The 115,343-nt window shown below is 40.9% G+C and carries 112 protein-coding genes (1 of these 112 running past the window's edge); 67 read left to right on the forward strand and 45 right to left on the reverse strand.

The window, feature by feature from the left end:
* The first annotated feature begins 229 nt into the window (after positions 1-229).
* On the forward strand, positions 230-1,564 hold the full coding sequence (locus QWZ17_RS17610; protein WP_290306603.1) for a dihydroorotase: 1,335 nt from the start codon (positions 230-232) through the stop codon (positions 1,562-1,564).
* Positions 1,565-1,992: 428 nt separating this feature from the next.
* Here the strand turns inward: QWZ17_RS17610 and QWZ17_RS17615 are convergent, their stop codons facing one another.
* Positions 1,993-2,448 (reverse strand): GyrI-like domain-containing protein, encoded by a 456-nt coding sequence (locus QWZ17_RS17615; RefSeq protein WP_290306604.1) that lies wholly within the window; start codon positions 2,446-2,448, stop codon positions 1,993-1,995.
* 89 nt (positions 2,449-2,537) lie between these two features.
* Between QWZ17_RS17615 and QWZ17_RS17620 the strand changes: the two genes are divergently transcribed.
* Entirely contained in the window at positions 2,538-2,741 is a 204-nt protein-coding gene (locus QWZ17_RS17620) for a hypothetical protein (RefSeq protein WP_290306605.1), read from the forward strand.
* 211 nt (positions 2,742-2,952) lie between these two features.
* On the opposite strand, the gene QWZ17_RS17625 is transcribed toward QWZ17_RS17620, so the two are convergent.
* Positions 2,953-3,696, reverse strand: a complete 744-nt coding sequence (locus QWZ17_RS17625; protein WP_290306606.1) for a tetratricopeptide repeat protein — start codon at positions 3,694-3,696, stop codon at positions 2,953-2,955.
* A 235-nt stretch (positions 3,697-3,931) separates the two neighbouring features.
* Between QWZ17_RS17625 and QWZ17_RS17630 the strand changes: the two genes are divergently transcribed.
* From QWZ17_RS17630 to QWZ17_RS17640, 3 genes are all read left to right on the forward strand, one after another.
* A complete protein-coding gene (locus QWZ17_RS17630; protein WP_290306607.1) occupies positions 3,932-4,255 on the forward strand; it encodes a hypothetical protein in 324 nt (107 codons plus the stop codon).
* A 234-nt stretch (positions 4,256-4,489) separates the two neighbouring features.
* Complete coding sequence (locus QWZ17_RS17635; protein ID WP_290306608.1) at positions 4,490-5,362, forward strand: IS1 family transposase; 873 nt, start codon at positions 4,490-4,492, stop codon at positions 5,360-5,362.
* A 66-nt stretch (positions 5,363-5,428) separates the two neighbouring features.
* Positions 5,429-5,773 (forward strand): hypothetical protein, encoded by a 345-nt coding sequence (locus QWZ17_RS17640; RefSeq protein ID WP_290306609.1) that lies wholly within the window; start codon positions 5,429-5,431, stop codon positions 5,771-5,773.
* Positions 5,774-6,264: 491 nt separating this feature from the next.
* Here the strand turns inward: QWZ17_RS17640 and QWZ17_RS17645 are convergent, their stop codons facing one another.
* From QWZ17_RS17645 to QWZ17_RS17655, 3 genes are all read right to left on the reverse strand, one after another.
* Complete coding sequence (locus QWZ17_RS17645; RefSeq protein WP_290306610.1) at positions 6,265-6,687, reverse strand: SRPBCC family protein; 423 nt, start codon at positions 6,685-6,687, stop codon at positions 6,265-6,267.
* Between the two features lie 185 nt (positions 6,688-6,872).
* Positions 6,873-7,265 (reverse strand): EVE domain-containing protein, encoded by a 393-nt coding sequence (locus tag QWZ17_RS17650; RefSeq protein WP_290306611.1) that lies wholly within the window; start codon positions 7,263-7,265, stop codon positions 6,873-6,875.
* 101 nt (positions 7,266-7,366) lie between these two features.
* Positions 7,367-8,332: a helix-turn-helix transcriptional regulator gene (locus QWZ17_RS17655; RefSeq protein ID WP_290306612.1), complete on the reverse strand. Its 966-nt coding sequence runs from the start codon at positions 8,330-8,332 to the stop codon at positions 7,367-7,369.
* Between the two features lie 57 nt (positions 8,333-8,389).
* Here QWZ17_RS17655 and QWZ17_RS17660 point away from each other — a divergent pair, with 57 nt between their 5' ends.
* From QWZ17_RS17660 to QWZ17_RS17670, 3 genes are all read left to right on the forward strand, one after another.
* On the forward strand, positions 8,390-8,806 hold the full coding sequence (locus tag QWZ17_RS17660; RefSeq protein ID WP_290306613.1) for a putative signal transducing protein: 417 nt from the start codon (positions 8,390-8,392) through the stop codon (positions 8,804-8,806).
* A gap of 69 nt (positions 8,807-8,875) precedes the next feature.
* The gene (locus tag QWZ17_RS17665; RefSeq protein WP_290306614.1) at positions 8,876-9,895 is read left to right on the forward strand and encodes a glycosylasparaginase; all 1,020 of its coding nucleotides are present in this window, start codon (positions 8,876-8,878) and stop codon (positions 9,893-9,895) included.
* Between the two features lie 115 nt (positions 9,896-10,010).
* Positions 10,011-10,829 carry a copper homeostasis protein CutC gene (locus QWZ17_RS17670; RefSeq protein ID WP_290306615.1) on the forward strand — a complete coding sequence of 273 codons (819 nt, stop codon included), beginning with the start codon at positions 10,011-10,013 and terminating at the stop codon, positions 10,827-10,829.
* Between the two features lie 179 nt (positions 10,830-11,008).
* Here the strand turns inward: QWZ17_RS17670 and QWZ17_RS17675 are convergent, their stop codons facing one another.
* Complete coding sequence (locus tag QWZ17_RS17675) at positions 11,009-13,864, reverse strand: TolB family protein (protein WP_290306616.1); 2,856 nt, start codon at positions 13,862-13,864, stop codon at positions 11,009-11,011.
* 368 nt (positions 13,865-14,232) lie between these two features.
* Between QWZ17_RS17675 and QWZ17_RS17680 the strand changes: the two genes are divergently transcribed.
* From QWZ17_RS17680 to QWZ17_RS17690, 3 genes are all read left to right on the forward strand, one after another.
* Positions 14,233-14,805 (forward strand): RNA polymerase sigma factor, encoded by a 573-nt coding sequence (locus tag QWZ17_RS17680; RefSeq protein WP_290306617.1) that lies wholly within the window; start codon positions 14,233-14,235, stop codon positions 14,803-14,805.
* A gap of 25 nt (positions 14,806-14,830) precedes the next feature.
* Positions 14,831-15,241 carry a hypothetical protein gene (locus QWZ17_RS17685; RefSeq protein ID WP_290306618.1) on the forward strand — a complete coding sequence of 137 codons (411 nt, stop codon included), beginning with the start codon at positions 14,831-14,833 and terminating at the stop codon, positions 15,239-15,241.
* A gap of 135 nt (positions 15,242-15,376) precedes the next feature.
* The gene (locus tag QWZ17_RS17690; protein WP_290306619.1) at positions 15,377-15,592 is read left to right on the forward strand and encodes a hypothetical protein; all 216 of its coding nucleotides are present in this window, start codon (positions 15,377-15,379) and stop codon (positions 15,590-15,592) included.
* A gap of 138 nt (positions 15,593-15,730) precedes the next feature.
* Here the strand turns inward: QWZ17_RS17690 and QWZ17_RS17695 are convergent, their stop codons facing one another.
* Positions 15,731-16,228 carry a VOC family protein gene (locus QWZ17_RS17695; RefSeq protein WP_290306620.1) on the reverse strand — a complete coding sequence of 166 codons (498 nt, stop codon included), beginning with the start codon at positions 16,226-16,228 and terminating at the stop codon, positions 15,731-15,733.
* Between the two features lie 465 nt (positions 16,229-16,693).
* Between QWZ17_RS17695 and QWZ17_RS17700 the strand changes: the two genes are divergently transcribed.
* The 3 genes from QWZ17_RS17700 (at position 16,694) to QWZ17_RS17710 (ending at position 18,197) form a co-directional block, all read left to right on the forward strand.
* Complete coding sequence (locus tag QWZ17_RS17700) at positions 16,694-17,293, forward strand: hypothetical protein (RefSeq protein WP_290306621.1); 600 nt, start codon at positions 16,694-16,696, stop codon at positions 17,291-17,293.
* An 11-nt stretch (positions 17,294-17,304) separates the two neighbouring features.
* Positions 17,305-17,934, forward strand: a complete 630-nt coding sequence (locus QWZ17_RS17705; protein WP_290306622.1) for a Pr6Pr family membrane protein — start codon at positions 17,305-17,307, stop codon at positions 17,932-17,934.
* A gap of 113 nt (positions 17,935-18,047) precedes the next feature.
* A complete protein-coding gene (locus QWZ17_RS17710) occupies positions 18,048-18,197 on the forward strand; it encodes a hypothetical protein (RefSeq protein ID WP_290306623.1) in 150 nt (49 codons plus the stop codon).
* A gap of 55 nt (positions 18,198-18,252) precedes the next feature.
* Here QWZ17_RS17710 and QWZ17_RS17715 read toward each other — a convergent pair whose 3' ends face one another.
* Together QWZ17_RS17715 and QWZ17_RS17720 are read right to left on the reverse strand one after the other, a co-directional pair.
* Positions 18,253-18,432: a hypothetical protein gene (locus QWZ17_RS17715; protein WP_290306624.1), complete on the reverse strand. Its 180-nt coding sequence runs from the start codon at positions 18,430-18,432 to the stop codon at positions 18,253-18,255.
* A 232-nt stretch (positions 18,433-18,664) separates the two neighbouring features.
* Positions 18,665-18,865: a hypothetical protein gene (locus tag QWZ17_RS17720; protein ID WP_290306625.1), complete on the reverse strand. Its 201-nt coding sequence runs from the start codon at positions 18,863-18,865 to the stop codon at positions 18,665-18,667.
* Positions 18,866-19,370: 505 nt separating this feature from the next.
* Here QWZ17_RS17720 and QWZ17_RS17725 point away from each other — a divergent pair.
* The 5 genes from QWZ17_RS17725 to QWZ17_RS17745 all read left to right on the forward strand — a co-directional run bounded on the left by QWZ17_RS17725 (position 19,371) and on the right by QWZ17_RS17745 (position 23,801).
* Complete coding sequence (locus QWZ17_RS17725) at positions 19,371-20,630, forward strand: metallophosphoesterase (protein ID WP_290306626.1); 1,260 nt, start codon at positions 19,371-19,373, stop codon at positions 20,628-20,630.
* Positions 20,631-20,633: 3 nt separating this feature from the next.
* Entirely contained in the window at positions 20,634-21,290 is a 657-nt protein-coding gene (locus QWZ17_RS17730; RefSeq protein ID WP_290306627.1) for a hypothetical protein, read from the forward strand.
* Positions 21,291-21,360: 70 nt separating this feature from the next.
* A complete protein-coding gene (locus QWZ17_RS17735; protein WP_290306628.1) occupies positions 21,361-21,573 on the forward strand; it encodes a hypothetical protein in 213 nt (70 codons plus the stop codon).
* 784 nt (positions 21,574-22,357) lie between these two features.
* Positions 22,358-22,837, forward strand: coding sequence for an Lrp/AsnC family transcriptional regulator (locus tag QWZ17_RS17740; protein WP_290306629.1), 480 nt, complete (start codon positions 22,358-22,360; stop codon positions 22,835-22,837).
* Positions 22,838-22,844: 7 nt separating this feature from the next.
* Positions 22,845-23,801, forward strand: coding sequence for an EamA family transporter (locus QWZ17_RS17745; RefSeq protein WP_290306630.1), 957 nt, complete (start codon positions 22,845-22,847; stop codon positions 23,799-23,801).
* Between the two features lie 260 nt (positions 23,802-24,061).
* Here QWZ17_RS17745 and QWZ17_RS17750 read toward each other — a convergent pair whose 3' ends face one another.
* The gene (locus tag QWZ17_RS17750; RefSeq protein ID WP_290306631.1) at positions 24,062-25,069 is read right to left on the reverse strand and encodes an ABC transporter ATP-binding protein; all 1,008 of its coding nucleotides are present in this window, start codon (positions 25,067-25,069) and stop codon (positions 24,062-24,064) included.
* Between the two features lie 176 nt (positions 25,070-25,245).
* On the opposite strand from QWZ17_RS17750, the gene QWZ17_RS17755 reads away from it, so the two are divergent.
* Complete coding sequence (locus QWZ17_RS17755) at positions 25,246-25,458, forward strand: hypothetical protein (protein ID WP_290306632.1); 213 nt, start codon at positions 25,246-25,248, stop codon at positions 25,456-25,458.
* A gap of 272 nt (positions 25,459-25,730) precedes the next feature.
* Positions 25,731-27,344 (forward strand): PAS domain-containing protein, encoded by a 1,614-nt coding sequence (locus QWZ17_RS17760; RefSeq protein WP_290306633.1) that lies wholly within the window; start codon positions 25,731-25,733, stop codon positions 27,342-27,344.
* A gap of 89 nt (positions 27,345-27,433) precedes the next feature.
* Here the strand turns inward: QWZ17_RS17760 and QWZ17_RS17765 are convergent, their stop codons facing one another.
* Positions 27,434-28,684, reverse strand: coding sequence for a DUF2130 domain-containing protein (locus QWZ17_RS17765; RefSeq protein ID WP_290306634.1), 1,251 nt, complete (start codon positions 28,682-28,684; stop codon positions 27,434-27,436).
* Between the two features lie 112 nt (positions 28,685-28,796).
* Here QWZ17_RS17765 and QWZ17_RS17770 point away from each other — a divergent pair, with 112 nt between their 5' ends.
* Positions 28,797-29,189, forward strand: coding sequence for a hypothetical protein (locus QWZ17_RS17770; protein WP_290306635.1), 393 nt, complete (start codon positions 28,797-28,799; stop codon positions 29,187-29,189).
* Positions 29,190-29,384: 195 nt separating this feature from the next.
* Positions 29,385-29,606, forward strand: coding sequence for a hypothetical protein (locus QWZ17_RS17775; RefSeq protein ID WP_290306636.1), 222 nt, complete (start codon positions 29,385-29,387; stop codon positions 29,604-29,606).
* A 71-nt stretch (positions 29,607-29,677) separates the two neighbouring features.
* On the opposite strand, the gene QWZ17_RS17780 is transcribed toward QWZ17_RS17775, so the two are convergent.
* The 6 genes from QWZ17_RS17780 to QWZ17_RS17805 all read right to left on the reverse strand — a co-directional run bounded on the left by QWZ17_RS17780 (position 29,678) and on the right by QWZ17_RS17805 (position 34,148).
* Positions 29,678-30,253 (reverse strand): YceI family protein, encoded by a 576-nt coding sequence (locus tag QWZ17_RS17780; protein WP_290306637.1) that lies wholly within the window; start codon positions 30,251-30,253, stop codon positions 29,678-29,680.
* A gap of 149 nt (positions 30,254-30,402) precedes the next feature.
* Positions 30,403-31,026, reverse strand: coding sequence for a hypothetical protein (locus QWZ17_RS17785; RefSeq protein WP_290306638.1), 624 nt, complete (start codon positions 31,024-31,026; stop codon positions 30,403-30,405).
* 8 nt (positions 31,027-31,034) lie between these two features.
* Positions 31,035-31,208, reverse strand: a complete 174-nt coding sequence (locus QWZ17_RS17790; protein WP_290306639.1) for a hypothetical protein — start codon at positions 31,206-31,208, stop codon at positions 31,035-31,037.
* Between the two features lie 41 nt (positions 31,209-31,249).
* Positions 31,250-32,353, reverse strand: coding sequence for a Gfo/Idh/MocA family protein (locus tag QWZ17_RS17795; RefSeq protein ID WP_290306640.1), 1,104 nt, complete (start codon positions 32,351-32,353; stop codon positions 31,250-31,252).
* 133 nt (positions 32,354-32,486) lie between these two features.
* Positions 32,487-33,152: a hypothetical protein gene (locus QWZ17_RS17800; RefSeq protein ID WP_290306641.1), complete on the reverse strand. Its 666-nt coding sequence runs from the start codon at positions 33,150-33,152 to the stop codon at positions 32,487-32,489.
* A 168-nt stretch (positions 33,153-33,320) separates the two neighbouring features.
* Positions 33,321-34,148: an N-acetylmuramoyl-L-alanine amidase family protein gene (locus tag QWZ17_RS17805; protein ID WP_290306642.1), complete on the reverse strand. Its 828-nt coding sequence runs from the start codon at positions 34,146-34,148 to the stop codon at positions 33,321-33,323.
* Between the two features lie 233 nt (positions 34,149-34,381).
* Between QWZ17_RS17805 and QWZ17_RS17810 the strand changes: the two genes are divergently transcribed.
* From QWZ17_RS17810 to QWZ17_RS17850, 9 genes are all read left to right on the forward strand, one after another.
* Positions 34,382-35,212: an alpha/beta fold hydrolase gene (locus QWZ17_RS17810; RefSeq protein WP_290306643.1), complete on the forward strand. Its 831-nt coding sequence runs from the start codon at positions 34,382-34,384 to the stop codon at positions 35,210-35,212.
* Between the two features lie 126 nt (positions 35,213-35,338).
* A complete protein-coding gene (locus QWZ17_RS17815) occupies positions 35,339-35,803 on the forward strand; it encodes a mobile mystery protein A (RefSeq protein ID WP_290306644.1) in 465 nt (154 codons plus the stop codon).
* On the forward strand, positions 35,794-35,973 hold the full coding sequence (locus QWZ17_RS17820; RefSeq protein ID WP_290306645.1) for a hypothetical protein: 180 nt from the start codon (positions 35,794-35,796) through the stop codon (positions 35,971-35,973). Before QWZ17_RS17815 ends, QWZ17_RS17820 begins: the two co-directional genes overlap by 10 nt.
* A gap of 432 nt (positions 35,974-36,405) precedes the next feature.
* Complete coding sequence (locus QWZ17_RS17825; protein WP_290306646.1) at positions 36,406-36,882, forward strand: hypothetical protein; 477 nt, start codon at positions 36,406-36,408, stop codon at positions 36,880-36,882.
* 13 nt (positions 36,883-36,895) lie between these two features.
* Positions 36,896-37,297, forward strand: coding sequence for a hypothetical protein (locus QWZ17_RS17830; RefSeq protein ID WP_290306647.1), 402 nt, complete (start codon positions 36,896-36,898; stop codon positions 37,295-37,297).
* A 274-nt stretch (positions 37,298-37,571) separates the two neighbouring features.
* A complete protein-coding gene (gene rhaT, locus QWZ17_RS17835; RefSeq protein WP_290306648.1) occupies positions 37,572-38,651 on the forward strand; it encodes an L-rhamnose/proton symporter RhaT in 1,080 nt (359 codons plus the stop codon).
* A gap of 157 nt (positions 38,652-38,808) precedes the next feature.
* Positions 38,809-40,917 carry a bifunctional aldolase/short-chain dehydrogenase gene (locus QWZ17_RS17840; protein WP_290306649.1) on the forward strand — a complete coding sequence of 703 codons (2,109 nt, stop codon included), beginning with the start codon at positions 38,809-38,811 and terminating at the stop codon, positions 40,915-40,917.
* A 235-nt stretch (positions 40,918-41,152) separates the two neighbouring features.
* Positions 41,153-42,427, forward strand: coding sequence for a sugar isomerase (locus QWZ17_RS17845; protein WP_290306650.1), 1,275 nt, complete (start codon positions 41,153-41,155; stop codon positions 42,425-42,427).
* Between the two features lies 1 nt (position 42,428).
* Entirely contained in the window at positions 42,429-43,838 is a 1,410-nt protein-coding gene (locus tag QWZ17_RS17850) for an FGGY-family carbohydrate kinase (RefSeq protein WP_290306651.1), read from the forward strand.
* Positions 43,839-43,924: 86 nt separating this feature from the next.
* Here the strand turns inward: QWZ17_RS17850 and QWZ17_RS17855 are convergent, their stop codons facing one another.
* The 7 genes from QWZ17_RS17855 to QWZ17_RS17885 form a co-directional block, all read right to left on the reverse strand.
* A complete protein-coding gene (locus QWZ17_RS17855; protein WP_290306652.1) occupies positions 43,925-44,782 on the reverse strand; it encodes an alpha/beta fold hydrolase in 858 nt (285 codons plus the stop codon).
* Positions 44,783-44,897: 115 nt separating this feature from the next.
* On the reverse strand, positions 44,898-45,737 hold the full coding sequence (locus tag QWZ17_RS17860; RefSeq protein ID WP_290306653.1) for a ThuA domain-containing protein: 840 nt from the start codon (positions 45,735-45,737) through the stop codon (positions 44,898-44,900).
* Positions 45,738-46,220: 483 nt separating this feature from the next.
* Positions 46,221-46,448 carry a hypothetical protein gene (locus QWZ17_RS17865; protein WP_290306654.1) on the reverse strand — a complete coding sequence of 76 codons (228 nt, stop codon included), beginning with the start codon at positions 46,446-46,448 and terminating at the stop codon, positions 46,221-46,223.
* A 142-nt stretch (positions 46,449-46,590) separates the two neighbouring features.
* Positions 46,591-46,806, reverse strand: a complete 216-nt coding sequence (locus QWZ17_RS17870; protein ID WP_290306655.1) for a hypothetical protein — start codon at positions 46,804-46,806, stop codon at positions 46,591-46,593.
* Between the two features lie 102 nt (positions 46,807-46,908).
* On the reverse strand, positions 46,909-47,190 hold the full coding sequence (locus QWZ17_RS17875; protein ID WP_290306656.1) for a YciI family protein: 282 nt from the start codon (positions 47,188-47,190) through the stop codon (positions 46,909-46,911).
* 18 nt (positions 47,191-47,208) lie between these two features.
* Positions 47,209-47,574 carry a VOC family protein gene (locus QWZ17_RS17880; protein ID WP_290306657.1) on the reverse strand — a complete coding sequence of 122 codons (366 nt, stop codon included), beginning with the start codon at positions 47,572-47,574 and terminating at the stop codon, positions 47,209-47,211.
* Positions 47,575-47,622: 48 nt separating this feature from the next.
* Entirely contained in the window at positions 47,623-48,213 is a 591-nt protein-coding gene (locus QWZ17_RS17885; RefSeq protein WP_290306658.1) for a TetR/AcrR family transcriptional regulator, read from the reverse strand.
* Positions 48,214-48,308: 95 nt separating this feature from the next.
* On the opposite strand from QWZ17_RS17885, the gene QWZ17_RS17890 reads away from it, so the two are divergent.
* Positions 48,309-48,641 carry a YnfA family protein gene (locus QWZ17_RS17890; RefSeq protein WP_290306659.1) on the forward strand — a complete coding sequence of 111 codons (333 nt, stop codon included), beginning with the start codon at positions 48,309-48,311 and terminating at the stop codon, positions 48,639-48,641.
* Positions 48,642-49,313: 672 nt separating this feature from the next.
* Positions 49,314-51,548, forward strand: coding sequence for a tetratricopeptide repeat protein (locus QWZ17_RS17895; protein ID WP_290306660.1), 2,235 nt, complete (start codon positions 49,314-49,316; stop codon positions 51,546-51,548).
* Positions 51,549-51,829: 281 nt separating this feature from the next.
* Here the strand turns inward: QWZ17_RS17895 and QWZ17_RS17900 are convergent, their stop codons facing one another.
* Positions 51,830-52,195 (reverse strand): helix-turn-helix domain-containing protein, encoded by a 366-nt coding sequence (locus tag QWZ17_RS17900; protein ID WP_290306661.1) that lies wholly within the window; start codon positions 52,193-52,195, stop codon positions 51,830-51,832.
* Between the two features lie 190 nt (positions 52,196-52,385).
* Positions 52,386-52,718 carry a hypothetical protein gene (locus QWZ17_RS17905; protein ID WP_290306662.1) on the reverse strand — a complete coding sequence of 111 codons (333 nt, stop codon included), beginning with the start codon at positions 52,716-52,718 and terminating at the stop codon, positions 52,386-52,388.
* A 227-nt stretch (positions 52,719-52,945) separates the two neighbouring features.
* Between QWZ17_RS17905 and QWZ17_RS17910 the strand changes: the two genes are divergently transcribed.
* Positions 52,946-53,284, forward strand: a complete 339-nt coding sequence (locus tag QWZ17_RS17910) for a hypothetical protein (RefSeq protein ID WP_290306663.1) — start codon at positions 52,946-52,948, stop codon at positions 53,282-53,284.
* Positions 53,285-53,344: 60 nt separating this feature from the next.
* Positions 53,345-54,223 carry an alpha/beta fold hydrolase gene (locus tag QWZ17_RS17915; RefSeq protein ID WP_290306664.1) on the forward strand — a complete coding sequence of 293 codons (879 nt, stop codon included), beginning with the start codon at positions 53,345-53,347 and terminating at the stop codon, positions 54,221-54,223.
* A gap of 87 nt (positions 54,224-54,310) precedes the next feature.
* Here the strand turns inward: QWZ17_RS17915 and QWZ17_RS17920 are convergent, their stop codons facing one another.
* Positions 54,311-54,721, reverse strand: a complete 411-nt coding sequence (locus QWZ17_RS17920; protein ID WP_290306665.1) for a hypothetical protein — start codon at positions 54,719-54,721, stop codon at positions 54,311-54,313.
* A 92-nt stretch (positions 54,722-54,813) separates the two neighbouring features.
* On the reverse strand, positions 54,814-55,008 hold the full coding sequence (locus QWZ17_RS17925; RefSeq protein ID WP_290306666.1) for a hypothetical protein: 195 nt from the start codon (positions 55,006-55,008) through the stop codon (positions 54,814-54,816).
* Between the two features lie 170 nt (positions 55,009-55,178).
* Between QWZ17_RS17925 and QWZ17_RS17930 the strand changes: the two genes are divergently transcribed.
* Positions 55,179-55,880 carry a S24 family peptidase gene (locus QWZ17_RS17930; RefSeq protein WP_290306667.1) on the forward strand — a complete coding sequence of 234 codons (702 nt, stop codon included), beginning with the start codon at positions 55,179-55,181 and terminating at the stop codon, positions 55,878-55,880.
* A gap of 240 nt (positions 55,881-56,120) precedes the next feature.
* Here the strand turns inward: QWZ17_RS17930 and QWZ17_RS17935 are convergent, their stop codons facing one another.
* The gene (locus QWZ17_RS17935) at positions 56,121-56,417 is read right to left on the reverse strand and encodes a hypothetical protein (protein ID WP_290306668.1); all 297 of its coding nucleotides are present in this window, start codon (positions 56,415-56,417) and stop codon (positions 56,121-56,123) included.
* Between the two features lie 737 nt (positions 56,418-57,154).
* Between QWZ17_RS17935 and QWZ17_RS17940 the strand changes: the two genes are divergently transcribed.
* Entirely contained in the window at positions 57,155-57,472 is a 318-nt protein-coding gene (locus QWZ17_RS17940; RefSeq protein ID WP_290306669.1) for a hypothetical protein, read from the forward strand.
* Positions 57,473-57,632: 160 nt separating this feature from the next.
* Here QWZ17_RS17940 and QWZ17_RS17945 read toward each other — a convergent pair whose 3' ends face one another.
* The 5 genes from QWZ17_RS17945 to QWZ17_RS17965 form a co-directional block, all read right to left on the reverse strand.
* Positions 57,633-57,935 (reverse strand): RNA recognition motif domain-containing protein, encoded by a 303-nt coding sequence (locus tag QWZ17_RS17945; protein WP_259095585.1) that lies wholly within the window; start codon positions 57,933-57,935, stop codon positions 57,633-57,635.
* Between the two features lie 159 nt (positions 57,936-58,094).
* Positions 58,095-58,682, reverse strand: a complete 588-nt coding sequence (locus QWZ17_RS17950; RefSeq protein WP_290306670.1) for a hypothetical protein — start codon at positions 58,680-58,682, stop codon at positions 58,095-58,097.
* A 238-nt stretch (positions 58,683-58,920) separates the two neighbouring features.
* Positions 58,921-60,174, reverse strand: coding sequence for a BamA/TamA family outer membrane protein (locus tag QWZ17_RS17955; RefSeq protein WP_290306671.1), 1,254 nt, complete (start codon positions 60,172-60,174; stop codon positions 58,921-58,923).
* 96 nt (positions 60,175-60,270) lie between these two features.
* Entirely contained in the window at positions 60,271-60,732 is a 462-nt protein-coding gene (locus QWZ17_RS17960) for an RES family NAD+ phosphorylase (protein WP_290306672.1), read from the reverse strand.
* Between the two features lie 127 nt (positions 60,733-60,859).
* Complete coding sequence (locus QWZ17_RS17965; RefSeq protein ID WP_290306673.1) at positions 60,860-61,360, reverse strand: Xre family toxin-antitoxin system antitoxin; 501 nt, start codon at positions 61,358-61,360, stop codon at positions 60,860-60,862.
* Between the two features lie 336 nt (positions 61,361-61,696).
* On the opposite strand from QWZ17_RS17965, the gene QWZ17_RS17970 reads away from it, so the two are divergent.
* From QWZ17_RS17970 to QWZ17_RS18065, 21 genes are all read left to right on the forward strand, one after another.
* Positions 61,697-62,134 (forward strand): terminase small subunit, encoded by a 438-nt coding sequence (locus QWZ17_RS17970; RefSeq protein WP_290306674.1) that lies wholly within the window; start codon positions 61,697-61,699, stop codon positions 62,132-62,134.
* Positions 62,135-62,282: 148 nt separating this feature from the next.
* On the forward strand, positions 62,283-63,560 hold the full coding sequence (locus QWZ17_RS17975; RefSeq protein ID WP_290306675.1) for a PBSX family phage terminase large subunit: 1,278 nt from the start codon (positions 62,283-62,285) through the stop codon (positions 63,558-63,560).
* Between the two features lie 153 nt (positions 63,561-63,713).
* Positions 63,714-64,397, forward strand: coding sequence for a hypothetical protein (locus QWZ17_RS17980; protein ID WP_290306676.1), 684 nt, complete (start codon positions 63,714-63,716; stop codon positions 64,395-64,397).
* A complete protein-coding gene (locus QWZ17_RS17985) occupies positions 64,340-64,540 on the forward strand; it encodes a hypothetical protein (protein WP_290306677.1) in 201 nt (66 codons plus the stop codon). Before QWZ17_RS17980 ends, QWZ17_RS17985 begins: the two co-directional genes overlap by 58 nt.
* A gap of 206 nt (positions 64,541-64,746) precedes the next feature.
* Complete coding sequence (locus tag QWZ17_RS17990) at positions 64,747-65,190, forward strand: hypothetical protein (RefSeq protein ID WP_290306678.1); 444 nt, start codon at positions 64,747-64,749, stop codon at positions 65,188-65,190.
* Positions 65,191-65,230: 40 nt separating this feature from the next.
* Positions 65,231-67,339, forward strand: coding sequence for a hypothetical protein (locus tag QWZ17_RS17995; protein ID WP_290306679.1), 2,109 nt, complete (start codon positions 65,231-65,233; stop codon positions 67,337-67,339).
* Positions 67,340-67,526: 187 nt separating this feature from the next.
* Entirely contained in the window at positions 67,527-69,578 is a 2,052-nt protein-coding gene (locus QWZ17_RS18000; protein WP_290306680.1) for a hypothetical protein, read from the forward strand.
* 113 nt (positions 69,579-69,691) lie between these two features.
* Complete coding sequence (locus QWZ17_RS18005) at positions 69,692-70,264, forward strand: hypothetical protein (protein ID WP_290306681.1); 573 nt, start codon at positions 69,692-69,694, stop codon at positions 70,262-70,264.
* A 199-nt stretch (positions 70,265-70,463) separates the two neighbouring features.
* Positions 70,464-71,123, forward strand: coding sequence for a hypothetical protein (locus QWZ17_RS18010; protein ID WP_290306682.1), 660 nt, complete (start codon positions 70,464-70,466; stop codon positions 71,121-71,123).
* A 59-nt stretch (positions 71,124-71,182) separates the two neighbouring features.
* The gene (locus QWZ17_RS18015; protein WP_290306683.1) at positions 71,183-73,567 is read left to right on the forward strand and encodes a hypothetical protein; all 2,385 of its coding nucleotides are present in this window, start codon (positions 71,183-71,185) and stop codon (positions 73,565-73,567) included.
* 126 nt (positions 73,568-73,693) lie between these two features.
* A complete protein-coding gene (locus tag QWZ17_RS18020; protein WP_290306684.1) occupies positions 73,694-73,951 on the forward strand; it encodes a hypothetical protein in 258 nt (85 codons plus the stop codon).
* 433 nt (positions 73,952-74,384) lie between these two features.
* Positions 74,385-75,581 carry a head maturation protease, ClpP-related gene (locus QWZ17_RS18025; protein ID WP_290306685.1) on the forward strand — a complete coding sequence of 399 codons (1,197 nt, stop codon included), beginning with the start codon at positions 74,385-74,387 and terminating at the stop codon, positions 75,579-75,581.
* 150 nt (positions 75,582-75,731) lie between these two features.
* Complete coding sequence (locus QWZ17_RS18030; protein WP_290306686.1) at positions 75,732-76,940, forward strand: hypothetical protein; 1,209 nt, start codon at positions 75,732-75,734, stop codon at positions 76,938-76,940.
* A 119-nt stretch (positions 76,941-77,059) separates the two neighbouring features.
* Positions 77,060-77,653, forward strand: a complete 594-nt coding sequence (locus tag QWZ17_RS18035) for a hypothetical protein (protein WP_290306687.1) — start codon at positions 77,060-77,062, stop codon at positions 77,651-77,653.
* A 164-nt stretch (positions 77,654-77,817) separates the two neighbouring features.
* A complete protein-coding gene (locus QWZ17_RS18040; RefSeq protein ID WP_290306688.1) occupies positions 77,818-79,101 on the forward strand; it encodes a hypothetical protein in 1,284 nt (427 codons plus the stop codon).
* 155 nt (positions 79,102-79,256) lie between these two features.
* Positions 79,257-79,871: a DUF6712 family protein gene (locus QWZ17_RS18045; protein WP_290306689.1), complete on the forward strand. Its 615-nt coding sequence runs from the start codon at positions 79,257-79,259 to the stop codon at positions 79,869-79,871.
* Positions 79,871-80,800: a hypothetical protein gene (locus tag QWZ17_RS18050; protein ID WP_290306690.1), complete on the forward strand. Its 930-nt coding sequence runs from the start codon at positions 79,871-79,873 to the stop codon at positions 80,798-80,800. The genes QWZ17_RS18045 and QWZ17_RS18050 overlap by 1 nt, the downstream gene beginning before the upstream one ends.
* Positions 80,800-83,253, forward strand: coding sequence for a GDSL-type esterase/lipase family protein (locus tag QWZ17_RS18055; RefSeq protein WP_290306691.1), 2,454 nt, complete (start codon positions 80,800-80,802; stop codon positions 83,251-83,253). Before QWZ17_RS18050 ends, QWZ17_RS18055 begins: the two co-directional genes overlap by 1 nt.
* A 200-nt stretch (positions 83,254-83,453) precedes the next feature.
* The gene (locus QWZ17_RS29675; RefSeq protein WP_353959508.1) at positions 83,454-84,554 is read left to right on the forward strand and encodes an acyltransferase family protein; all 1,101 of its coding nucleotides are present in this window, start codon (positions 83,454-83,456) and stop codon (positions 84,552-84,554) included.
* Between the two features lie 132 nt (positions 84,555-84,686).
* Positions 84,687-84,953: a hypothetical protein gene (locus QWZ17_RS18060; RefSeq protein WP_290306692.1), complete on the forward strand. Its 267-nt coding sequence runs from the start codon at positions 84,687-84,689 to the stop codon at positions 84,951-84,953.
* Between the two features lie 2 nt (positions 84,954-84,955).
* On the forward strand, positions 84,956-85,207 hold the full coding sequence (locus QWZ17_RS18065) for a hypothetical protein (protein ID WP_290306693.1): 252 nt from the start codon (positions 84,956-84,958) through the stop codon (positions 85,205-85,207).
* Between the two features lie 64 nt (positions 85,208-85,271).
* On the opposite strand, the gene QWZ17_RS18070 is transcribed toward QWZ17_RS18065, so the two are convergent.
* The 6 genes from QWZ17_RS18070 to QWZ17_RS18095 all read right to left on the reverse strand — a co-directional run bounded on the left by QWZ17_RS18070 (position 85,272) and on the right by QWZ17_RS18095 (position 94,994).
* A complete protein-coding gene (locus QWZ17_RS18070; RefSeq protein ID WP_290306694.1) occupies positions 85,272-86,348 on the reverse strand; it encodes a glycoside hydrolase family 76 protein in 1,077 nt (358 codons plus the stop codon).
* Positions 86,349-86,403: 55 nt separating this feature from the next.
* Positions 86,404-87,564: a glycoside hydrolase family 76 protein gene (locus QWZ17_RS18075; RefSeq protein ID WP_290306695.1), complete on the reverse strand. Its 1,161-nt coding sequence runs from the start codon at positions 87,562-87,564 to the stop codon at positions 86,404-86,406.
* 57 nt (positions 87,565-87,621) lie between these two features.
* Positions 87,622-88,758: a SusE domain-containing protein gene (locus QWZ17_RS18080; RefSeq protein ID WP_290306696.1), complete on the reverse strand. Its 1,137-nt coding sequence runs from the start codon at positions 88,756-88,758 to the stop codon at positions 87,622-87,624.
* A gap of 40 nt (positions 88,759-88,798) precedes the next feature.
* Positions 88,799-90,430 (reverse strand): RagB/SusD family nutrient uptake outer membrane protein, encoded by a 1,632-nt coding sequence (locus QWZ17_RS18085; protein WP_290306697.1) that lies wholly within the window; start codon positions 90,428-90,430, stop codon positions 88,799-88,801.
* A 10-nt stretch (positions 90,431-90,440) separates the two neighbouring features.
* Complete coding sequence (locus tag QWZ17_RS18090; RefSeq protein ID WP_290306698.1) at positions 90,441-93,779, reverse strand: TonB-dependent receptor; 3,339 nt, start codon at positions 93,777-93,779, stop codon at positions 90,441-90,443.
* 252 nt (positions 93,780-94,031) lie between these two features.
* On the reverse strand, positions 94,032-94,994 hold the full coding sequence (locus QWZ17_RS18095; RefSeq protein ID WP_290306699.1) for a FecR family protein: 963 nt from the start codon (positions 94,992-94,994) through the stop codon (positions 94,032-94,034).
* 291 nt (positions 94,995-95,285) lie between these two features.
* Here QWZ17_RS18095 and QWZ17_RS18100 point away from each other — a divergent pair, with 291 nt between their 5' ends.
* On the forward strand, positions 95,286-97,145 hold the full coding sequence (locus QWZ17_RS18100) for a tetratricopeptide repeat-containing sensor histidine kinase (RefSeq protein WP_290306700.1): 1,860 nt from the start codon (positions 95,286-95,288) through the stop codon (positions 97,143-97,145).
* Positions 97,146-97,159: 14 nt separating this feature from the next.
* On the opposite strand, the gene QWZ17_RS18105 is transcribed toward QWZ17_RS18100, so the two are convergent.
* The 5 genes from QWZ17_RS18105 to QWZ17_RS18125 form a co-directional block, all read right to left on the reverse strand.
* Positions 97,160-97,750 carry an RNA polymerase sigma-70 factor gene (locus QWZ17_RS18105; protein WP_290306701.1) on the reverse strand — a complete coding sequence of 197 codons (591 nt, stop codon included), beginning with the start codon at positions 97,748-97,750 and terminating at the stop codon, positions 97,160-97,162.
* Between the two features lie 210 nt (positions 97,751-97,960).
* Positions 97,961-100,498: a phosphocholine-specific phospholipase C gene (locus tag QWZ17_RS18110; RefSeq protein WP_290306702.1), complete on the reverse strand. Its 2,538-nt coding sequence runs from the start codon at positions 100,496-100,498 to the stop codon at positions 97,961-97,963.
* 100 nt (positions 100,499-100,598) lie between these two features.
* Positions 100,599-101,723, reverse strand: coding sequence for a TIGR03364 family FAD-dependent oxidoreductase (locus tag QWZ17_RS18115; RefSeq protein WP_290306703.1), 1,125 nt, complete (start codon positions 101,721-101,723; stop codon positions 100,599-100,601).
* 15 nt (positions 101,724-101,738) lie between these two features.
* Positions 101,739-103,073, reverse strand: a complete 1,335-nt coding sequence (locus QWZ17_RS18120) for a DUF5690 family protein (RefSeq protein ID WP_290306704.1) — start codon at positions 103,071-103,073, stop codon at positions 101,739-101,741.
* Between the two features lie 315 nt (positions 103,074-103,388).
* On the reverse strand, positions 103,389-103,967 hold the full coding sequence (locus tag QWZ17_RS18125; protein ID WP_290306705.1) for a helix-turn-helix domain-containing protein: 579 nt from the start codon (positions 103,965-103,967) through the stop codon (positions 103,389-103,391).
* A 197-nt stretch (positions 103,968-104,164) separates the two neighbouring features.
* On the opposite strand from QWZ17_RS18125, the gene QWZ17_RS18130 reads away from it, so the two are divergent.
* The 7 genes from QWZ17_RS18130 to QWZ17_RS18160 all read left to right on the forward strand — a co-directional run.
* Positions 104,165-104,749: a phosphonate degradation HD-domain oxygenase gene (locus QWZ17_RS18130; RefSeq protein ID WP_290306706.1), complete on the forward strand. Its 585-nt coding sequence runs from the start codon at positions 104,165-104,167 to the stop codon at positions 104,747-104,749.
* 179 nt (positions 104,750-104,928) lie between these two features.
* The gene (locus QWZ17_RS18135) at positions 104,929-108,207 is read left to right on the forward strand and encodes a SusC/RagA family TonB-linked outer membrane protein (RefSeq protein WP_290306707.1); all 3,279 of its coding nucleotides are present in this window, start codon (positions 104,929-104,931) and stop codon (positions 108,205-108,207) included.
* A gap of 14 nt (positions 108,208-108,221) precedes the next feature.
* Complete coding sequence (locus QWZ17_RS18140) at positions 108,222-109,796, forward strand: SusD/RagB family nutrient-binding outer membrane lipoprotein (protein ID WP_290306708.1); 1,575 nt, start codon at positions 108,222-108,224, stop codon at positions 109,794-109,796.
* A 72-nt stretch (positions 109,797-109,868) separates the two neighbouring features.
* Complete coding sequence (locus tag QWZ17_RS18145) at positions 109,869-110,966, forward strand: alkaline phosphatase family protein (RefSeq protein WP_290306709.1); 1,098 nt, start codon at positions 109,869-109,871, stop codon at positions 110,964-110,966.
* Positions 110,967-110,993: 27 nt separating this feature from the next.
* Positions 110,994-113,738 carry a bifunctional YncE family protein/alkaline phosphatase family protein gene (locus tag QWZ17_RS18150; protein ID WP_290306710.1) on the forward strand — a complete coding sequence of 915 codons (2,745 nt, stop codon included), beginning with the start codon at positions 110,994-110,996 and terminating at the stop codon, positions 113,736-113,738.
* Positions 113,739-113,799: 61 nt separating this feature from the next.
* Positions 113,800-114,618 (forward strand): glycerophosphodiester phosphodiesterase family protein, encoded by an 819-nt coding sequence (locus QWZ17_RS18155; RefSeq protein WP_290306711.1) that lies wholly within the window; start codon positions 113,800-113,802, stop codon positions 114,616-114,618.
* A 304-nt stretch (positions 114,619-114,922) separates the two neighbouring features.
* Positions 114,923-115,343, forward strand: the 5' portion of a protein-coding gene (locus tag QWZ17_RS18160; protein ID WP_290306712.1) for a GNAT family N-acetyltransferase. It continues 131 nt past the right edge of the window; 421 of the gene's 552 nt are visible here — the first part of the coding sequence; the start codon lies at positions 114,923-114,925; its stop codon lies off the right edge, out of view.

Here is a 115,343-nt window from a genome sequence, read left to right on the forward strand (position 1 = left end):
ATAAAATGTGAACAAACACCGAAAATAAAAATAAAAATCCACTTATAAGGTTTCGAACACTCAAGGTTTTAAACCCATCGCTAACAGGAATGTTATAGACTCTGCAAACATCAGTACAAACGTTTAACTTTGCCCTCAATCGTTAAATCCCAAATCGAACATCCCAAACGGCGAAGCCCTCTTTAAGGCCGCTGAAAACTTATAACTCTTAAAAATCCGAAATCAAAATATGTCAACTATCCTCATTAAATCAGCAACTGTAGTAAACGAAAACAAGCAATTTATTGCCGATGTATTGATCAAAGATGGATTAATAGAACGCATTGATGCCAATATAGATGCCCACGCCGATGAAACCATCAATGCCGAAGGCCTGCACCTGCTGCCCGGTTTAATCGACGACCAGGTGCATTTTCGCGAGCCGGGTCTTACTTACAAAGCCGATATTCATTCAGAATCGCGCGCCGCGGTAGCCGGAGGTATCACCTCTTTTATGGAGATGCCCAACACCGTGCCCAATACCTTAACCCAGGAGTTGTTAGCGGATAAATATGCTATTGCATCCCGCAACTCGTTAGCCAACTATTCCTTTTTTATGGGGGCTTCAAATAATAACCTGGATGAGGTTTTACGTACCGATATAACCAACGTTTGCGGTGTTAAGGTTTTTATGGGTTCATCAACCGGTAATATGCTGGTAGATAATCCTACCACGCTGGATAATTTGTTTGCCAATTCGCCTATGTTGATCGCGGTGCATTGCGAGGATGAGGCTACCATTAAAAGCAACCTTAACCATTACAAACAACTCCTGGGCGAAAACATCCCGATACAGCTGCACCCAAAAATCAGGAGTGCCGAAGCTTGTTACCTGTCATCGTCATTAGCGGTTGAGCTGGCCAAAAAACACAATAGCCGTTTGCATATTTTACATATCTCTACCGCGCTTGAAACACACCTGTTTGATAATGTAACGCCGCTAAAAGATAAACGTATCACCGCCGAAGCCTGCGTGCACCACCTGTGGTTTACCGATGCTGATTACGACACCAAAGGCAACTTCATAAAATGGAACCCGGCCGTAAAAAAAGAGAGTGACCGCGACGCCGTTTTAGCCGCCGTTTTAGATGGCAAAATTGATGTGATCGCTACCGACCATGCGCCACATACTTTGGCCGAAAAAGAGCAACCCTACCTGCAGGCCCCATCTGGCGGACCATTGGTACAACACTCCCTGCCCGCCTTGTTAGAACTGCACCACCATGGCAAAATAAGCATTGAACAGATTGCCGAAAAAGCGGCCCATAACGTGGCCACCTGTTTCCAGATTGACAAGCGTGGCTTTATCCGCGAAGGCTATTGGGCCGACCTTGTTTTGGTTGATTTAAACCAGCCCTGGAATGTAAACCGCAGCAATATTTTATACAAATGCGGCTGGAGTCCGTTTGAAGGAACTACCTTCCGGTCTAAAGTGGTGTATACTATCGTATCGGGCAATGTGGCCTACGCCAATGGAAGTTTAATTGAAGGTAAAGCCGGCAAGCGATTGAATTTTAACCGGTAATGGATTTTTAATTTTACAAATACAGAAATTTCTGTAGGGAATTAAGAGTATAGAATTGCAACAAACATGGCGTAGATACCAGACTTACGAAGTTTTAAAAACTTCGTAAGTCTTTCGCCTGATGCCAAATTCCCTCGCTTATAAAAGCCCCTCCTCACCCCAAAATACCACCTTATTTACCCACCCATTGCAAATACTTCCACAACCGGGAACGGTACCGAAGCAAAAAAAAGGCCTTTTAGGCTAATTTAAGCGGTTTGGGCATTTGGCATTACAATTGAATATACCTTATTACCCTTCTCATAGGGTTGTTTTTCATAGGTAGATGTAGGGTCGAAATACTGCGAGAGTCTTTCGACCTTTTTTGTCTACACTTTTTTATACCAGGCGTTTAGAATACCCTGCGTCATCACATTTGCGAACTTTTTTTACATCACGCCAACATAAATATCCACTTCAGCATTTTCGGGGTTTTGTGCTTTTGGTCCCCATACGTCAAAGTCGGCTTTGTAAGTTCTGTTAAGCGGCGTATTCCAGATCTCTTGCCAGGCTTCGCCTACACAGTCAGGCAGGCGACCGCTGGCGATGTACCGTACGTATTCAGAAGCGGGCACAGCAACACCAATCAATCCGGCAGGCATGTTATCCATCGAACTCACTGGATGGCCTAAAACGGCTGTATATGGCCCTGTATGATCACTTTCATAATCGGTGTAGATACAGTAGACCGAATCGGTTATGCGGTCTTCAATTTTTTCCTGTACGTTATCGGCCATAAAGCGTCCCCAAAGCTCGCCAATATCTTTGGCCGCCTGTCCGTTTTCATTTGTCGTTCGTACCGATATGCCTTGTAAAAAAAAGCCTTTGCTATGTATATTTTCCATGTTGTTTATGTGTATTACTATTAGGGTAGTGTCTCAGTTTGAAAATGGTTATAAAACTATGCTTGAGCGGTTATGTTTACCTTTGAATTATGGCAAAGAAAGACATAAACGAAGTAGCCTACTTCATATTAGAGCAAATAACTAATGAAGATAGGCCAAAGAATGAAGCAGCGGTTACATTGGGCCGGGCCGGTGGTTTAAAAGGCGGTAAAGCCAGGGCAGCAAGTTTAAGCCCTGAAAGGCGTAAAGAGATTGCACAAAAGGCGGCAACTAAACGCTGGGGTAAAGAGTAAATAAAAATATTTATCTTTGTAGTGCGCAAAGGAAGTGAAAATAGCCGATCAACAATCCTCTGTTGACCGGCTGTCTACCCAACTGGATTTGGACTCCATCGGGTGGGGAGAAAGGTTGGAATTCTCTCCCATTTCAAATATAAAAAATCCCTGCTTTAAACAAGCGGGGATTTTCTTTTTTAAAGGTTGCTATTATTTAAAATTAAGATTTTCATTTGCAGTATTTCTCTATTGTTTCATCAAACTGTCTTGATTGAATTAATAACCTTGCTCGTTCAAAATCTTTGCATGCACTTTCTGTATTGTTCATATTAGCTTTTGCTATCCCCCTATATAGATAACAAAATGCATCATCGGGATAAATACTTATTGAGTTATCTAAATCACTTAACGCACTATAGTAATTTTTTAACTCAATATATATTTGTCCCCTGTTTCGATATCCTTCATAATTACTTTTATCTAATGTTAAACATTTATTAGCTGCATCTAAGGCACCATTTAAATCTAATGCTTCCATTTTTAAAGAGGCTAATTTTGCATAATCATCTGCTATTTCTTTTTTATCTGTTCCGTATTTGACGGCTAAGGTATAATCACTTATCTTTTGTGAAATGTTGTCGGGAGGTGATAAAATACCTCGTAGGCTATACGCCGGAGCATATTTAGGGTTTAATTCTAAACATTTATTAAGGTTGTCTATTAATCCGTCTTGCATTTTTCCCGGTATATGGAACATACCATAGGCTTTAACATAATATCCTATGTAATTATTGGGGTATTTCTTAATTATGTTATCTGCTATTGAAATTGAAATGTCAGTATTACCGTTATTGGCTTCTTTAATTACTTGTGAAGCCAATAAATAGATATCATTACTCCTTTTCTTTTGGGCGCTTAAAGCGTGGCTACTGATTGTTAGAACAACAATCATGATAATGGTAGTAAATTTCATTATGTGAGAATTTGGGTAAAAAATAAGCGTGACTGTTATTATCCTTAGCTACCCGGGCTTCTCACGGCCACACACGCATAAAGATACAGCCACGCCTTAACAGCGTACTTATACCTCGGATGCGTGCATGCTAATTGTGAGAATTTGGGTAGCACTCCGATTATTAGTACAATATTTTTAATACGTGCCTAATGTAGGATTTATTCCAGTAAATTGTAACCAAAAATCAAAATACATGACACTTATTGAGCTTAATTTAGATGAACCTAATACAGGATTTGTATTTACAGACATTACAAACAAAACTTATCGTTGGCAAAAGAGTTTAATATCCTTGCCTAAAATTGGAGTTGAAAACCAATTTTTAGCAACTCTCATAGAGTTAAATGCATATAAAGAATGTATTGGGAATGAGTTTTATGTGATATTTAAAGAAGAAAACAACGGTGTTACATTCCGGTTTAAAGAGGGGTTATATTATGTTACAGAAAGAAATAAAGACTCAATTGTACTTCTTAAAGATAGCAAGGAATATTTCATCAGCTTCGTTTGGGCTTGATTCCATATCGTTCAACATTTGTTTATGAACATCAATAGGTATATTTTCTATACCTGTACCAATTAATGCCGATACATCAAGTTCTAATTTTGTATGATCTATTTTTGTTAATATATCTATCATAACTAATTAATTTAATTAGTCAAATCTATTATATTTTGATTGCCAAATCAAATAATTTATTCAAAATGATTTTTATGCTTGACAATTAATATAAATCATTATATTTGAGGCATGAACAAATTACCTATCGCAAAGAAAGTACAGATAATTGGCTGTTTAGTTGAGGGCATGAGTTTACGTGCAACCTCTCGTTTAGTTGATTGCAGTATCAACACGGTTACTAAACTATTGGTTGATGTGGGTAAATCCTGTCAAGCATTCCACGACGAAACAGTACATAGCTTAAATTCTAAGCTTATTCAATGTGATGAAATTTGGTCGTTTGTTTACGCTAAACAGAGTAATGTTGATGACATTATGAATAGTGATATTGTTAAAGGGCAAGCGGGGGATATTTGGACGTGGACTGCATTAGATCCAGACTCTAAACTAATCGTATCATTCTATGTAGGCCCGAGGGATGCAACAAGCGCACACGACTTTATGAGGGATTTAAAGAGCAGGTTAAACAACAGGGTACAACTAAGTACAGACGGCCTTAAAACGTACAGGGATGCGGTTAAAAACAACTTTGGAGATAAGGTTGATTTTGCCCAGATTATAAAGAATTACGAGAGTGATAACCCTAAAGGCGCTAAGCGTTACCAACAAGCGTTTGAACGCACTACAGAGGCTAAATACAGCCCACCAACGGTAAAGAGTACAGAAAAGATATATGTTACTGGTGATCCTAAATCGGAACTTGTTAGCACATCAATGGTAGAGCGTCAAAACTTAACTATGCGTATGCACATGCGTAGATTTACAAGGCTAACAAATGCCTTTAGTAAGAAAATGGATAACCATTGCCACGCTATAGCTTTACATTTCGTTTATTACAACTTCGTTAAGATACACAAGACACTAAGGGTAACACCCGCTATGGAGGCTAAAATAGTAAAAGAGCCTATGAGTATTGAGGACATTGTTAGACTGGCTGGTTAATTTCAGCCTTTTTTGTTGGTATGGGTTTTAACGTTTAAATTGTAAACCTAAAAACATCACAAACTTATGTCACAATTAAATATTACACTTCAAGACGTTTTGGTATCTACACAGCCTGATGCATCCCATTTGCTAATTTTTGTTGTTCCCGAAGTATTTCAGGTTGATTTAATAAAAACACTTGGGGATACCATTACAATTACATTAATTGAAAATAAAGTATCCAAACTTATCACCCTTAACATTTTAACCGCTGATAATAACCGTATCAATTTTGAAACAAACAAAACCATTTTTGATTACGAGCCATTAGGATGGGTTAAATTAAAAGAAGTTAATTATTGGACTGTAGGGCATAATAAAGATGGCCGCGTTTTTCTGCACACTCCGCCAAGGAATTTAACCTATTAATCTTATCCGTATCCGTTACCAATTTAATATTTACAGAGTTTGGATTATAATCATTTGGCAGATCAATGTAATATTTCCCTGTTTCATTGTCTTTTTTAACCGTGTTGTTTCCCATTGCTCTGTACGGCTCTATTATGCCAATACAAAGCAACTAAACATTTCAACACACTTTTTACCAACACAGAAATTTCTTTACAACAAATTAATCCCCATTTATTTCAAACTGAGACACTACCACTATTAGTTATAACGACTGCTATCAAGATAAATATCAGCCTATTGGTAGAATTATTTAATGAGCAAATTGATGCGCAGTCCTTAGATGTGCAGATATGCAGATTTCAGATGTGCAGATGAAAGGGCGAATGTGCAGATATGTGGATTTCAGATGTGCAAATAAAATGCTACCTACCTCAAATCAAAAAATCATTTGCATATCTGCACATCTGGAATTTGCACATTTGAAATCTGCACATTTGAAATCTGCACATCTATTCTATCATCTTTCTCAATCCCTCAAACATTCCTTTCCAATTTTGTTCGGAGTGCTCTTTGGCGTCCTGGCTTTTTACGTTGTCCTGGGTAATGGTAAGGGTGGTTTCGTCGTCTCTTTCATCCAGGTCATAGCTGATGTTGGCGTAGTTTTCTGGCTTATCTTCGGTGCCGCTCATACTACTCCAATAACTGTAGGTTACAAACTTACCCGGATCGATTTCCAGAATAATACCCTTGTCTTCATACTTATGTCCATCCCATTCGCCGCTGAATTTAATGGGCTCCCCTACCCTCCAGGTCGATTCTAAATTGGTGCCAAAAAAGTAGGCTTTTACCATTTCCGGATCGGTAAGACCCTGCCAAACTTTTGCCGCCGGGGCTTTAAATTTAATTTGTACGTGTACTGTTAGCTTTTCCATAATGTAGTTAGTTGTTTTGATTTTTAATTGCCTCCCCACAGTGATGCAGAACTCGTTTCAGCACCCACTTACTATGTTTTCCAGCGCGCCGGCTACCTGTCCTGTGAGGTCCCGAAACAAGTTCGGAATGACGCGGGCTTTATATTTTTTTTATTAAACTGTCTCCCCTACCAGCATCCGCCCCTTTATCGCCTCAAAATCCGCCTCCGGTAATTCAAAAAAGCCGAACCGGAAAGGATACCCCATGATTTTTTGTTGACGATAAAGCTCAGTTCATCCACCAGTGGTATTATCGGTGTTTCGGTACAGGGGCAATAGTTTACTTTACGACGATAAGGCATAAAATCATCACTCATTTTATGCTGATAGATGCCATCATGAGCCACCTGTCCAATAGCGGTAAAAGCCTGCAATGGCTCGCTGCCATTCATACTTTGTTTAGGCGAATAGTTGATCACCCAGTCGCCGGGCTGCATGCGCTTGAGCGGACCAGGTTTGCCATGATTAGCTTGTATAAAGCTGCCTGCTATGCCGCGGGCTATATGATCTTTTGATACTACGGTTATCCAGTACTTCATAATTTCTTTGCTAATGATTAATTACAACAAAAACGTGACCAATACTGGTGGCTTGTTTTAATTGTATTGCAAAGAAATCACGGGCGAGTGACAGCAGTATGTCAGTAGGAATTGCTGAGTTGTAAATTTTTTTGCGCTATGGCTGCGGCAATTTCGCCTACCTTGTCTTTCAACATTTCGGGCTTTATAATCTCGGCTTTATCGCCAAACATCATATACCAACGGGCAAAGTGCTCAATGGATGAGGTTAAAAAGGTCATTTCAATTTTGCTGCCTACGTGTTTTTCTGATACAAAACCGCTATAGTATTTCTGATAATCCAGGTGGCAGTGAACCTCTTTTTCAACTTTAATTACCACCATTTCCAAAGGCTTTTCTTTGACAGTTTGGGCGATATAAGCCTTTAAGGTGGGGTGCTTGCTGTTGTTATAAGTTTTATCGGTTACCGTAAGTTTGCTGATCCGGTCTATCCGGAAATCGCGGTAGTCATTACGCAGGCGACAAAAAGCGATCAGGTGCCAAAAGGTATCTAAAAACACCACGCCTACCGGCTCTACATCGCGCCGCGTGTTTTCCTGGCTGTGGCCCGCAAAGTATTCAATGCAAACAACGTGTTTGTGAACAATACTATCCAAAATGGTTTGAATATGGTTTGCACCGCCGCCCTGTTTCATTTTGGCGCTTTTCATCACTTCGATGCTGCCATCCAGGTTTTCAAGCGCGTCTTTCTCCGTAGTTTTAAGTATCGCCCTCACCTTGTACATGGCCGATTGATATTGCTCCATGGTGGTGGAGTCTGTTAGTTTTTCAACAAACTTCTCGGCGGTTAAAAAGGCAGTAGCTTCCTCGCGGGTAAACATTACTGGCGGAAGGCGGTAGCCATCCATAATAGAGTAACCGACCCCGGCCTCGCCAATAAGGGGGATACCGGCTTCTTCCAGCGTTTTGATATCGCGGTAAACGGTACGCAGGCTGATGTTGAAACGCTCGGCGATATCACCGGCCTTTACCACCCTGCGCGATTGTAACTGGATTAAAATAGCCGAAATACGGTCGATGCGGTTCATGGTGTCAAATTAAACAAAAAACGGGCTACCTTTGTTAACATAATTACATTTACTACCATGGCAAACCAATCCGAAGAAAAGATCATCGTTTTTGAAAACTATTACGATGTAATGCTGGCACACATTGTACGCACCAAACTGGAAGACAATGGCATCCCCTGCTTTATCTCGGACGAGAACACCCTGGCCGCAAACCCCATTTATAACCAGGCGATTGGCGGCATTAAACTCATGATATTTGAACGCGACCTGGAACGCTGCCGCCAGATTATGGCCGAAGAAGGCGACATGCACAACCTGGACCATGTAGAAATAGATGAAGAAACCAATAACGCCGTAATCTGTCCGTTTTGCGCATCAACTAACGTAGGCAGTACCGATCCTGGTAAATTTGCAAGTATCCTATCGGCAGTATTTCCGTTTTATAATAACAAGGCCTGGCATTGCTTTAATTGTCAGCAGGATTTTGAGTAGTAATAACCATATTGTATCAAAAGGGCTACAAAATCCTATTGTTTTACCGATTTAGATTATATTAGCGGTATGTATAACCGCCGTAAGTTCATCAAAATTTCTGCCGCAGGTGCATCACTTGCAGCGCTCTCAAAATCAGCCATAGCCAAAACGGTTGAATTACAACCCGAGGCTAATTATCCAATAGTGATCTCCACCTGGGATTTTGGCATTTACGCCAACAAAGAAGCCTGGAAAACACTTTCAAAAGGTGGTCGCGCGCTGGATGCCATTGAAGCCGGCGCACGTGTACCCGAAGAATTGGACATTACCAATGGCACCGTTGGTCGTACAGGCACGCCCGACCGTGACGGTCACGTTACCCTCGACTCCTGCATTATGGATGAATTTGGTAACTGCGGATCGGTAGCTGCGATGGAAAACATAGCCCACCCTATTTCGGTAGCTCGCATGGTGATGGAAAGAACCCCTCACGTGATGCTGGTTGGCGAAGGCGCAACCCAGTTTGCTGTTGAACAGGGTATGAAAAAAGAAAAGCTGTTAACCCCTAAAGCAGAAAAGGCCTGGAAAGAATGGTTAAAAACAGCCAAGTACAGTCCTGTAATGAACGTTGAAAACGGCAGCAACCGCCCCGGAGGCAAATACAACCACGATACCATAGGCATGCTGGCCATTGATGCCAAAGGCAATATATCCGGCGGTTGTACCACCAGCGGCATGGCATTTAAAATGCACGGTCGTGTGGGCGATAGTCCGATTATTGGTGCGGGTTTGTATGTAGATAATGAAGTTGGTGGCGCTACTTCAACCGGTGTGGGCGAAGAAGTGATCCGTAACGTGGGTAGCTTTTTAGTGGTTGAACTGATGCGCCAGGGCCTATCGCCCGAGGATGCCTGTAAAGAAGCTGTAAACCGCATCATCAAAAAGAAACCCGAAACTGCCAAAAATATCCAGGTTGGCTTTTTAGCCATCAACAAAAAAGGCGAATACGGCGCTTATGCCATACAATCGGGCTTTAGCTTCGCGGTTGCCAACGCTCAAACGCAGGATTTATTAATTAAAGGAAAAAGCCATTACCCGGCGCAATAGCAGTTGGCAGTTATTAGTTTGCAGTTGGCATTCAACCCCAATGACTAATGACAGCGAAGCGGATGACCAATGACAGCGCAGCGAAATGACCAATGACAGCGAAGCGAAATGACCAATGACAGCGAAGCGAAATGACCTCGATGATACTATGACTCCAAAAGATACCATTAAAACAACCGGCCATCCTAAACAGGTTTCGCTTGAAGTTTGCGCTAACTCGGTTACATCCGCCGTGGCGGCGCAGGATGGCGGAGCGGTGAGGGTTGAGCTTTGCGAAAACCTGAAAGAAGGCGGCACCACTCCATCGCACGGACAAATCCTGTTGGCACGCAGCCTGCTACATATTCAACTTTTTGTACTCATCCGCTCCCGCGCGGGCGATTTTTTATACAGCGACCTGGAATACCAGGTTATGCTGGCCGATATCCGTTACTGCATTGAAGCCGGCTGCGATGGCGTAGTTATAGGCATCCTTAATGCCGATGGTACTATAGATAAACCCCGCTGCCTTGAAATGGTACGCCTTGCAAAACAATGGGGCCTTAAGGTAACCTTTCACCGCGCTTTTGATATGTGCGAAGATCTTTACCAGGCCCTGGAAGACATCATAGAAATAGGCTGCGACCGTATCCTTACTTCGGGTGGTAAAAGTACCGCTATGGAAGGTGCTACCGTTTTAAACCACCTGGTTGAAAAAGCTGCCGGTCGCATTAGCATAATGCCCGGCGCAGGTGTAAGCGAAGCCAACGTTGCCGACCTTGTACACTTTACCGGCGTAACCGAAGTGCACTCATCTGCCCGCGTTCCTGTACCAAGTAAAATGTTGTACAAAAACGACCATATATTAATGAGCGACGTTCCCGGCGATGAGTTTAGTACCGATTTAACAAGCGTCGATAGGGTGAAGAAGCTGATTGAATTGGCTAATAGTTGAAAAGAAGCAAGAATTAAGAGTCAAGAGTCAAGAATCAAGACCAAAAAGCACGCGTCATTGCGAGGCACGAAGCAATCCCCAATGAGGCAGGTCGGCTAAGCAAATCCACTCTGTACAATCGGGGATTGCTTCGTACCTCGCAATGACGATCTTTATAAATTAGTAGAATCCTCCCCCTCCTAAAAAAACGTAACCGGCAACACCAACTCTATTCTGTTCCTGCCTGTACCACCAAAAATATCTTCATCTAATAATCTGCTGTATCTTACGCCAAATGATACGCTGTTTTGATTGAAGAATTTAGTATCAAAATACAAAGTACCACCTGCTGAGCGGAAGTTTTGGTTGAAGTTTTTGCCGTTGATGAGCAGGTTATCTTCTTTAGCATGTGTATAATCAAAAAACACGGCCCCGCGCAGACGTAGCAGGTAAAACAGGTTGCCAAAGCCGCCATCGGGATAGGCTATCGGGAAGTGGTAGTTTACCCCTACCTTATTCATCACATCCAGGTTTTCGGCAGTGTATCCTTTGCTGAATGGGAAATCATTAGAGTAGCTGATTACGTTATCTTTACTTTTTTCCTGGTGCGCCAGGTTAATCACAAAACTGTGGTTGGTAACCAATCCCGGGAAGTAAAAATTGCCTGATGCTAAAAATTGGGTAGCATTGGTACCCGATACCGCGGTTTTATAATTGAAGCTAATGCTTTGCGCGAAGGGCGCGTAAATATTCTTTTTGGCCCTTTGGGTTTGATTACTGAACGAGATATAATTATTGAGATATGTATATCGCTTATCGGCAAATTGAGCGGCGTAAGCTTGCTGAAAATTGGTACTGTTAAAATAAAGATCGCTACCGAAAGTCAGACCGGTAAAGTTTTTCCCTTGCGATAGTACCAGCGGAACCTCCAACCCTGCATGCAACTGGGTTTCGTTCCAGTAAACAAAGTTGCCCTTGGTAAAACCGCGCCTGTCTAAAGTATAATCGGCACCGGCAGAGATATAGGGGAACAGCGCGCCGTAAACACCCTCAAAACCAAACTGTTTATACCCCTCGTTACTGTTGTAGTTAAAGGAGATTTCGGATTGGAAGGTATTCAGCACGTTTTCGCCGGTGATGGCAAATGAATAATTAGGATCGCTGATATTGGGGATAAGGCTGTGGAAGTTAAACAATCCATGCGCTTTTGAATAATTGGTAACAGCCAGCGGTTTATCAACTATAGCGCCCAATATATTGGCAGATGAATCTTTACCAATAGCGCTGATACCTAAAAGCGGCAGTTTGGTATTGGTATAAACATCAGTAGCATCAACCCATTTCAAATCTTTTTTATTAGCCTCGGTTATGCTGTAGCCGTTGGCAGTGAAGCCCACCCAGGCCATCTTATGATCGCTTAAAGCAGGTTGATAACTCCCTATGGTGGCATCGCCACTGGTTGGCAGCAATTCAAAGAAGCGCTTAGTGCTAATCATCAAAGCAAATAACCTATCCTGTTTTTCGGCTGTGGAGGTAAAGTAAACGGTATCGCCCTTTAAAGCCGTAAAGCCAATGGGTTTGTAGGTAAAGGGCAGTAAATATTGAGGTTCGCCGGTGGTGATATTAATGAGGACCAGCGTCATTTTACCTTCGGGATTACGCACCGCGGTGATCAACTCATTATCGCCGTAAAACTTAGGGTAGGTAAAAAATAATTTATGCTGATTAGGTACCGCTTTCAAAAGTTTGCCATCCAGATCAAGAATATGCAAATCACTCTTACCCGACGGACCAACCTGCACCGCCACGATACTTTTACCATCGGCCCTAAAAGCCGGCGAAAAGTATTTTGCTTTTCGTGTAATACGATGTTCCTGACCGGTTTTGACATCTAACAGCATCAATTCGCTGTAATCACGATAGCCCCAGCGCAAATCCGGGCGATAGCTGGCATAAACAATCATACCTTTGTGATAATCAAAATAATTATCTAACGAGTACGACCGGGTGCTAAGCTTGCGCTCTGTATTACCGGTTTTAACGGTGAATGCCGGTACATGATCGTAGCTACTTTTCATGTAGATAAGCGTACTATCATCCACAAAAGCGGGGTATTCCCTATCTGCATCAAAGTGTTTGCCCTGTTTTATATCTTTTGTGGTTGAGGCTTTAAGCAGATCATCTGCAAATTGATTTTTAAAATGATCAAAAGCCTGGTTGGTAAACGATTTAAAGCTGGTACCTGTATATTTTTTTACCGCGTTTTGAAAGGGGTAAAAACCGGTATAAAACCCTGCGGCATCATGGGTTATTTTCCGCCAAATATCATCGCCATATTTGTCCCTCCCGTAGGATACCAGCATGTAGCCCAGCGGATAATGATCTGGTACATAATCGCGGTATGATCCGTTGCGCAGCTTCATGTAGCTATAATCTTTATTGGCTACCCACAAAGCCCTGTAGCCATTGTAGAAATATGGTAACCGGCCACGCCCCTGCTCGCTTACATGGGTTTCGTTAAATACGGCATCGCCCTCAAAAAACCAGTTGGGTACCGATAGGTCATTGGCAAAGGCCTGCCCCCCCTCGCCGAAAACAATGCGCATAAAGCGCGAGACGCCAACATTGAAGTTATTGTACTGCTGCACATGCCTAAACTCGTGAATGGCCAATTGCTGCTGCCATGGCAGACTACCAATATCAAAGCTATTTTGTTCGGGCGTTAAAAAAAATTCGCTACGGAAAGGTGCCAAACCTACATAAGCGTTAGCAATAGTAGTTTGATTTTGTAGTACTATGCTGATTTGTTTTTGCTTATTGCCAATGGTTGGTTTAATAAACCCGTTCATCTGTTGCACAATATTGGCTACACTGTTCCCGGCCGAATCCATCCCCGCGGGGAAAATAACCTTAGCAGCCGGTGTATTAATCTGCTTCCATTTAATAGATGGCGGATTGCCCCCAAACTCCTGGGCATTTGCAACGCTTGCAACAGCCAGCAACACCGGCAACAGTAGTTTAGGCAAAATATTACGGGCAAACGGGCAGTTGATCATTCAGGGTTGAAAGTAAGCACATTTTAGAATTTAAACAAGGGCCTCATAGCCTCACCCCGGCCCTCTCCAAAGGAGAGGGAGGTAAAAAGCAAGCTGTTCATACAGGTTAACGAGGCCATCGGCATAAATATTTTAAGGCGTTTTCAATCCTTACCCCCTTCATCCCAAAAGTCCTAAAGCCCAACAGTCCGTTGTCTAAACGTCCGTGCTCTTTTGTCCAAAAGTCTTTGCTCCAAAAATTCTCAAAAGTCCAACAGTCCTTTGTCTAAAAGTCCTTGCTCCATTGTCCAACAGTCCCAAAATCTTTTTTCAAAAAAATTAAAATGTTTTCAATCGTCAATCGTCTTTATCTTTAAAGAAGTAAAAAATTGATAACCGCCGTAATGCCCGAAGATAAAAACAAGCACATTATACATACTATAAAAGAGTATGGTAAAAGCCTGTTGAGTTTTATTCGCCGCAGGGTAAACAACGATGCCGATGCCGAAGACATTCTGCAGGATGTGTGGTACCAGTTCAGTTCGGTTATTAATTCAGAGCCTATTGAACAAACAAGCGCGTGGCTGTATCGTGTGGCCCGAAATAAAATAACCGATAAGCATAAAAAGAAAACAGAAACCCTGTTGGACGATATGCTTACTACCGATGACGATGAAGATGACGCTACCGATTTCAGGAGCATCATGTTTGCCGAAACCAGTACGCCCGAAACCGAATACTTGCGCAACCTGTTTTGGGAGGAATTATTTTTAGCGCTTGACGAACTGCCCGAAGAACAAAAGCAGGTTTTTATTTGGCAGGAGTTAGAAGACGTACCCTTTGAGGAAATAGCTAAACGAACGGGGCAAAACATTAACACCCTGGTATCGCGCAAGCGTTACGCTGTATTGCACCTGCGCAAAAGGCTTAAACAGTTATACCTTGAAATAACAGAATATTAAAAGAATTTAAAAGATTAAAAAGACAATGAAAAGAGCATTTTATAAAGGTCGGTTTATATTTATACCCTTCGCGGTAGCCGCCTTCCTGTCGCTCATCAGTTTTGTGGTGATGCAATTATGGAACAATTTATTACCCGCGATATTACACGTTGGCCTTATTACCTTTTGGCAGGCCATGGGCATATTTATACTATGCAAAATATTGTTTGGCTTTGGCAAAGGCGGTGGCAAACCCGGCTGGGCCCAGCAAGGTGCACCCTGGATGCGCAAACGGATGGAAGAACGTTTCAGAAACATGAGTCCCGAAGAAAAGGAACACTTTAAAGCAAAAATGAAAGATCGCATGTGCGATTGGGGCGGCCGCGGCCGTGGCGGCAGGTTTGGTTACAAACCATGGGAAGATTTTGCTGCCGACCAGGAAGAAAAAACATCTTAATTGGTGAGTGGTGAATGGTGAGTAGTGAGTTTTTAACCTTACAGTAAAAATTGATTGCTCACCGCCCATCATTTACAGGCATCACTCCCTGCTCACCACTCTCCATTCACTACTCACTACTAACCACTCACCACCATGGATATACTGGTATTTACAACAAGCGTTAAGGAAAAAAGACAGGTAAATAAGGTAACCTCCCTGCTTACCAAAGTCCCCTCAATATTTCAATGGAATTTTGATTTGGAAGATTGCGATAACATACTGCGTATCGAGGCCAGCGGCCTGTCGCCGCGGTACATCGAACGCTTGTTGCTAAATGCCGGCATACATTGCCAGGAACTGGAATACTAAAAAAGCAAGAATAAATATCCAATAATGAATTTCGAACGTCCAATATCCAATTTTTGCTTTCATTATTCGATATTGGACATTCGGTGTTCGATATTAAACCGATCTTTCTTAGCAACAACTCTTTCTTAGCAACAACAACTATTTCTTAGGTGCCGGGCTGTTGATCTCAATCCAGTAACCATCGGGGTCCTGGAAATATAGTTGCAGCACACCATCTTTACGCAAGGTTGGTTCTTTACTATCGCCATTCCAGTTACCGTAGGGGATATTCAATTTATCAAGTGTTTTAGCAAATTCCTTTACAGATCCTACTGTAAAACACAAATGCTCTGCTTTAATGTGGGTGTCAGAGCAGCTGCCTTGTATAGCGTGTAATTTAATATGATTGCCCAGGTTATACCATTGGTGAACAGTATCGCCAAAAGGGTTGCCAACTTTTTCAAGGTGCATTACATCGGTATAAAAGGCTACACTTTTTTTAAGGTTTTTTACGCAGATGGCGATATGATCAACCACGGGCGTTGCATTACTGCCCGATTGCGCGAAGCTAAATGCAGGTAATAAAAAAGCAGCAATTAATAGCGCGAGTTTAAGCTTACCTGGCTTATGGGGGTGTTGGATAAATAAAAGGCTCATTTAAGTTTTTGGTTTAAAAACTTAAAGATATGTGTTTGTTTAACACTATGAAGATACTCACAGAAATATTACTAAAAAGATACCTGCCGGTTTAAATCATGGTCGGATACAAAGTTGACAGTATTGTTCCGGTTCCAATCCTCAATATCTATTAAACCTGATCTGGTTTGATAGTGTCCGTTATCATTTGGACATTTAACTACATATAGTCCATCTGCTGCCGGTTCAATTACCGGGCGTGCCCCACATATCTTACAAAACTTGCAATATATCGTTTTCGGTATGTTAACGTAACCCCTCATTTCACTAATTTGTACGTTCATATTAACCTCCAGGTTGCTGATAGTGTTAATTTACTACAATAAATTTATTTAATACGAAACCATTTTATTCATTTATTAATGATAGCATTACGCTTATTAGCCGCTTTAAGTCAATATTAGTTTCTTTTATTACATTTATAACATGCAACCTGATATTGAACAACTCAAAACAACTTATAAAAATTTAAGCGACGACAAACTTAGTAGTCTTGCCATTAACGAGGCCGCCAGCTTGCGTCCCGAAGCGCTTGAAGTTTTACAGGCCGAAATAAAAAGCCGCGGTTTAGATGAGGATATCGCCAACGGTATCAGCGCGCAACTTATTGATACCGGCAGCCTGGAATTTGATGGTTATGTGTCGCTCATTCGCAGCCAACCCTGCCCCGTTTGTGCCGGTACTCTGTTGCCTTTAAACGCGGCTGTAATTGGCATTGTTAAAAGCTTTATCCTGGTAACACAGTATAAAAAGAAGGTGATGATAGCCTGCCCCAACTGCTTGCAAAATGCCAACCAAAGCGCAACCAATACAACCGCTTTATTAGGCTGGTGGGGATTGCCCTGGGGAATTATCAGATCGGCACAGGCCCTAACCCGCAACGTAAAATCGGCCAGGCAACTCCGCTCGGGCGAGCCAACCGATACGCTTATTTCCTTTATCAAAACCAATATTGGGGTTATTGAAGGCGTACGCAAAAACAAGCAATCCCTTGGCTTTATGTTAGATAGTGTGAATAAACGTTAAAATAAATTAGTATGACTAAAGCCTACACCTTAGTTACAGCAGTTATATTTTGGTTTGCCATTGTGCTGCAGTTCTGCATCTCTGTACCCGTATACCTGCAAACCGGTTTTAACGCCGTGGGTGCCGTGGTGCAGCTACTTAGCTTTTTTACCGTTTTAAGTAACCTCCTTGCAGCTATTATACTTGCAGCGGCGCTGTTACAATCTCAATCGGGTTTGGTTTCATTTTTCAGACGGGGTTCTGTTATCACGGCGGTTACCTTATATATCACTATTGTTGGGGTAGTTTATAATTTGGTGCTGCGAAGCCTGCAGCATCTGGAGGGTTTATTTAAATTAGCTAACGAGTTGATGCACCTTATAAACCCTTTGCTGTTTATAATTTTCTGGCTGTTTTTTACACCGAAACAAAAACTTAGGCTACAACAAGGTTTAACCTGGTTATGGTTCCCTTTTATTTACCTTGTTTATACGCTTGCACGCGGCGCAGCAATACATTTATACCCCTACCCTTTTATGAATGTTGATAAACTGGGATACGGCAAAGCACTTATCAATTGTTTTTTTGTGATGATCGCTTTTTTAGTGTTTGATTTTTTATTTTTCTTCATCAACAACAAATTATCGCCCCAAAAGCAATAGTTGCCGGCAATAACATTTGTAACAATTTTAACGCAGCCCGGGGAAAATTAAACCATGAACCATCATAGCTGTTTAACCTGTATATCTATTTAAAACATAAAGTTAAACTTGTTATGAAAACTCAAATTTCCCGCTCAATAGCTTTGCTTGTTTTAGCTGCTTTGGGCTTTACCAGTTGCTCGGTTGAATACCGCGAACGCAGAAGACATCGTTTACCGCCTCCGCCACCACGGGTACAAGAAACCGTAATTATTCACAATTAATGCTTTTAATATATGAAAGCTGTAAAAATATTAATGATCGCCATTATTGCTTTGTTCACTTTTGAAGGAGCCAAAGCACAGGTAGTAGTAAAAGCCAGGGTTGGCGCGCCGGTTCATCGCCATTACTATCGTCATCCGGTACGAAGAGCAGTGGTAATTCGTCATCACCATTATCACCGCAGGCCCATAGTTGTAAGGCATGTTTATCATCGCCCACACAGACGTGTAGTAACACGTACTGTTATAAGATAAGTAGGCTAAAGGCTAAAGGCTAAAGGCTAAAGGCTAAAGGCTAAAGGCTAAAGGCTAAAGGCTAAAGGCTAAAGGCTAAAGGCTAAAGGCTAAANAAGGCTAAAGGCTAAAAAAATAAGCGATGTGGTTGCACCACATCGCTTATTTTTTAGTGTAATATTTCATGGCTTTTTGCTTTAAGCCTTCGGCTTTCAGCTACTACCTTTCGCATCAAATTAGTCGTTCCAGAAATGGTTAAATGATGATCTTGCCGCGAGTTTGGTTTTTATAAAAATATCGTCTTCGGCCTTCAAACAGTCGTTGGTATGAATGTCTTCGTCGGCATTTACTTTAATAATGCTGCCTGCAATACGCTCCACTATGCTCGATAGTGTGTGTACCTCGTTATCGGGAATTTGAATTGTTAATATTGCCATGGGTAGTTGATGTTTAAAATTGTTATCTCAAAAATATGCCTTTACTGTTAAATGTATGTTTGCGAAAAGTCAAAAATTAATCAAATGATTAACTTTTTGACTTTTCTTGTTTTCTGAAGCTTTAACGCCGCTGGTTTTGGTTGTATTATTGGGGATTGGCCGGTTTAACAAAGTTTAACAAGCTGTAGGGATAGCAGCTTTTGTGTGCTTAGCAAAATATTTGACAAAAAAGGATATTGTGAAGTCACTTTTAGAAAGGAGACACCTACAGAGCCAAAATACCATACAATTTTTGCTATAAACACGGGGCTACGCTGTAGCCTAAAATGCAATTCCGAATGAGACGAGAAACTCCGGAGGAGTAACGTGTTTATAGCACAAAACAACAAAATGCCTGGCTCCGTAGGTGCCGCCTCAATTTCAAAAACAATTTTCTGAAGGCAGCTCTTACTCCCATTACTTAGCGCCCTAATTTATTATATTGCATACCTTATACCTATATTGTATGCACGGTAACGGTCTTCTCAAAATTTTCTTTATTATATCAGCAATCGGTTTACTTTTCGATTGGTACGTTTTCTCGGGGTTAAAAACCTTAAGCACCGGCTGGGCTTCCAAACGCTGGCAACGTATTGTTTTATGTAGCTACCTTATCATTTCCATAGGCGTTACAGCTTTATTATTACTGGGCTTTAGCGCTTTCAAATCGGCCAATGGTATGCAGCCCTATCACGAATGGATCTTGAGCATATTCCTTACCTTTTTTATCACCAAACTCATTTTCGTACTCGTTTTGTTTTTGGGCGATATTGTAAGATTTTTCGTGGGATTATTTAACCTGGCAAGCGGCAAAAACAAAGAGCATACATTCCCTGGCAGGCGAAAATTTGTGAGTGAGGTGGCCGTTTTTGTTGCCGCTATCCCTTTCTCTTCCTTTTTGTATGCCATGTTTAAAGGTAAGTATGATTATAAACTGCACCGCACCACGCTTTACTTTGATGATCTACCCGATGCATTTGATGGTTTTACCATTACCCAAATTTCTGATATCCACTCGGGCAGCTTTGATAGTATGGCAGGCGTACAAAAAGGTATCGATTTAGCGAAAGCGCAAAAAAGCGACCTGTTTGTTTTTACCGGCGACCTGGTAAATAATGCCGCTTTTGAAATTGAACCTTACCTCGAAAAATTCGGGTCGATCAAAGCGCCATACGGTCAGTACTCCATATTGGGCAACCATGATTACGGCGACTATATAGAATGGACCAGCGAACAGGAAAAAGCCGCCAATCTTAATCAACTTAAACAACACCATAAAACATTAGGGTACCGATTACTGCTGGATGAAAATATAACCATCGAAAAAAACGGTCAAAAAATCTCGCTCATCGGTGTACAAAACTGGGGGCGTGGTTTTATACAGGTGGGCAATCTGGATAAGGCACTGCAAGGCGTTCCTAAAGATGCTTTTAAGGTGCTGCTTTCTCATGACCCCACCCATTGGGAAGATCATGTGCGTTATCATCCGGCAACTATTCATCTTACTTTGGCCGGCCATACCCATGGCGCGCAATTTGGCGTTGAGATTCCCGGTTTCAGATGGAGCCCGGTTAAATACCGATACCTTGACTGGGCAGGCCTTGCTAATGAGAAAGACCGCTACCTGTACGTAAACCGTGGATTCGGTTTCCTGGCCTTCAGCGGCAGGTTGGGCATCTGGCCCGAAATTACCGTTATTGAGCTGAAGAAAAAGTTACAAGCTTAGCAAATGAAAAAACTATCTATCGCATTCATTGGCTTTCTATTGGCTATTACATCCTGTAAACAGCCGAAACCTAAATCCGAAAATAAGTTATACGTACCATCTAACGAGGCCTCCATAACCACGCTTGCATTTAATTATATTATGCCTTCGGATAGTGTGTATAAAGCTCATTTGATGAAGTACAAATTCCCGGCATCCGAAACAGAAAAGATAGCACTACTGAAAACGCAATTGGATACCGCGAAGATATTTATTGTTATTGCCGATACACTCATCCGGCTACCCGATGATTATCTCAAAAAGCAATCAAAAGATGTACACCGCAGTGATAAGGATATGGTTAAAAATATGGTTGTTGATAGCTGGTCGCCACAGATCAATATCCATGAAACTACCGGTACCTTTCAAATCAAAAACCTTGCTTTTTCCTACAACTACAACTATACTCTTTTCAACCAGTTAAAAACGTTGCCTACCGGCTCATTCAACGCCGGGATGTTCAGAATGTCGGCGGTATTTTTTAACACGGATAAAACTAAGGCTTTCGCCTACCTTGAAAAACGTGGCGGACTTGTAGTAGCCCAAGGCTATGATATTTTTATGGAGAAGAAAAAAGGTAAATGGTTTGTAGTGTTGTGTAATTTGGATTGGGTTAGTTAATATTTTGTAATGATGATTTGTGGCAAGGTTTTTATAGGTATTACAGCAACATACATTAACCCGAAACAACATGGCAACCGGCAACGTAAAAGAGATAGGAAAACAACAAGATAAAGTACAACCTGCACATAATGCATGGGAAGTAATGAAACCTTTTGTTAAATTTGGATTAGCGGCAACCGGCCTTATAGCAGGCACCTTGATAACCATTGTAAAGAGCATCCCTAAACCGGATAGCGGCAAACAGCCTGAACCAAAGAAGAATAAGATCATTAGAATATAATATTCATTTTAGTCACATAGCAATTTATTCCATCCATCACAGGGCCAATATCACTTTTTGCACCGTATTTTAACGGGGTAAAATACGGTGTTTTCACGGATTGACGTGCCATAGCAAATTCCCGACATTTACTACCGTTAATCCTGATAGTTAACTAACAATGTCCTTATAAATAACCGTTGTTCAGCAAATGAACATGATAGTCCTTACCAGGATATCGTTAGGTTAATGTGAATAGACCACTATACACAAACCGGGACACAACTACCAGAGATTTACTTTTTGACTGAGTCAATAGCATATGGCTTTGGTCATATAATTGATGATAAGTCAATAAATTTAAAATACTGAAAGCGATTATCAAAAGCGGTTTTAAATATCTAAAGCCGTATTAAATAAAACAAAACACAACCGGGCGTTAAACCTGGTTATAACAAAATACTTAAAAGTAAACCTAAACCTTAGTTTTTATCCTACCTAACCCTTGTCGCAAACGCCTGTCATACACTGACGGGTGTTTTGCGTTTTAGGGGCGTGAGAGAATCAAGAGCCGAGAATCAAGAATTAAGACGGGAATGCCAAACTTGCGAAGTTTTAAAAACTTCGCAAGTTTTTCTGGTGCTTTACCTTCGCCATCAATTTTACCTTAAAACTCAAGGTATCTTGATTCTTGCCCATCCGTCTCCATTATCCGTCCAAACACCAATATTGCACTTTTGTCGAATTAAATTCATTTAATTAAAATTATTTTGAATTTAATTCACAAATTAAGTAATATTACCGTATGATTAACGAAACGGAAATAGTTTTAGATAAAACCGACCTCCATATTTTACGCCTGATGCAGGATAATGCCCGCATCTCCAATGCCGATTTGGCCAGGGAACTGGGCATGGCCCCATCGGGCATATTGGAGCGGGTAAAAAAGCTGGAACAAAAAAACGTAATTCAGCAATATACCACCCGCATAAACCCCAACGCATTGCAGCAAAAAATGCTGGCCTTTATTTTCATGAAAGCATCAGATGGCCCCGGATCTGATCAAACAACGCTTGAACTTGCCAAAATTCCCGAAGTGCAGGAAGTGCACCACATTGCGGGCGATGATTGCTATTTGATTAAAGTACGCACCTATGATTCATCTACCCTGATGCACCTGATGCGCAATCACTTTAGCAAAATACCGCACATATTGAACACGCGCACTACCATTGTGCTCGAAACGGTTAAAGAACAACAACAATTGGTTATACCCGAAAAATAAATACACCATGGCCTCTACTACACAAAAATCCGCATCGCCCGTATTGGTTATCATAGCTTTTGCTACGGTATACCTGGTTTGGGGTTCTACCTATTTTTTTATAAAAATGGCAGTTGATGGTTTTCCGCCATTGCTGTTAGGTGCCCTGCGCTTTTTTACAGCGGGCGCGTTACTGTTAATATGGTGTGCCATTAAAGGCGAAAAGATTTTTGTGAAGCGTAACATCATCCATGCGGCGGCAAGCGGCTTTTTATTGCTGGTGATAGGCAATGGCGCTGTAATTTGGGTGGAGCAAACTTTACCCAGCGCCATGGTGGCCATTATGGTATCATCCCCGCCTATTTGGTTTGTATTATTGGATAAGCCAAATTGGAGCACAAACTTTAAAAGCAAAAGTACGCTGATAGGCCTGGTAATAGGTTTTATTGGTGTAATCCTGTTATTCAGCGAGCAAATTGAAGGCATGGTTGGCCCATCCGCAGGACCATCAAAACTGCCGGCGATGTTATTGCTGGTGGTGGGCACTTTAGGTTGGGCATCGGGCTCATTATATTCAAAACATTACAATACCAAAGGTTCGGTATCGGTAAATACCGCTTGGCAAATGATGTTTGCCGGTGTTGTATTTATACCATCAAGCTTTTTTCACCATGAGGTGCAAAGCTTTAACTGGCACACCATCCCGGCACATAGTTGGTATGCATTATTATACCTTATAGTTTTTGGTTCGATAGCTGCTTTTAGCGCCTATGTTTGGTTATTACAAGTTAGACCTGCCACCCAGGTAGGCACTTACGCCTATGTTAACCCGGTTATAGCAGTAATATTGGGCGTACTGTTTGCCCATGAAGGCGTAACGCTACTGCAGGTAGGCGGCCTGGTTATCATTTTAGGAAGTGTATTGCTTATTAACCTAAGTAAGTACAGGAAAGAAAAGCAGGTAAAGGAGGAACTTGCAGTGTGAGATAGAATCAAGAGTCAAGAATCAAGAGTTAAGACAAAAAGCATTTTAGCAGATTCACATTCGACAAAGCGAAGTGATACCTAATATCATGCTGCTTGTTTCAGCACCCCACTCGCTAAGTGCACATCATGCAGAATACCTGTCCTATGGGGTCCTGAAACAAGTTCAGGATGACTTTTTTTGTTTTTTTCCTGTCTTAATTCTTGATTCCCCCCAAATGCAGCTCTCTTGATTCTCGACTCTTAATTCTTGATTCTATTTCAATTCTCCCATTTACCAAACTCAAAGTATTTGGTTATTTTGATGCTTACTTTACTACCGGTTTTATATTTACCGCGGTTATAGTTCATCACGCGCAGGGTAACGCCTTCATGCTCTATAATGAGTTCTTCATAAAAGCCTTTAAAGAGGACCATTTTCACGTACCATTTTTTGCCGAAAGGTACTATCCGAATGTTTTCGGCATAAATAACTACAATGCCGCGCTTGCTTTTAATGCCACAAAGTTTAGCCTGGTACGATGTTATTTTGCTGCCGCTGGCCAGGATTTGCGATGTATATAACAGGTTGGGCGAATGGTACAACAAATCTGGCGGACCGTTCTCCACTATCTCGCCCTCTTTAATCACAATCAGCTCGTCGGCCATGGATAAAATTTCGGCCGGATCATGAGAAACCAACACCACCGTGGTTTTCCATTCGCGAACTATTTGCCTTATATCGTGCTGCAAAGCTTCGCGGTAAAAGGCATCCACCTGGTTAAAAGGCTCATCTAACAATAATACCTGTGGCCTGCTAATGAGCGCTTTTGCTATAGTAACCCTTTGCTTTTCGCCGCCGCTTAGTTTACCAAAAGGATAATCTTTTAGCGGGTATATGTTAAGCATATTTAAAGCTTCGGTAACACGCTTTATCTCATGACTCAGGTCCTCTTCGGGCAAGCCATCACGTATGGTATCCCAAACCGTCGATTCGGGGTTCATATCCACGCCGTTTTGGGTAACCATGCGCATTACCTTGTGCGCGTGCTGTATCCCGTGTTCGCGGCTTAAAACCTGCTCTTCCTTAAAAAACACTTCACCATGATCTGGCTGAATAGTACCGTACAGCAAATTGAGTAGCGTTGTTTTACCGCTGCCACTTTCGCCAACTATAGCGGTAACCTTTGCCTTGGGTACAAAAATGGTAATGTTGTTTACACCTGTTGATTTATCGCCAAAAAAGTTTTTGGTAACGGATATGGTTTCCAGTATCAGGTCATCTTTCATTCCAGGTGGCTTTATGGCTAATCAGGCTTTAGTACAGGCCTATTTGCCCGCTCCTTAATTAGGTATCTAAGCTATAAAAACTTTGTTATCCAAAAAAGGCCGGGGTATAATTTGTGGAAAAGCAAACAATTATCAACGTTTTTTATTGTAACAATAGTTGAATTAAAGAAGCAGGTATGAACAAAACCATTGGTATTTTATTAATTGTAGTTGGCGCCATCATGGTTATCTGGACGGGTTTTACCTACACCAAAAAAGAAAAAATTATCGACGCCGGCCCTATCCACCTATCGGCCGACAGGCAAAAAACGATAAACTGGCCACCTTACTTAGGCGGCGTGTTAATAATTGGCGGCATAGCTGTAGTTGCGCTTTCAAAAAATAAGTAGTTATTTATTTCCTTGTTCTTTCAAATTAGACGGTCGGTTTTGACCATCTTACCAACAAACCTATTCATTATACAATTCCCCCGATTGATAATTAAAAAACGAAACATTTTTGTTGTGATCACCAGGCGGTACACACAACTATTAATGGTAGAAAACAGTAAAAGGACTTAGATACCCTGATGGATATAAAAGTTTAAACAATATCCATTCAATATTTTGTAACCTGCTATATCCATCTATGTCATTAAAAATTCAGCATTTAATCCTGAACAATGCATAAACTTTGGCAAAATTATAAAGCCCTCATAAACCGCAATTGCTTAGGTAACACCGAACAGCTTCATGGCTTGCTTTATTGGAGCAACAGGCTATTTGCTGCCATCATGACTTACCTTTTCCCTTTTTTTGTTATAGCGCTTATTCCCGGTGAATACATGAGTATTACAACCGGCTTATACCCTCTTGCTATTTTTGATTTTCTTATTGTGATTGCCATTACCTTGGTTGCTTTGCTGCCTGGTATCAGTATCCCCGCGCGTAAATCTTTGTTAATTGCGCTCCTTTATATGCTGGGCACATTTTTGCTTTATTACCTGGGTTGGTACGGACCAGGCTTACTTTACCTGCTGGCAATTACCTTTTTTAGTCTGCTTATTTTTCATGGTAAACACCCCTTTGCTACCCTTTACATTAACGTACTCATCTGCTTTTCAATAGGTGTTTGTATTCACTTTAAACTGCTGGCAACGGGCATAGGCTTGCAATATACTTTGGGCTCGTGGATAGCGGTATCTATCAACCTTATTATTCTGAGCGCCACTATTTCCATACTGCTACCTGCCCTTTTCAATGGCCTGCAACATAGCAATAACCGATACGAAGCTGTTGCCAAAGCCACCAGCGATACCATTTGGGATTGGGATATTGTTAACGACACTATACAATATAACTATGGCATGAACAAGGTATTTGGCTATAAGCTTAATGAAGTAGCCAACGTAAAACATTGGTGGAACAGTAAGCTGCACCCTACCGATGTGGCAAATGTTGCCGGCGCTTTGGTTGAGGCTTTTGAAAGCGATGACAATAATTTACAGTTAGAATACCGCTTTTTGTGTGCCGATGGCCAATACAAATATATTTTTGACAGGGCGTTTATTATACGCAATACCGATGGCGACCCGATACGCATGGTGGGCGCTATGCAGGATATTACCCGCCGAAAACAGGAAGAACAATGGCTGCGCCTTACCGAGTCGGCACTGAAATATGCTACGGACGCGGTTTTGATTGTGGAGGCCGAAAAGAACGAGCAGCAACAACGGAAAATATTATATGTGAACGAGGCATTTACACATATTACCGGCTATAGCCAGCAAGAAACTGTGGGCGTTTTTACCGATGTTGTATGGGGCAATACCGGTAATGAGTTAAAAGGCGACGATCTGTTAGTCACCTTTGAGCAAAATGACGCTTTTGAAGTGGAAGTAATTAATCATAAGAAAAATGGCGACCGTTTTTGGAGTAGCAAATCCATATCGCCGGTAAAGGATACTACCGGTAAAATAACGCATTGGATTTCGATTGAGCGCGACGTTACCCAAACCAAAAACTATGTTGAGGCTATCGAAAAACAAAACATCAAACTTAAAGAAATAGCCTGGACCCAGGCTCATATTGTGCGTACGCCCGTTGCCCGCCTAAAGGGATTACTTAATTTGCTTAAAGAGGAAGCCAGCCTACCCGATGAAAATGCAGAGGTATTGAAATTTATAGATCTATCGGTAAACGAACTGGATGCCATTATATATGACATCATCAAAAAATCAGAAAAAGAACAAATAAACCTGATGCATCAGTTAAGCAATTTGAAGGGGAAGGTTTAGCAATTTTGTTTGAACCGGAATTAAACGAATTTTTAGATTCTGTTAATTCTCAAATTCTGAAAATTCTGATTCAGACAAAAACCAGCGATTTATTCCAACAGCAATGCATCCTCATCATCGGTAAGACTAAGCTGAATGCTATCGGCACCGGCAATACCTTCAATACTGCCTTTAATATGGGCCGCGTTTAACAATACCTTATCCAGTTGTTTCTCGCGCGATTTCCACATTTTCTCCATCGCGTCGCGCTCTTTTTGAATGGACAGACGCATGCTCATATACCCTTCCCTGATAGCTTTCCATTGTTCAGAAAATTCGCTGCTGGTTAGGTAATCATATAGCAGATGCATTTTATCCCCCTTATTATCCTGGGCTTTTACCAGGTTTGAAAGTTTGATGACGCCATCGCGTAAGATATAGGATACCGCTTTTACCTCATCAAAACTGCAAATCCATACGCCATCTTTTTCGCCAAAACAATCCATGCCTTTGGGGTAGCATTGGGTTACTATAACCGCAACATCAACACCAACACTGCGCATATCTTTTTTAAGCTTATCAATCCAATCGGCACCAAAGGCGGCGGTACGTTTACTTTCGTAAATAATACGCCCACACTCCTGCCCAAACTGGTTACGCACGGTTTGAATACAATCGGCACCACGCACGCCTTTACCCACCTCGCTTATTAAATCAAACGGGAAATAGTTACGCAAAAGTTCTTCCAATATCAATTCCTGCGCTTCGCCTTGCAACTGCATGCTGCCTTGCTCGGCTTTGCGTTTCATTTCTTCGGCCAGCTTTTTCTGGTCGTCAAGCTGCTTTTCAAGTTCCTTTACTTTAAGCTGATACTCGGTATCTTTTATGCTGTGGCGTTCGGCCTCCTGTTTACGAATCTGTTCACCCAACTCATTCCGCTGCTCCTGCAATTTGCGTTGCAAAGCCAGCTCCATTTCCTCTTCCTTTTGTTGCAGCTGTTTCTCACGCTGTAAATATTCTAATTCCTTCAGGCGCGATAGTTTTAGCTTCTCTTCGGTTTCAGTCGCCGAATTTTTGAGCATCAGCACCTGGTTTTCAAAATCCTGGGCGATGGTGCGGCGCAGGTTTTCTTCAAGGCTGAGCTGTAGTTGCTTTTTTTCGTCGTTAAGGCGTTGTTCAAAAGCAGTTTTTTGCTGCTTTTCTTTGGTTAAATACTCCTCGTCTTTTTTCCGGTATTCATCTTCTTTTTGGCGGGTGTAGTCCTGCATTTTAACCCGGAGTTCTTTTTTATACTCCTCGGCCATCACTTCCTCTATCGGAAAACCAAAACCACAACTCGGACATTTAACTTCTGTAGCCATAATTTGTAATACGAAACACATTTTCGCACATCAAATATAAGGATTATACAATGCCTGCGTTAATGGAATGATAGCTATTGCAGTTGTCAATTATTAATCTTACATTACAACAATGCAAATTTTACAAATTGGTAAGGTTTTCTGGAGCTTCGATTATGAAATTGCCGCTCTTACTTTGGCAGACGAAGCCGGTGCCCTGTTTTCGCTTACGCCTCCCCCGCACCACCGTGAGGGTGAAATTATATTGACTAACAATAGCCTGGTTATTGATGGCTATAACTACCTTAACATCCCGCTTAACAAGTTAGAACAGGTGTATTTAGGTTTTGATGAAATATACAAAAGATCACTGGTACGCAACAACGGGATGTTTTGGCAACCGCTAAGATTACGTTATAAAGAAGGTGACGATACCAACGTGGTTTATCTGATAATTGACCACCGCTTCTTCGGCACAAAAAACCAGCTTTGGTTTGATACTTTGAAACAAATGCTGGCCGATTAAACCAGTTTATTAATTTACCTGTAAAACTGGCTTAAAACACGTATAGCAATATATCAACTACATGGTATTTTTTATTCAAGGTAAATCAAACACCTTTGAATTAGTAAGCCATCACTGCAATTATTTGATTCACAGCCAAACCGTCTATCGTTTGTTCAACAGTAGCGGCTTACACGATAACTAAATTTTACGTGTATGGAAAAACTTGGACTTTTAAGACTATTTCTCTGTCTGCCCCTCATTGCGCTCATTATCCCAAACATTACAGAAGCTCTAATAAACCCTAATTACGAAGTGCCGTTAATATATGTTATTGCGGGTGCCGCCCTGGTTGCGGTTATAGGCATTTGCACTGTAGTTATTTATTATTTGCAAAAGCAGGTACTTAAAGTACAATACCAGCGCCATAAAAATTAACAATTAAAAACAAAGCGGCGCCCCTTTTTTATGGGAGCGCCGCTTTGTTTATTAATATACTTTATTGAAAATTATTTTGCTTTAGCAAATTCGCCATTAGCTTTGATAGTTACTTCGTCGCTTAAAGTGCCAGAACCAAATTTAGTACCGAAGTTAAAATCAGAACGTTTGATAGTACCTGTTAATTGGAAACCAGCATCATCAGCTTTAGTCATTTGGTTAACAATAGTACCACGGTACCATAAATCAAAAGTAACGGGTTTAGTAACACCAGCTAAAGTAAGGTTACCGGTAACAGCATAATGTTTATCAGAAGTTTTTTTGATACCAGTGCTGGTAAAAGTAAGGGTTGGATATTTTGCTACGTTGAAAAAATCTTCGCTTGAAAGGTGTTTGTCGCGGTAGTCGTTATCTGTACTTACAGAAGCAGTTTGTACGGTAAAAGAAACTTTAGCATCGCTAAAATCTGGTTTAGCGGCAACGATAGTCGCATCAACACTTTTAAAAGTACCATCAACGTCATTAATCAACAAGTGGGTAACAGTAAATTTAACGTTTGAGTGGTTTTTATCAGCATTCCAGGTAGTTTGTGCCGATGCTGCAGTATATAAAAATGCTGAAGCCAACAGGATTAAAATCTTTTTCATTTTGTTTAATTTTTTGAGATTGTTTTTTTCTATGCCCAAAAGTAGGCAAAGAATTGATACTTCCTAAAATTAAATGTTTAAACATCTTATTTATTAAAATCCGATGACAAATCTCGACTTGTTTAGTGGGCAATAAACTACTTTTAAGTTTAAAATCCCATTAAAGGCGCGTTTGGAAATAGATAAGGGTTATATTTTTCCAAAGGTTTGGGCAGAAAATAACCCTTTATGCAATCAGGATTACAAACACATATCTGGATGTGTAAACGAGATGTTATTTTAGATCCGGGAAAAGCTTCTTTACCTTCGGGAAAGGCACATCTTATAGTATCGTAAGGAGGTCGTTTACTTTTTTTATTTGACTCGTGAATATACCTGAATATTGCACAATCAAGCGCTCTATTGTATTCTTTATTAGTTGGCATTGGTAGACCCGATGCATCATAAAGTTCCTTCAATCCACTATAAGCTTCATTTAATATTTCTAAAGACTCCGCTTCAACAAGATTAAGACAATTACCAAGTTCAATAATAGCGCCAATTACGAATGGCGTTTTTATCGCTTCCTTGTTTTTTTGAGTTCCGCTTGCATTTTCGACTGCGTACTTCAACGCCCTTGCCGGATCACTCTCCCAAAAATAACTTCCAGGCCCAAGCCAATCCCATGTATTATCGCTTGGCCGCAGCTCATCGCGTCCTGTTAATAAATTTTTCCCAACTATTTCATCGCAGCTATGAAAGCCAATAAAATTGGAAGACTGATAATCGGACATTAATAAAATTACTTGGACTTGGTGGTTGAAGATGATTTAGAAATTACACGGGTCTTTTCGGAGCTTTCGTTGATAATGCCTGCACTTTTTAAAAAAGCCATTGCAGTTTCCTTCGACACACTCGCTTCAGAAGTAGCAGCTTTTATCGCTGCAATTTGCTCTTCAATATTTTTAGTAGTCATATCAGAATAATTTAAACAAATATAATGTATTTTCCTTTTAGCTACCCTACCGTTTCCCATTTCCCTGAGTCCAAACTACGATAAATAGCATCAACTACCCTCATATCTTTCAGTCCCTCTTCGCCGGGTACACGGCTTTGAACATTGCGCGCAACACAGGCAGCAAAATCATCCATTTGGGCTGCTTGTTGTATTATTTGCGGATAGGTCATGGGTTTACCGTTAATGAGGCCATCAATACCGCCATATCCATAAGCTGGCTCTAACTGGAAGCTGCCTTTTTCGGCCTGTACTTTTAAATAACCCCAATCGTGGTTATAGCTCGATTTGCCGTTCACTTTTTGTCCGCCCGGAAACTTAAGTTCCCAGTAAACGGTTTCATCAACCTCTTTAAAAAAATCGGGGCGGGTTTTCTCCTGGCTGGCTTTTACCGCAATAGGCTCCTGTCCTAATGTATAGCGGGAACCTTGTATAGAGTAAATACCCATATCCATCAGGCCTCCGCCGCCGGCCATGGCCTTTTTCAGTCGCCATGCATTAGGATCGCCGTTGTAGGTAAAACCGTTACCGGTATCAATAGTGGTTACCTTACCAAACACTTGTTTTTGGCCAAGGCGCATCAACTCCATAGTATGTGGTTCAAAATGCAAACGATAGCCTATAGATAATAAGCGATTGGCTTTTTTGCAGGCTGCTATCATTTCTTCACAGTCTTTGGCGTTAAGCGCCATCGGCTTTTCACAAATAACATGTTTACCTGCTTTTGCGGCTCGTATGGTATACTCCTTGTGCATAAATACCGGCAGTACTACGTATACTATGTCTATATCGGGATTTTTTGCTATCTCATCAAAGTTTTGATAGTTATAGATATTCTTTTCGGGGATGTTATACTTTTTCGCCCAATCAACAGCCTTTGAAGGTGTACCCGTAACAATGCCAGCCAGGTAACAGTTGTTGGTATGTTGGAGTGCCGGTGCCAGCTGGCCGCTGCTATAATACCCCAAACCAACCAGCGCTATGCCCAGTTTTTTGCCTGGTTTAGCCATAGCCAATTTTGCAAATACCGGCGATAAAGCCAGGGCGCTTAAACCTAAAGAGGTATTGCGGATAAAATTCCGGCGGGATGTATTTTGGTTTGTCATTGGCTTGATTGATTTGACTACCTTATAAAGGTACAAGCTAACTGCCAAAATCTTCAATGATTTTTTATCAAACCATGATCAAAAATTACAAACCGGCGAATGACTTTGCCGGTTTATAATACAATGCTGATAGTTATTTGGTACCGAATACGTAAAACACCGATAAACCAAGGTTATTACTAATGAAATTGAAATTAACGTTATCTGAAGTGCCGTGCCCGTTGGCACCATTATTTGTTTTATTATGATTGTAGCTAACATCGGCCAATGTAACAGCGACGCCAAGGCATTTTGATGGATAATAAACCAATCCCAAATTTACACCTGTAACATAACTATCACTTTTACTAATATTATCATTTATAGAAGCGCTAATAGGGTAAGTATCTTTACTATCGTATCGTGCATAAGTGAGATAAGGCCCGGTGCGAATACCGAATTTGTCATTGTACATAAAATATTTCCGCAAAAACACTGATGCGCTGTAATCATGCTGACGCCTTTTTTGAGGGTAACTTTGATCACTGTTGTCAAACTTCTGATAATCATACCCAAGAGTAGCACCAGCATCCAGCTTATTGGCAATGAAATAACTGTACGTGGGTGCAACGCCGAATAAGGTATGCTTATCCAGCAGGGTTTGGGTAGAATGATCAGATGGATTTATTGATAAGTTATCAGATTTTTGATAACTAAAATTAAGGTTAACGCCCAGGGTTTGCGTGCCTTTTTCGGTTTGGGCTTTTGAAATTTGAAAAGCCAATAAAAATGCAGGGATTAGAAACAGGATTTTTTTCATTTGTGAATAATAGTTTATTGAGCAAGGATAACGAGATATATTATTCGTTATTTCACCAATTTAACTATTATTAAATAAATATTTATTGAGATAATATAAGGTTTAACGAGGCGTTAAATCAGGTTTTATTTGGATGAAGGCGCGCTACCGGTCGTCGCCATTCGTAATCTACCTGCCTTCTAAACTGTCCCTATATTCTTTTAATGATTTCAATATCGATGTAGCAATTTCAAACTGACCATCTTTCGAATTCAGGTACTCTTCATCGGCAGGGTTATTAATAAACCCGGTTTCAACCAGTACAGCGGGCATACCACTTTGGGCCAGTACCAATACACCCTGCTCCTTTACACCGTAGGTATGGCGACCATCGGTTTTTTTCAGCTCGTGATTAATCATATCGCCAAAATGAATACTTTGCTTGCGGTATTTTTGCTGAAAGGCATTTAGTACAATGGTATTTACCACAGCATCATCGCCATAACCATTGTATTTTTCCTTGTAATCCTTTTCAATAAAGATAGAAGCATTTTCACGCAAGGCCTCACGCTGTTCCTGGCTACGGTGAAAACCATATACCAGCACCAAGGTACCCTGTTCGGTGGCTCTTTTTTGAGGCGTTGAATTACAATGGATAGATATAAACAGGTTACCATGGTTGCTGTTAGCAATTTCGGTACGTTTGTGCAGCTCAATAAAAACATCGGTACTACGGGTCATTACTGTTTTAACACCCGGCATTTCGTTGTTGATAAGATCCCTAAGTTTTTTTGCGATGCTAAGCGCAATATCTTTTTCCTTTGAAGTAGCACCATGGGCGCCAGGATCTTTACCACCATGCCCGGCATCAATAATTACTGTTTTAAATTTAAAATGGTTGGTAACCGGTTTTGAGCCATCGGCTTGTTGTGCAAACAAATTATTTACAGCAAACAGATTAACAATAAAACAAACCAGGGCAGTTGTATAAGTATTTTTTAGGCGGATGGCAGGCATGAAAAACAAGTATATATTGGCAAACAAACAATTTATCCATAAAGGATATAATTACCATATTGTTTGGTGCAATAGTTTAAATTTATATTTAATTAAGTTTCGCAAAGGTAGTATTAGTTAACAAGTTAGCCTTATTACTTTCACATTTTCTGTTTCCCATATAAAAATCCGAGAAAATGCTGCTCTTTAATTTTTATATTTAAAGCTTAAACGTAACCCGTTAATTATAAGTTATGATGCCGTTAAAAACTCTTTTTGTAACCGCCGCGCTATTTATAGCATTTGTTCAAATGGGCTGTAGCCAGGAAAAAGCAATAACATACGGCAATAACGCGGCGGCTGGTAAATACTATGATGTACGCGGCATTAAGCTATATACCGAAACCTATGGCAGCGGCAAACCCCTGCTTTTTATTCATGGAAACGGCGGTAGTATGGGTTCCTTTGCCAATAATATTCCCTACTTCGCTAAAAAATATAAGGTGATAGCGGTGGATAGCCGTGCGCATGGCAAATCTGTAGATATGGCCGACTCCCTAAGCTTTGAGCAAATGGCCGATGATTTTGCCGGTTTGCTTGATGTAATGCACATTGATTCGGCCTATGTAATTGGCTGGAGCGATGGAGGTATCAATGCCTTAGAACTGGCTATGCGCCATCCAAAAAAAGTAATTAAACTGGCGTCAACCGGTGCAAACCTTTGGCCCGACTCGACAGGCCTCATCCCCCAGTATTGGAAAGAAGAACAAAAGCAATTTGAGAAAAATAAAAACATTGTATTACGATCTGCCAAAGACAAAAACGACTGGAAAATTTTTCTATTAGATTGGCTTCAGCCTAACATCAAACTTGCTGAACTGAAAAAGATCCAATGTCCTTCACTCATCATCGGCGGCGATCATGACCTGATTCCCGTGCCTCATACCGTGCAAATTTACCAGGGAATCTCCAAAGCTTATTTATGGATAGTACCAAACTCCGGCCATGGTACCCTTGTAGAGCATAAGGACGAGTTCAATAAAATAGTGGACGACTTTTTTCAGCAACCGTTCAATAAGCGGTAATTCTTCCGACATTTCATCATACTACAGCCTGATTTTTTATTTTATTTTTAAGGTTATAGTCTTAAATAAATTTGTTTATTTAAGACTATAACCTTAAATTTGACTATTGAATAAGGAGATAAGTGTATGAAAAACAGGAAACAGCAATTGGTAATTGAGCAAATGGATAAAAAACTTGCCGTTTTTCACCCGGTTGAAAATGTTATTGTACCAACAAAAGGCTGGTTGAATGCCGTACGTGTATCACTTAAAATGACTTTACAACAACTGGGAAATCGCCTAAACATTACTCCTCAAAGCGCGAACGACCTGGAAATGAGGGAAGCCATGGGTACCATTACGCTAAACCGATTACGCGAGGCGGCAAACGCTTTAGATATGAAACTGGTGTACGGCATAATCCCCAAGGATGGCTCGATAGAACTCATGATTGAGAAACGGGCAAAAGAGCTTGCAAAAAAAATTGTGTTGCGAACATCCAACTCCATGAAACTGGAAAATCAGGAAAACTCGGCCGAAAGGATAGAGAAAGCAATCATGGAAAAAACTGAAGAAATTAAAGAAGAACTGCCAAAATATTTATGGGAGTAAACTTCGACTATCAGGATGGGCAAACCCCTTTAGATGAAGAAGAAAAAGAGGGTTTGCTTATTACTACCATTACAACCCGCGCCGAATTAGATGAGTTTGAACAACTCAATATTCAAAAAGCCATAGAATGGAGTTTGACCAGAAAATTTAAACCGGCCCGGATATATTAGTGTATAGGAAAAACTCGATTAATAAAACAACTATTTACATTTCTTTATTAAGTTATCTCATTAAACATTTCAGTGTTATTTTGTTCGATTTATCAACAAACTTTCACACGACTTATTGATAAATGCAAGTCTAATATTGTATATTTGTATTTAGACTTTAAAAGTGGTAAATTCATTATTGAATCATTGTCAATACACAATTCCAATCTGCGGAGCCGTGTAAATTCAAAATATTTATCGCTTCGATAACTGACTTAATCAAAATTGAACGTGCAGCGTATCTCACTGTTTAGTCCCTTGATAATAGTTGATTACAAAAAATATTTATTAAACTAAGTTTGCATATTGATGTATAAGGTCGATATAATTTAACTTGTTAATAAATAACATTTTACACCGTGTAAACGTAAATATACCGTAAGGTACACCAAAATGTCAACAGTATTAAACAACCCTCAGTCACCTGCCAAGGATAATTCTGCACAAATTATGCAGTTTCTTAAAATTATCGAGCAAGACGCAAACCATAGTCATGAAATGGCTTCGGTAGGGGCTTATACGCAACTTGCTCAATATATAGATGTGATGGTATCTAACCCTTTACAGGGATATGGACAAACTCTGATAAGTTCATCAGATAACTTGAAGAACGTTTTAAAATTTATTGTAGAGAGCTTTTTTAAAACTAATAGTATTATTTTAGACTCTGTTTTTCATTCAAAAAATGGGTTTTTAGAATATTATGTTATACTTAAAAAAGACAATACAAAAAATAGAAATTCTATTTTTGAATTTTTGAGACAATACGATGCTTTGGATATTAGCAACATGTTACCCATTCATTTTAGCTTTTTACCTGAAGCCGCGAAGACATTGCAAGATATAGGCGAAAAGCTGGAATTGAATTGACCTAATCCTTTTAATGAACGACTTTTATAACCAAGCTAAGCATAACGAAGCTTTCTTAACTTCTATTGAGCATTCATTTCCAGATGATTATTTTGATTGGAAAGTAACCGTTATTTATTACACTTCAATTCATATGTTGAAGTGTTTAGCTAAAAAACGAGGCGTTAAAATAGGCGACACCCATCAAGATATTGCTACCTCATTAAATTCAAGAAAAGGTAAACAGGTTACCCCTTTCCCAACATGGGCATGGAACAATTACGAAGATTTATTGAGGTATTCAAAAATATCAAGATATGATGGAATAAATAATAGAGCAATAGTTTTAATAGCTCAAAAAAACAACTATAATGAGTGTAAAAAGCTATTTACATCTTTCTGTAGTTATATGAAAAAACACGGTATCGAATTATAGCTTTTTTTGTCCGGCCGACTTGAACTATACGCCTGACGAATATATAATTATCAATATTTTACTTCGCCGGAGCAAATCCGATGTCTACAAATAAGATTTATATTTCGTATCGACATAACCGTCATATATAGAGAAACGCAAAATATTGCGTCTCTACAAAAAATAACCCACACCTCGCAACCCGCCCCCGCACCTGACAATTCCCGACAGACAAGGATAGTTCCTTAATTTATATCTCATAAATTAGCTTTACCAATATAAACCAATTAAGAGTATGCAAGTAATTTTTGGAGTGTTTTTCCATTTCATCGGCGGCTTTGCCTCGGGGAGCTTTTACATCCCCTACAAAAAAATTAAGGGCTGGGCCTGGGAAAGCTACTGGATAGTAGGTGGCATTTTTTCATGGTTTATTGTACCGCCGCTGGCAGCATGGTTAACTATTCCGGGCTTTGCAGATATTATTAGTCATACCAGTTTATCGGTAATCGGGTGGACGTATTTGATGGGCTTACTTTGGGGTATAGGGGGGCTTACCTATGGTCTGGGGGTACGGTACCTGGGCGTATCGTTGGGCAGCACCATTATACTGGGATTATGCTCTGTATTTGGAGCTTTGATTCCCTCTGTTTATTATGATTTTTTTCCAAAAACTGGGAAAGATACTTTTAGTTTGATGCTGCATAACCAATGGGGGCAATTTGTATTATTAGGTTTATTACTATGTGTTGCCGGCATAATTATATGCGGCAGAGCAGGCATGCTCAAGGAAAAAGAACTGGCAACTGATAAAACCATAGCACAGGAAAATACAGATTACAAATTTGGACTGGGTATCCTGGTAGCCGTAGTATCGGGCATATTAAGTGCCTGTTTCAACTTTGGCATTGAGGCCGGTAAATCAATGGCCGATACAGCCAATCAAATTTGGCAGGCCGCGCATCCCGGGCAGGGTAACTTTTTGTATCAAAACAATGTTACTTATATTATTATACTGTGGGGTGGCTTAACCACCAATTTTATCTGGTGCATGGTGTTAAACGCCCGCAATAAAACGTTTAGCAACTATACCGATAAAAAAACACCGCTACTTAAAAACTATCTGTTTGCAGCATTGGCCGGCACAACCTGGTTTTTACAGTTCTTTTTTTACGGCATGGGCGAAAGTAAAATGGGCAACGGTGCCAGTTCATGGATTTTACACATGGCATTTATCATATTAATAGCTAACACATGGGGCCTGGTACTAAAAGAATGGAAAGGCGTAAGTAAAAAAGCATTTACAACAGTAATAGCCGGTATAGCCGTTATTGTACTATCGGTACTGGTGGTAGGCTACGGAAACTCTTTGAAATAATTACTGAATTATTGATTGACTGAATTATTGATTTGGACTTACGATTAATAAATCTCAACAATTCAATAACTCAATAATTCAGTAATTAATTCTATAACTCAATAATTCGATAATTCAATAATTAATTCTATAATTCGATAATTCACTAATTAAAAATATGTTACAATTTAAGCACGTTAGCTACCTGTGGGATGATGCAAAAGCGGCCGAACTCGCGGGCGATGAAGTTGCATTATTAATATACCGATCAAATTTATTAGGTGCCGATCTTAGGCTAACCAACTACGGTGGTGGGAATACCTCTTGCAAAGTAATGAGCAAAGACCCGCTTACCGGTACCGAAGTTGAGGTAATGTGGATCAAAGGATCGGGCGGCGATATTGGTACACTGAAAAAAAGCGGACTGGCAGCCCTTTATGTTGACCGCCTGCGTAGCCTTAAAAACGTTTACCGTGGCGTGGCCTACGAGGATGAAATGGTTGAACTGTTTAATCACTGCATTTATGACCTGGCCTCAAAAGCACCATCGATAGATACCCCGCTTCACGGTTTTCTTCCATTTAAACACATTGATCACCTGCATCCCGATGCGGCAATTGCCATCGCGGCAGCAAAAGACGGTAAAAAGATAACCCAGGAACTGTTTGGCGGCACCATAGGCTGGGTTGAGTGGAAAAAACCCGGTTTTGAATTAGGCTTACAGCTAAAACAATGTTTAGATGAAAATCCGGGCATCCGTGGCATTATGTTAGGTTCGCACGGTTTATTTACCTGGGGCGATACTGCTTACGAAAGCTATATCAATACTTTAGAGGTAATTGAAAAATGTGCCGAATACTTAGAAGAAAACTACGGCAAAAAAGCCCCTGTTTTTGGCGGGCAAAAAATTGAAAGTCTGGATGAAAGCGGTCGCAAAAAACAAGCGGCTGCCATTGCACCTATATTGCGTGGTTTTTGCTCAAGTGAAAGGCATATGATTGGGCATTTTACTGATGATGCCCGTGTGTTGGAATTTATCAACTCTAATGGTCTTAGTCGTTTGGCACCATTAGGAACCAGTTGTCCCGATCACTTTTTGAGAACTAAGATTAGTCCGCTGGTGTTAGATTTGCAACCTGGTGAAGATTTAAGCGATGTAAAAGCTTTACAGGAACGCTTAACACCTGCATTTGAAGCTTACCGTCAAATGTATACCGACTATTATAACACCTGCAAACACGATAACAGCCCGGCCATACGCGATACCAACCCGGTAATCATTTTATATCCGGGTGTGGGTTTATTCTCTTTTTCAAAAGATAAACAAACCGCCCGTGTTGCAGCCGAGTTTTACACCAATGCCATCAATGTGATGAAAGGTGCAGAAGCGATATCTGAATATACATCCTTACCTCGCCAGGAAGCATTTGATATTGAGTACTGGTTGCTTGAAGAAGCTAAATTACAACGCATGCCTAAGCCAAAGGCATTATCGGGCAAAATAGCTTTAATCACCGGCAGCGCGGGTGGTATTGGCAAAGCCATCGCTAAAAAGTTTGTTGACGAGGGCGCGGTAGTGATTCTTAACGACATGAACGTTGAACGCCTGGATGGTGCAGGAGAAGAGTTTAAAAATTTATATGGTAAAGACTCGTATGCTACAGCGGTACTTGACGTTACCAACAGCGAGCAGATTGGCGCAGCATTAGATACAGCGGCCCTTGCTTTTGGCGGAGTAGATATTGTAATTAACAATGCCGGCCTTTCTATCTCCAAATCAATTGGCGACCATACCGAAAAGGATTGGGACCTGTTATATGATGTATTGGTAAAAGGCCAGTTCTTTATTACCCAGGCGGCTGTTACTATCATGAAAAAGCAGGCCATTGGTGGCGATATCATCAACATAGTAAGCAAAAACGCCTTGGTAAGCGGCCCAAACAATGCTGGTTATGGATCGGCAAAGGCAGCTCAATTACACCTGAGCCGTTTAAATGCTGCCGAATTGGGTGCCGATCACATTCGGGTAAACGTGGTTAACCCCGATGCCGTAATCAGCGACAGTAATATATGGGCAGGCGGCTGGGCCGAAGGCCGGGCCAAAGCTTATGGCATTACCGTAGCTGAGTTACCTGCCTACTACGCCAAACGCACTTTATTAAACGAGGTTATTTTACCGGCAGATATTGCCAACGCCTGCTTCGCCTTCACTGGCGGCCTGCTCAACAAATCAACCGGCAACGTGTTGAATGTTGATGGCGGGGTGGCCATGGCTTTTGTGAGGTAATTTTTTGGAGTAAGGACTTGGGGACAAAAGATAAAGGACCCAAAAGAGAAGGAGACTTACGAAGTTTTTGAAACTTCGTAAGTCTGGATTAGCAAATATGATAAGCAGTCATGCCGAACTTGTTTCGGCATCCCAAAGGACAAGTGTACGCCACGGGTGGTTACTTAGCACGTGGGGGCCCGAAACAAGTTCGGGATGACACTATGAATTTATACTATATTATAAACCGATAAACATGCAATTAGAGAAGAGCATAATCGAAGAAGCTAACCACAAACAATACCCCGCGCACCAGCGCAGGTTTGATTTTGTGGCAGAGGATATCAGCGGACTGGATACCATCCTGAAAAAAATAGGCGATTTTAATATAGCCATACCAAGCTGGGCTTTGGGTACCGGCGGCACGCGTTTTGGCAGGTTTTCTGGCGGTGGCGAGCCACGGAGTTTAGAAGAGAAAATTGATGATGTAGGTTTAATCCACGCTTTAAACCGCAGTAGTAATTCTATATCCTTACACATCCCATGGGATATTCCCAAAAATGCTGATGTTATTAAAGCACATGCCACGGCTTTAGGTTTGCACTTTGATGCTGTTAACTCAAACACCTTCCAGGACCAGGCTGCTCAGGAGTTAAGTTATAAATTTGGATCGTTACACCATGTGGATAAAGCGGTGCGTAAGCAGGCTATTGCCCACAACATTGAAGTAATAAAATACGGCGTAGAGCTGGATTCAAAAGCATTATCGGTTTGGTTGTCCGACGGATCAAATTTCCCGGGTCAGTTAAATATGCGTGGCGCGTTTGAGCGTACGCTGGAAAGCTTACAGGAAATTTACGAGGCTCTGCCTGCCGATTGGAAAGTTTGGGTTGAGTATAAACCATATGAGCCTAACTTTTATTCAACCACCATTGGCGATTGGGGGCAATCATACCTGCTATCGTCTAAATTAGGTGACAAAGCGCAAACATTGGTTGATTTAGGTCACCATCTACAGGGAGCCAATATTGAGCAAATAGTTTCTCTACTGCTGATGGAAGGTAAACTGGCTGGTTTCCATTTCAACGATTCTAAATATGGCGATGACGATTTAACCGTAGGCAGCATCAATCCATATCAACTGTTCCTGATATTTAATGAATTGGTTGAAGGTATGGATGCCCGCGGCATGAACCACGCTACGGGCATTGGCTGGATGATTGATGCATCGCACAACATTAAAGACCCTATTGAAGATTTGATCCAATCTGTTGAGGCCATAAAAATAGCTTATGCGCAAGCGCTATTAGTTGATACGGCAGCATTAAAACAAGCGCAGCAGGATAACGACGTTGTACTTGCCCAGGAAATTTTACAACATGCCTACCGCACTGATGTGAGGCCTTTATTAGCCGAAGCACGATTGAGAGCAGGCGGTGCTTTAGATCCGCTTGCTGTATACAGGGCACAAGCTGTACGTAACCAGTTAATTAAAGAGCGCGGAGCAAAAGCGGTATCAACCGGATTATAATATGGCGCAAATACCTGTTATAGCTGTTTTTGATATAGGCAAAACCAACAAGAAGCTGTTCCTGTTCGACGAAAACTACAAGATAGTTTTTGAACGAACCGCCCGCTTCCTGGAAACCCATGACGAAGATGGCGACGCCTGCGAAAACCTGGATAGCCTGCGCTTATCGGTATTTGATTCATTACGCGAAATATTTAAGCATAAGGAGTTTGATTTAAAAGCGGTTAACTTTTCAACCTACGGCGCAAGTTTTGTTTATGTTGATGAAGATGGCACGCCGCTAACCCCACTTTACAATTATCTTAAACCCTATCCACCAGAATTGGGCAAGCAGTTTTATGATGCCTACGGCGATGAGGCCAAATTCGCGCGTGAAACCGCTTCGCCGGTTTTGGGTAATTTAAATTCGGGGCTGCAGGTTTACCGGCTTAAGTATCAGCAGCCCGAGGTATTTAAAAAACTTAAATATGCCTTACACCTGCCGCAATACATGAGCTACCTGTTAAGCGGCCAAATGGTAACCGATTTAACCAGCATAGGCTGCCATACCGCCCTTTGGGATTTTAGCAAAAATGATTATCACCAATGGTTGGCCGATGAAGGCATACTCGCTAAGATGGCCCCCTTAAAAGCTGCGGATAGCGTGCTAACCTCTGTTTTTCCGGGCACTACCTTTTGTGTGGGTGTGGGGCTTCATGATAGTTCGGCAGCGCTTATCCCCTACCTGGTGAGCTTTCATATGCCTTTTGTGTTAATCTCCACCGGTACGTGGTCTATCAGCCTAAATGCGTTTAACCAAACGCCACTTACGGCCGATGAATTGAAAAACGATTGCCTTAATTACCTGCAATACAAAGGCAGCCCGGTTAAAGCATCGCGCCTGTTTACCGGCTATGAGTACGAGCAACAGGTAAAACGCATCGCGGCCCATTTTAACCAGGATGTGATCAAGTACCGAACGGTCAGCTATGATCCTGTATTGACAGCCAAACTAAATGAACAAACCACCTTGCACAGCCAAAAGCAGGATGGCGAACTCCAGAAATCGGCATTTGAACAGCGCGACCTGAATAGTTTCAGTAACGACATAGAAGCTTATCACCAACTGATGATAGATATTGTGCACCAGCAAACCATATCTACAAATTATGTATTGGAAGGCTGTAAAGTGCAGCGCATTTTTGTTGATGGTGGCTTTAGTAAAAACAGCGTGTTCATGCACTTGTTGGCGTTGGCTTTTCCGCAATTAGAAGTTTTCGCGGCATCTATGGCTCAAGCTACCGCGGTGGGCACCGCTTTAGCCATTCATCAGGCCTGGAATAGTAAAACCATGCCACATGATTTAATTGAACTGAAGTATTATTCGGGCGTGAAAGAAGAATCAAGAGTTAAGAGTCAAGAATCAAGATAGCTGTAAATATAGGAGCATTCATATAACCATCGGTTGTTCAAAAACTTACGAAGTTTAAAAAACTTCGTAAGTTTGGCTTATCGTCATTACATCTCACTTACCAACCTCACAATATCGCCAACAACCACCGCGTCCTTAATTATTCTTTCGTGCCCAAGGCCGGCGTATTCTTTTGTTTCGATTGATGGGTATTTACTCAAAAACTCCTGTAAAAATGAGTATGGCGAAATTTTGTCTTCCCTGTCAAATGCCAGCCAATGCTGGATAGCTGCATCAGATTTGTATAGATCTACCAGGTTAAAGTCAGCTGCTTTTAGTTTAAAAAGTTCCTCAAAAGCTTCAAAGAATTTATTTTGTGCCGATGCGGGTACTTCGGCGGCATCCATGGTGGCAATGAAGTTTTCTTTAAGTCGGATAAGTGGCGCTATGCTAATTTGCAATTCAGGTTTAATACCTGTTTCATTGATAGCGATAACATTAGCCATAGCGCCCAATGAATGACCAATCATTACATCGGGAGTACCATAAGTATTGATAACCGCCTTAACCCCTTTTGCAAACAAAAGCAGGTTAGATAACTCGCCCTCCGAACTGGCATTACCGGGCGCGTCGAACGCTATGATCTGCACATCATTTAAAGTTTTAAGGCCAGTAATTACCTCATCAAAATCAATAGCCTTTGAACCCCATCCGTGGGTAATCAATACCTTTTTACTACCATCGCCCCAAATAAAGCCATTGAATTTTAGGGTTGATTTGGCAAAATCGGGATCATCAACCTCAAGCGTAAATTTTGCTGCCTCATCCAGTAACTGCTGTTGCTGCAACCTTACCGGCATTTTTGGCGAGTAGCAGATTAACTGCCAAAGCATTTCGGTAAGTTCAAGATTTTCCTTGTCCTCTAAGGCAAGAATGTGGCGGTGCAGCAGTTTTAGTTTTTTCATGAAGCAGATGGCTTTTGTAGGTTGCAAGGTAACAAAAGTGCCCCACCTGACATACCAGTCGCCTAAAAACTTACGAAGTTTCGGAAACTTCGTAAGTTAACTTATCGGGCAAAAACTACTTCCCTCTTCCTAACCAAAGCAAGGCGTTAATAAACAATTGATTCTGGATATCGCTACCAAAGGTGGATGATAAGGTACGATTGGTACCACCGTCATAATCCATATCATTATGCCCCATATTGAAGTAAACCATCCGGTATTTTTTGTTTGTCCATACTACAGGGTAGTATCCGCTATGCCAGATCTCATGCTGTTTGGGACCATTACCCAACGGAAAACTGCTTGAATCAACTGCCAACAAAATATCGATATCCGGATTTTTGCGTAAGTCATGCTCCCAGCGATACCACTCATTAGGTTGGGTTTTGAAGGTTGTGGACAATCCTTTAGTAATGGGGTGTTTGGCATCTTCTACATGTAATATAGCCGATGTTGGATGCCAGGTATTGCTTACGTATTGCCCGGAACCCAGAAACTCGTTATGATACCAATCCCAGTTTTGAGGATAATCTGAAGGGGTGAGCGCGAAGGCAGAGAAATGGAAACCTATCCACGCGCCACCATTTTTCATATATTGCTCAAAAGCCGCGCGTTGGGCTGGATCATCGGGGCGGGTATCTAAAAATAACACTACCTGGTATTTAGCCAAAAATGCTGGGTTCATATTGCTCCAGTTACTGGTGGAGTCATAAGTAAAATTGTATTTTTTGCCCATCTCGGGGAAGCGTTTATTAGCCTCGTGCATAAAGCTGATGTGCGCTTTATCGTTTCGGCCAGTATAAAAAGCTATTACTTTAAATGGTTTGCCGCCCTGGGCTTTAGCGGTATAAAAGCAAAAACAGGTAATAAAAAACGCAACCGCGATAACAGCAATTCTAAAAATCCGGATGTTCATAATTTAATCGGTTTATGATTATGCTCTAAAACTAAATCATTTTTCACAGAAGCAAACAGATGATCTGGTGTTGAGTGGTAATGTAGGGGCAGGAAAAGATTCAAGAGATTAGAGTCAAGAATTAAGACAAATAAAAACGAGTGTATCAACGTAAGTTAAAATCGGTGAAATCACCCTTAATCATTCTAATCCCCCCCAAAAACAAAAAACAGCCGTTACATTACTGTAAACGGCTGCTACTAAGTTATTGTCCCTGATTACATAACCTATTGGTCAAATGTACAGCGGTAAAATAGTTTGAACGGCAGTGATACTACCCAAAAGGCATGCGGTATTTACTGCTTTTAATTTGCGGTTTTTACGCAACCTACCGGCAATAAAAATGCCTGACTTTCAAAAAAGACCAGGCATAGGGGTATTAAATATAGGTATATAGGTTGGGGGAAAAACGTAGTGTATTGAGAGACTTCTTAAAAAGTATTATTATTCTAAACTGAGTTTCACATTGTTACTATCATCTTTTTGCTGCCTTTGTCCGTACCAAATACCTGCTGTACAAATGAGTATACTAAGCATTAAAAAAAGTTCGATGTAGATGTGAGTAAACGGAATTTGCCTGTACGGAGCTACCAGCAATGACGAAAGATCTGGCAACAACAATCCAAATAGCGGGAAAGCGGCAAAAATTCTAAAAATCAGTAATTCTTCCATTCTTAATTATTTGCTTCTGCAATTTAAAACTTTTAGGAATAAAATCCAAAATTTTTATCCAAAAAGAAAAAAAGCATTTCAATAAAGTTAAAACATACATAAATCGATGAAGAGAGAACAATTAATAATTCGTAATAGTTAACTACAAATCCAAATATTCTTCGATACTCTGCCCTATCTGTTGCACAGGAATAAGATGGTTGCCAAAGCGGTGCTCAATCACTTCCCAGTAGCCGGGATTAATTTTCACTATAGTGTGAAATGAAGAATGGTTAAAAACATTATAAGTGGCGTTGCCTTCCGCGGCTTTTACCACTTTGTAGTTTTTTTGTTCAACTTTTAATTCAAATGTTTCCATTGGGATAGTTGTACAAAATTATTGCGTATCCGCGGCATACACAAGCCCAAAACGCCCCGTATTTTAACCCGTAGTAAATACCGTGTTTTAACGGGTTGCCTATTAAAAAGCCATGGCCCTTATTAGTTCTACACTGTTTTGCAGCACGCCCGGATCATTATCAATAATTTGCTCCAGTTCGATATCTGATGATACATGAACAATGATAAAATTACTTGCCTTATTCCAAAAACTTCCGCTTAGAAGTACTTTCCCGGCATTTTTCAGTTTTTCATAATAATTAACACGCTCGGCTACGCAGGCATCGCCATCGTTAACCTTTTTCTCCTCAAAAACCAACATTACGTTGTGTGGTTTTTTATATGCAGATTCTGGTATGATCATATCTTCGTTTTTTTTGATTTAATTATAAGTGGTTACTTCGGTGAGGATATCACCGGGGGCATTAAAGTAAAAGCCATAACCGCCCCTGATACTGGCTGGCGGCTGGCTTGCTAAGCCCGCGGCCGAAAGTCTGTCATAAATTTCGGTTACCTCCGCCCGGCTATCCATAAAAAAACCGATGTGGAAAGCATCCGGAAAAACAATATTACCCTTGCGGTTAAAACTTGGAGCCATTAACACAAGCGTGAAACCATCAGTGCCTTCTAAAACCGAGATAAGGTTATCGCCTTTATTTTCAATGCATTTGAAATTAAAATACGTTTCAAAAAAGCGGCTGCTTGCTACCACATCGCTTACTGGTAAGTTTATATGGTTTAATTTCATTTTGGTATTATATAAATGAGTGCTCGTTTATTTATGGTTTAAATTTTTTTAGGGCTTTAAGGCTTTTAAAACCAATTGTAAAGTTTGCGCCATGATATTATCATCAAGTGTAAAATTGCTGTTCACATAATTAGGGCCCTGGTGATGAAACTTTATGAGCTGATACAGCGGCGCAAAAGCTACAGACCAATACACTTCAAACGGTAAAGGCAATAGTTGTTTTTTGTTAACCGCGTTCTGTACAAAAGGCCCCAACATTGATCCAAAATTTTTAGTAAGCATTTTACTTACTTGCTGGTAATATAAGGTATAGCGCATAATTTCAATAAACTCCATCTCCAGGGGGAATTTTATAAAATAGTTCATACGGTTGCGCCATTGAATTTTAAGTCCCTCAGCAAAATCCATATCAGGTGTAAAATCGGTAAAACTATACTCCATCATATGGCTGGCTACCTCCATCCCCAATTGAACAATTAAATCGTCCTTATCCTTATAATATATGTATATGGTGGCCGGCGATACCCCGGCGGCTTTGGCCAGTTTATTAACCCCAAACCCATCAAGGCCTTGCTCTACTATCATTTCAATAGCCTTGCGGCGTATCAGCAGCTCTTTATTTTCGTCGCGTGGTCGCATAGTACAAATATAAGCGAGCGCTCGTTCATTTAAAAAATTATTTTCAATTTCATAACAGTCTACACCTTTCCCAGCCAAAAAACGTATTTTACAGCATGAATATCCTACGCTCTTTAGCTGTTTTTATACTTGCCGGTTTGTGCGAGATTGGTGGCGGCTACCTCATTTGGTTATGGCTTAAAAGCGATAAACCTTTGTGGTTTGGCATTGTTGGCGCGGTTATCCTGGCTCTTTATGGTGTTGTAGCTACCTGGCAATCTGCAGGTTTTGGCCGTGTTTACGCGGCTTACGGCGGCATTTTCATATTGATGGCTTTAATATGGGCCTGGCGTGTTGATGGCTTCAAGCCCGATAAGTATGATGTTATTGGTGCTTTAGTAGCGCTTGCCGGAGCCTGCATTATCATATTTACTCCGCGCGGCAAATAAAACTCCTCCCTTTTTCCTTTGGCGCCCCGCCCTAAATAGCACTTCTTTGTAAAACAGTAGCCACAAACCAAAAACAACCTTTGGGAGTAGCTATTATTAATAAAATAAAAAAGTAAACTAAAGCACAAACAATTAGTACGATGGTTTGTATTATAGTTAATATTTTACTTTTACTTAAATCACAAGAAAATAATCACTACCTTAGCATTATCATACTAAATGTTAATAATTATGGAGAAATTAATAATATTGAGGATGTTTTTTTACTTCCCCCTGTTCGGATTACTACTGCCAGATGCCGGCGTTTTAATAGCAAAAGCGCCCGGTAGCATTCCTTTAATTCATATCGGTATTGAAATTGGCCTTATTTTTTGCATACTTATTTGCACGGCCTGCATTGCGCTTATGAAAAGGCGTATCTCAATTGCCAATGATAAAACAAATGAGCCATTATATACGTAAAAACGCGGTACCAATCATCACCGTTAAACTGATGTTTGGTACGCATGTAAAATAGCGCGCGTATTTGGGGTTTTTATGCCCCAATTTTTTTTGCGCGGTTTATTTGAGCAGGCGTTTTAACTTAAATTTAATACTTTACCTTGTGGTATGGCCTTTGCTGTATGCATTGTTGGTTTTTGTGTTAATATTTAATCAACCGCTATTTCCTAAATGAAAAAAATCTTATTCCTGTTCCTGTTACCAGTTTCTGCATTTGCCCAAACAGCCGGCACTTATATTCAAAATGGCAATGCAAGGGCTAACGAAAAAGATTATAAAGGGGCTATTCAAAATTTCAACCGGGCAATTGAACTTAACGATAAAAGCAGCGACGCGTATTTTTATCGCGCGAATGCAAATGGTAACCTTAAAGATTATAAAGCAGCAATTGAAGATTATGGCAAAACTATTGCCCTAAAACCCGATTTTACAACTGCTTACTACTATAAAGCTAACGCCGAAAGTAGTGTGCAAAATTACCAGGCAGCTATTGATGATTTTAACAGGGCAATTGCCTTGGGGCCAAAAACCGGCGAAATGTTTCTGTATCGCGGTACCGCAAAATCAAACCTTAATGATAACACCGGCGCCATTGCCGATTTTACGATCGCCCTGCAATACGCCCCCAACAATGCCGAAATTTATGAATACCGGGGCCTGGCTAAAAATAACAAAGGGAATTATGCCGCGGCCGTTGATGACTACAACATAGCGATTAAGCTGAATCCGAAAAAAGATGCCCTTTACCAATACCGCGCCGGATCAAAAGCCAGCATGGGCGACCACCAGGGCGCTATACTTGATTATACCACCACCCTAAGCATAAACCCTCAAAATGCCGAGGCTTATTTTTATCGTGGTAACAATAAAGCCGATCAGCAGGATTACAAGGGTGCTATTGAGGATTATAAAAAAGCGGCCGCAATAAATCCCGAACTTAAAAACCTGTTTCTTTACCTGGCCAACGCCGAAAGTAATATGGGCGATAGTAAAGGCGCGCTTGACTATTTTAACAATGCCATTAACCAGCACCCAAAGACTGGGGAGCTATACATTTACAGGGGTATTGTAGAAAGCAACATGAAAGACTATGAAAGTGCCATGGCCGATTTTAACAAAGGCATATCCCTTGGTAACCGCACTTCAGAAGCCTATCAAAGTCGCGCTTATGCAAAGTTATCTACCAAAGACGCGCAAGGTGCCAAATTAGATGCCGATACAGCCATATCGCTTGATCCCCGGAGCCTGAATGCCTACATCAGCCGCAGTAAGGCCAAACTGGCCATGAAAGATACCAGCGGTGTAATGGCCGACCTGACCCTCGCTATATCCATCAACAGCAAAAGTGATGAGGCTTACCTGGTACGTGGCGATACACACCGTGATTTAGGTAATATGACGGCCGCGATTGCCGATTATACCAAAGCTATACAGGTAAATCCTAACTATACTTATGCTTATTTAAACCGCGCCATTGAAAAAAATAAGATGAATGACAAGGCCGGCGCGGTAAAGGATTTTGAAAAATTAATATCGATAGCTCCCAAACGCGAAGATGCATATACCCGCCTTGGCAAAATTGACAATTTTTATAAATACACGCCAAATGGTGTAGCGCTGTTTACAGCGGCTATAGCGCTAAATCCCGCTAATTCTAATTTCTACCTTTACCGGGGAGAAGCAAAAGCTGCGGCAGGTGATATTAAAGGTGCCATAACAGATTATGATGCCGGCCTGTTAAAAAACCCAAAGAACACCGCTATACTTTTACAGCAAGGCATTATGGAAACCAGCATTGGCGATTATCCAGGCGCGCTTGAAGATTACAACAAGGCAATTCAAATAGATTCAACATCAGATGCGTCGGCGCTTTCCTTCCAAAATCGCGGGTACCTGCAATACAAACAAGGTAATTACAAGGCAGCCATGAAAGATTTGGATAAAGCTGTTTCTATCTTTTCAAACGACGAAACATTTTTATTCAGGGGCGATGTTAAAATGGCCTTAAAAGATTACGCGGGTGCTACAGATGACTATCATAATGCTGTTTACCTTAATCCAACGTTTGCAAAAGCATTAGCGCATAGCGGCATAGCCAAAAGCTACCTTAACGATGCGCAAGGTGTTAATGATGATTTTGCAGCTGCCCTTAAAGCCGACCCCGCCAGCGCCGATACTTACATTGATCGCGCTGCCGCCAAAGTGAACTTAAAAGATGCCGCCGGTGCTGTAGCCGATTGCAACCAGGCTATAAAACTAAATCCTAAAAACTCAAGGGCTTATTTACAGCGCGGTCTTGCCAAATTCGCGCTTAACGACAAAGCCGGGGCTTGCACAGATATAAAAACTGCGGTAGATAATGGCTCAAAAGAAGCCCCCGCTATTTTAGCAAAATATTGTAAGTGATTTTGGGACTGGCGGACTTTTGGGACTGGCGGACTTTTGGGACTTTAGGACTGGAGGATTGTTAGATTTTTGGAATATAGGATTTAATAGCTGAAACAAAATAATCTAATAATAAATGAAAGCGGTTGGGCTTAATAGCCCAACCGCTTTCATTTATATGTTTTTCTACGGTTTTATGATCTAAAAGTCCAAAAGTCCAAGAGTCCAAAAAGTCCTATAATCTAAAAGTCCAAAAAGTCCTATAATCTAAAAGTCCCAAAGTCCGCCAGTCCAAAAAAGTCCTAACCTGCTTTCCTATCGCCGGTTTCGCCTAAATGCTCTTTTAGCTCCTTTAGTTCCATTTCGTAGGCGCGCATGCGGGCTTGCAAAATATCTACTTCGGTACGCATCATTTGTATTTCGGTAATCAGTTTGGCCGATTCGGGTTTGTTGATCTGCTTTTCGCCTGTGCCCAGGATCAGCCACTCTGGCGAGTATTTAAGCTGAAAACAAAGCTTGCGGATAAGATAATAACTGATATCCTGCTTTTTGTTGATCACTTTACTTATAAAACCCTGATCAACCCCAATAGCACCCGCCAAACCAAGCTGGCCGCCATGCTCCTTCACAATTACTTTTAACCGTTTTATTATCGCTTCGTCAGACATATTGCGCTACAATAATAAACAAATTGTTCATTCTTTTATTGGTTCACTGGTTCATTAGTTTATTAGTATCTGCGTATTGGTCGCACGGATTTGCTTATCATCATATGGATATACTATAAACCTGTCCAAATTAAATCCACCCAAAAAGGCTAATGAAGCATCCACCAGAACAGACTAATGAACAAGTGAACTAATGAACCAAAGAGCGCTTAAGATGCTCTTCGGCCATGCTTAAAAGCTGGTTGAGGTGCCTGTTATAAGTATCCATATTGATTTTGCCCGATTTGTAATCGGTGGTGGATTTTTGAAGCTGGGCTTCAATTTCAGGTAAAGATCCTGCCTTTTTAATAGCATTATTTAACTTCTCCAGCTTATTGTTCATGCTTTGCATCATCAGCAGGGGCTCAACATCGTTGGTTTGCGCCAACGTTTTTTTTACTTTACGACGCTGTTGAGTGTCAAAATAAATTAAAAGTATCACTACAATAGAACCAAGAATAGCAAAAAAATAAAAAGAGTCCATATAGCTAATAATAGGGGGTTATGATACAGACTATTACGGATTGTTTAAATTATAGGTTGCACAAGTTTTAAACATACCGGTGGCTTACACCCCTAATCAGCTTATGCATCAACGGTATCACAATATAATTTACATGCAATACTTTTAAATTGAAGCTAAAAAGCGGTACTTTGTATGGAGTTAAAATGGTGCAAAACAAAACACCCGTTTAAAATGCTTATAGAATTATGAAACCAGGAGATAAGGTAATTTGCATTAACGATAAGATTGATCCCGAAAAGAGTGAAGAGATCAGGCGCGATTTTGAGATTTGGATAACCAGGGATAAGGAATACACCATTCGCGAAATATTGGATAACAATGGCATAGTTACCGGTGTTTTATTGGAAGAAGTACATAACTTCCCCAAGTTTTTTAAGCTGATAAACCGTTTCCAGGAACCCGCCTTCGCTCAATGGCGTTTCCGTAAACTCAACTATGCCAGTACACCCGCAGAAGCTGTAAGCGAAGTTGAAGAACTCATAGAGCAGTTGGAGCAGGAACAGCAACAGGTAAAAGTTAAATAGCGTTAAACACTTGCATAAATAGTTTGGGTAGCAGATATTTATATAAAACCTGCTACCCAAATGAAAAACCTGTGCATCCTCCTTGCCTGCTTAGCCACCGCTGCCCTGTTACAGGCCTGTAAGCATCCTTCAAAACAAACGGCTTCGGCCTCCCTAAAAGTTCAAAACAAGGGCGTTAACATTGCCTACACAGATACCGGCAAAAGTGATACTACGCTATTATTTGTACATGGATGGTGCATTAATAAAAGTTATTTTACCAACCAGGTAAGTTACTTTGGTAAACGCTATCGCGTAATTACCATGGACTTGCCTGGCTACGGGCAATCGGGAAAAAACCGCGCATCATGGACGGTTAATGATTTTGCGCAGGATGTTGCCGCGGTTATCACTCAACTCAACCTAAAAAACGTAATCCTGATAGGGCACTCCATGGCAGGTGCCATTGTGGTACAGGCTAAATTAGATGTACCCGATAAAGTGATAGGGATAGTAGGCATTGATAACTTTAAAGATTATAGTGCCGCCCAGGACACGGCTAAGCCAGATCCGGAATTTGCAAAGATCATCACCTTGCTTAAAGGCAATTTTAAAACGGTAGCTACCAGCTTTTTTGAGCAATACTTGTTTTATAAAACTACTGATACCTTAATCCGTAAGCGCATTTTAAAAGATGTTGCCAGTACCGATAGTACTATAGCTATTGCCAGTATGGAAGATAACAGTTTCAAAACCGGGCCAAAACTCAAAGCCGCCCACACAAAACTTTACCTGATTAACAGCGACTACTTCCCTAATGACACAGCCGGTTTTGTAAAAGCGGGAATCCCCTACCAACTATTCGTAATTCATGCCACCGGCCATTTCCCTATGGTTGAAAAGCCTACAGAATTTAACGCACTGCTTCAGAAAACCATTAATGATATAGGTAAACATTAAAGATTACCCCTTTTTCAGTAAAAACGACTATGTATCTTAAATATGAAACGAATGCTATTCGGCATACATAACAACTAAGAAAAACTTTTATTCATAATTCCCCGCGGCCTCGGTTTCAACCAATTGAGTCAGGATGGCTTTTAAAGTTGCTTCGCGCGCCCATTGCTGCTCATTTATTGAGGCATCTTCCTGGTACCATTTAATAGGCGTATTTATTTCGATACGCGCCTTGTAAACAAAGTTTTTGGTTGGATGCATCTTACTTCCTTCATAACTATTTAAGTTTTCGCCTTTTATTATTTTGGCAAAGTCGCGCGCTTTGATGTCAAGCTGCAGGCATTCGTCGAGCGAGTTTTTAAAATCCTGTTTATCCTCCAGCCAAAGGGTAAGGGTTTCGTCGGTAAGGTCATGATCTGCAATACAAATCCGGCTGTAATCGTAATCAACCGAGATAATCATCCACCAAAGCTGATCTTTTAATTTTTGTGAAATTTTCATTTTTAGTTCATTAGTTTATTGGTTCATTAGTTCATTGGTCTTAGCAGCTGCTCACTGCAAACTGCCTTCCGCAAACTGCCTACTGTAAACTGCTACCTGAGGGCGGGCATCCAACCGGGCATATATTTTTGGATGGCGATAATTTCCTGGCTTAACTTTTGGCAAGCGGCCTGGTATGCCTGGTAACGCAGTAATGGCTCGGATGCTTCCGTCCTGCCTTCGGTAGATGATTCGGCAGACTGATGTGATCCTGATGTTTGATGAAAAGCAGAGTACGCAAGGTGCATATGGTTGTTAGTTTAAAGATTGATAATAATTCTGTATTTAAACTTCTGTATATTCTTGATGATTATATTTGGATTCATCAAAAAATGTAGTACATTAGCATAAATCAACGAAACAAATATAAAGAAATATCTTTATTAAAATCAAGAATAATCTTTAATTTATTTTCATCATGGATAACGAACTAAAACCCAGCAAGATAAAAACCATCAGGCCCGAAACCCTGGAGTTTATTATACTTTACACACAATTAAAAGGAAAAGCATTTACTGGCAATGCGCAGCTTGCGGAGGTTTTAGGCTTTAACTCGCCAAGTTCCATCACAGAAATAATAAAGAGCAGGCAAAATATCGATCCAGAAAAACTCAGAAATTTTAAAGAGATATATAAGGACTTTATCGGGGGCGGAAAATCCATACAAAATCAAGAAAATACTGTAACAAAAAAAGCAGAGGAAGGTATTCCGATGTATGAAATTATTGCCACAGCATCGGGCGTGGAGGTATATAATGATATAAACGACTCGCAGCCAGTGGGCCGCATGAACTTTCCGGGGATAGAAGATTGTGACTTTGCACTACCCGTTTGGGGGCACTCCATGTACCCTTACCTGGAGAACGGTTGCTGGGTAGCCCTTAAAGTGATCCATGATAAAAAGATCCTTCCCGGCGAGGTTTACTATATTGAATGGGGAGATTACCGCATGTACAAACGCCTGCTGGCCGGCGATAATGCCGATGAAGTGATAGCACACTCCGATAACACAACAGAAATGATTGGCAACCGCCTTAAATATGCCCCCTTCCCTATCAACATAGCCGATATTAAAAAGCTTTGCCTGGTAAAGGACATTCACAAAAAACATAACCATTAAGCGGATGTGCAGATCTGCGAATGTGCAGATTTCAAATGTGCAGATATGCAGATGATTTTAGGATTGAAAAATTAACTTTTCTATTTATCTGCTTTTTCGCCATCTACAGGTCCAAAAGCTGCACATTTGTATATTTAAAATCCGCACATCTAAAATCCACAGATTTGCACATTTGAAATCTACATATTTGCACATCCGAAATCTGCACATTTGCACATCTGAAATCTGCACATCTGAAATCTACTCCTTCGGCGGATCAATTTTAAACATCATACAGTCAAGATCTGTTTTCAGATTTTCAATAAGCTCCTGCAAATCTTCCGTATTAAGATTATCCCTAAAATCGTCACGCATTGTTTTGTTGATATATTGCAGATAGGGCGTAATCATCAAATTGTGCTTCTTATTAAGGCGATCTCCATCGTACGCTATCATTTTAAACAACTGATCAAGGTGCTTATAGTAATTCCGCCTGTTTAAGTGCTCAATATCAATTGATTCTCTTTTTATTTGTTTCAAAAATTCTTCGAGAATCATAATTTATTCTTTATATTTAAATCCCATTGTTAGCATACCTGCTTAAAGGTATAAAGAATGGCTCTTAACCCCAATACACTATCAATTTATTTAAATTAAAGGCGATACATAAACATTAAGCTCAGTAAATATTCCTAAAAGTTTTAAAACCATTTATTAAAATAGTTGTTACAACATCAAATATTTGCAACAAATGATAGCCAGTGCTCTACATTTCCTTACACAGCAGCTTAGCGTTGGCAGCGCGTTGCAAAACTTTTCTTTTTACGGAATGCTGGTTGCACTTACTTACTTGATAATAATGCAGATTCAAGCTAAACATACGCATAGAAAGCACGGCTCTTTTGCTAAGCCCGGTCGTCAATAACACGGTCTATTCCCAAAATATCCCCATTCAAAATGTACTGGTATCTTTTATCTGCACCTTTTAAATACAGTTAACTCAAAGCGTAAACCAAAATACCGTTGCTATAATACATCAAAACAATACATATTAACTACAAGGAAAACTCCATCCAAAACCCGCTTACAAAAATCAAAATTTCATAAAAAAGCCCTTTTCATCAGCTATAAATTGTTAATAAGCACATCATTACTTAATAGTTATCAACATTTTATCATTTTCCCAACAATACAAAAAAGATTCTCGTATAATACCATATATTTATTTAAACCAACGCCGGTAAACACCCCCACTACTGCGCAAAAAGAATTATAAACGCTGAAGAAAGAATAAGATGGACCCTGTAATGACGCTTGTAATTGCCGCTATTGTTGCCGCTATCATTGTAGTTGTTTTAAACAAACAACAAGCTAATAAAGTAAGTAACAATATGTACGCCGATGATGTACAACATCTTTATATGCTCACCACAGCCGAGTACAAAATTAAAGCACTCGAAAGCAGGCAATATGTACCCATTAATGATGAACTGGCCCGCCTTACGATGAACTACCGCAGAGGTGAAATTCAACTCAACGAACTCAACAGCAAACTTGATTATTTATTAGCCGAGTTTAAAATAAACGATAATGAATTGGTAGAAGCTGTTTAAAATTATTCTGCTCTCCATATCACAAGTTGACGTTGTAGTCGTTATCTAATCGCAATCAATTTATATACCTAAGCAGAAAATTGCGATAATTCAATTTTGGCACATAAAAAAAGCCGGACTATGCCGGCTCATATTCAAAAAGAATAATTTTTTTTATTTGTTAGTTACGTCTAAAACCGCCTTTGCCACCGCCGTTGTTACCACCGCCGTTAAAACCCGGACCTTTATCTTCGGCAATATTTACCGTAATTCTGCGACCGTAATAACTTGCGCCATTCATGCACCTTATCGCTTCCTTCGCTTCGTTATCGTTCACCATTTCCACAAACCCAAAACCCTTACTCTCTTTTGTTTCGCGGTCTTTAATGATCCTGAGCGATTTAACCGGCCCAAAATCCCCAAACACAGCTGTTAATTCGGCCTCATCTACTTCTAAAGGAAGCCCTGCAATAAATACTTTCATCAATGTCTTTAAAATTTGTATAAAGGTACTAAAAATTAAGGGCATTTGGGTATACCCGCTGGGAAATAGCGCTTAGGCAACGGCTTTTTTACCTTTCAATTACGCAACCTGATACAACAAACGGGCTATTGCACTTAAGAATAAAGATGCTAACATTTGTTATTTAAGCTGCAGCTCAAAACTGCCCTCTACGCGGTAAAATGGTGAGTTTTCCTTATCATCTTTAGCCAAAAAAGTAAAGAATGTACCCTTGGCTATCATATTATCTTTATTATACTGGTCTATGGTTATTTTACCGGTATCATCCTTCCCTACAAATTTGGTTAAGGTATATTGGAGTAAAGGTTTTCTTTCACCCAGCGTAAAAAGAAATTGGCCACCGGCTACCTTACTATTAACCTTAGCTGTTGCAAAACCTTCTGAACTAATTCCAAAACTCATGGTATGGGCTTTGTTTATGGCAGTAATACCATAATATTTATCACCGCCATTATGCACGTTAATAAATGCTATAGAATCCCTGGCAGCGTCGAAAGTATAGGTAGAATCTTCGATAGTTATCGATAAAGAGCCTTTACCGGCTAAAAAATTGCCCGGCGTATTAATAATATTGAGCGAGGTAGTATCCGCGGTAGGCTTAGTGGTTTCAATAGCCTTCACGCTATCATCTTTTTGGCATGACGAAACCGCCGCCGAAATGATGAAAGTAAATAAAATGAACCATTTAGTAAACCGACTGCTGTTCATAGGTAAATTGATGGTTAAAGCTAATAATAAAAAGCTTAAAAGTTTATCAATACAATAAATTTAATAAATAAATTAACGCTTTTTAACGTAAAGCTGATAAACTGAGGAGAAATATGATTGCTTTCGGTTATTTAAGAAATAATATTAAGATATTATTGATAGATGCTTTGTTACAACAACACCAGGCTTAGCGCATGCCACCAACTAAAATGAAGTATGATGCAAATACTGTTAGCTTTTAAAATATCTCCCCAACATTGATAAACAGGCCTTTTGAACCTTCCCTACCAAAGCCATAATCAATAGCGATATTGGTTTTTGATACTTTATTAAGTTTAATGCGCAATCCCGGACCAAAGCCAGGCTGTATAGTTTGTAAACGAGTGCCCGGGGCCGCCGAAAAAGATTGTCCGTTTAAAAATACAACGCCACCTAATAAACCATTCCGTGTTAGCTTAAAGCGATACTCGCTTTCTAAGTAAACCATTTGGGCTCCTCTGAATCGTCCCTGAATATATCCCCTACCGGTAGTAAAACTGGGATCGTGCCCGGTAGCGGGCAAATCAAGATAAGCCGGTCGGCCATTCAATACCAACCAATTGTATGACCAAAAGGCAATTACATTATCAGAGTTTCCCGGCAGTTTAAAATACTTCCTCACGTCAATAATTAGCGAGCTCCAGGGTGTGGTACTTCCTAAAAAAGTTAAATTATCGCGGTACTGTACAGATGAATAAAATCCGCGGGATGGGTTAATGCTATTATTACGACTATCAAACAATGCATTCAGGGTAAAACCCGTGGATATAGCACGTGTTACCGGCCCGTATCTTTCATAATCAGATTGCTGGCCATTTAATTGACCCTTTTCGTACATGTTCCAGCGGTCGTCAAAAATATAGCCCAGGCCTGCAAAAAAATCACCGCCAACCTGCTTCAGTACAGTTTCATTGAACCTAAAAAATGAGTAAACCAGCGGGTTTTCGTTTTTAATATCAGAGCGGCTACCCAAACCAAAACTACTTTGGGGATATTTAAAAAACCGGATATCGCTGATAAAGGTATACTGGTTATCTTTGGTGTAAATGTTAGCCTGCAAGGGAATGATCACCTGCTTTTTTTGGGTGTATGCCGGATTTACAGTTATGGTTGAAATACGCGCCTTAGGTCCGGTACGGAACGCTATATTACCGGAGATAGTAGCCGCCAAATCTGTTTGTAAAGTATAGCCAAACGCCGGTAAAATGGATATTACAGGCTTGGTGGTTATGGAATCGACTGTTTTTTTAGGCTCTGTTTTAGAAAAGATAGATGATATAGCATCAAAAATATCTTTCTCATAAGCAGTATCGGCAGGCGCAGCAACAATGGTATCTTTAAGTTTAGACCGACCTATAGGAATATACCTTTTATCCTGCGCATGGAGCGAAGCATAGCTGCATAGTAAAATTATGAAAGCGAAACTAAAAACAAATACTTTTTTGCCCGGCATTATAACTACGCAATTAATATAAGGTTATCTAAAATTGCAAGTATAAAATAATTATTCAATTTACCAGTTACTATTTTGTTTAATTACAACTCTGGGTTATGCTTTTAAGCGTGGGTCGAAAGTAAATTTGCTGACACTTATAATCTTTATTTTATCATAATCGGAATGGGCAGGATTAAGGAGATAATTGTGTTCGGTATCAATAATGGCCGAAGGTACTTTTAATACGGCGGTTTCCATTTTTTGCAGCCAAACATCGCCTAATTGTTGAGTATAGGGATAATTGATAACCTTATGCCAGTTTTCGTCAAGTTTTAAAAGCTGGTTCACTGTTATTTCGGTAATAGCTATATCATCAGGAATATCTATAATCACCACCGAAAAATTCCCGGTGTACAGGGACGTACCCACGCTGTGCACCACTTTTTCGAGGCAGGATAGGGCCAATGAGCCGCCCGTATAAATAACATATTGCCCAAGCGAGTTCCACCGCCCATCAATACCCGAACCTTTGCGGTCATTAGCGTATTTTGTTTGGCTTATGCGGTAAACTTTCAAATTAATTATTGAATTACTGATTTATTGAATTACTGATTTTATGGGAACTGCCGAATTGATCTGATTTATAAAAAGTTGTTATAGTCTTAATAGAAAGGTTTAACTCAATAAATCAATAATTTCCCCCCTACGCCAATACGCCGTAATCAATACGAATAAGTTGGGTTAATACGATGCTTATGCCGGTGATGGTATCAAGCAAATCAAAAGGGACGGCATCAACACCGGGGTTATAATGTTTTAACCAGCTTTTAAATTCATCGAGGGAGCCAAAAGTATCCAGGCCTTTATCAAAAAGTTCAAAAAGCTGTATGATGTGTTCGCTTAAGCCCTGGTTTAACCCGCGCGAACCTTGAATATGTTTGCGCAAAGTTGGCTCGGTAATATCAAGCCATTTGGCAATATCAACCTGGGTAGCACCGGTAACCCGCAAAAGGTCTGTAAGGGCGCCGGCCTGCAAGCCCTGTTTGATGGCACCAAGCTTAGCTATGGGCGATTTAAAGTAAGTTTCATAAGGCACCAGCAAATCATTTACCATAAATGTTGCGGTACTTTCATAAACATATGGCTTTACGGGAGCCTGCGCCGCTCCTGTTACTTTCACCTGCCCTTTATTTAACTTGCTCATATACAAATGTAAATATTTTCTATTTTAAACAAAAATAATTTAGTTTTTTTTTAATTTATTGGTCCACCGGTTTGTTAGTTCATTGGTCTTATCTGTTGGTTTGATAGCTTATAGAGTGATTGGCCTTTTCTGGTAGATAAAATTTCTCTCATCAGACTTGTAGTATATCTACATTAAATATGCCAACCAAATCCGTGCCGCCGATATGCCGATACAAATGAACCAGTAAACTAATGAACCAATGAACTAAATTATTTACCAATAAAATTAGCATATTCAAAAAATATTACTTACATTTGATCCTATTATATGCCAATCGGCATTTTAAGCATAAACATGAAAACTTCCTTAAAATTTAAAACTGCCTCACAGCTGGTGCAGTTAATAGATGCATATTTTATACATATTAAAGGCGAACTAAAAGCAACAACCAAAACAAGTAGTCGTAAAGTCTGGATTCGGGAGCCGGAAGCACCCACTTGCTCCAGCCTGGCGCTTTTCTTAGGGTTTTGTAGTATGGATGATTATAGAACTTACGAACAAAAAAAAAGATATCGCCAGGGATTGGGATATGCCAGGCTACGCATAGAGGCTGCTTATGAACAACAGCTCTTTGAAAAACCTACCGGGGCAATTTTTGCATTAAAGGCGATGGGTTGGAACGATAAACCAGATGGCGCCGCAACATCAGCATCAAATACCAAAACCCTGAAAGTTGAAATTACCAATACAGGCCCAATACCCGCCGGCAGCGAAAAGGAAGTAGCACTTTGATTTGAAAATTTGAAAATTTGAAAATGCTTTCTACTTACGCGCTCACACCCGCAAAGCAAATGATTTAATGACGTGTGACAAATGACTTAATGACGCAAAGCAAAATGACCTAATGACGTGCAACAAATGACCTAATGACGCGCAGCAAATGACTAATGACCTAATGACTAATGACCTAATGACCAATAAACCAATCACCCCTAAATTTGAAGTATCTATCCTTTTTGGACAAAATTATAATACCGATGCGCACATCACCGTAAACCAGGGGGGCACAAGCTCGGGCAAAACTTTTGCTATAGAGCAGGTATTGTTTTGCCTGGCCTGCCAAACACCCAAGCAGGTAATAACCATTGTTGGGCAGGATATTCCCAACCTTAAAGCGGGCGCCCTGCGTGATGCACAAACTATTTACCATGAATCGGCCACGTTAAAGGCGCAGGTAAAAAACTTTAATAAAACCGATAGAATATTTGAGTTTCACAACGGCAGTATCATTGAATTTAAAAGCTACACCGATGCTCAGGATGCAAAATCGGGCAAGCGCGACTATTTATTTATCAACGAAGCCAATGGCATAAGCTATGCCATATACAATGAACTTGCTTTACGCACCCGCAAACGTATTTATATTGATTATAACCCCAACAGTACCTTTTGGGTACATGAACAGGTGTTAGGCAAACCAAACGTACAACTCATCATATCAGATCATCGGCACAATCCTTTCCTTGAACAGGGTACGCGCGATAAAATTGAAGCCATTAAAAAAGAAGATGAAGAGCTATGGAAGGTTTATGCCCGCGGCTTAACCGGCAAAATATCGGGACTGGTGTTTAACAACTGGTATGTTTGCGAACAAATACCAGCTGATGCCCAGCTAATTGCCACGGGTTTGGATTTTGGCTTTACCAACGATGAAACCGCCTGCCTGCAGGTATACCGCCAAAACGGCGAACTTTGGGTAAACGAGCTTTTTTACCAAACAGGTTTAACCAATACTGATATTGCCCGAAAACTAAAATCGGCCAATGTAAGCAGGCAAACCGAAATTATTGCCGATAGCGCCGAACCAAAATCGATAGAAGAGTTTAAGCGCCAGGGATGGTACATTAACGGCGCAAAAAAAGGGCCTGATAGTATCAAAAACTCCATTGACATCCTCAAACGTTACCAGGTTAACGTAACCCGTAGTAGCATTAACCTGCGCAAAGAACTTGAACGTTACAAATGGCGGGTTGACCGTAGCGGCAAAACCATCAACGAGGTGGTAGATTCCTATAATCACCTTATAGATGCCCTACGGTATGTGGCATTAAACAAACTGAGCTCGGCTGCTAACAATAACAGCAAAGTGAAATCCCGATTGCCATTTATACCAAGAACTATTGGTAAGAGCATTTATGATGAGCTCATAAAAGGCTGACCCTCCTAAGTCCCCAAAGGGGGAATAAGACTTTAACAGAACAATAGTAACATCCGTCCCCGAAGGTCACCAACTCATTTCAAAAAGCTCCCCCGTTGGCCAACGGGGGCTGGGGGGCTTGCCATTTTTATGATTGAAAAAACACTAAAAACAATGCGTGGAAAATTGCGGGTTAAAATACCAACGCAATTGACAGATGTAAGCCTGGGCCAGATGATGGCTATGCAGACTAAAACTAATTTAACTGATATTGAGGCCATCAGCATCCTATCGGGGATAGCTATTGACGAATTACAACAGGTAAAAGATGTAAGCGATTTCCATGCTTTTGGCGATGCGGTACTGGCCTTATCCTACCAGATTAAATATCTGTATAACAGCGATGCCATACCCAAACAAGTCAACTTTTCGCTACCAAAAAGCAATCGCACAAAAACAGTAAAAGTGATGCAAAACCTGGCTATTGAGCCCGCGGGCGCGTTTATGGCCGTACGGGAAATTATCGCCGATGAAGTAAACAACCATATTAAGCAAGTTGGTGAGGATAATTGGCAGGAGAGTTTTAACCCATCCTTAAATACCTGTTGCCAGGTTTTAGCGCATTACTTTTTTTGCAAAGCAACCGGTAAAAAATATAACGAATACGAAGTTGAAGAATTTATGAGCCAGGTAAAAAACATGCGGGTAACGGAGGCACTGCCCATAGCCAAACATTTTTTTACCTGTTATCCCAGCTTATCCATACCGAAAACCAGCTTCTGGCTTCGCCTGCAACGGCTTTGGAAAAACGGGCCGGCATCCAGTCGTTCGAGAAATTTAAGTACATCAACACCATAAACTCCCTGGCAGGCGGCGATATCACCAAATGGGATACCATTTTAAATATGCCCTATGAAAGGGTACTCACCAAACTGCTACTCAATAAAACAGAAGCGGAGTATCAGAAAAAGTATATGGAGATGGGGAAGGAAAATTATTGAATTATTGAATTATTGAATTATTGAATTATTGAATTATTGAATTATAACAATTTTTCACCTATTCAGCTAAATCTTTTTTGGGGATTCAAGACTAATAACTTGATAGTAAATATCTATAAATCAATAATTAAATCCCAATTCAATAACCAATAATTAATTCCCCATTCAATAATTCACTAACTCAATAATTCAATAATTAATTAAACATGCGTAACCAAATAGAAGCCATTGTACAAACGCTTACGGGTAACCCGTCGTTTGCTTATGGCACACAAAACGAATTAAACACCCTGGCAGATGATGCCGCTTTTCCTTGTGTATTTATGTATCCGCTGCAACCCATTGAGGTATCGCCGCAGGTAAACGGATCTGTAGATAACACATTTACGGTATACCTCGAATTTCTGTTCAAAACAGATTTTGGACAATATACCGCCGATAACGAAACCTATGTAAACCAGGCCCTGCAATTAGCTAATGAATTTATTGTAAAGGCCTCACGGTACCGCGAAGGCGAAGGTCGTTACTTTAGGGTTAAAGCCGGCTTAAAAGCCAAATGCATGCCGGTTTATAACAAATTTGATGTGAACACCACCGGCATAGGCTTAACCATTAATCTGGCCACTATGTACTTTGATACATTCGCGTAACCTGTTATTTCCAGTTTAAATTATTCAAATACCCAAATCAATGAGCATAATTGCAAGTTTTCAATATGAAAATGGCTACTCTGTATTTCCGGATCAAAACGGGGGCGAAATTTCATATGCCGATGTATTCATCGTATTAACAGATAGTATCACTCACCAGCCCGTTAACGGCAACAACGTGGTAGTAACCTATACCGATGATACCGAAACACACCAGGTAACCATCCCGGGCCAAAGTACCCGTATTTTAGCCAATGCCACGTTACAGGATAACCGGTACAATGAGCTTGGCGAGCAAACCCAAAGCTACTACAGAGTTTTGGCCATTGTCTCGGTTTCGGGCGGGCAGGAAGTGCCGCCCAACCCCACAGTTTGCGATCTGAAGATCAATTTTATCAACATCGATAAACCAGAATCGGCTGTTGGCGCCGGGGATGGGCAAGTAACTATTAATGCCTCCTCAACTTATGGCCCTATCCAATACAGCAATGATTTTGGCAGCACATGGCAACTATCACCAACGTTTGCCGGTTTAAGCGGCGGATTAATACAGCCCCTTGTAAAAGACGCCAACCCGTTGGGATGCACCCAACAAGGATTTATCACTATCCCTACCCTGTCTGATCTGCTCACAAGCGATCCGTCGGTTACGTTTAATGGTGGCCATGTTTCCAGGTGGAACGCGGCCTTTAACCCAATCGTATTCACCTACCAACGTAAAGACTTTGGGCTAACCGCAGTTAGCCTCGACGGCGAAAAAGGCTATGCCAGTATTACGGTTAATACACCAATAATCAGTTATGTCACCGGCAAATATTGGGTTAACCCCAATGATTTGGTTTATATTAATGCAGGTATATACAAAGGGGTTTACCAGGTTGATAAAGTAGGCGGTTTTAACAATATTGTTATTAAAACCGCTTTTGCGGGCAACGCCTCCGGCTTTATCAATATCAATAGTATGCGCCCATACTATAAAATCATTACTAAAATTACCTATATAGATCAGCTTACCGGTCGCCAAAATATCATTACGGCAAATAACCGACCCGATAGTACGGGACTGGTAAAGGCCGATCTATCCAACTTTTTGCAAAGCCTGCTGCGCCCGGCAGATCGAAGCGATTATACCCAGGCCAATTTCAGGGATACTAATTTGAGCGCCAGCTACCAGGTACAATATGCCGAACATTGGGATGATGGTACTACCGACGGCCATACCACAACCTTTGTAAATATGCCACACCCTTATTATGTGCTATACGCTGCAAAACAATTGGGCGAGCGCTATGGCGGCAACCTGGCAGCATATGTGCCTTTTGCCAACGTTACCGATACTACCAAACTCGCACGCTGGGTTACCGATTTTGCCGAACCGGCTTTTTCCATTGGTTATCCTTTTGATATCGGTTTTATTTATAGCGAAGAAATGATTGGCTTACAATTGTATGCCGAGCTCAGCCTGCTTGATATTAACCGGCAGCCGCTAACAGGTGGCCCCCAGGTTGGCAATTTGCTTAATGAAGATGACTCCTGGCTGTTAAACCAGGATGGCGGTAAATTTATCATTGCCGATCAAAGCCAGGTAAATATCCCTGTTCCGGAGCAATTGGGACTAAACAGGTTATTGATCAATGGCAGTTTTCCACGCGAGGCTTTTTACTTTAACATAACGCTTAAGTATGACGATGAGCACGGGGCACACCCTGTAACACAAACTCAGGTATTGAGAATTGATGATGCAGTTGATGACCAAAGCGTTTATCTGCGCTGGATAGGTTTAAGCGGCAGTTGGAATTACTATCGTTTTGTTTTTAACCAGGAAATTAGCCTTGATGTACAAAACGCGACCATCATCAAAAACTTTGTTACCGATTGGGAAAATCAACAAGGGATTGAAGAGGTGATCAGCAAAACAGCCGGTCAAAAAATGAAGGTAATGGCCGAAGACTTGCTGGTAGCCGATATTAGAGGTTTACAAGCTATTAAATACTCGCCCAAAGTTCAAATGCTGGTAAATAAAAACCCGGTTAAATGGCAAACTATAGTCATTAATACGGCAACGTTTAGCGAGTATGAAACCCGTAACGGGCAGGCACCTTTCAGCATCACGTTCAATATGCCGTCAATCAATATCCAAACACAATGATTTTTGGACTTGGGGATTTTAAGATAAAGGACTTTAAGACTTTTGGACAAAAGAGCAAGGATTTTCATTTATGTAGTACGCTCTTTTTCTGCAGACAGCGAAGCGAATGACCAATGACGGTACAGCGAAATGACTAATGACAGCGCAGCGAATGACTAATGACAGCGCAGCGAAATGATCTAACAAAATGGAACAATTACAATTATATATAAACGATAGCCTGGTTGACTTGAGCGATGACAGCCCGATTGCGCTCACGTTTCAAATCAACAACCTGGCCGAGGTGAAAAATCAGCAGGGCAACACCAGCAATCAATTTAAATTACCGCTCACACAACGCAACAGGCAAATTTTAGGGTTTCCTGACGACATTGCTTTTACCACCAATTTACCATATCAGTACTACGATGCCCGCATTATACAGGACGGGCTGGAGATTGTACCCTACGGTATGGCCCAGTTAAATACCATTGAGCAGGATTCGGCCAGTATTACAGTTTTAAGTGGTAATGTCGACTTTTTTGACGCCCTTGATGTAAAAATTTATGATATGGGCGATAGCAGCACAACCGTAGGCAAACAAAATGCCTTTGGCCCTTACCAACACAACTGGAACCTTGCTACTGTAACCCAATCGCAACTAAACACCGAAGGATATATTTGGCCTGTAGTTGATTATGGTAAAATAGCCACCGACTATAAGAATTCGCCACAAATTGATGCACGCTATCAGCGACCGGGCTTCTTTTTAAAAACGGCCATCGATCTTTTTGCGCAAACAGCAGGCTATAAAATTGATCCCGATTCTTTTTTACTGAAACAACCCTTATATGATAAACTGATAGTACAGTTTGCAAACGATAATTTTGAGCACAATGTTGATTATCAAACCAACCAGGGCGACCTGGGTATGCAGGCTTCTTTACGGGATGAAGCAAGGATTGACAGCCCACGAAAAAACGCAACAGTGAATGGGGTCTTTAACTTTAAACAGACTCAAAGCGACATCAAAAATCAATTTGACGGCAAAACATTTACTGCAGCAAATGTATTTACAGGTACAGTGCAAGTTGAAGTGCCTAAACTGTACTTACAAGGCGGCTTACATGGCGACAATACCAAAGTAGATATTGTTATATACCTGCACACTCCAGATGGCGATTTATCTTACCGTTTAACCTACGAAGTTGAAGAAGGCGATCCGAGGGCCGGTAGCGATTATGGTAGCGATATGAAAGTTGATCATACTTTTGAATCTCGAAAATTAACCCAGGATATTGATTTTAAACCGGGATATCAGGTAACTGTAGGCTTTGAGCTAAGCAAGTGGGCACCGGCTTATTTTACCATATCGGGCGGTACATCTTTAACCATTACCGCTAAAGACAATAACATATTGTACAACCAGGATGTGCAGTGTGAACGTATTTTTCCGGATATAACACAAAAAGATTTGCTAAAAGATACCCTGCAGCGTTTCGGAATTATTTGCCAAAGTAACAATACCACACGCATGATCACCCTATCTTCGTTCAGGGATATTGTGAACAACATTCCTGTTGCGTATAACTGGACGCAAAAATGCCTTGACCAGGGCAAGACAGTTGCTTTTCAGTTGGGAAGTTATGCACAAGTGAATACTTTAAGTTACAAGGCCGATGACGCAATCACGGATAAAAAGTTTGGCAACTCGCAAATAAACATCAACGATAAAACCATGCCCTTAACTGCGGCACTCGTTGAAAGCCAGTTTGCCCCCACCCTTAACCGACCATACATAGGCGGCACCATAGCCCAGATTTTAAAAGTTGACACCGCTAATGACGATACCGCTATTGATTTTAGTATTAATACCCAGCCCCGCATATTGATTGATCAAAAGATCAATTTACAAAATTTGGAAGGTAAGCCGTCAATAACCTTTACCGATGGCGGCAGCACGCCGGTTGTTGTAAACGACGTAGTTTCGGTGCCCTATTTTTATAAGCCGGATGCAGATAGTGGTATGAGCCTGCTTTGGGATGATTTGCGCAAAGCATATTACCCCGAGCTGGAAAAAATATTACAGCAAACCAAAAAGGTAGTAAGGTATTTTTTACTCACGCCGAGGGATATTTTAGAACTCAATTTACTCATACCGGTTTACCTGGAGCAAGACAGCTGTTATTATTACATCAATAAAATTGATAGTTGGAGAAAAGGACAGCCAACTAAAGTAGAGCTGGTTAAACTTGGGTAAATAATAACCGTTAAATATTTATTTATTATTTGCAATTCCATTATTGATTTATTAGATTTACCAATAAAATTAGCAAACACTTAAACAATCACAAAACTCTTCTGCTTCAATTTATGAAACTATCTAACTTACTTATTTTCTCTGTTTTTTGTATCGGATGTAACCAGTCTTTTATGGACAAACCCGTTGACAATCGACCGGCTGCCGAATTGGCATTAATAAAAAGGGTTGGGAGTGCCGATTCTGTTTGTGATGCCGCAATAAATGATATTAAAAAGAAAGAAGCAATTGATAATGGTAAGACAACTTTGGCAAAATTTATAAGAGATACGTTACATAGTGAGGTTAAAAGTTGGAATGCGACCATTTATAAGATGGAACTTAGCAGGTTTGCCGATAGTACAATAGAAGTTACCCTGCTTATACCTAATAAAGGAATGGAACTTAACGAAAAAGTGCCTACCAGTAATACAATAACACTATTCGCAAAGACTTCATTTAGCAATCTGAGTGTTAAAAACCAACTTGCCGCCATGCAGGTTAATGACAAAGTTTTAGTAAGCGGTTCTTTTGAAAAAGATGAGTTGGGAAATATTGACGTTAGCACAGACGATATTAACGACAACTACATTTTTACTTCTTTAAAGTTTAATTTCAATATAGAGAATATCACTAAAGCAAAATAGTAATTATGCTTATGGTAGGTGTTTTCACCGCACCACACCGATTCTCTTACAGCACATTGTTAGACGTATTGTGAAAGCAAGAGCGGTGCGTTGAAAACACCGACCACAAGCTAATACTTGTAATAAATAATTATTTTATTATTTGCGATTAAATTTTTGAATGATTATTTTTACCAATAAAATTAGCAAAACAACCTAAATGAGCACAAACAATAGTGTGGAACCAAATAATTTTGCGCAACAGGAAAAAAAATTAAATAGCCTCAAAAAAACTATAAAGCTTAAACGATGGATTATAGGAGGCGGTTTCATTTTATTGGTATCCTGCCTGGTTGTTTTTAATTGGGGCTTAGTAAACCTGGGGCTTTATTATATTTTTACCGCAGATCATTTTAAAGAAGGTGACAAAATGTATATAACAGAATCTTTTTATGCCAGCGGTGCAGACCAAGCCGATGCACTCAGACTTATACGTCCGTCAAAGCAAACAGATATCGACACCATGAACGTTAACGAATTTATGAGAGAAACACTTAAAAAAGAGGTGGATACCACGTTAAAGCCTTTTGCAAAATATTTTTCTTTTGGCTTTGACAGGCATGATATGGTTAAACAAAACTCGGCATTTATAGGCACATTTGTAAAAGCCAGCCTTGTAAATGCTAAAAGCCCCGATGGCAAGATTTTTTTAACAATGATGTATATAATTAAGCCTAACAAAAAAGTGTTTCACACAGAAGATGCCGAATATAAACGCCCGATAAGATTGCCACAACCTTATACCTTAGCCAATGATAACATCTATGTATACCCTACCTCGGTATCGGCAAAGGAACTTAAAACATTTTCAGGGTTATAAAAAAGCTTCGGCTTTTTTTTGATCTAAATTATTCCAATTAGCATATAAATCATAAAAACATGGATCAAATTAACCCAGACGGCTTAAAGCTGGCCGAAAAAATTATAACTCAGCTTAAACAGGATACCTTAGTGTTAAAGGATACCTTACAAGCACTGATTACAAAACAAGAAGAACTGACAACAAGTACAAAAAAAAGCAGTGAACCCTATAAAACACTTAGCGAGCAAATTGGTAAAACTAAGGAAGCCTTAAAAGCCACTACTGAGGAAATAACCAATGGACTAAAGGCCATTAATGACTATACCGGTACAGTACAGCAAAATTTAGCAATATTAATAGCACTAAAAACGGCTTACGATAGATTAAGCCAAACGCAAAGCACATCAAAAACTACAATACAGCAATTACAAATTAATATTGTTTCGTTAACTGGTGTTGTAAACAAGCAAACTGAATCGGTAAAAAAAAGTAAAGAGGCATTTGATTTTCATAAAGGTTCAGTCGAAGCCTTCAAATCCACTTTTGATGAGTTAAAAGAACATGCAGGGACATTTGGTCCTGTTATAAGTTCAGTTTCTAATGGCTTTAATTCGCTAAAAACAGGACTAGAAGTGGCCAAAACCGGTTTTCAAAGCGTTGGCGGTGCCATTAAAGCCACTGGGTTTGGATTACTTGTATTGGTGCTTCAATCCGTTACTGAATATTTAACCAAAAATACCGAAGGCGTAAAAAAATTTAGAGGAATACTGGCAGGGATAGGTGTTGTTGTTGAAAAGGTAAAAAAGGTTTTTGAAAACATTAGAGGGGCAGTTATTGAAGCGCTGTTTAATCCCGGCAAAACGATTAAGGTATTATGGGATGGCTTTGTTACTAACTTAGAAAACCGTTTTAAAGCATTGGGGGTTATTTTTGACGGACTATTTAATCACTTCAGCTTAAAAAAGATCACAGACGGTGTTATTCAATTAGGATCTGGCGTAACAAACGCTACTGACAAAATTTCTAATGGTCTAAAAAAAGTGAAGGAATTTGCAAAAGAAACCACAAATGAAGTGGAGAAGGCTTATAAAAAAGCCCATGACTCACCAAATTCTAATAAAACTATCAAACCGAAAAAAACATCGGTTGGTAATTTTGAAAACGAACATGCAAAACAAGCCGAAAACATAGCAGCAATACAAAGAGCTTACCAGGATTCACTGATGAAACAAATGCAACAAACGGCAAATGGTTTAGCCTCAAAAGCTAAACTATTACATGATGGTTATGCGGATGAGCAAGCCAGTTTGCAACGGCTATATGATAACAAGCTGATTACTCAGGAACAATATAATAAAGAAAGCGAAGAACTGGAGCTTAAATACCACAAAGGTGTTGACGTAATGCTGAAACGCATAAATGCCGAAGATCTTGAAAAGGTAAAAAAGCAACAGCAAGCGCTTGTGGAGGCCAAAACGTTAAAAAAAGATCAGCACGATGTTGATAAAGCGATTTTGCCCTGGAATAAACTGGAAGCTGAAAAAAAGCTAATAACCGATAAATATAATTTTGAAATTCAAAAGGCCGCTGAGGCGGGGCAGGATACAGCCCAGCTCAGAATTGAGTGCCAGGCAAAAATTACTGAAGCCACCAAAAAGTCGGAAGAGCAACGTAAAGATTTTGCGATAAAAGCAGCTCAGGAAATCTCAAGCAAAGCCTTTTCTATCATCGGTGATAGCATCAAATCGGCCAGTGAAGCTAAAATACGCGGAATGGAAAATGATAAAGCCCGCGAACTAAGTAACACCAGCCTTACCAAAACACAAAAAGCGGCTATAGAGGCCAAATACAAAAAGAAGGAAAACGAAGAAAAAGTAAAAGCCTTTAAAGCCGAACAAAAAATGCAGATTGCCCAAGCGGTTATTAATGGTGCAATCTCCATTACCAAAACCCTGGCAACTACCGGTTTGCCGGCTGCTATACCGCTTATAGCTGCCGATGTTGCCATGACAGCTATACAAATAGCCACGGTAGCATCGCAAAAACCACCTCAGTTTGCCAGAGGCGGGCGGTTTATATCTGACGGTCGTGGGGCTTTGTTACCTGGCTACAGTCGAACAGATAATACTAATGCTTATCTGCGTTCGGGGGAAGCTGTTGTGGTTTCAGAGGCCATGCGCAATCCCTGGGCCCGTAATTTAGTAAGTGCAATTAACGTGGCCCACGGCGGGCGTGATTTCTCGATTGCTAACCCCGGCAAAGGTTATGCCATCGGCGGAATTTATACCGATGGGGGTAATACCAATCGTTACTACAACCAGCCGGTAAATGATGTAAAAGAACTGGCCAATACCGTAGCTTATCAGATGATTAACAACTTCCCTCCTATCTATGTGGATGTGAAAGATGTAAATAATCAGCAAAACATACTGGCACAAACGGTGGATAGGGTAAATCTATAGGGAAGTATCAAGTAGTTAGTAGCAAGTATCAAGATTTTTTTTCCTTGCGAATTTGCCAACAAACTTGGCAGCAGCGGTCTTGATACTAACTACTTGATACCAAAATAAACTATTTAATACTAAAAAATGGATATCACACTCGCAAATAACTTATTCGACAGCGGAGCATTTTCGGCCATGTACAAAGCAGGCTTTATTACCAATAAGATTTTTACTTATAGAGAAATATACTTATGGATTCACGCGCAGGTACAAATTCGTGGTATTACCAAAAACCAGGCTGTATTAGAGGCCGAAATAAAATTCAAAAAAGACGAACGCACTATATGGCGGGCATTGAATTGCTTCACAAGTGGTGACAAACCAGTGTCACCATTAGATTGAATTATTGTGCCGATATTTGTATAGTTCGGTTGTCTGGATCAGAATTTTAGAATGAACAGAATTTAATCAGTTCATTTAAATCCGACTCAGAAAAAATCAATTACTGACAAAACCTTGTCACCACCAAAACAAAAGTTAGTACCGATATTTGTATTATTCTCTCTGAACCGCGATTCTCATAATTAACGAATTAACAGAATTGTAAAAATTCAAATAATTGGCTTAATTCGAGTTCAGAAAAAAATCCATTACTGACAAAACACTGTCACCATTAAAATAAAGACAAATAGCGACCTTTGAATTATGCCAATCGGCATTAAAAACATCAATCTCATACAGATTGGTTTCTTCAAAGAATCTTCCGGACTTTCCAACTTCACGGACTTCCGGACAAAATCTCAAATCTCATATCTAACATCTCAAATCTAAAAAGATGAGTTACAAAATTTATTTATATGATACCGAAACCGATTGCATCGGCTCAGGTAATTTATCATCGGCCTATATCCAAACGCAATTGCAGGAAGCTGCGGGACAGGATCTGGAAGTGCACATCAGCTCGGTAGGCGGCAGCGCTTTTGATGCCATCGCTATTTATGATCTGCTTAAAAAGTATCCAGGCAACGTAACTACTTATATTGATGCTTTGGCCGCCTCGGCAGCATCCGTAGTGGCCATGGCTGGCAAAACTATTGTAATGAGCAAATACGCTTTATTGATGATCCATAAACCCATGGTGGGTAGCGGCGGTAATGCCGACGAGCTTTTAAAAGACGTGCAGATGTTAAATGTGGTACAATCTCGGCTGGCGCAGATTTATATGGATAAATCCGGTTTAGACGGAGTTACCATAAACAGCTTAATTAACTCCGTTACATGGATGACTGCCGACCAGGCCCTGGATATGGGCTTTATTGACTGGATAGAAGACTATCAGCCCGAGATTACCAACATTGCCCTAATAAAAGAATACACCAATAGCGCTCCTGCTATGTACCAACGCTGCATTAACAAAATCTTAAACAATAAAAACAACATGAACATCGAAAACAAAGACCTTATCGAGAAAACCACGTCGGTTTTGGATAAGATTATGAACTTCTTCAAAAAAGTAGTGAACAAACAAACCATTACCGACAAAGGAACGCTGCACCACGCCGGCGAAATGTGCGAAGGTACCGAGGTGTACAATGACGAAGACATGAGTAGCCCGGCAACAACCGACTCCTACACCACCGCGGATGGCAAAAAGATTGACGTAAAGGAAGGTCAGGTTCAAAAAGTGACGCCCGCACCAGAGGCAAACCCCGATGCAGAAGATGACGACGACGATGTGCCTACGGATAAGCTAAGTCCCGGTAAAAAGGCTACTGAAATTCAAAACCGCCTGCAAACTTTAAAGGCCCGGTTGCATGCTCAAAACGCATTGCTGGCCGAAGCCCGCACAGCTTTAGAAGAAGCCGGCAATCGTTTACAAAAAACACATACTGAAGTTAAAAACGAAATCAAATCAACGTTTACCCCCGAAGGTTCTAAACGCAGCAACAAAGCAAAAACCGAAACTACACCTTTCTTCGCCCCACAAAGCGAGCTGGCTAAAAATGCAGTGAAAAAAGCAATTAATAAATAGTATCAAGTAGTAAGTATCAAGTAGCAAGACAGCTACATTGCTTTTTGTCGAAAGTCTTTTGTCCGAAAGTCCGAAAGTGAAAAATCTTGAAACTTGATATTAATTACTTGTTACCAACTCCAATAAACAATAGAACTACAAAACTCAAAAATGGCTCAATTTACATTTACAAACAATTCCTATGCCGGCGAAGCGCTGGCGGGGTTTATGGCAAGCACATTACTGGAAGCCGATTCCGTAAAACGCGGACTGCTCACCGTTATTAACGACGTTAAAGCGCGCAAAATAATTCTTGATGTTGACGACGACGTGTTACTGCAAGATCCTTCAGGTATTTTCCATGATCAGGATACAACCGCCCAACAAACCGAAAGCTACCTTGACCCAGTAGTTTACGAGTTTATGAAGCAGGAACAATGGGATAAACTGGCGCAAAGCTGGGAAGCGCAATCATTAAAACCCGGCGCGTTTATGGATTATGAAGGCGTGGTTGATCTATCAGACTTTATGGTTCAGCGGTACTTAACCAAAATACAAGTAGCTAATGAACGTTTATACTGGCTGGGCAAAGGCTCAACAAAAGAAGCAACTTTCAGCGCTCCTTTCCCTGGTTTGTTGCCAACTATATCCGCAGCGGCGGGCGTTTACAAAGTAGGGTTAGGCAAACCGGCCACCTCTTTAAGTGCCACGGCTATTAGCTCATCAGGCGTAGTTACAGTAAACGATACCTCGACTTTAGCCGATGGCGATGTAGTTACGATTACCGGGGTAACAGGTACGAGCAAAGATACTACCAACAGCGCGCCGGGCATTGATGTACAGGGACAATCATACTTTATTCAGGTTTTAAGCGCCACTACTTTTAAACTGGTACGCAACTACAACGAAATTAACAGTCGTAAGCCGGCAACTTTTACCGGTTCGGCGTCAGGTGCAAGCATCAGCTACATTAATGTGAGCAATGTACTACAGGTATTGGGTAGTGTTTATGCTCAACTTGATCCGGCCGACAGGATTCAAACTGACTTTAACCTTCAGATTCCCCTACACGTTGGTTACGCTTATGCCCAGGCACAGGCCAACAAGGCGCTAAACGTTATCAACGCTTTTACCGATATGAAAAAGATGGACTACCTGGGTATTCCCTTACAGATCATGAACCACTGGCAAGCCAATACCATTTTAGGCGCACGCTCATCAAACCTTTTCCTTGGGGTAGACTTGTTAGGTGATGCATCCGAGCTATCAACCGTTTACATGAAGCCCTACACCAACGATAACGTGGTACGCATGAAGGCCCGCATGAAAGCAGCCGTTAATTTCAAATTTGCCAACGAGCTGTTTTATTTAAGCGCTTAAGTCCAATTATTGAATTACTGAATTATCGATTTATTGATTTGATAAATAACAATAAGTCGATAATTCAGCACTCAACCTTCAATAATTCATTCAATCAATAATTCAATAATTACTAAAACATGTCAATTTATAATAAAATAAACACGGGCTTTCAACTGGGTGTGGATGAGCCTATAACATCGGGAATAGAAGATGTGATATATATTTTTAATCAGGATGATATCGCCATAACTTATGACGTTACAAACCCTTTAATCATAACAGGCCTTACATCTGTTAACGGTGCCATGATCTACAAATTTGAGGGTACCAATAACAGTTTCAACACCATGTCGAAACTTACCAAAACGCAGGTAGGACCACGCTATACCGAGGAAATAGATTTTAATATTGCCGGTTTATCCATAGATATTAAAACGCAATTGATGGCAATGGGATACGGCAGGCTAAGGGCTATAGCTGTTAACAATTACAAATCGAGCGACTCGGCTATTGAACTCTTTGGCGCGGTAAATGGATTGATCCTAACCGACGCGGAGCGTAACGCTGCTGACGAAACCTTAGATGGTGGGTATAAACTTAAGCTTACCAATCCGGACAAGTTAAAAGAACCTTATCCACCACGGGCTATTTCTATAGCACCGCAATCAGGTCCGGCAACTTATACAAGTACTATTGCGGCTCTTGAAGCTTTGATTTTAGTTAAGGCTTAAACTAATCACCTCCGATATTTTCCTTGGCTTTCATCAAAACTCAATACTACAAAAACAAATACTCCCCCCTGAAAGGGAAATAAGAAAACCACAACAATGCAATCAAAAGATCAAACGAAAGAAGTTAGTAAGCTAACTCCCCCTTCAGGGGGTAAGGAGGGCATATGAAAACCTACCTACCACAAATTGAACGCCGCATATTGGTAAGGCCCAACCAAACTTACGGTATTTTAAATTACGACCTGGATAACGCTTACCCACAACGAATGCTGGAATTGGTTGCAGGATCGCCAACGGCCAAAGACTGTTGGAACAAAAGAACCAAATTTATAGCCGGAAACGGGGTTGAAGCAACAGATTTAGGGAAGCAGGTCATTAATACCCATGGGCTCACGGTAGCAAAACTATTAAAAGCTTTGGCAACGGATAAAGCTCTATTTACCGGCTTTGGCATCCACGTAAACTATAATGCCAATTTCAAGATATCATCAGTAAATTATATCAAATTTGAGGACATCCGTATGGGCGATACTGATTGCCCCGAAACTGCTGGTAAGTTTGCTGTTTATAATGACTGGGGCCGCAAAACCTGGAAAAACATTATGCGTAGCAAGATCACATTTTTAGATAAATATGCTCCCGATCCAACAATCGTTCAGCAACAGGTTACCAATGCGGGCGGCTGGGAACAATACAAAGGTCAACTATTTTACTTTAATCCCGAGATCGATGACTATCCGCTAATTGAAGCTGATTCTGTTTGGGAAGACTTTGAAACCGAAGCAGGTATCAAAACCTTTAACAATCGGGAAGTAACTACCGGCTTTTTACCTTCAACTATGTTGTTTATGCAATCGCGCAGGGAAGAGGCTGATAACAGCAAATCTGGCGACGATGAATTTGCGGGAATAAACGTACCATCGCAAATGGAGCAGGACCTTGGAGCGTTTCAGGGCGTAAAAAGCGCGCAAAAGATTATTGTTATTGAGTACGAGGACGAAAACTCAAAACCAGAATTTAAGGCCTACCCTATTCAAAATAATGACAAGCTTTTTGAAACCACCCAACGATCTGTAGAGGCCAGGATTATCAAAGGTTTTTCGGTACCCAGGGAGCTTATCAATGCCGAAAAATCATCTGGCTTAAGCAATGGCAGTGAAAAAAAGCAAGCTATCATTGAGTTTAATGACAATACGGCTGCCGATAGAACCGATCTTGCTGAAACGCTTGCCGAAATATTCAGTCATTTTTATACCAACATCAATCCAAAGGGAAACTGGCGCATCACTCCCATTGTCGCGATGATTGCCGATGATAACACAGGCATTAAAGCAGGAAAGAGCATCAATGATTTACTCCTGTCAACAATTCCGCTCAAAAACAAAATAGCAACGCTTGTTTATGCTTATGGCTTTAAACAAGATGAAGCAGAAGCCATGTGCAGTTAAAGCGGCCTTCATTTAATGTTTAATTCGTCGTTTTTCGACGACATCTCCATTCTTCGAAGTCTTGATAACGAAGATTTGATGAGATAAAACCAACTAACAGATTTATTAAAATTTAAAGATAGCCTCCCCGATCTGGAGAGGTTTAAAGGAGGACTATGATCTATCTTATCAATCAAAATACGTTTCAGCCATTTGAAGATATCGCTGTAAACATCAAACCGGAACGCCTTAAAGTTTTTATCAAAAAAGCCCAGGAACTTGATCTGAAACCTTTTTTAGGGCATGCGTTATACTATGATCTTTTAACTCATTTTAATGAAGATGGGACCCTAAAAGACGATGCGCCACAGCCTTATAAAGACCTGGTAAACGGCACTGAATACTTGGACAATTATGGACATATTGTGTTATACGAAGGCCTGGCTCCTACTATGGTATACTTTACCTTCGCCCGTTTTATTGAAAATGATGCGGTACACTACACCGCAACGGGACCGGTTATTAAACGCCATGATAATGGCGACGCGTTAACCTCGCCCGAGGTGGTGAAACTGGTGCAACAGCAACGCAGTATAGCCAACGCCTACGCCAACGATATAGAAAAGTTTTTATGGGATAACAAGTCAGATTTCCCTTTATGGCGTTACAACGCTAAGAACAAAAGCAGCAGACAGTCGGGCCCACGTATTCGTGGGGTAGACAAAACCGATTACAACTACCCCGGCAACTACAACAATTACAATTTAACCATTACCGAATTTTTAAACTGATGGCAACCGACAAAAAAATAAGCGACTTACCGGTAGCTTCCTCCATAGCCGGATCGGACAGCTCCATAGTGCTAAAAAACGGAGTTGACTATCAATTCGCCTTTAATACGTTACTTGAGTTTATTGGTGCCGAATTAATTGTAGGCGCGGCTATTTCCTTCGGCACTTCCCTGCCTCCAAACATATCCGGCAAAAACGGCGACGTATTCATCAATACCACAGCAGGTAACATAGCGCAAAAAATGGCAAGTGTGTGGGCAATTGTTTACACCTTCCCCACTAACAGTACCTCTGATGGCTCGGTTCTTTACGGCACAAGCGTACCGGGTGCCACAGTTGGCAAAAACGATGACACTTTTATAAATACACTCAGCGGTATCTTTTATAAAAAAGTGGCAGGTACATGGAGCCAGGTATTTTCAATGCAAACCGGTCCGCCGGGCTCAACAGGCCCGGCCGGCCCCACGGGCGCAGCAGGCACTAATGGAAAAACTATTCTAAGCGGCACCGGCACGCCATCAAACCTTTACACCGGCACCAACGGGGATTATTATATCAATACTTCAACCTACGTTTTTTATGGACCTAAAACAAACGGCGTATGGCCTGAAGGGTTTTCACTTGATAACTCGGAATCAGACGCGTTAGCAGCGGAGGTTACGGCAAGGGAGGCGGCGGATGCAGGGTTGCAGGGGCAGATAGATACACTTACTAGTAAACCCGAATTTGATATGATAGCTTATATAAAAAATTCACCAATTTATGCGAGTGACGTGGCGGCCATTAGTTTAAGTCCTTATTCTATGTATAGAACAACAACAGGGGAGTTAAGGTACAAATTACCCGATGTAATTACACCCGAACCTCCAACCAATGGCATAACAGATGATGAAGCAAACACATTTACATATACAGGAGGCGAAGCATAATGAAACGACCACTAACAGACCACGAATACCAAGTAAATGGCGGTGCGTGGATGCCTTGCACGCTATCGAACACAACCAATAACGGAGATGGAACATATACCATTACGAACGGTTTAAATATCGTTATACCAATAGGCTCTTTGCGTGTACGTGTAAAGTCAATCGGAATAAATCCCGCAAGTTCGGCATTGGAAAATACGGTTGCTTTTAATATTCCAATATCTAATGATACTCCCCTTTTCTATATCAATCCTATTAAAACAATGGCCGTTGGCGATGTAGATCAGTTGTTAGGCTATGTATCAAGTAGCCTCGGTGCTGTTACATTTGCTTCGTCTGATACTTCTAAAGCCACAATTGTTGTTACTGACGGCAATGCTTACCTACATGCAGTTTCAACCGGTGACGTAACAATTACTGCAAATCAGGCAGCAAATGGCAGTTATGCAACGGCAACGGATGCTTGCTTGGGTACAATTGTTGTTGCCACAATAGTCGACGATGTCACTTATAGCACATTAGCAGCAGGCAAGGTCGCAGCAACCGAAGGTACTTTTTTCAATGTTGCTGATGCTAATAACACGTCTTTAAGAAAGTATAAAATTGTCGGAGGTAAAGCGGTTTTTCAAGGAGTAATACCGTCCACTAATCTAACAACCCTTGCAAAGATTAAAGAAAGGATTTATAATCAAATTCCAGGTATAATGCCTGCAAATCCTATTGTAGACTTTGATTCATCTGCGGTTGCTTATCATAATAATAAGATAAAAAGTGTAGGATCTTCGGAAACGCTCGATTTTAACGTTACTCAATTTGCTTTTTTTGAGCCGTTTACAGATAACGGTACAATTACAGTTACACCATTAAACGATATTTCATATCAGGTAGATTTTGTAAACACTTATTCGACTAATTTCGCAACTTTTTTAAAGTTCTTTAAGTCGCAAGCGGCTATTCCCGCCGGATATTGGAGTCTTTCGATGGAAATTCGCTTACTATCGGGCGATTCAGGCAAAAGCGTTTATTATGGAGCACGACAAATTGGGGATGGTTCTACATATAACGAACTTCCTTTAACGGATACAGATCAGACGCTAACAATAGCATCCGTTGATTACGACACTGACACATTAATTGGTAACGACTTAATTCTTTTAGCCGCAAGAACGGGCGGCGTTCCGGCAACACTGTCTTTTATTATTTCTAACATTCGCCTGCTCCCCGGCGCTGGCCCCGGTATAGCGTCACCGTTGATAAAGGATGTTATGTGGTATCGAGGCACCGACTATATACCCAATGGGTTGAATGCTGATTTAAGCTTTAATCCAGTCAAAGGCATGCAAAATTTTAACGGCACTGGCAATGGTTTAGTTACCTTCCCGAATTTAGGAACAGGCTTTACAATACCCGAAGCAACCGTACAGTATGCAATTAAAATGCGACATACCGATAATCCAAACGGGACATCGCTTCTTTGCGACAAAGGTCATAATAACTACGCTTTGTTTAACAATAATGAGGTTTTAGACACCAATACTTTTTTTGACAATATCCACCACTCGTTAACTGGTTTTAACATGTTTGGCGGTGAGTGGTTGATATTTACGGTATCTTACAATTCAACGGGGGCAGATATGTATTTGAATGGTATTAGAATAATGACAAATACAAGAAATGCAGCATCCGTAGTTTCTACCTTCTATCTACTTTTGGGTGCCGATGCTACTGGTTTCAGGTCGAGTGCTGATATATCATGTGCGGCATTTTGGGGGTCAAAATTAAGTCAATCAGATATTAATACAGCCGTTTCAATCATGAAAGAAAGAATGAGGTTAAAGAACCACTTTTTAACCAGGCACGAATTCTTCTATATAGCCGAAGGGGATAGTATCACAGATAATCAAGGTTCTTACCAAAGGTTGGTACGTGATATGTATACACCTCAACTTTTCGGTATGAGCGCAGCATATACAGGTGCGCAATTAGGAACTGTAGGAGACAATATAAATTCAAATACATTGTACGGTAGAAAAGCGTTTGTAAGCGCAACAATTACAGATGCAATATCAAAGGGATATAAGGTTGTGATCTCAATTCTAATAGGTGCTAATGATATTGCAGGGCTTAATAGTAGTAGTTTAACCATCGCCTATTATAATAGTTTAATGTCTTATATAAGTGATATGAGAGCTTTAGGCGCAAAAGTTATAGCGTCTACAATGACAGATCAGGGTGGTTTAGCTAATAAAACATATATTAATCAGTTGAACGAATTGATTAGATCAGATCATACAAAATATGATGGATTGGCAGATTATTTTGCAATACCTCAATTCAATCCTGTTGATAACGCCTACTTCGCCGACGCGCCAAACAGTGTTCATCCCAATCCAGCCGGACAAGCATTATTAGCTGCCAAACTGAAAACCGTAATGGATACAATAGTGTTATAAATTATGTTTAAAAATGGGAGCCGATATTTGAGGCATCAATAGCAACGTAGTTTTTTAATAATTTGAGGCTTCATTCACCATGAAAACAGCTCTTTTTAATTTTACCCATACAAACGGTCATAGAATCATTATACTTTTTATTCATTTGAGATTACAGAAAAAAGACTTTAACGATGTTGGGAATTTCGTATAATTGAAACATGTTAAAGATTAACAAGTGTCCAGAATTCGATAAATTCACCGTTCCCGAAGTTTTAAATTTATCGTACATTCCTGCTTTGGATGGATTGAGAGGTTTCGCCATACTAACAGTTCTGTTTGGTCACATGCTTTTAAACACCTCTTGGGCTTTATTGGCTTTAGCAAATGTCGGGGTAGAAATCTTCTTTGTTTTAAGCGGCTTCTTGATTACGTCCTTGATATTAAAGGAAAAACTTAAAAATGGACGAGTGTCTTTAAAACGATTTTACATTAGAAGAGTATTAAGAATTTTACCAGTTGCCTATCTTTTTTTAATCATATTACTGGTTCTAAACTATCTTTTTAATCTTAATCTATCCACTAGGTCTTTTGTTGCATCTGCGTTATACGTCAAAAACTTTCATCTTAACTATGCCAGCAACTGGTTCAACGGCCACTTTTGGACATTAGCGATCGAAGAGCAGTTTTATGTTGTTTTCCCTGTTATTCTGGTATACAGCTTAAAGAGTTACATCAGACTTATTTTTATTATAATCTTATCAGTGCCTCTATTGCAATCCCTTGGGTTTCATAATGTCGGTATCTTTTACAGCAATTACTTAGTTCATAAGATTACGTTTTTATTAATCAATCTCTTTGAGAACGGTACACCTTCTATTTTAATTGGTTCCTATCTTTCCATACTAATGTTCAGAAAAAACATCCCAACTGTTAAAACAAAAACAAATAATTATTTCAGCTCGTTTTTATTATTAAATGCAATGATATTCAGGGTAACTTGTACGAAGTTCATTCACAATGACTATATAAATTCGATTATATTTTCCCTTATAATTGCATTAGTTATTTATTTGATTTTGATTAACTCTGAGGATTTCCTGGGTATGATACTAAAAAATAAATACTCCGTTCGTTTGGGAATCTTGTCTTACAGCATTTACATATGGCAGCAGATATTTTTATATAAACAGCCCTGGGAAAACACATTTAAATATTCCAATTCTCTATTTTTAAATCTTCCTGTACTCTTTATAATTTCTTACTTATCATATAACTTTTTTGAGCTCCGATTTTTGAAGCTTAAGGAAAGATTCAAATAAAATACCTGTTTCCCATTGATTGTAAAGTTTGCTATCGATTGTTGCAAATCGAATAGCAAAACTATTCTGCGCATCATTTCACGCGCATAATATCACAAAATAACTCATTTCATAACTTTAATATTTCATCTCATGGAAGAAAAACTTTCTCTATGGCAACGTATCATGGCTGATACACCCTCTTTTTTTAAAAAGGCCCAGGTTTTAGGTGCGGGCGTGGTTACTCTGGCCTTTTCATTAACTAAAATCGGCATTGTACCTTCTGGTATTTCTGCGATAGCTACGGCAATTGGCGCAACCATAGCGGCGGTATCGCAGTTTGCGGTAAAGCAGGTTGAGCCTAATGCCACAGTGAGCGATAAGATTGAACCAGACACCCTACAAACCACAAATCAATAATCATGACAACGCTTGAACATCGCGAAATCAGGGGCATTACGCTGAAGAATATTATAGTTACTATCATTAGTACAGGTAGCATTGTAGTTACCGTTATGGCCTCTTATTTCCAATTAAAAAGTAATTTACAGGAAGTTAGGGTTATCCAGGAAACTCAAAATCGGGTAAATGAAGTAAGACTAAAAATTCTTGAAAACCAGGTTTCTATACTTCAACAACAAGTAAGCGAGCTTAAGAATGTAAAGAAATCATAAAACATTTCATCTGCTTTAATTAACAAGTGACCAAGATATTTTCTTCCTCATCAAATGAGAACCGCTACTTAAGCTTCAAATTCTCAAGTCTCGCATAAATTTCCAACATAGCTGCCTGATCAATTAGCGCTTTCACCTTTTTAAGCCCCAACAAGTTTTTGTCATCTTTTTCCTCTAACCAGGTACGATCTGCATCATCAACTATAAACTGCAATTGTTTTTTATCCTTATCAACTTTGTAAAGTTCAATGTAGCCGCGTAACAGCACTGCGTTAAACCAGTAATTTCCCGGTAGTCTGCCATTGTTATAAAAATGTTGTTCAGAGGCTTTGGCTACACTTTCGGCATCGTCGAGATACGTTTTATCTTTTGTTATATTATAGAGTATCACCCCTGCTTGCAGCATCGTTCCTGCGTTATAGGTATAATAGGCCGAATCTACTTTCATCGATGGTACTTTAATGGCATCATAATAAATACCATTGGACGATAAAAGGTACTGTTTAGCCCAGTTATAAGTAACAATGGCTGTGTCAAGATAAGCTTTTTGATGTGTTGCCTTATACAGTTGCAACGCAACTAAAATAGCCGGACCATTTGAACAGGTGTTCTTTCCTTTTTTATCGCTTTCAACCCAATAAAAACCGCCGCCACCAACCATATCATGACCGGATAACAGGAAACGGTAAATAGTTTGGGAAATAGTCAGGTATTCCTTTTTATGATTGCGGGCGTACGCGTCCATTAACGCAATCGCAATCCATTCATTGTCATCGTAAAACCGGGAATCTACTTTTTCTTTAACCACCATAGCCTGGTAGCCAGGTACGGGCGGCTTTGTTGAGTAATATTGTTCAATTGCTTTCATAACCGGGGCTATGTAGCTTTTTGAGGGATTACCCGTTTCCATTTCATTTGCTGCCTGTACAAGCGCGCACAAAGGCCACAAAAAGGAATGATTACCTTTATTTGTTGCCGAATCATTAGTTTCAAAATAAAGATTTTCCTTTGCATCATAAAACTTATCATAGATGTTTTTATTGATGATGGCAATACGGGTTTTATAATCGGGAACTGTTTGTGCCGATGCTTGTAAAGCAAAGAAAACGCCTATACAAAGCGTTAAGATAATGTTTTTCATAATATAGGTAAGCGTAAGTATCTTCCGGTAACACCCCGGAAGATACTTTTAAATTTTAGAATTTCCCTGCGGCTTTCAAGATAGCAGCAGCCTCTACCATCATAACCCCACTCAGTTGGGTGGTAAGATCGGTAGTACCGGATGGTAAACTTTTCCAATCGGGACTGATGAATAAAGCAGGTCGACTAATCCCCTTGGTATATAACGTTTCGGCGTTGTATTTTAAAAATTTAACGTAAGCATTCCTATCGTTATCGCTAACTGCTGGCTCCTGGATCAACAATGTCAAATATCTTACTAAGATCCCTTTGAACAAACCACCATCACCCTGCCCCTCTGATTTTAACAGACCACCAGGTGAAATATCGGTGTCGTTGATAGTGGCTGTTGCGTTCCTCACGGCATCGGCCAGGTAATCTGCATTTTGGGTTACATGGTATAATTCAAGCGCGGCTCCCATATAAACACCTTGATTATAGGTGAATTTATTTTTGCTGATCTGTCCGTCATGATTCCCGTTTATACCGTCCCAGATAATCCCACTTGATGGATCGACCAATGTAGACGTTAACCAAGTGTAGAGGCTTTTTGCCAAAGTAAGATCGGCATCATTCTTTTTTAAAGCATACAAACGACAAGCGAATATAATAGCCGGTGCATTTGCCGGTGTATTTTTATAATCCAGCTGCGATTTACGCCAGGCTATACCACCTCCCTGGTTGTTATTAACGCCGGTTTTAATATCCGTCCATAAAGTATTGGCCACATCAAGATAATCATTATCGTTAGTTGCCTGGTACCCGCGCAAACTGGCAAGGGCCAGCCACTCCATATCGTCATAATATTCATTCGGGTATTTGTTGCCATTGGTAATACGCGTACCATTTAATAATGATTTCATGCGTTGCTTAAATACTTCATTTTTAGTACGCAAAAAAGCATCTGTAAAAATATCCAGGGTATGGGCTTGCGGCCAGTAATTATAAGTGGTATTGCCGGCATTATCCTGCACAAAGTAATTTCCATTGGCCGACAGATAAGTGCTGTAGGTCTTTTCTTGTAAAGAATCAGCCGTTTCTGCATACTTATAGTTAACGGGCGCAGTTACTTTATTGGGATAAAGTGGGAAAGGCTTATCCTTAAGGCATGATGTTAGCACAATGGGAATTAAACCCATAAGTGCCGCTTGTTTTATATAATGAGTGATGGTGTTCATAAATTAGTTTTTAAACCCGGTGCCAATAAATTTTACAGGCACCGGGTTGATAAATTATTACTTAACGGTAACAACGTGGGTATAAGCCGGAACATCGGCGTTCCAGATGATTTTAATATCCGCTTTACCGTTATCGGCACGGTGGTCAAACTTAAAGCAGTAATCATATTGCGAACTGTTTACAGGTACCATGTAATAATAAGCAGCGGCAGTTGTTGCAGTTGCCGCGTTATTATCTGAATTAACGCTTCCATAATATTGCGTAGATGTGGTTCCGGCGGCATCTTTAAGGGTATACATAAATTTGTACCGTTCGTCGCGGCCCCATGATTCCTGGTGGAAAACAATAGATGCATTATCAATTTCCCAGCTGCTGCCCCCTACATATGGCAGATTAAACCAGATTTTATTATCGGCAGCAAACCACAGCCCTACTGATACCACCTGGGTTATTGATGCCGAAGCTGTAGTGAAATCAACTACAATCTTTTCAACTTTAGTATCGCCGGTTACAGTTGTACTTCCGTCTTTTAACAGCTTAACGCCATCTATAGAATAAGTTGCAGGCGTGCCGGTATTACGTTCAACAAAATGATAAACACCTGCTTTTAACGAAGTATAAGCTTCAAAAACTCCGGTGGCTGTTTGTTTAAAATGGACGGCTTTAGTCAAGTCGTCACCACCCTCGGTGGCTGTTCCGGTGATAAACAAATCAGCGGGAATTTCGCTAAAACCCGCAGCGCGTTGAATCTCAATAGTGCGCGAAAGACTACTTTTTTGAACATTAATCCCTTTGGACGACATTACGGTCCATTTTAATTTGCCGGTTTCCTGTGGCTGAATGCCCGCGAGATCGGCAATTTTGTTTAAGTCCTTATAAGAGATGGTTAGTTTATTGTATAAACCGTTACCATCAGACGGCATGGTGTAAATCGGCTTTGAAAAATTACCACCGTCTTTATCAAAAGCAACTTCATACAATACCAGCCCGTTATCTTCGGCCGATGCCTGTTCCCATTCAAATGACGCGGCACCTGATGCAGGTTCAAGTTTGATAAATTTATTATCGGCAGGAGCAAAAAAATTATTTACTGCCGATACCTGGGTATGATTAAGTGTTTTATCTTTTTTGCAGCCCGATACGATGATCAAAGCCAATATGCCTGCCATAAGGCAGAAAGTAATTTTTTTCATGATCTTAATTGATTATAATTTTTTATAAATAATTATTGAACTACCAGCCTGGGTTTTGAGTAAGATTTGGATCAACGGCTCGTTCATCCCTTGGTACCGGCCATAAATAAGCCTTGCTTTTATCAAAGCTTCTCAGGTTGGCACGGATATACCCATTATCTACAGAGGCCGGGCCAAACTTGGCTCCATGCGCCCAACCGTTCAAAACGGTTCCGGCAGTTTTCCACCGGCGTATATCGAATATGCGGAGACCTTCCATAGCCAGTTCGGTACGGCGTTCGGTGCGTACAATATCGCGTAAATCGGCCTGGGCAGCACCACTAAAATTCAATGCTGCAGCATCGGTAAAGCCGGCACGGGCGCGAAGCGCTTTTATGGTTTTATCCCAAACTCCGCCATCTAACTGCCCTAATTCATTTTTAGCTTCGGCATACATCAGCAGCACATCGGCATAGCGGATCATCATGAGGTTTAAACCCGACTGGAAATTTACGGCAGATGTAGGGTCGTAATATTTGCGGATATAGTAACCTGTTGGCGAACTCACTTTACCCGGTGCATACTCATCAAGTTTATCCGTACCGGGATCAGAACCAGGTTTGGTATAAATGGTAACTACGCTGTTATCGGGCTTTTTCCATTTGTAAAGGTTATAAACAACGGTATTGGTCATCCGTGGATCGCGATTAACATAAGGATTATCCTCATTATAGCCAGATCCTGCATCGCTAATCTTTTTGCCATTAGTCATCAGGTAACTATCTACCAGTTCCTGTGTTGGTGCAAGCGCGTTTAAACGTGCGCCGACGGCCAACGGCGCAAAATCAAAGAATTGATTGTATGTTTTGATGATCGGAACAAACTCAAGGTCGAGGATATCTTCGTTATTATATTCATTCTCGGGCAAAAACAAACCTTCGTACGATGGGAATAAACCATAAGTACCATTACTGTTATCATTTAACAATTTTTCGCAGGTAGTGGCAACATCCTGCCAACGGCTGTCATACAGGTAAACTCTTGCTTTAAGCGCAATGGCTGCTCCTTTGGTAATCCGGCCTCTATCGGCAGCGGCATAGGCGGTGTTTATTGGTAAAGCATCCGCGGCAGCGTCAAGTTCTTTAAGTACAAAATCAATTACCTGAGCTCTTGGTGCGCGGGCAATAGTTTTTGAATCATCTATTGAGATATCTTTATCAAACAGAGGCACATCGCCAAACCAGGTTGCCAGCTGAAAGTAATGAAAAGCTCTGATAAATCTTGCTTCGGCTTTCATACGGCTTTTTAACGCGGCATCCATCGCGGTTACCCTATCTACATTCTCTAAAAATATATTACAGGTTTTAATGCCCGAATAATGATAATCCCACTCTTCTTTAACACGCCCCAACGATGCATCATAGGTACCCGCCGCAAGTGATGCAACGCCATTGTTATCACCGCGACCATTGTAGGCGTTATCAGACATCCCTTCGTTATAAAAGAAATAATCGCTGCGGAACATCTGCGAATAAGCGGTATTTAGCACACTGCTTGCTTTTTCGGTAGTTGTCCAAAAATTGGAATCGGTAAATTTGTTTACCGGTGCCAGGTCGAGTTTTTTACAGGCTGAAACCATTACGGTTAACAGGGCGATAAAAAACACGATCCTATATATTGTAAATTTCTTCATGTTTATCAAATTATAGTGTTACATCAATACCAAACCCATAATATATTGGTGTAGGGTAAGCCCTGCCGCTATTAGCGCCACCTGCCTGCAGGTTACTGTTAAACTCGGTGGTTTCAGGATCAAGGAATTTCAAGCCCGAAAACGTGAGGATATTTTGGCCAGATACGTATGCCCTAACTTTACGCATCCCGATAGCTTTGGCTACTCCCTGCGGTAAAGTATAACCAAATGTTACGTTTTTAACACGCAGATACGATCCGTCGAAAATGTACATATCAGAACCACGACGAAAGTTATTGGTATTGGATTGGCTGCCACTTGCCGCCAGGCGTGGGTAACGGGCATCAGGATTCTGCGGTGTCCAATAATCTAACTGGTGCTGGTAAATAACCTGCGAGTAGTTGAAGTGGAATGGCTCAACCTGTTCACCACGTATAAATACGCTGCGTTTACCTACGCCCTGCATAAACACGTTAAGATCGAAACCTTTAAACGTCACGTTATAGGTAAAACCAAATGTTAACCGTGGGAAACCGTTGCCTAAAACAAAACGGTCGTTATCATCAATTACGCCATCTTTATTAACATCAACATAACGGTTATCGCCCGGCGAAACAGTTAAGCCGGCAGGTTTCGCACCGTTTTGAATATCATTCAGATTTTGAAAATAACCATCCCGTTTTAAACCTACGTATGAACCAATTGGCAGGCCAACCTTGTTGATCACCTGCAACTCATCATATGTGCTAATTTGGTCTCCGCCTTCAAGGTACAGTACTTTGTTTTTGGTATCGGCTACGTTAAATGAAAAGGTATGGTTAAAGTTTTTGCCCGATAAGCGGTAGTTTAAAGTTAACTCCCATCCCCGGTTTTGAACTTTACCCGCGTTATAATCCGGTAAGCTGGCACCAAACGTGCCGGGCACTATAGGCGGCAGTAAGATATCCCGGGTTATTTTATTGAAGTAATCGGCAGATACGCTCAACGTGTTTTTGAAGAAACCGGCATCAACACCTACGTTAAAGGTAGCTGCACGTTCCCATCTGATATCGGGATTGGCAAAAGATATCGCCGCCCCGCCAACACCTGCATTATTAAAACCATAAGCATTTTGGAACGGACCATAGGTACGCTGATACTGGTAATCGCCCACGTTTTGATTTCCTAAAATACCGTACGATGCACGCAACTTCAGATCGCCGTATTTATCGCGATAATCCTGCATAAAATTCTCTTCGCTCAAGCGGTAACCAACAGATCCCGAAGGGAAAAACGCGTTGCGGTTCTGGGTGTTGAATTTTGAGGAGGCATCTACCCTGAAATCAAATTCGCCATAAATTTTATTTTGAAAGTTATAGCTGGCACGACCAAACAACGAGTTTAAACTACTCTCTGTAGTGTTGTTGTTTGTTGACGACGATGCCGGATCGATAACTGTACCTGTTACCGGGGTTCCTAATTCAGGATCGGTATATTTGAGGTAAAGATTATTACCCTGGTTGGTGGTCGATTCATTTGCTACACCTACCAATACATCCACGTTGTGCGATTTATTGAATGTTTTGGTATACTGCGCTATTACCTGGGTATTTAAAAACAGGTTTTTATTATTTTCATCATTGGTATTTCTATCTGCACCATAGGTTCCTTTCGGATAATAATCAACCTCAATTACGCGACCGAACATGTGATTTGCCAAAAGCGTACCACCAAAAACACCTTTCAGTTTAAAATCTTTAGTAATGGCCAACTCGGCATTCAGATTACCAAAAATATTATCGTTATCCCTTTTGCGATAACCACCTTTTTCAAGAATGCCTAAAGGGTTAAACTCTGTTAACACATCGTTGGTTAAGTACCTGCCCTGATCGTCCTGAATCTTATAGTAAGTTGGGGTACGCCCGGCATCAACAATAAGGGTTGAAGTATTGTAGGAGTGTTCCAGAATTTCAGTACGCGAGTAGGCTAAAATACTGGTCAGCTTTAATTTACCGTATTCGGTACTTAAGTTCATCCTGTAATTGTACCTGCGCAAACCATAATTGGGGCCAACCAAATTGCTGCGCTGATCTGTTACACCTGCAGATACCAGGTATGATGATGTAGTATTACCGCCGGTTAAAGCAAGGTTGTGATTTTGCAGCACCGCGTTTTTTAAAATAGCATCTAAAAACCATTCATTATCGCCCTGGGTTTGAAAATCGCGAATCTGTTGCGGACTGTAAATTGGCTGCAAACCGGCATTTACTACGGCTTCGTTGCGTAGTATAGCGTTTTCATAGCTATGCACAGGTTTGTAACCCACATGTGGTTCCTGCACACCGCCCTGCCCGTTATAGGTTAGCTGGGTGTTTGAGTTTTTCTTACCCTTTTTGGTGGTAATTAAAATTACGCCGTTTGCAGATCGTGAACCATAGATAGCCGCACTACCTGCATCTTTTAATATCGATACACTTTCAATATCCTGTGGATTAAGCAAATTAATATCGCCACCGGTTATTCCGTCAATAACTACCAGAGGGCTATTGTTACCCAACGTGCTTACGCCACGGATATTGATATTTTGATATGCACCCGGCTCTGAATTTGTTTGCTGGATGATAAGGTTGGGTGATGTACCCTGCAAAGCCTGGGTTAAGTTAACCGATGGCTTGCCCTCAATAGCTTTTGACGAAATCTGATCAACCGCGCCTATAATATTAGCCCGTTTTTGGGTGCCATACCCTACTACTACCACTTCGTTTAATGAAGTACGCTCTGGTAATAATTGCAGGTCGATAGTGGTTTTCCCGTTTACAGCTACTTCTTTAGATGTATAGCCGATAAAACTAAAAACCAGGATTTCATCGCTGTTTACGTTGTTTAGCGTAAATGTTCCGTCGGTGCCGGTAATAGTACCGGTGGTGGTACCTTTAATTTTTATACCTACACCGGGAAAAGGCTGGTTATTTTCGTCGGTAATTTTACCCGTTATTTTTATGGGAATAGGCGGGCTTTGCTGAATACCACCGGTGTTGCTTTCCAGTTCAACTTTTTCGTCGATGACAACTACATCGTCAATAATTTTGTAGCTGAGATTAAATGGAGTAAGCACCTCAAAAAGCACCTCTTTGATGCTTTTATTTTTGGCATTTAAAGTCACCCTAAAGTCCGGCTTCAGTACATTATCCGCGTAAGCGAATTTGATATGTTTATCGGCCGAAATTTTATCGAGCGCATCGGTAAGCTTAGTATTTTTGAGCTTAAGCGAAACCGGCACCTCCAAAAATTTCTGGCCAAATGAGTTGTTTGCCACAGCCGACAGGCACATGAAGCAAACCACAAAGCAGGCGAGCGAGGTAAATTTCATTAATATTAATACATAACGAACTACTCCATTTGAAAATAGAGATATATTCATAGATTTGAGATAATTAAAGTGTTTAAAACTGAAGTGCTTTGTTCTGAATTGGACCTCTAAACGTTGCACTTATGAATAACCTGGCATTTTAAGCGCCCTGTTCAAATCCCTTTGATCAGGGTTTTTTATGTATCTATGTCTTCATCCTTTATAATTTAGGTTAGTTAATAATTGGTTATATTTTATGAATTGGTTTATTTATCAGCAGCCTTTTCCTTTAAGCCGGTAGCCGGTTCCTTCCTGTACAGCCTTCCCCTTCACCAGTTTGGAGATAATTTTCATGATGTTTACCAACGATACATTGGTAAAATTGGCCGAGATGGAACACCTTACCAGGTTTATATCGGTGTTAATTTTTATATTAAAGCGGTGTTCAATACTATTGACCACCTCGGGCAGTGGCATATTTTTAAATACCAACTCCCCATCTTTCCAGGCTGTAAGTACGCCAACATCAATAGCTTCTTTTTTTACCGCGAGGTTGTTATCCTTATCAAACATCACTTCCTGGGCGGGGGTTAAAAAAATGGTTTGCGATCCTTTATTATTTTGTGCCTTGCCTATTACTCCCACCTTACCGGTAAGTACATCTACTTTTACAAAATGATCTTCAGGATATGCCTTTACATTGAAACTGGTTCCTAAAACCTGTGTGCTGATAGCGCCGGTATGTACAATGAATGCCCGTTGGGTATCATGGGTAACATCAAGGAAAGCCTCGCCCACTAAAGTGATCTCGCGTTTATCGCCGCGGAATTTTTCGGGATAGGTTAATTTACTGCCGCCGTTAAGCCAAACCTTAGTACCATCGGCAAGGGTTACATTCATGATTTTTCCGTTGGCCGCTGTAATTTGTTTGGTAACAACCGGAGAAACGTAATCAAGGATGGCATTGCGATATATATAGGCCGAAAAACACAAACCTGCCAGCAGGGATGCCGCTACCAGCCACCGTTTATTGAAGGCAGTGGCCGGTTTTTCTGCTCCATCCATTGCAGATGTGATTCGGCTGTATATTTTATCCTGGTTAAATTCAACACCATGATCATTGCTTTCGGGCAAATTGCCTAAATCAATTTTATCAAAGTATTGGTTAACGAGTTCTTCCTGCAAAGCCTGGTCCTTTGCCGATAGTTTCTTTTTCCTGAAATTAAACTTGCTCATGGTTTATATAGCTGTAGGATGCATTGAACCTACCCCAGCCCCCAAAGAAGTTTAAAGTTTTTTTTGAATTGTTTATTGCGGATAAAAACCTCGATATGTTTCAAAACTATCAGGCATGCGTCCGGTTAAATAATAAATTCATCAACAACAGCTTATAAAACAAAAAACTAACCGTTAACCTCATAAAAATACCGGACTATTTTTCGCTACATTTAAGGCAGTAACCAGTATTGTTAACCCATAAATTATGTTAATGTGCTGGCTATTTATTAAGCTATACCGCATACGCTTATGAAACAAAGGCCAGTATTAGTCCTCCTCCTGCTATTGTTAAGCGCTTTTTGCCGCGCGCAATCAACAGAAGTTAAAAACATCCGGCAATCACTTCCCCACATTAAGGATAGCTTACACTATGTAGATGCCCTTAACAGATTAGCCATGCTGCTATACGAAAAAAATATCGACAGCACTTTTTACTATACCCGCCAGGCCCGAGAAATAGCCGATCGCTTACAATATGCTAAAGGCAAAGCCGACGCCCTGAATAACCTTGGCGTGGTTTACGATATTAAAGGTAATTTACAATTGGGGCTACGCTACTATAACGAAGCCTATACTGCGTACACTGTTCTTGGCGACTCGGCCAATAGGGTGCAAACCCGCATGAACATTGCCGAAGTTTACGAGGAATTAGGCAGGGATAAAAAAGCCATTAGTAATTTTAAAGCGGCATTGGTAATGGGTAACAAACTCGGCCGCGATTCGGTGATGGCTTTTGTGATCTATAATTTTTTATTGGAATATCCGGATGGTATACCAAAGGATTCAATCAGCTTCTATTTAACCAAAGCCAGAAAAATAGCCATACATTATAACGACGAACGCATTTCGCTGGCGCTGGACCAATTGGAGGCAAATAATTATATAAAGCAAAACCAGCGGTATAAGGGCCTTGCATTATTGAAACAAACCCTTGATAATGCCTTAAAAAAACATCTTTATTTTTTCAGTCTGGATGTGCTGATTAATCTCGGCGATCAGTTGGCAGCCACTGATTCGGCTACAGCTGTTGCGTACTATAACCAGGGGCTAACTATTTCAAACCAAAACCGGTACCTCATTTACGGCCAGATCACGGCCGGGAAATTAAAGGTTTTTTATCAAAAACATCATGATACTGCAAAGGAGTTATATTACAGCCGCTTATTAATTGAACTTCATAACCAACAGGACAAGCTCAGCAACTCATCCGGCGTTGATTATATTGATTATGCCTTTAAAGAACAGCAATTGGCATCGGCTACTATTCGGTCTAAATACCAATCGGGCTTCCTGGTATTAACCGTGGTTATTTGTTTAATGGCCATTGTGCTGATTGTGATTTTATGGCGCAATTGGAAAAACAGTCAAAAAACAGCAAATATTTTACGCCTGCAGTTTGAGCAAGCCGAAGCTACCACAGAAGCGTTGGATACCACCAATAAAAACTACGCCTGCCTTATTAAAATTGTAGCGCATGATTTGCGCAACCCTATTGGTGCAGTGAGTACTATTTCATCTATCTTATCAAAAAAAGAATTAGGTGCTGATGTTAATGACCTGGTAACGATGATACGAACGTCAACAGATAACAGCCTTAACCTGATTGGTGAATTACTAAAAACTGATTTTGACGAGCGACAAAACCTCGATAAGCAGGCTTTGAATCTTAACGACCTATTGCAGCAATGTGTGCAATTATTAAATTTTAGGGCAAGGGATAAAAATCAGCAGATCACTTTATCAACACCCGGTGAGCCTGTAAAAATCCATATTGATAAAGAGAAAATAAGTCGGGTAATTAACAACCTGGTTACCAACGCAGTTAAGTTTAGTCCGGATGGCGCTGTAATTACAATTACCGTAGTTGAGCAAAGCCATAGCGTTTTTATAATGGTAAAGGATGCAGGCATTGGTATACCCCTTACCATGCAGGATAAAATTTTTGATCCCTTTACTACCGCAAAGCGTAAAGGTACCGGCGGCGAACAGCCCTTTGGCCTGGGTTTATATATCAGCAAACAGATTATTGAAGCCCATAACGGTAAAATTGGATTTAAAAGTGAACCAGGTACGGGTACGGAGTTTTTTGTAGAATTACCTTTGAATTAGCCGCGCTTGCTCCACTAATTCATCATGTAAACCATAATCAGAGCAACTACCGAAGGCAGGTAATCTGTTAAGCCGGTACGCAGGTAACGCAGGGCTATGGTCATTTGATTTTCTACCGTTTTTATGGAGATATTGAGCCGTGAAGCAATTTCTTTGTTTGATAGGTATTCTTTGCGGCTAAGGGTAAATATTTGCCGGCATTTTTCGGGCAGTTGTGCTACGTTGGTTTCTAAAAGCTGGCTAATGTCGTTTTGCAACAACTTGCTATCCGCGGTGTATTTTTCTATCAACTCGTCTACCACCTCTAAATCGAGTGTGGCTTTTTTGGTGCGGATGTAATAAATTACCCGGTGCCGGATGGCTACTTTCAGGTACGCTTCTAACGAGGCGATGTTTAACTGATGGCGCTTGGTCCAAAGGTCAATAAACAATTCCTGCACCAGGTCATCACAAACATCGCTATCCCTGAATAAATTGTAAGCGGCATGGAAAAGCTTGGCCGAATATTTATTGTACAGAATTTCAAATGCCTCACGGTCATCCAGCCTTAGTAAATCTAACAATTTAGCATCGGGCCACATTTGATATTCCTTAGCTGGAAGCATAAATGGACTGTAAAACGGTTTCTGAATTGGAAAGGCATATTTACAAGATTATTTTTAAATAAAAAACTTTTTTTGTTTGGCACCATCATTTGATGCGTGTTAAACGTTCGCACGATACCAAATTGTCAATTTAACAAGATCATCGTTCAAACAAAAAACCCGACAACTTAACAAGCTGCCGGGTTAAAAAATAAACGTATAATGAAATTTTTAAACCATCCGTCCCATTAGCGGGTCGGTATAGCTGTGGTTGCCGGTTTCTACACGGCCGGCAAATCTTCTTTCAAAGCTGTGGCTGCCGGTAATTTTCACGCTGAAATCATACCAGCTATGGCTTTTCGATAAATCTAAAACAAGCGCGCTTGCTCCTTTTTTATTCAACACCAATTTGTGATTATTGGCTTTATAGCTATGATCAATTATTTCAACGTTATAGGCTTTATCCGCGCTAAGGTTAGCCAGATTTAGCGCTACGTTACCTTGTTTGTAATCGCATAAAACGTTAACCAACGGATCGGCTGCGCTGCCTTTATACTCTCGGTAAAAACCGTTTGGTCCGTAAGTGCGCAGGTGATATTCGCCGTTTTCAAATTCATGTAACGGCCAGGCATCAGCAAGTGTATCACCGGCAGTAAGCGCGTAAGCCCAGGTACGCAAAGGCTCCATTTGCTGCGCATCTTTGAAGCTGGCATATTTACCCGGCGCGTAAACGTTAAACGGCGAACCTAAAGCCTTATCACCAAATAATTGCTTACTGGCGTTAAACTTTATTTCGAACGATTTTTTATCGGCACTTAATTTACCATCGGCATATAACTGGTACGGCAATGCCGATGATGGCTTGATACCCTTTTCCTGTTGCGGCATATAAGGTGATGAATGCGGATTGGAATTAATCTGCGCTATCTCATCGGCAGTAAGCAGCTTAAAATCATCGGGCACTTTTTTAAACTGTGCCTTGTGGATGCTTTCTAAAAATTCATCTTTGGCTACAAATTCCGGGTTCTCAATCTTCTCGCCGTTATACGGGCGGAAGGTTGTTGATAAATCGCCGCAAACGGTGCGCCTCCAATTGCTGATGTTTGGTTCAACAACGTTTTTGCCCGTTTTTTTACTCAGGAATTTCTCCAGGAACTGCAATGTGGAAGTATGGTCAAACACTTCAGAGTTAACCCATCCGCCCCTGCTCCATGGCGAAGCAATTACCAAAGGCACACGGTAACCCAAGCCAATAGCGCTTTCGCGGTCATATACTTCTGGATAATTATTGCGGGCTTTTTCCTGTTCGTAGGTTACAAACTCAACACTGGTATCAATCCCTTTGGATACTTTGCCGGTTCCTTCTTTATGCGGATGCGGTGCTGTAAAAGGTGGCACGTGGTCAAAGTAGCCATCATTTTCGTCATAAGCTAAAATGAAGATGGTCTTTTTCCAAACATCGGGGTTTTGAGTTAAAATATCCAGCACTTCTGATACATACCAGGCACCATACCAGGCCGAACTTGGGTGATCTGAAAAATGCTCGGGCGCCGATAACCATGAAACGGTTGGCAGCTGGCCAACTTTTACATCTTCCCTAAATTGGTGCAATACATCGCCTTTTGGCACAAGTACTTCACGCTCGATACCTTCGTCATTATATTTAAGCGGACTTAGAGTGCGGTAATGCGGATCATTGGTATTGGTTACAAAACCTTTTTGGTGCAGGTTTTTTTCGCGTTGCGATAATGTGGCAAACTTACCAGGATCAAGGCTTGCCATATCTTTTTTGATACTCTCCAGGTCGCGTTTCTTTTGTTTCAGCTGTTTTTGAAGGTGGTCGATATGCGCGTCGCCGGCAGGTAAAGCGGCAATTTGTTTTTCAACATCTTCAATTTCCCTGGGTAAATCGGTCGATCTTTTTTGGAGGTGAGCGATGTGCTTATCATACAATTTAATATTGTACTGCCCAAAAAACTCCAATGGATTATCCTGGAAGTTTGACAACCACGGGTCTTCCTCGCCTTGTAAACCGGTATCAATAGCTATCTCATTTTGGTAATGTTTCCATGAAATTTCATGATCTTCCAAACGCTCGGGGAAGGTTGCCCAGTTAAGGGTACCGTAGTCCATATCATCGTTCCAAACATGGGCTAATGAATTTTCATGTTGCTCGGCACGGATGGTACCGCTCCAAAAATACAAGCGGTTAGGGTTTGTGCCGGTTAATGCCGAACAAAAGTTTTGATCACAAACGGTAAAGGCATCAGCCAGCGCATAATAAAACGGGATATCCTCGCGGTTGTGGAAACCCATGGTTAAAGGCATGTTTGAATATTCCTTAATGCTATTGCGTTTTACGTTAAGCCATTGGTCAAACTTACCATCGTTACGGGCATTTACCTGATTGGCCCATGAATGCGGTAACGAACTCATCCAGGTAGCCTTGGTATTTTTAATATCCAGGTGAAAAGGCGCGTAAGTTTCGCCCTTTTTGTTGGATTGCAGCCAAACCTTGTTTTTATTAGGCAAATCGATAGCGCGCGGGTCATTGTAACCACGCACTCCTTTCAACATACCATAAGTATGATCAAACGAGCGGTTTTCCTGCATCAGGATCACCACATGTTCCGCATCCATATAGGTACTGCCGGGTGCCGGGTTAATGGCCATCGCTTTTTGAATAGATTCGGGCAAAATACTGGCCAAACCAGCCGCGCCGGTTAATAATGCCGCTTTCTTAATAAAATCCCGCCTGGTATCGAGCATGAGTATTGGGGTTGTATGTTATTGGGGTTGTATGTTATACGTATTACGTTATACGCTTAAAGTAGTTTTAATGTGCTAACTGCAAACTGAGAACTGCCAACTATGCCCTGGCAGCTATTACTTGCTCGCATAAGCCCAATGATAACGTCATGCCGTTGCCGCCGAGGCCATTGATGATAGTTACGCCCGGTTCAACATCAACAATCAGTTCAGTCGCGCCGTTGGTCATGCGTGGTAAAATACCGTGCCATGATTGCAGCAAACGCCAGTCTTTAAAATTAGCAAAGGTGTGTAAGTAACCGGTAATTAAATCATTAATAAATGCTTTATCAAAAGGATCGTGTACCAAGCCGTATTCGTGCGAATCGCCTATAGTTAGCTCGCCGTTTCCATTTTGCGATGCCATTACGTGGATGCCCCATTTAAGGTGCGTAGCATAATCCTCTTCATAACGTTTACGCAGCGCTGGTAACGATGGTGCTACCTGGAAACCCGGGTAATGGATCATGGATAAACCACCGCAAAGCGAAGGACCAATGCGCCAGCCATCCGGTTGACTAACCAAACGCATCATTTGCAGCTTGCATTTGGTAATTTTAGTTTCTGCAAAAAGTTCCGGGTATAAAGTTTCAAAATCGGCGCCGCTGCAAACGTAAATCTCGTCGGCCTCCCAGGTGGTTTTGCCCGAGTATACCTTTGGATGCTCAATACGGGCGATGGCGGTATTCCAGTGAAATTCTACGCCAAATTTATCGGCCAGGTATTGGGCCACCTGTCCTACCGCCTCGCGCGATTCAATGATCATTTCTTCGCCGCTCCATAAAGCGCCTTTTAAACCTTCAGTTTTTATAGCGGGTGATTTGGCAAACGCCTCGGCAGGAGTTAGCAAAGCGCAATCGCGGTGTTGTTTGTTGGCTGCAACATATTCTTCAATTACCTGCAACTCATCATCATGGTAAGCGAGGTGAAACGAGCCAACCTCATCATGCCATATCTTAGCTTCGGTACAAATAGTTTTCCAGATGCTGCGCGATAACATAGCTCGTTCATACATTGGTCCGGTAGCCTGCCCAATTGGCCATATCATCCCAAAATTGCGGATGGATGCGCCAACCGCGCGTTCGTTGCGTTCAAATATGGTTACCTTGTAGCCACGCGTGGCCAAAGCGCGTGAAGTGGCCAGGCCAACAATGCCTGCGCCTATAACTATTGCATTTTTGTTCATTGGTTCAATGGTTCATTAGTTCATTGGGCCTGTCACCAGGTCAATGTTTTCATTTTGACTTTTTAATTTTGAATTTTGACTTGCCCGATAGCTCTGCAGGAAATACAACAACGATAGTACACCACATACACCGCCCACTACCGCTACAATCATTACACCTTCTTTAAAAAATGTGCCCCAGCTAATGGTTGGGCGGCCTAATTCTTTAATGAGCAGGATGCTCACGCTGCCCAGGTAGCCCATCGAATCGGCTATGTACATAATGAAGCCTACGTTGCTGCGGTAGTTGAATGTGGCTATCATCCTGTCGAAAAATATGGCGTTGTAGGGTACGTAGCCCATATAAAGCCCGAGGCCGGCCATGGTCATCCAGCTAACAGGTCCAATCATTTTAAGGGTGAATAGCAACGTTGAGCCGCCCACCAGTACACAGCCACCAATAATAAACAGGTGAATGATGCTGAACGCGCGCACATTCTTTTTAACCAGGATAAGCAAGCTCATGCCAACCAAAACCGTTACGGATATAATAGAATCGATGCCTGTATAAATGCTGTTGCTTTTTACACCAAAATCAGCCCAGATCTCCACCTCAAAATTATCACGTACATCGCGCATAATGGTTAACAGTACATAGATAATTAGGGTGAGGATAATGCCCGGTAAAAACCGCATCAGGAATTGTTTACGCTCGGCGGCATTCATTGGGCTGCGCTCTGCACGCAACTGCTTGTCTTCGGCAGTTGGAGCAGGCATCAGTTCAATACAAAACACAAATATTAATAGGGGTATTACAAAGATAGCGCCGGTTAAAAACGGCATAAGATATTCATTTACATGAAAAACTGTCAGCAACGTGCGGCCAACGGTTTTTACAAATCCGGAAGCAAAAATAAGACTGATAGATAACACCGCCGCCATAAACTCTGTTGAACGGCGACCTTCCAGGTATCCGAAAACTAATCCCCAGATAAGGCCCAAAGGAAAACCATTAACAAATAGAAAAACAATATTGAAAGGCGCGGGCACAAAAGCGAAGGCCAACAACGCCGCCCAGGCAATGCAGATAAGCGTTAAAATATAGCGAGCCCTATTTTTGCTGTTTACCTCGGCAATAAAGCGGATACCGTAAAATTTGCTTGCCGTGTAACCCACCACCTGGGCTATTACCAACCATACCTTATAATCGATATGTAAATATTGCTGCCCGGTAAAAGTACCGGCCGCAAAAGCCTTACGAAACGCGTACATGGACGTGTACAAACCAAAAGCCGATACCGCCGCCATTACTGACAATAGTGAATACGGCCACCGGGCTACCTTAACACGCAGTTGATCCATCAGTTTCATAAGCCTAAACGGTTTACAGTGTAAACACCTAAATTAACACTCTTAATCAAAATACAAAAGTTTAGCAATACTAAACTTTATTTATGAACGAGAAACTAAGTTTGTGTTAAGGTTTGGTTAAGGATGGTGAGTGGTGAGCTGTGAATGGTGAGTAGTTTTTTGTCTGAACCGCGATTAAACAGATTTATCGGATTGACAGAATTTTTGATTAATTTGATGGGCATTTTCACTCACCACTCACCACTCACCACTCACCACTCACCACTCACCACTCACCACTCACCACTCACCACTCACCACTCACCACTCACCACTTCATTTCTTTTCCTCAAAAAAATAAATCACCAGCATGCTGGCTTTGGTTTTGCCAAGATTTTTGGGGGTGTGCGATATGCGACCGTCAAAGAGCATGGAGTCACCTTCGTTTAGCATAATCTTTTCGTGGTTAAACTGATATTCAATCTGCCCTTGTAAAACATACTTATATTCAAAGGCTTCTGTTTCAACCATAGGGCGCTCGGCATCAGGTTCTAACTCAAGGATCACAATATCAATGGTTGATTTACTGATGGATTGTGTAAATATGCGCTGGTAGTGGAAACCGTGGGCATGTTCCTTTTCAAAATGTTCATACTCGGCTTTACGCTTTACTAATATAGGTACGGGATTATCTTTTGAACGGATATCTTTAAAAAACTCGTTCATATCAATTTCCAATGCCTTAATAATATCTATTAAAACGATGAGTGATGGTATGGTGCGGCTGTTCTCTATCTGTGATATTAATCCCTTGCTCACATTAGCCCTGATAGCCAATTCCTGAACAGTTATGTTTTTTTCGCGGCGGCGTTCCTTTATCCGGTTACTGATCTGGATCAGTATATCTTGTTCCATCGTGTTTAGTATTGGTAAACTTTTGCAAAGTAAATAATTAGCTTTTTTATGCAAAATGATTTTTATGTTAATAAAGGTTAAATGCGCTTTACACATGCAGCCATTAAGCTGTTTATGGTTTGCGATAATTCATAAACACTTAATAATATCATAACTTGCATATCTTTTATTTGCAATAAAACAAAAAATTTACTGCTATGAGCTATTCTGCATATGACCCCCATGCCGTTGTAAAAGAAGTATTTTCATTATATGAAAAGTTTGGAGATGAAGACTATATAGGCGAACCTGTTTCACAGCTGGAACATATGTCGCAGGCGGCAGCGCTTGCCCAGGCCGAAGGTTACGATGACGAGGTAGTATTAGCGGCATTTTTTCATGATATAGGCCACTTGTGCACCGAAGCCGGTGAAGCTGAAAGCATGGACGGCATGGGTAATGTAGACCATGAGCAGATTGGAGCCGACTTTTTATTGGAACGCGGTTTTTCTGAACGGGTAGCCAACCTGGTACAAGGCCACGTTATCGCTAAACGATACCTTACCTATAAATATCCTGAATATTATAATCGCCTGTCTGACGCCAGCAAAGCCACCCTTAATTTCCAGGGCGGAGTGATGACGGAAGACGAAGCTTCTGATTTTGAGTTAAATCCCGATGCTGAACTAATCATCAGGTTACGTTACTGGGATGATATGGCTAAAGAGATGCATGTACCGGTTGATAACATCCAACATTTAAAAAACATTGCACTTACTCATTTACAGCAAGTTAACTCTTAAAACCTGATATTAAGTTTTTGTAACGGAAGTGTGATATTTCCGTTACAAAAACCGCCTGCTTAACACTGGGTGAACAAAAGCTTAAGTATAGCTTAATACTAAATTGGTTTACTAATAATAAACAAAGTTTAGCATTGCTGTATGAAAAAAGCAAATATTTCACCCTTAAATTTTAGCAGATGAACAAGTTTTACCAGAGATTAAAAACCGTTATTACGGTTTTGTTATTTTGTATTGCGCCATCTATACTAATGGCCCAAAGCAAAATAAGCGGTACAGTTACCGACGAAAACCACTTACCAGTGCCCGGTGTAAGTGTACGTATTAAAGATCAAAACAAAGGTACGGTTACCGATATTGAGGGCCGTTACATCATTTCGGCAAGTGCCGGCCAAACATTGGTATTTTCTTTTATTGGTTACACTCCACAAAACATCGTGGTTGCCGATAAAAACCTGATCAATGTAAGCTTGAACGGAGACAACAAAGTTTTAAACGAGGTAGTTGTTACCGCCCTTGGTATTAAAAAAGAAACCCGCCGTATTGGTTACGCTATTCAAACCGTTCAAGGCGATGCTTTAACTACCGCCCGCGATCCTAACCCTATTACTGGTTTAATTGGTAAAGTTGCTGGTGTATCGGTTGGCCCATCTGCCGAGTTATTAGGTAACCCTAACGTATTGATCAGGGGTAACCAGGTGTCATTATATGTAGTTGATGGTTTCCCTATCAACACGGATACCTATAACATCAGCCCCGATGATATTGAAACTTATACCGTATTAAAAGGCCCTGCCGCCGCTGCCCTTTACGGTAGCCGTGCGCAGTATGGTGCTATTTTAATTACCACTAAAAAAGGTGCCAAAAACAAAAAAGGTTTAACTGTAGATATCAATAGCAGTACCGTATTAAATTCAGGTTTCTTAGCTTTCCCACGCACCCAAAACTCTTTCGGACCAGGTGAAAACACCTTTTACGAATTTGTTGACGGTAAAGGTGGTGCTCCAGGTGGTGTTGATGGTGACTATGACGTTTGGGGACCGTACTTTGCAGGTCAGTTAATACCTCAATATGATAGCCCTGTCATCAACGGCGTTCGCCAGGGCACCCCATGGACCGCTCGTGGTAAAGACAACTTGAAAAACTTTCTAAAGGTAGGCTCACAAACCAATAACAACGTTGCATTAGGTGTAGTTGGTGATAATTATGTAACCCGTTTTTCGGTTTCACAACAACACCAAACCAGCTATATTCCTTCACAATACCTGAATATAGCTAATGCTAACTTATACGCTTCATTTACACCTACCCCAAACTTAACCTTTGAGGGCAATATTGACTTTAACAGGCAATCAACTGATAACTTTCCAGACGTTCAATACGGGCCTAACAGTATTATTTATAATATTGCTATATGGACCGGTGCCGATTGGGATGTTAACGCACCAGATATTAAAGCTATTTGGCAGCCTGGTAAAATTGGTGTTCAATCACAATTTGAAGAGTACCAGCGCTACCATAACCCCTATTTGTTAACCCAAAAATGGACCCGCGGTCATTACAAAAACGATACTTACGGTTACCTTGGTGGTACTTACAAATTCAATGATAACCTGAATTTAAGGTTACGTTCGCAAATTGACACCTATAATATTCTACGCACAGAAGATCTACCTTTCAGCGCCCACCCTTATGGTCGTGAAGGCAACCAAGGCGATTACCGTGAAGATCGCAGGAATTTATTTGACAACAACACCGAGTTAATTTTAAACTACAACTACACAATTAAGAATTTCTTAAATCTATCGGGTTTAGTAGGTTCAAACCTGCGTAGTATGAGCTACAATTCAAGCTGGGTATCAACAGATTATTTGAACGTACCAGAAGTTTACGCTTTCAGCAACTCAAAAAATCCTATCCAGGCTACCAGCTTTAACTCAGCTGAAAGAATATTAAGTTTCTACGCATCATTAGATATGTCGTTCGGCAAATATGCTACCTTATCTGGTACTTACCGTAGGGACAGATCAAGCGCCTTCCAAAACGCCACAACTTATAACTACCCAAGTGTTTCGGCAGCAACTGTAATTTCTGATTATATTAAACTACCGGAAGTTATATCATTCCTGAAAGCACGTGGATCATACGCCAACGTAAGGGAAGATAAATCAAGTCCAACTATAGGCCCTGCTCCATTTAGCTCAATTACCGCTTTTGGTGGTAGCACTGGTCCATCATTGTTTAATAATCCACTGGGCTACGGTTCTACTTATACTTCGCCATATAATGGTCCTGATTATTCGCTAAACCCGTCTTATTCAACAAGTAAACCATACAACAATACAACGGCTGGTTACGCAACTAATTCCTTGTATATCAACAACATTAAAACATCTACCCGTCTAAATTTCGAGGAAGGCTTTGATATCAAGTTTTTACAAAACCGCTTAGGCCTAAGTGCTACCGCTTTCCAATATGTTGATGGGCCAAGAGTATTTGCAAGTGCAATTTCAACTGCATCTGGTTACAATACATTATACTTAAATACTTTAAAAACCAAACGTTCTGGTTATGAAGGATCATTAGAAGGTACACCTATTAAAAATTTGGGTGGCTTTACCTGGAATGTATTGGTTAACGTATCAAACAACAAAGAGGTGTTTAAAGAGTTGCCTCCGGGTCAAAACGGCACGTACTTAAATTATTACAGTGTAGGCGACCGCACCGATATTTTACGTGGCAGCAAATTCTTAAGAACCACAAGCGGCCAGATCATTAATGACGCGGCTGGTAAACCATTATCAGTTGGTGGTCAGGTATTAGGTCATGAAAATGCCAATTATAGCTGGAGCATTGCAAATAACATCCGCTACAAAAGCTTTAGCCTGGGCTTCCAGTTTGATGGTTCTGTTGGTGGTGTTATTATTGATTATATGCACAACAAAACCATGCGTGGCGGTTCAAACATTGAAACAGCAACAGGTGCCCTTGGCGACGCCCGTTACCAGGATTGGAAAAACTTTGGTGTAGCTGGTTATAACGGTACTTATGTTGGTCCGGGTGTAAACGTATCAAATGGTACAGCTATCAACCTTGATTCAAAAACAGGCGCTATCTTAAATTATTCTGCTTTACAATTTGCACAAAATAAGCAAACTGCACTGGTTCAGGATTATGTAAGTAAATATTACAATGTTGATGAATCAAACCTGATGAGCAAAACCTTCTCAAAATTACGTGAGATTAGTTTAAGCTACGATTTGCCAAAAGGTTGGTTGCAAAAATCATTTATCCAAAAGATCTCTGCATCGCTTTATGGCCGTAACTTGTTGTACTTCTATAAAGATAAACGCTTTAAAGATGTGGATCTTGATCAATACAACGGCGCCCAGGCTTCAACTGTATTGCAGTCGCCAACAGTACGTAGCTACGGCTTCAACTTAAATTTATCATTCTAAAATAACAGATGAATATGAAAAAGATATTTAGAATTTATTTACTGCCGGTATTTATGATATTGACGGTAACCAGCTGTAAAAAGAGTTTCCAGGAGCTATCAGTTAACCCAAACGTACCGAATGCGGTGCCGGCTTCGCTCCTTTTTAATGGCGTATTGAACACCATGGCTGATTTCCCTGATGGTTCAAACGAAATTTATGCCCAATACTATATTTATAACTACGATTATTACGGCAACAACCGCTATGATTTTGGCAGCGGCGATAATTATTACACCACATTAAAAAACGTAGTAGCTATGGAAGGTCAGGCTACTAAAGCCGGCGCGCCTGCTGTTAATCCATACAGTGCTTTGGGCAAATTTTTCAGAGCTTATTTTTTCAGTAAAATGAGTATGGAAGTAGGTGATATTCCTATGACCCAGGCTTTACAAGGTTTAGCCAACCTTACCCCTGCTTATGACACCCAAAAAACGGTAATGACGCAGTCGCTGGCTTGGTTAGAAAGTGCCAATGCCGATTTAACTGCTTTAATAGCTAAAGGCGATAACACCCTTGCCGGTGATATTTACCTGAGCAACAGCTTAACGGCTTGGCAAAAAGTGGTAAACACATTCAGAATCAGATTATTAATTCAGCTAAGCAAAAAGAATGGCGATATTGATGTTGCAGGTCAGTTTGCAACTGTTGTTGGTAACCCCACCAAATACCCGGTTATGACCAGCGCATCTGATAACCTGCAATATACCTTCCTTAGCCCAACCAACTACTACCCACAAACACCTGATAACTTTGGCCAAAATGGTTCAAGGCAAAACACCTCGGCTACTTATATCGGTTTATTAACCGGTTTGAAAGACCCACGCGTTTTTGTAACTGCCGAACCGGCCCGCTACAATGTTGATAACCTTAAAGAAAGCCCTACCGCTTTTTCATCATTCATTGGTGCAGATCCTGGTTTGGATTTGGGTGTGATGTATAACAACGCGGGTTTGCAGAAATATTCGTTCCTGAATAGGAAACGTTATTACTCAACGTACACCGGCGAGCCAGCCATCCAAATTGGCTATGCTGAGCTGATGTTTAACATTGCCGAAGGTATTAACCGCGGCTGGGCAACAGGCAACGCCGAATCTTACTACATTAAAGGTATCCAAACTTCATTGGCATATTACAGTATCCCTACGGGTACAGGTACTTTCACCGCGTACTTTTACCGTCCGGGTTCAACCAGCACAGCTAATTTGGCTAACTACGATACTTATACTATCAACGTTAACTGGGATACTTATTACGCGCAAGCCGGTGTTAAATACACCGCTGATGCTGCCGGTCTTAACAAAATCTTAACCCAAAAGTACCTTGCTTTATTCCGTCACTCTGGCTTAGAGTCATACTTTACCTATCGCCGTACAGGTGTACCAACCTTTACAACTGGCCCGGGTACAGGTAATAGCGGCCGTATAGCTTTACGTTTCAAATATCCGGGATCAGAGCTTACATCAAACGCTGCTAACTACAATAAAGCATTAGCCAGCCAATATGGTGGCAATGATGATATTAATGGTGTAATGTACATCCTTAAATAATCAACACAACAAATACTAATAAAGCAAAGGCCCCAGGTAACAATGGGGCCTTTGTTTTAAAACAAAAACCCTATGAAAAAGATCATTTTATTACTGGCACTTGCGCTGGCATTTACAGGGTCATTTGCCCAGCAGCATAAAACCCAAAACGTTGTTATCGTAACTATCGATGGCTTGCGCTGGCAGGAAGTTTATCGCGGTGCCGATTCGGCGATCATCAACTCTAATGATACCCGCGATAAAGAGGATGTGCGTAAAAAGTACTGGAAAGCAACAGCTCAGGATCGTCGTAAAACGCTGATGCCTTTCTTTTGGTCGGTATTAGAGCAACAAGGTCAGCTTTATGGCAACCGTGATCTGGGCAGCAAGGATGAGGTGGCCAATCCTTATCACTTCTCGTACCCTGGCTATAACGAGATCTTTACCGGTTTCCCGGATAAACGGATGAATACCAATGATCCTATCACCAACCCTAATATGAACCTGCTGGAGTTTTTAAACAAACAAAAAGGGTTTGAAAACAAGGTAGCCACATTTGCTTCATGGGAAAGGTTTACGCAAATTCTGAACGCCCCTCGCTCGGGCATGCTTATCAACGCGGGCTTTATGCCTTTGGCGATACCGGGTATGAATGATAGGCTGAAGCATTTAAACGAACTGCAATTTGAAGCACCTCGTTATATCAGCGATTCAACAAGAATTGATTTTATCACCTTTGAGCTGGCTAAAAACTACATGATGCAGTATAAGCCCCGCGCTTTATATCTTTCATTTGATGAACCGGATGATTTGGCGCACGCAGGTAATTACCAGTTTTATCTGGATAGGATACAACAGGAAGATGGTTTTATCAAACAGATCTGGGATTATATCCAAACCGATCCGATGTATAAAAATAAAACCACGTTAATCATTACCTGCGATCACGGTCGTGGCGATGTACCTTTAAAAAACTGGCATGATCACGGTTCAGAAACGCCAAATTCAGAACAAACCTGGTTTGCTGTTTTAGGGCCCGATAGCCCTGCAACCGGCGAAATGAAATCGACCGTAACTACCTACCACAAACAGCTCGCCCAAACCATAGCTAACTTGCTTGGCTTTGATTTTAAAGCTGCAGCCGGCCATGAGGTTGGCGATGCTATTGGCAGCGTTACCCAGGGTAAATAACTATATTGTTCTATTAAATGGTAAAATATGAAAGCTAAATTAATTTTATCAGCTTTAGTGTTATTGGGCACAGGTGGTTTTACATATGCTCAACAACAGGTAAACGTTTTACAGGTACCTGGAGTTAACCAGTTTGCTAAAATTGACACCGCAGGCACCTCGGTTTTGCCAAGCGGCAGGTATATAACGCCGGCAGGTAAAACCATCCGTATCACACATGATCCTTTTGGCTTATCCATTTCGCCCGATGGTAAAAAGGCGGTAACGCTGCATAACGGCGTTTTTACCTTAATTGATATTGCCACCATGAACGCTACCCGGGTACCGGGGTATGGCAAAAAAACACTTTCGCCGCTTCCTAACGGGTCATTTTTAGGGGTTGCATTTTCGCCCGACTCAAAAACGCTTTATTTAAGCGGTGGCGATAACGGCGCGGTAATTGTTTTTGATACGGATAAGTTTATAAAAACAGATTCATTATCACTCAACGGGACCATTGGTGGTAAGGATTATGATGACAGCTTTACATCAGACCTGGTACTTAACGCCGATAAAAATGAACTTTTGGTGCTTGACCGGGGCAACTTCCGTATGGTGAGGGTAAACCTGGGCACCAAAAAACTAACCGCATCAATTGACGTTGGCCGCCAACCATTTGGACTGGCCTTGAGTCCTGATAAAAAAACAGCCTTCGTAGCCAATGTGGGCATGTACTCCTACCCGCTTATTGCGGGTGCTACCCCAAAAAATGCCGACTCGATCATGATCTCGCAGCATCCTTATGGAGATAACACCAGGGAATCGCGTGAAGGCACCGTAGTCGAAGGACGTAAAATACCCGGGGTGGGCAGTCCTTCATCGCCCGAGGCAATGAGCGTTTTTACTATCGATCTGGCTACCAATACCGTGATCAATAAATTTAAAACCGGCCACCAGGTTGGGCAAATGCTGGAAGATGCCGAAGTAACCGGCGGCGCAAGCCCAAACTCTATAGCCGTTGGCAACCAGTATGCCTATGTTACTAATGCTACTAATGATAACATCACCATTATTGATTATAAAAATCATAAGCTCCTGGGCGATATCCCCATTAAAGTTGATAGTCGCATTGATAAATATCGTGGCTTGCTACCCTTCGGGATTTGCTTAAGTAAAGATGAAAAAACATTATACGTTGCTCTCTTAGGCTTCAACGCTGTAGCGGTAATTGATGTGCCAACTAAAACAACTAAAGGCTTAATCCCAACCGGTTGGGGAACATCGCGTGTAAAACTATCGGCAGATGAAAGTGAATTATACATTACTTCCTGCCGTGGTTATGGTGCGGGGCCAAATGGAGGTTTCGGTTTTATTGCCCCGCCGCAAGGCACTTACATCGGCGATATCCAGCTGGGAACTTTTCAAAAAGTATCCATGCCCTCTGATGCTCAACTGGCCTTATACACCAGGCAGGTATTGGCAAATACATTTGTAAGTACAAGTGTGCCGGCAGCTACCAACAATCCTTTACCTGTTTTACCGGGTACTTCACCCACCCCAATAAAATACATCGTTTACATTACCAAAGAAAACCGTACTTATGATGAGGTTTTGGGTCAGCTTAAAAATGCCAATGGTGATAGCACCCTGGCCCGTTTTGGTGTTCATTGCGAATACACTTTGCCCGATGCTTTGCGCGTGCAGTTCCCCAACCTTAATGTATCGCCAAATCATATAAAAGTTGCCAATCAATTCGCCTTTGCCGATAATTATTATTGTGATAGCGATGCCTCTATCCATGGCCATCACTGGATGATGGGCGTTATACCTAACGAATGGGTTGAAGCCAATTCAAACGTAAGCAAAACGGCTAAACTGTTTTCTAAAGCGCCGGGGCGGCGTTTCCCTGGCTCAACCGGCAGTATGGACCCTGAAGATTATGCAGAAACCGGCGGCTTATGGGAGGCATTGGAACGCAAACATGTAGATTTTTACAACTTTGGCGAAGCTAACGAAACCGCCCACGTGCGCGAAGATTGGGAGGATACGGCAACCGGCGCGGCTCATATTGTGATGGTGCCCATGCAAAAAGCCTTGTTTACCCGTACCAGCCATAACTACGCCGGGTTTAACACCAACATTCCCGATCAGTTTAGGGTAGAGCAGTTTAAAATCGAGTTTACCAAAATGTGGATCAGGGGCAAAAAGAAAATGCCTTCACTGATAACTATGCAGGTGCCCAATGATCACGGGGCTGATATAAGACCTAAGGATGGTTACCCGTACAGGCAATCGTACATGGCCGATAATGATTTGGCCGTAGGCCGTATGCTCGATTTTTTATCGCATACCAAATACTGGAAAAACATGCTGGTAATTATAACCGAAGATGACCCGCAAGGTGGTGTAGATCACCTGGATGCTCATCGGTCTATCCTGATGCTGGCCGGGCCTTATGTTAAAAAAAGATATGTGAGCCATACACACGCCAATTTTGGTTCGATATTAAAAACCATTTACAATATTTTGGATGTGCCTTATGTAAACCAGTATGACGTTACCGGATCTTTACTACAGGACTTTTTTACCAGCAAGCCCGACTTTACTCCCTATACCTTTATCAACAGCGATACCCGCATTTTTGATACAAAAAAAGCCATGGCCCGTTACAGTAAAAACACCAACTGGCGAAAGATAAAAAAGAGTATAGAAATGGATGATGAAGACCGCGAACGCGAAGATCATTACAAACAACAAAAAGGAAAAAAGACATCCGGTACTATAGTAAACTAAATTCACAAATAAAACCGGGCATGTCCCAGGTTTAAATTTCCCTCAAAATTAATTACAACAAATGCGCTTAATTTTAATACCCGCTTTATTAATGCTGCTACTGCCTAAAGATAACTGGCAGCCCAATCCTCCACCTGCGTTAAAGCATAAATTTATAATATCCGCCCATCGCGGCGATCATGTAATTTACCCCGAAAATACGTTGGCCGCCTATCAGGAAGCCATAAAAAATGAGGCCGATTATGTGGAGATTGATTTGCGGACCACCAAAGACGGTCAGTTGGTAAGCATGCACGATGGCAGCGTAACCCGCACAACCGATGGTAAAGGCTACATTAAAGATTTCACCTTGGATGAATTACAGATGCTCAATATCAAAAATCGGGATACCACAAGGAAAGAAAGATTAAAGATCCCAACTTTTGATCAAATCCTATCGCTTTGCAAAGATCGCATTTACATTTACCTTGATTTTAAAGCTGCCGATCCGGATCAGGCTTATGATGTGATTAAAAAACACGGCATGGAAAAACAGGTATTGGTTTACATTAACAGCGCCGCGCAATTTACAGGCTGGCGTAAAACCGCATCTAAAATGCCTTTAATGCTTAGCTTGCCCGACAGTGTTAAAAGTGTGGCCGGTATGGATAGTTTTATCAACAAATATCACCCCGATATTTTAGATGGAGCCTACAACCAATACACCAATGATATGGTTGCCATGGCTGCAAAATACCATATCCCCGTTTGGCCGGATATTCAAAGCGCGGGCGAAGGCCCTGCAGACTGGAATAAAGCACTGGATAAAGGTTTGATGGGTTTACAAACCGATCACCCGGCGGCATTAGTAAAATTTTTAAAAGAAAAAGGCTTAAGATAACCATTAGGTTCTATTCATTTTTTTACTGCGATGGCCTGTTATGAGATATAGCAGGCCATCGTATTTACAGACTATGAAGCAAATAAACCTACCTTACAGTTTTCGGTTATCGAGAAAAAGCTGTATTTTTGATAAATAGAATAATATTTATGGCAGCTCCAATAAAAGTAACACCAGTATTGTCGGGGGAGTCATCCAAGCATTTCAATGAATCATTGAAAACCAATAATGGAAAAGTCCCCGCTTCCGAAAGAAATAGAATAATTTCTTTGGTTGAGAAAGTATTATCTAATAAAAAGTAAAATTGCATCTTTCCGATTTTAAGTTCACGGCATTAACGGCTGACATCCCTTTGTCCCAATTCGAGTGTGGTGAAGATGAAATTAGCAATTTTCTCATAGAAGATGCACTTTTTTATCAAACCGAGCGCATGGCAAATACCTACCTTTTCCTGAAAGATGATTTAACCATAGTAGCTTATTTCAGTATTTCTAACGATTGCCTGATTGATTGGGGAGAAGACTTTAAATTTACCAATACTGACTTTAACCGATTACACAGAAAGGCCTCAATTCCAAACTCCAAAAGAATAAGGCAATATCCAGCTGTTAAAGTTGGCAGGCTTGGCGTTGCAAGCAAATACCAAGGATCAGGTTTAGCCTATGAATTGATGGACTTCATAAAGGGCTTTTCAACATTCAATCAAAACCCTGCCTGCAGACTAT

The sequence above is a fragment of the Mucilaginibacter flavus genome (genome assembly GCF_030409315.1).
Taxonomy (GTDB): domain Bacteria; phylum Bacteroidota; class Bacteroidia; order Sphingobacteriales; family Sphingobacteriaceae; genus Mucilaginibacter; species Mucilaginibacter flavus.

Bases quoted from the DNA above. Each gene is read 5' to 3' on its own strand.
- QWZ17_RS18125 (WP_290306705.1), bottom strand. From the start codon at position 103,967: ATGGAACAAGATATACTGATCCAGATCAGTAACCGGATAAAGGAACGC.
- QWZ17_RS17775 (WP_290306636.1), top strand. From the start codon at position 29,385: ATGGAAAAACTTGGACTTTTAAGACTATTTCTCTGTCTGCCCCTCATT.
- QWZ17_RS18090 (WP_290306698.1), bottom strand. From the start codon at position 93,779: ATGAAATTTACCTCGCTCGCCTGCTTTGTGGTTTGCTTCATGTGCCTG.
- QWZ17_RS17840 (WP_290306649.1), top strand. From the start codon at position 38,809: ATGTTACAATTTAAGCACGTTAGCTACCTGTGGGATGATGCAAAAGCG.
- QWZ17_RS17740 (WP_290306629.1), top strand. From the start codon at position 22,358: ATGATTAACGAAACGGAAATAGTTTTAGATAAAACCGACCTCCATATT.
- QWZ17_RS17750 (WP_290306631.1), bottom strand. From the start codon at position 25,069: ATGAAAGATGACCTGATACTGGAAACCATATCCGTTACCAAAAACTTT.
- QWZ17_RS17675 (WP_290306616.1), bottom strand. From the start codon at position 13,864: ATGATCAACTGCCCGTTTGCCCGTAATATTTTGCCTAAACTACTGTTG.
- QWZ17_RS17920 (WP_290306665.1), bottom strand. From the start codon at position 54,721: ATGAAAATTTCACAAAAATTAAAAGATCAGCTTTGGTGGATGATTATC.
- QWZ17_RS17790 (WP_290306639.1), bottom strand. From the start codon at position 31,208: ATGACTACTAAAAATATTGAAGAGCAAATTGCAGCGATAAAAGCTGCT.
- QWZ17_RS17800 (WP_290306641.1), bottom strand. From the start codon at position 33,152: ATGAAAAAAATCCTGTTTCTAATCCCTGCATTTTTATTGGCTTTTCAA.
- QWZ17_RS18000 (WP_290306680.1), top strand. From the start codon at position 67,527: ATGGAACAATTACAATTATATATAAACGATAGCCTGGTTGACTTGAGC.
- QWZ17_RS17760 (WP_290306633.1), top strand. From the start codon at position 25,731: ATGCATAAACTTTGGCAAAATTATAAAGCCCTCATAAACCGCAATTGC.
- QWZ17_RS17830 (WP_290306647.1), top strand. From the start codon at position 36,896: ATGAACGACTTTTATAACCAAGCTAAGCATAACGAAGCTTTCTTAACT.
- QWZ17_RS17850 (WP_290306651.1), top strand. From the start codon at position 42,429: ATGGCGCAAATACCTGTTATAGCTGTTTTTGATATAGGCAAAACCAAC.
- QWZ17_RS17770 (WP_290306635.1), top strand. From the start codon at position 28,797: ATGCAAATTTTACAAATTGGTAAGGTTTTCTGGAGCTTCGATTATGAA.
- QWZ17_RS17685 (WP_290306618.1), top strand. From the start codon at position 14,831: ATGAAAAGAGCATTTTATAAAGGTCGGTTTATATTTATACCCTTCGCG.
- QWZ17_RS17765 (WP_290306634.1), bottom strand. From the start codon at position 28,684: ATGGCTACAGAAGTTAAATGTCCGAGTTGTGGTTTTGGTTTTCCGATA.
- QWZ17_RS18085 (WP_290306697.1), bottom strand. From the start codon at position 90,430: ATGAAGAAATTTACAATATATAGGATCGTGTTTTTTATCGCCCTGTTA.
- QWZ17_RS17975 (WP_290306675.1), top strand. From the start codon at position 62,283: ATGACTAATGACCTAATGACTAATGACCTAATGACCAATAAACCAATC.
- QWZ17_RS18030 (WP_290306686.1), top strand. From the start codon at position 75,732: ATGGCTCAATTTACATTTACAAACAATTCCTATGCCGGCGAAGCGCTG.
- QWZ17_RS17635 (WP_290306608.1), top strand. From the start codon at position 4,490: ATGAACAAATTACCTATCGCAAAGAAAGTACAGATAATTGGCTGTTTA.
- QWZ17_RS18110 (WP_290306702.1), bottom strand. From the start codon at position 100,498: ATGCTCGATACCAGGCGGGATTTTATTAAGAAAGCGGCATTATTAACC.
- QWZ17_RS17910 (WP_290306663.1), top strand. From the start codon at position 52,946: ATGAAACCAGGAGATAAGGTAATTTGCATTAACGATAAGATTGATCCC.
- QWZ17_RS17710 (WP_290306623.1), top strand. From the start codon at position 18,048: ATGAAAACTCAAATTTCCCGCTCAATAGCTTTGCTTGTTTTAGCTGCT.
- QWZ17_RS18105 (WP_290306701.1), bottom strand. From the start codon at position 97,750: ATGCTTCCAGCTAAGGAATATCAAATGTGGCCCGATGCTAAATTGTTA.
- QWZ17_RS17815 (WP_290306644.1), top strand. From the start codon at position 35,339: ATGAAAAACAGGAAACAGCAATTGGTAATTGAGCAAATGGATAAAAAA.
- QWZ17_RS17875 (WP_290306656.1), bottom strand. From the start codon at position 47,190: ATGATCATACCAGAATCTGCATATAAAAAACCACACAACGTAATGTTG.
- QWZ17_RS17860 (WP_290306653.1), bottom strand. From the start codon at position 45,737: ATGAACATCCGGATTTTTAGAATTGCTGTTATCGCGGTTGCGTTTTTT.
- QWZ17_RS17925 (WP_290306666.1), bottom strand. From the start codon at position 55,008: ATGCACCTTGCGTACTCTGCTTTTCATCAAACATCAGGATCACATCAG.
- QWZ17_RS17995 (WP_290306679.1), top strand. From the start codon at position 65,231: ATGAGCATAATTGCAAGTTTTCAATATGAAAATGGCTACTCTGTATTT.
- QWZ17_RS17880 (WP_290306657.1), bottom strand. From the start codon at position 47,574: ATGAAATTAAACCATATAAACTTACCAGTAAGCGATGTGGTAGCAAGC.
- QWZ17_RS17640 (WP_290306609.1), top strand. From the start codon at position 5,429: ATGTCACAATTAAATATTACACTTCAAGACGTTTTGGTATCTACACAG.
- QWZ17_RS18045 (WP_290306689.1), top strand. From the start codon at position 79,257: ATGATCTATCTTATCAATCAAAATACGTTTCAGCCATTTGAAGATATC.
- QWZ17_RS18080 (WP_290306696.1), bottom strand. From the start codon at position 88,758: ATGAAAAAAATTACTTTCTGCCTTATGGCAGGCATATTGGCTTTGATC.
- QWZ17_RS17965 (WP_290306673.1), bottom strand. From the start codon at position 61,360: ATGAGCAAGTTAAATAAAGGGCAGGTGAAAGTAACAGGAGCGGCGCAG.
- QWZ17_RS17825 (WP_290306646.1), top strand. From the start codon at position 36,406: ATGTCAACAGTATTAAACAACCCTCAGTCACCTGCCAAGGATAATTCT.
- QWZ17_RS17780 (WP_290306637.1), bottom strand. From the start codon at position 30,253: ATGAAAAAGATTTTAATCCTGTTGGCTTCAGCATTTTTATATACTGCA.
- QWZ17_RS17845 (WP_290306650.1), top strand. From the start codon at position 41,153: ATGCAATTAGAGAAGAGCATAATCGAAGAAGCTAACCACAAACAATAC.
- QWZ17_RS18115 (WP_290306703.1), bottom strand. From the start codon at position 101,723: ATGAACAAAAATGCAATAGTTATAGGCGCAGGCATTGTTGGCCTGGCC.
- QWZ17_RS18055 (WP_290306691.1), top strand. From the start codon at position 80,800: ATGAAACGACCACTAACAGACCACGAATACCAAGTAAATGGCGGTGCG.
- QWZ17_RS18050 (WP_290306690.1), top strand. From the start codon at position 79,871: ATGGCAACCGACAAAAAAATAAGCGACTTACCGGTAGCTTCCTCCATA.
- QWZ17_RS18150 (WP_290306710.1), top strand. From the start codon at position 110,994: ATGAAAGCTAAATTAATTTTATCAGCTTTAGTGTTATTGGGCACAGGT.
- QWZ17_RS18140 (WP_290306708.1), top strand. From the start codon at position 108,222: ATGAAAAAGATATTTAGAATTTATTTACTGCCGGTATTTATGATATTG.
- QWZ17_RS18120 (WP_290306704.1), bottom strand. From the start codon at position 103,073: ATGAAACTGATGGATCAACTGCGTGTTAAGGTAGCCCGGTGGCCGTAT.
- QWZ17_RS17700 (WP_290306621.1), top strand. From the start codon at position 16,694: ATGCAACCTGATATTGAACAACTCAAAACAACTTATAAAAATTTAAGC.
- QWZ17_RS18095 (WP_290306699.1), bottom strand. From the start codon at position 94,994: ATGAGCAAGTTTAATTTCAGGAAAAAGAAACTATCGGCAAAGGACCAG.
- QWZ17_RS18145 (WP_290306709.1), top strand. From the start codon at position 109,869: ATGAAAAAGATCATTTTATTACTGGCACTTGCGCTGGCATTTACAGGG.
- QWZ17_RS18020 (WP_290306684.1), top strand. From the start codon at position 73,694: ATGGATATCACACTCGCAAATAACTTATTCGACAGCGGAGCATTTTCG.
- QWZ17_RS18075 (WP_290306695.1), bottom strand. From the start codon at position 87,564: ATGAACACCATCACTCATTATATAAAACAAGCGGCACTTATGGGTTTA.
- QWZ17_RS17655 (WP_290306612.1), bottom strand. From the start codon at position 8,332: ATGAACCGCATCGACCGTATTTCGGCTATTTTAATCCAGTTACAATCG.
- QWZ17_RS17695 (WP_290306620.1), bottom strand. From the start codon at position 16,228: ATGAGCCTTTTATTTATCCAACACCCCCATAAGCCAGGTAAGCTTAAA.
- QWZ17_RS17915 (WP_290306664.1), top strand. From the start codon at position 53,345: ATGAAAAACCTGTGCATCCTCCTTGCCTGCTTAGCCACCGCTGCCCTG.
- QWZ17_RS18060 (WP_290306692.1), top strand. From the start codon at position 84,687: ATGGAAGAAAAACTTTCTCTATGGCAACGTATCATGGCTGATACACCC.
- QWZ17_RS17930 (WP_290306667.1), top strand. From the start codon at position 55,179: ATGGATAACGAACTAAAACCCAGCAAGATAAAAACCATCAGGCCCGAA.
- QWZ17_RS17620 (WP_290306605.1), top strand. From the start codon at position 2,538: ATGGCAAAGAAAGACATAAACGAAGTAGCCTACTTCATATTAGAGCAA.
- QWZ17_RS17755 (WP_290306632.1), top strand. From the start codon at position 25,246: ATGAACAAAACCATTGGTATTTTATTAATTGTAGTTGGCGCCATCATG.
- QWZ17_RS17705 (WP_290306622.1), top strand. From the start codon at position 17,305: ATGACTAAAGCCTACACCTTAGTTACAGCAGTTATATTTTGGTTTGCC.
- QWZ17_RS17720 (WP_290306625.1), bottom strand. From the start codon at position 18,865: ATGGCAATATTAACAATTCAAATTCCCGATAACGAGGTACACACACTA.
- QWZ17_RS17670 (WP_290306615.1), top strand. From the start codon at position 10,011: ATGACAGCGAAGCGAAATGACCTCGATGATACTATGACTCCAAAAGAT.
- QWZ17_RS17895 (WP_290306660.1), top strand. From the start codon at position 49,314: ATGAAAAAAATCTTATTCCTGTTCCTGTTACCAGTTTCTGCATTTGCC.
- QWZ17_RS17970 (WP_290306674.1), top strand. From the start codon at position 61,697: ATGAAAACTTCCTTAAAATTTAAAACTGCCTCACAGCTGGTGCAGTTA.
- QWZ17_RS18035 (WP_290306687.1), top strand. From the start codon at position 77,060: ATGTCAATTTATAATAAAATAAACACGGGCTTTCAACTGGGTGTGGAT.
- QWZ17_RS17900 (WP_290306661.1), bottom strand. From the start codon at position 52,195: ATGTCTGACGAAGCGATAATAAAACGGTTAAAAGTAATTGTGAAGGAG.
- QWZ17_RS18065 (WP_290306693.1), top strand. From the start codon at position 84,956: ATGACAACGCTTGAACATCGCGAAATCAGGGGCATTACGCTGAAGAAT.
- QWZ17_RS17730 (WP_290306627.1), top strand. From the start codon at position 20,634: ATGAAAAAACTATCTATCGCATTCATTGGCTTTCTATTGGCTATTACA.
- QWZ17_RS18005 (WP_290306681.1), top strand. From the start codon at position 69,692: ATGAAACTATCTAACTTACTTATTTTCTCTGTTTTTTGTATCGGATGT.
- QWZ17_RS18135 (WP_290306707.1), top strand. From the start codon at position 104,929: ATGAACAAGTTTTACCAGAGATTAAAAACCGTTATTACGGTTTTGTTA.
- QWZ17_RS17820 (WP_290306645.1), top strand. From the start codon at position 35,794: ATGGGAGTAAACTTCGACTATCAGGATGGGCAAACCCCTTTAGATGAA.
- QWZ17_RS17625 (WP_290306606.1), bottom strand. From the start codon at position 3,696: ATGAAATTTACTACCATTATCATGATTGTTGTTCTAACAATCAGTAGC.
- QWZ17_RS18100 (WP_290306700.1), top strand. From the start codon at position 95,286: ATGAAACAAAGGCCAGTATTAGTCCTCCTCCTGCTATTGTTAAGCGCT.
- QWZ17_RS18130 (WP_290306706.1), top strand. From the start codon at position 104,165: ATGAGCTATTCTGCATATGACCCCCATGCCGTTGTAAAAGAAGTATTT.
- QWZ17_RS17890 (WP_290306659.1), top strand. From the start codon at position 48,309: ATGAATATCCTACGCTCTTTAGCTGTTTTTATACTTGCCGGTTTGTGC.
- QWZ17_RS17630 (WP_290306607.1), top strand. From the start codon at position 3,932: ATGACACTTATTGAGCTTAATTTAGATGAACCTAATACAGGATTTGTA.
- QWZ17_RS17980 (WP_290306676.1), top strand. From the start codon at position 63,714: ATGCGTGGAAAATTGCGGGTTAAAATACCAACGCAATTGACAGATGTA.
- QWZ17_RS17810 (WP_290306643.1), top strand. From the start codon at position 34,382: ATGATGCCGTTAAAAACTCTTTTTGTAACCGCCGCGCTATTTATAGCA.
- QWZ17_RS18015 (WP_290306683.1), top strand. From the start codon at position 71,183: ATGGATCAAATTAACCCAGACGGCTTAAAGCTGGCCGAAAAAATTATA.
- QWZ17_RS17735 (WP_290306628.1), top strand. From the start codon at position 21,361: ATGGCAACCGGCAACGTAAAAGAGATAGGAAAACAACAAGATAAAGTA.
- QWZ17_RS18155 (WP_290306711.1), top strand. From the start codon at position 113,800: ATGCGCTTAATTTTAATACCCGCTTTATTAATGCTGCTACTGCCTAAA.
- QWZ17_RS18010 (WP_290306682.1), top strand. From the start codon at position 70,464: ATGAGCACAAACAATAGTGTGGAACCAAATAATTTTGCGCAACAGGAA.
- QWZ17_RS17615 (WP_290306604.1), bottom strand. From the start codon at position 2,448: ATGGAAAATATACATAGCAAAGGCTTTTTTTTACAAGGCATATCGGTA.
- QWZ17_RS17990 (WP_290306678.1), top strand. From the start codon at position 64,747: ATGCGTAACCAAATAGAAGCCATTGTACAAACGCTTACGGGTAACCCG.
- QWZ17_RS17785 (WP_290306638.1), bottom strand. From the start codon at position 31,026: ATGTCCGATTATCAGTCTTCCAATTTTATTGGCTTTCATAGCTGCGAT.
- QWZ17_RS17690 (WP_290306619.1), top strand. From the start codon at position 15,377: ATGGATATACTGGTATTTACAACAAGCGTTAAGGAAAAAAGACAGGTA.
- QWZ17_RS17905 (WP_290306662.1), bottom strand. From the start codon at position 52,718: ATGGACTCTTTTTATTTTTTTGCTATTCTTGGTTCTATTGTAGTGATA.
- QWZ17_RS17935 (WP_290306668.1), bottom strand. From the start codon at position 56,417: ATGATTCTCGAAGAATTTTTGAAACAAATAAAAAGAGAATCAATTGAT.
- QWZ17_RS17665 (WP_290306614.1), top strand. From the start codon at position 8,876: ATGTATAACCGCCGTAAGTTCATCAAAATTTCTGCCGCAGGTGCATCA.
- QWZ17_RS18025 (WP_290306685.1), top strand. From the start codon at position 74,385: ATGAGTTACAAAATTTATTTATATGATACCGAAACCGATTGCATCGGC.
- QWZ17_RS29675 (WP_353959508.1), top strand. From the start codon at position 83,454: ATGTTAAAGATTAACAAGTGTCCAGAATTCGATAAATTCACCGTTCCC.
- QWZ17_RS17660 (WP_290306613.1), top strand. From the start codon at position 8,390: ATGGCAAACCAATCCGAAGAAAAGATCATCGTTTTTGAAAACTATTAC.
- QWZ17_RS17725 (WP_290306626.1), top strand. From the start codon at position 19,371: ATGCACGGTAACGGTCTTCTCAAAATTTTCTTTATTATATCAGCAATC.
- QWZ17_RS17865 (WP_290306654.1), bottom strand. From the start codon at position 46,448: ATGGAAGAATTACTGATTTTTAGAATTTTTGCCGCTTTCCCGCTATTT.
- QWZ17_RS17855 (WP_290306652.1), bottom strand. From the start codon at position 44,782: ATGAAAAAACTAAAACTGCTGCACCGCCACATTCTTGCCTTAGAGGAC.
- QWZ17_RS17945 (WP_259095585.1), bottom strand. From the start codon at position 57,935: ATGAAAGTATTTATTGCAGGGCTTCCTTTAGAAGTAGATGAGGCCGAA.
- QWZ17_RS17950 (WP_290306670.1), bottom strand. From the start codon at position 58,682: ATGAACAGCAGTCGGTTTACTAAATGGTTCATTTTATTTACTTTCATC.
- rhaT (WP_290306648.1), top strand. From the start codon at position 37,572: ATGCAAGTAATTTTTGGAGTGTTTTTCCATTTCATCGGCGGCTTTGCC.
- QWZ17_RS17870 (WP_290306655.1), bottom strand. From the start codon at position 46,806: ATGGAAACATTTGAATTAAAAGTTGAACAAAAAAACTACAAAGTGGTA.
- QWZ17_RS17650 (WP_290306611.1), bottom strand. From the start codon at position 7,265: ATGAAGTACTGGATAACCGTAGTATCAAAAGATCATATAGCCCGCGGC.
- QWZ17_RS17940 (WP_290306669.1), top strand. From the start codon at position 57,155: ATGGACCCTGTAATGACGCTTGTAATTGCCGCTATTGTTGCCGCTATC.
- QWZ17_RS18040 (WP_290306688.1), top strand. From the start codon at position 77,818: ATGAAAACCTACCTACCACAAATTGAACGCCGCATATTGGTAAGGCCC.
- QWZ17_RS17955 (WP_290306671.1), bottom strand. From the start codon at position 60,174: ATGCCGGGCAAAAAAGTATTTGTTTTTAGTTTCGCTTTCATAATTTTA.
- QWZ17_RS17745 (WP_290306630.1), top strand. From the start codon at position 22,845: ATGGCCTCTACTACACAAAAATCCGCATCGCCCGTATTGGTTATCATA.
- QWZ17_RS17805 (WP_290306642.1), bottom strand. From the start codon at position 34,148: ATGCCTGCCATCCGCCTAAAAAATACTTATACAACTGCCCTGGTTTGT.
- QWZ17_RS17610 (WP_290306603.1), top strand. From the start codon at position 230: ATGTCAACTATCCTCATTAAATCAGCAACTGTAGTAAACGAAAACAAG.
- QWZ17_RS17885 (WP_290306658.1), bottom strand. From the start codon at position 48,213: ATGCGACCACGCGACGAAAATAAAGAGCTGCTGATACGCCGCAAGGCT.
- QWZ17_RS17795 (WP_290306640.1), bottom strand. From the start codon at position 32,353: ATGACAAACCAAAATACATCCCGCCGGAATTTTATCCGCAATACCTCT.
- QWZ17_RS17645 (WP_290306610.1), bottom strand. From the start codon at position 6,687: ATGGAAAAGCTAACAGTACACGTACAAATTAAATTTAAAGCCCCGGCG.
- QWZ17_RS18070 (WP_290306694.1), bottom strand. From the start codon at position 86,348: ATGAAAAACATTATCTTAACGCTTTGTATAGGCGTTTTCTTTGCTTTA.